Genomic DNA, 115,343 nt, shown 5'->3' on the forward strand with positions numbered 1-115,343 from the left:
GCAAACCAAATCGCTTTGAGATCCACGGGATATTCCGAACAGTTACGGGTGGCCGGCAGGTCCTTTCAGGCCGTTTTGTTCGAAGCGCAGTTGGCCGACGGGTGGCTGAAAGGAAACCTGGCATCCTCCCATCCGGACCTGAACTTTGAACTGTCCCCTACACTATTTCTGAGCCACCCCGACAGCCTGGCAAGCATTTACGGCTGGGTAAACCATGCTGATCTGCACAAGCTGGGGTTATTGAAAGACAGTCTCTCCGTCGGTGGATGGATTTCGGCGGAGATCGACAGGCTTTCGCCGGATACACTGATCGGCAATCTGAAAATTTCCTCCGCGCATGCCCGCTACAAGGGAAAGGATATTGACCTGAACGAACTGACGCTCAACGCCGCGCATCCTGGCGACCAGCAGGTATTGCGGCTGCATTCGGCCTTGGCGGATATCGACCTTTCGGGGCAGTTTACCCTCGACAAGATCCCCGCATTGGGGACCGGGCTCTTGCGTTCACTTACAGCTAATGCCGACTTCCCTGCTGCCGATGGAGTAGCTTCCTTTCAGATGCAGGGCCATGTACATTTGCCGCCGGAGGTACTGGCGCTCACACCCGGTGTCTCCCGTTTGGCGCCATTCAGCTTTACCTCCGCCTACGCGCAAAACCCGGGGATTTTTGAAGTACAAACAACCATTGACAGCCTCACAGTCGACGGCATCGAAGTAGATTCCGGCTTTGTGCATGTGCGGGCACGGAGAAACGACGTGACCTCCTCACCGGACACCGACTACCTGATAGGCGCCAAAAAGATCAGCGGCAATTCCGTAGCACTCCCGCACACGCAGGTCAGCGGACGCGTACGCGCAGGCCTGCACACGGGAGAGCTGCTATCGTCAGAAAATTCGCCCGGAAGCCTGCTCAGAATCCCATTTCAATACAATGGCCTGCAACAAAACCCATTCATAATCCTGGGCGACTCCCTGTATTTGAAAGAAGAGCTCTGGAAAGTGAACCGTGACAATGCGATCTACCCTTTTGCACCGCATCTGGCGGGGTCGAAACTGGCATTAGCGAACGGCGTCAGGTCCGCAGCGTTTACGGCATCGGGCCCGGAAACGCAGGGCCTCCCCTACCAATTGCAGCTGTCCGACATTAGCTTGGGCCCTTTATTTGCATTGATGAAGGCAGACTCCACTCTGCTTACCGGCTCGGTGAGTGGAACCGCTTCGGTAAATCAGTTGGAACCTCTGGCTATTACGGCACGCGCGCATGTCGATGACCTGAAACTGAAAGGTGCGCCGCTGGGAAAACTGGAAGCGGAGATCAAAAGTGAATCGGCCGAACGCTACACGGTTGCCATGGACATCCGAAACGACCGGCCTGTCCTAAACGCAAATGGGACGTACGAACCCAGGACGGGCACCGGCAATGTAGCTATCGACATTCGTTCCTTCCCGATTGCCCCTCTCAGCACATTGCTGGGAAGTGCCGTCGACTCCCTGCAAGGCGCATTCAGCGGGCACCTGGTCGTCAAATCGGATACAAATCGAATTGCGGTTAACGGCCTGGTGAAAATTGACTCGTCGGCGTTCGACATCCGGGAAACCGGCAGCCGCATTCAGGTCGTTGCCGGTGGGTTTGCATTTGCCGGTGAGCAGGTCAACCTGGAACCCCTTCAACTCCGGGATGGTGCGGGCGGCCAGGCTACCATAACCGGCTCGGTGAACGTCCCCACCGACCACAGAAGCATCCATTACAAGCTGAAAATGGACGCCAAACGTTTTAAGACAATTGGCGAGTTACGCCGTCGCGAGCAGCTGGTGTATGGAAACGGCAAAACGGACGCCACGCTGGAACTATCCGGGAATCTGGATCAATACAAGCTGACGGGCCAGGTTTCGCTCAACGACAGCTCGCAGATATTTTATCGCAGCGCCGCCATTTCCCGACCCGATTTCGGCGAAGGGCTACTCGAATTTACGATCCCAAACCAGAGGCGCCAACAAGCAACTCCCGCGACGGGCTCGATGAGCCGACTGGTCAATACCAACATCTCGGTCCCTTCCAATGCCACACTCACCCTGCTTCTGGACGAGTACCGGGGCGAGAAAGCAGTAGTGCAGGGCAAGTCGAACCTCAATTATTCACAACATGCAGGCGGCGAAATGCAGCTGAACGGGAAATATGAAGTTACGTCCGGTACCTATACATTCAGCGTCGGCAACAACATCCGAAAGGAATTCAACCTGGAAAATGGCGGCACGATTCAGTGGATGGGAAATATTTACGAACCCCTATGCGATCTGACTGCCGTTTATAAAGTCAACACTTCGGCCGGTGTACTCATGCAGGGGACCGACGCCGACGCAGAAGCCGGGCGGCGGAAGTTTGATTTTTTGGTTAAACTGAAACTGAAAGGAAACCTGGCCAAACCCGATATCACCTTCGAAATCGGCATGAACGAAACCGACCAGGACGCATTCGACGGTGCCGTGTATTCGAAGATCCGGCAGATCAACAACTCGCAGTCCGATGCTACCAAACAGGTAATGAGCCTGCTTGTGCTCAACTCGTTCGTAGGCGACAGCCCGTTCGGCAGCCTGAGCCAATTCAGCAGTACGGCCATGGAAGCGGGCGCCTACAACACCATCGGCAACCTGCTGACGCGGCAGCTTAACAATATGCTTGCGGGAATGGTCAAAGCCGTAGATATTACGCTGGGTGTGAACTGGTCTGAATCTGTCGATGGAGGGCGCTCGTCCACACGTTCGGATATCAAGCTTGGTCTCGGAAAGTCGCTGTTCAACCACCGGTTAAATCTCTATGTCGGCAATAATTTCGGCGTAGAAACACTGTCCGGCAACAATTCGGGCATTTCCGGGCTGGCTAACGACGTGTCGGTCGAGTATTTGCTCGACCCGGAAGGCAAATACCGGATCAAGGGTTACCATGTCCGTGACAACGAACTTACGCTCCATGGGGAGCATATGGAGACCGGCGTCAGGTTCACCGTCACGTGGGAATTTAATCAACCCGAGGCAAAACGGGCGCATCAAAAAACTGCCCGATGAAGCATTCGCTACGCCTCGCCTTTTTCCTGTTATGGAGCATACTCCTTGCCGGATGCCGCCTCACCCGCCACGTTCCCGAAAACGACTATCTGTATGACGGCAACCGGTTTTCAACTACCGACAGCATCGACACCGGTGTGTTGAGAGACGCAGAAAAGAAGGTATTGGCGAAGCAAAACGCCCGTTTCATCGGAATACCTTATAAATTAATTATTTACAACACCCTTCATAAACCTGGAAAAACGAAAGACGGTTGGCTGCAAAAGCTGGGAGAACCACCGGTACTGCTCAGCCAGATCGACACGCTGGCGATGATGATGCGGCTTCGGCAGCAGCTATTTGCCGCGGGCTATTTCAAGTCGGAACTACACGCAGCCCCCGAAAAGACGGAAAAAAAAGCGCAAATCCACTATACCATTCGCCCCGGTAAACGCTACCGGCTCGGGCAAGTGGTTTATCCGCCAGACTCTGCGGGCATTCTACATGAAATCCGGGCGGCGGCGGACAGTTCGCTGCTGAAACCGGGTGATTTTCTCAGGCTGGACGTGCTCGCCCGCGAGCGCGAGCGCATAAACGAGCATCTGAAAAACGAAGGATACTTTCTGTTCAATCCGGAGCAGCTGGCATTTCGTGCCGACACACTTGACGGCTACCGCAATGACCTGCATTTGTTCCTGAAAAACACTTCTGCGCCGAATACCCTTAAAACCTGGAAGATCGGGCGGATCGTCGTGCATAACAACGACCCGGTGACCGGCGATTCTACCAGCCACGGTATCCGCCTCGGAGAAAAATCTGACACGAAAAACGCATTGCCCAAAGCTGCCGGGTACCGGAGCGCGCTGTACCGCAATGCCCTGCTTTTGAAGGAGGGAGATCTTTACAGCAAGCAGAAGCATTACCTGAGCATTCAACGGCTGCTGAACCTGGAAACATTTCAGTTTGTCAAATTCTCATTTACCCAGCATCCCGGCGACTCGGCAAACCTGCTTACAACACATCTGTATGTAACTCCTACCAAGCGTTACAGGATGAAGTTCGAAGTGTCTGCGGGCGCAAAAGGCAACAATTACCTGGGCTCGAAACTATCGTCGAGCCTGTTGAACAGCAACGTGTTCGGGGGCGCGGAGAAACTGCAATTGCAAATTCAGGGCGGCGGGGATGTGCAGTTCGGCGGGAACCGGCTGGGTGCAAATTCATTCAATTTCGGGGGCAATCTCAGCCTTGCACTTCCCCGGCTGCTTCCCCGTTTTCACATCGACGGCGGACTGAACCCTACCTTGCCCGAAACCAAAATCAGCATCAGTACCAATTATATTAAAGTCCCGAAACTGTTTTCGGTGGTACTCACCGGGCTATCACTCGATTACCTGTTCCGGTCCAACCGCAAAGCGGAACACAATCTTACGCCGCTGGATGTCGGAACATTCAAGTTGCGGAGCGCCTCGCCGCTGTTCGATTCGGCTCTCGTGCTCGTGCCTACTTTGCGACAGACTTTCCGTTCACAGCTTCTCGTAGGAAGTGCCTACCGGCTCTGGGTGAATGCGCCGTTCGCACCGGGCTACTGGTTTCAAGGCGGCGGAGGCATCAAAGTGAAAGCAAGCGGGAATCTCCTCGGGCTTGTCCTGCAAAACAAACCCGGCCCCGACGGCGGCAAACAACTCGCGGGATTGCCCATTGCACAGTTCATCAAAATGGAAGGAGAACTCAGGGGGTACGTCAAAGCAAATGCATCCAATACCCTCGCGCTGCGGACGCTGCTGGGCGTGGGCGTCGCTTATGGCAACTCTTCATCGCTTCCCTATACCGAACAATTCTTCATCGGCGGCAGCAACAGCCTCCGCGCATTCAGGGCGGGTACCCTGGGGCCCGGCAGTTACCATAGCACCGAAAAAGTACTCAGCAACATCGAATACGGCGATTTCAAAATCGAAATGAATGCGGAATGGCGGCATTCGGTCAGCTCGACCGTAAAACTCGCGACGTTTGTGGAGGCTGGAAACGTCTGGCTGCGTCGCAAAGACCCTGCCAAGCCCGGGGCGGATCTGAGTTATTTTCTGTCCGAGCTGGCAGTTGGAACGGGCCTGGGATTAAGACTCGATTTCTCCCTGCTCGTTCTGCGCTTCGATCTCGGCATTCCCCTCAGAAAGCCGTGGTATGAAAAGGGCAACAGATGGGTCATCGATGAGTTTGCGCTCACCAGCCGAACCTGGCGGCGCCAGAACCTTGTCCTGAACATTGGTGTAGGTTATCCGTTCTGAAATTTCCACTCTTAAACCTGTACCGAAGGTTAAACAAAACCTTAACCAGGGTAATCAATTATTCACTTTTGATAAACAAATGTATTATATGAGTAAATAAGCACTGCTGTTTTTTACTCTTTATAAAAAATGTTTAGAACAGCTAAATATTTTGTTTAACGTGTAGTAAAATTTTAGCCTTTCTGTAACCTTTCGAGTCGCTGATTTTATCAATCTTTGCATTATGGAAGGATTTTTTATTTTGGAAGTCGGCCGCCGGATCAAAGAAAAGCGGCTCGACAAGCGTATGACTTTGCAGGAACTTGGCGACAAATCCGGCGTCAGCAAGGGCCTGGTTTCTCAGATCGAAAACGGAAGGACGATCCCTTCGTTACCGGTAATGCTGGCTATCATACAATCCCTTGAAATTGAAGTCAGCGAATTTTTTCAGGGACTGAGCCTGCTGGAACCGACCATTCTTGTGAACCGCAAGGCGGATTACACCCCGTTTGAAAAAGAGGACGCGAAGGGATTCAGTTACAAGCGAATGATGATGCGTAACCTGCCGGCCAGCACCATCGACTTTGCGATACTGGAACTTTCCATCGACTCGCACCGGGAGGAAGTGACCACGGACGCTTACGAATTTATATATGTCATGAAAGGGACCACCGAGTACCGCGTAAATGGCCAGACGCTGGTACTGGAAGAAGGCGACTCGATATTCTTCGATGGCCGTCTTCCGCATGTCCCTAAAAACATCTCTTCATCCGCCTGTACACTGCTCGTTCTGTATTTTTTTGATCAAAATTCCTGAGGCAGCCGGTATGAGATCCCTCCCCCTATACCATTGAATCAGCCCTGCTTTCGACAATGGGAATCAACTCCAACAGATTGTCGATGATAAAATCGGGGCTTGCCTCCCTGAGCTGAGCTTCGGTATGTGCGCCGGTCGTAACGCCTATGCTGAAACGGCAACCCGCATTACGGCCTTCTTCAATATCGACCTTCGAGTCACCTACTTTCAATACCTCCGATACGTTGTCGATACCCAGCTTTTTTTGAGCCCAGAAAATCATATCCGGGTCGGGACGGTTGCGCTCCACCTCCGATGCCGTTACAAGGCAATCGAAATGCACGCCTTCCTCCCAGCCTATTTTTTGCACGAGGTCTTCGGCGGTCTCCCGGTTGTAGCCCGTGTTCAGCACGACCGCGACGCCCTTCGCTTTCAACGCGGCAAACACTTTGCTTGCATTGGGCTGTTCCGTCACTTCCAGCCCCTTATAGGCTTCTTCCAGCATTACCAGGAAGCGTTCAAATATTTCTTCGGCCAATGTACTATCCAGGATCCCTCTAAGCCCGAGCACACTTTTAATCGCATGCAACTTTTCCTTGCCTGCGCCTTGCGCGAGTATTTCGTCAAATGTAAAATCAAAGCCCCGCTCGTTGACGGCGCGCATGAGCGTTTTGTAAACGACATTATCCTCATCGACAGTCGTACCCGCCATGTCGAAAACGGCCATTTTAATCATCTTTCTCTTGTTTTGTGTTGGTAAAATTCTTGAACGACGCTAAGCCTTGACCGGCCTGAAACGCCTGGTGGAAATGAATGGCACCACCGGATAAACGCTCTCCTCCTCGGTGAGCCTGACTTGCGAAGGCGTCGCATCCATGAAACCCGATTGCTTACCCGCTACTTCCGCGCTGCCGTCCGCATAAATCGTAACCAACGCCCAAATCGGCTCTTTATACCGCAGCATCGAACGCAGATGTGGATATTTCTTCAACAGGCTTTCGTCATAGGATGTCTTGTTTCGGCTTTCTCCGGCCCAGAAGTAGGACATACTGTTGATCTGAACATAATGGATTCCGTTGATGAGATTATGGTAATCCTGGTGGTGGTGACCACTGAAAACCATGCGCACTTTCGTGAATCCCGCCTGCTCATTCGCTTTTTCAAAAATACGTCTGACCGCCGCAGCCTCCTCGATTCCGCCGAGGTCGTTATCAATTCCCTGGTGACAAAAGATGATGGTAGGGAGTTTGGTCCCCGCCAGGTCTTCCGCAAGCCATTTCCTTTGCTCCTGCCCAATGTACCTGGGATAACCTTTTGAAGCATTGTTGGGGTTCTTCTCGTTGCCATTCAACACCACAAAATGGTAGCCGCCAGCGTCATATGCATAATGCGTGCCCTTCGCCTGCCAGAAATCCACTACCTGGCGGTGGTTAAAACCGCCATCCGTCTCATGGTTGCCGATCACGTGGTATTTAGGCCCCGAAAATCGATCCCAAATAGCCATCAATGGCCGGTTGCTTTCTTTTGGCATGCAAAAATCACCCATTTGGATGATAAAATCAGGTTTCTGATCATTCATGGTTTCAATGAAAGCCGACAACCGCTGCTCACCATCGGGCACGAGGTCATTGTGCAGGTCTGCACAAATTCCAAAGCGGATCCGTTTTCCGGGTTTTAGTGAAACATCCCAATCAGGGAGTGCCAGCGGCGAAATGGTCGCTGCTCGAAGAAATAGTCTGCGTTTCATTTGATAGCAATATTAAATCTCTGGTCAATTAGATATGGTGTTCAAAATACCGGTTTTCCACGGTACCGTCTTCATACAATTTCAGGATAGCATACCCGGGGGCAGTCTCCTGGTAATAGTAGGGCCCCGCCGACTGCTCGTCTCCCTTTTCCCACCAATAGCCGCTCATTGCGCCGTTGCAAAAATATTGAACGTTGTTAAAAACGTTGGCGTCCAGCAGGTGGTTATGCCCTGACAGACAAACCCGTACCTTATCTTTATATCTGTAAAATAGCTTGCGGAGCGCCACATGGTCGCCGTGGGCTCCACCCGCCCACATCGCAGTCACAGAGAGGATCGGATAATGCGACATCAGCAGCACATAATGCCCTGACGGCACATTGGCAAGTTCCTTTTCCAGCCACGCCATTTGCTCACCATCCAGTTTCACGCCAGGATTATTCCCGTCGAGAATTATAAAGTGCCAGTTTTTCTTCGTGAAACTGTAATACCGGTGCGGCATACCTGCGCGCCTGGCCGCATAGGCCACGCCGTGCATTTCGTCGTCCTTCGAGGGAGCCTGCCACCAGGGATCGTGGTTGCCGACGCAGCTATACACCTCATAGCCATCCAGTGTTTTCATGCACTCGTCCCAGGTAGCCCATTGTGCCAGCATCCATTCCCGCGTCACATTCTCGTAATCGGCCGCGTAAATGGAGTCGCCCCCATTGAGAACGAAATCCATTTTGTGTTTTTTTACCTTTTCCAGGCTCGCTTTAAAGCGGTCCGGAATATCGTCTTTCGGACGGATGTGCACGTCGGTGATGTGCGCGACGGTCAATGCGGGTTTGTTTTTGTGCTGCGCTTCCGCAGCCGTGGCCCCCGGCACGCCCGCAACAGCGGCGGCCAGGGAACCATTCATCAAAAAATCTCTTCTTTTCATCATAAGGTTTGCGGGCATTACCAGCCCGGGTTCTGTTTAATATCAGGGTTAAGCACCATTTGGTCCTGCGGGAGCGGCGCCAGGTAATCCCGGCCCACATTGAACTTGTAGCCGTTGCTCATGCCCGAAATATTCTGGTAAAATTCAATGTATCCTTTGCTGTCCACGGGATAAGTGGCCAGCTGAGCAGCCGGTACTTTGCCTTCCCATTGTGCACGCATGGCACCTTTCGGTTTCCAGCCCACAATTTTCTCGTCCGCGGCTGCCCAACGGAAAAGGTCGTCGTGCCGGTAGCCTTCGCATGCCAGCTCCACCCGGCGTTCGCGGCGTATTTCGTTGATCAGCGGGCTCAATGCCGGAAACTCGGAATTGGGATCAGCCAGCGCGGCGCCTACCGTGAGTGTGGGCATTCCAACCCTCGACTTCAAGAGGTTAATGCTGATATCCGCATCCGTCTGGGTGAATGTGCCCAGCTCGGCTTTTGCCTCGGCAAAAATGAGCAGAGCCTCGGCGTAACGAAAGAGGATCAGGCCGGTTGTACCGCGGTCGAGCTGCTGGTTGTAATCAGGGTTATGGCCTTTGTAAACCTGGTAGCCGGTTGCGGGTTTGTTTTCGTTCGCTGCATTGAATGACGGAATTTCAAACAACGCAGGCGCCGCGCCGCCGGGGCGGTTGTTGGTAATCACGTGCTTGCCGTCCGCTACATATAAGGTTTGCGCAAGGCGCGGATCGCGGTTGGCAACGACGGTCTGCAAGGTAGCATCCCCTTTATACAGCGGGCTTGTCGCGATGGATTTCCCGTCGGTACACAGGTAGCTGTCCACGAGGTCTTTGGTCATCCCACGGGCGGCCCCGGTATTGGTGTAACGGTGCCAGTAATGCCCGCCATTCAGGTTCAGGTCAAATTTCCGCCAGAGCATGATCTCCGTACTGGACGAATAGTCCGTCTGGTTGAAAAGCCGCCAGTAACCCTCGTCACCGGCCAACGCCTGCAATTGATATCCCGAACCGCCCTTGATGAGCGCCTCGCTCACATCGGCCGCCTTTTTCAGGAATTTTTCTCCATTGGAGCCGGTCACGCCGAAGGCTGTACCGGCGTGGTATTTCTCCCAGGAACCTTCGAACAATGCAATCCGGGCCTGGAACAGCTGGGCAATCTCCTTGTTGATACGCATGGGCGCTGCCTTGGATTTCGTCGGCAGGTAATCCACTGCTTTATCCAGGTCGTTCATCAGCGAATCCACGATTACGGCCCGCGAAAGGCGGCCGTTTTTGAGCTCCGCCGAGGTAGGGTCAAGCGGCTTGTTGACCCACGGTAAATCCCCGAAAGATCTGAGTTTGGCATAATAGAAATAAGCACGGAAGAACAACGCCTCCCCGACAAACTTCTTCTTGTTGTCCCAGCTCTCGTCGGCTTTGTGGTAATTCGCCAGGAAATAATTGATACTCCGCAGGGCCGACCAATCGCCATACGCCCAGCCGCCGCCCGAGGAAGGCACTACCCTTTCTCCGTTCAATGCGGTATTATAGCCGGTATAGATCATATTATCGCTGCCTTCGTCGGCATCGTATCCGTAGATACCGGTGGTACCGTACGCACCAATCGTGGAAGGAAACGCCGTGTAAAAATTATTCGCGTACAGTTGCAGATCGTTGGCCGTTTTCCAGTATTCGGCTTCGCTGATATTGGTTTCGGGCGCCCGGTCCAGGAAATCCTCTTTGCAGCCTGCCAGCACTCCGGCGCAGACGAAAAGCAGTATATATAAGAATCGCTTTTTCATATTTGTATTCATATAAGGGTTTAGAAAGTCACATTCAGGCCGGCGGAGAAGGTCCGCTGCAATGGATAGATCTTGCCGGAACCGATCGAGAGTTCGGGATCGAGCGTTTTCACGAGCTTGGTGAAAGTCGCCAGGTTTTCCGCGCTCAGATACACACGTACGCGCTGCAATCTGATCGCCTTCATCACCGCCGGAGGAAGCGAGTAGCCCAGTTGCAGGTTTTTGATCCGCAGGTAAGCCGCATTCTGCAAATAGCGCGTCTGGGTTTGGGTGTTTTTCGAATTCTGGTCGCTCATGTAGAACTTCGGGAAATAGCCGTTGGGGTTTTCCGCCGTCCATCGATCCTGGTGCACGGTAAATACCGAGCTCTGCCACTCGTTACCCACAATACCAAAGAAGTAATTGGAGCCGATAAACACATCCCTTTTTGCAATGCCTTGCAGGAAAACTTGCAGATCGAAACCCTTCCATGCCAGGTCACCGGTGAAGCTGTAAGAATAGCGCGGCGTGCTGTTACCAATCACCCTCCGGTCGCCCGGATTAGCCAGGGTACTGTTGCCCGCATCGATCTTACCGTCGCCGTTCAAGTCGGCATAGCGCACATCTCCGGGCGTCCAGGCTGCCGCGGAAAGGAATGTCTGCGCCGGGGCCTCGGCCACTTCCTGCTCGCTGCGGAATAATCCGACGCTCTGATAACCCCATATTTCACCCATTTTTTGTCCCTCATAATAGGTAGAAAGCGTGCCGTTTGGGTTAGGATATTTCACCACTTTGCCTGAATAGTTACTCAAAACACCCCGCAATCCGTAGCGAACATCACCAATATGATCATTCCAGCCGATCGTCAGTTCGAAACCGCGGGTTTCGATGGCCGCATTGTTGGCCGTCGGCGGAGCGGCCCCCAGAATCGCCGGCAATGCCTGCGACGGTCCTGCGAAGTCGTCAGCCTTGCGCACATACCAGTCGAACGAAGAGGTAAGGCGGTTGTTGAAAAGGGCAATATCCGCTCCGATGTTCGACGATTTGGTCGTTACCCAGGTAAGCATCGGATTCACCATCGTCGGGTAGTTAACAGCAGCTTCCTGTCCCGAACCGAATAGCCAGGAAGTCGAGGTGGGTTTGGTGATACTCAAACTGGGATAAAACGGATACCAGTTCGGGGCGTTCGCATCGAGAAAATACTGGTCGCCCAGCTGCCCGTACGATCCGCGAATCTTGAATGCAGTAACGGTTTTCGCGAGCGGCTCGAAAAAGCTTTCCCTGTCCACATTCCAGCCCGCGGAAATGCCCGGGTAAAACTTCCAGCGAACATCCTGCAAAAAGCGCGAGGTACCATCGTAGCGACCATTGATTTCCAGCAGGTATTTTTCTTTGAAATTGTAGTTGATCCTGCCAAAAAAGCCCTCCGAAGCAAGCTTGCGGATATTATCGCCGATGGTCGGGGACGTTCCGTAGGAAGTATTCAGGGACGGAATGTTGTCCGAATACAGCAGCGAATTGGAGGCGGAATAGCTCTGAAACTCGGTCAAATCACGCACATATCCCCCCAGCACTTTGAAATAATGGCTTCCCTCCTGCTTTTCGTAGCTGGTAAATGCATTGACAATGTGGTGGAAGTTGCGCTCGTTGTTCCTGCTGAATGAGCTCGGCGAAGTGCCTCCAATGACCGCCTTGCTTCCGTCCGGCAGGAATTCGTAAAGCGTCTTCTGGTGCGACTGCGCATCGTAAAAACTGCCGTCAAGCGTATAATTGGCCGTCGCCGTCCAGTCTTTGGTGAACTTCACATTAAACTCGCCCGTCAGCATTACCTGGTCGGTCACCGTTTTGTTTCTTCCGCCCTGCTCGTGCAGCAGCACGTCACTGGTCGACGAGTAGTTCCCGTCCGGATTGAAGAGCGCGACGGTCGGGAATTTTCTTGCGATCTGGTGCATATACGCTTCATTACCACCACCGGTTTTACTGCCGTAGAGGTTAGGTGTGTCGTAAAGCTGGCGGGAAGCGCTGCTCCGGAAACTGAAACCCAGCCAGCGGGTCAGATCCGAAGTCACATTGGCCCGTATATTGAACCGCTTGTAGGTGTCGGTGCCGAAATTATACATCCCGCCACGGTAATTGTAACCACCCCCGACATAGTAGGTAGTCTTGTCGGACCCGCCTGTAACGCCCACGTTGTGCTGCTGGCTGAATGCGAAATCTTTGAAATATATTTTAAACCAATCGTGGTTCGCGTTGCTGGACGCCCAGGTAAGCCAGCTGTTGGAGCCCGCCACGGGGCTGGCGATCGTTTCGGTGGTGATTTTTCCGGCCTGGTAGTCTTTGATACGCTGAATGGTTTCGTCATCGAATGCGGGGGCCCGGCCCGCATTTTTGAACGCCTCATTATACAGGTTGGCAAAATCCAGCGAGTTGACCATTTTAGGCAGGTTGATCGGCTGAGCCCACGACAGGTTGTTGTTATAGGTAATGCTTGCGCCCTTGCCCTTTTTACCCTGCTTCGTGTTCACCAGTATCACCCCATAAGGTGCGCTCGACCCGTAAATCGCCGCCGATGCCGCATCTTTAAGCACGGTAATCGATTCGATATCCGAGGGGTTGATCGAGTTGAGGTCGCCTCCCTGGATGCCGTCGATCACGATAAGCGGCGAGCCGGAAGTACCCAGGCCTGTATAGCCACGGATATTGATGCTCTGTGTAGCATTGGGTGCCCCTCCTGTTGTCCCTGTTGAGATATTCAGGTTACCCACAGCGCCTTGCAATGCCTGGCTGATCCTCGCTACGGGTCTGTTTTCCAGGATTTCACTACCTATCTGCTCGGTAGCACCTGTGAGGTTCACCTTCTTTTGGGTACCGTACCCCACCACCACCGCTTCATTCAGCAATGCGGCGGATTCCGCAAGTTCGATATCCAGGTTGGCCCTCCCGCCGATCGGCACCTCCCGGCGCTCGTAACCGATGGAAGAGAAGACGAGTGTTCCATTCAGCGAAGGAACCGATAATGTAAAATTTCCTTCCGTGTCGGAAGACGTACCGTTGGTCGTGCCGGAAAGCACAACGTTCACACCGGGCACCGGGTTTCGTCGGGCATCGCGCACCGTACCGGTCACTTTTGATTGGGCCGCGGCCATGTGGATACCGGCTAGCGAAAGGCATAGCAGTACCACTACGCGTAGAGCGTGTTTCATAAAATTAAGTTAAGCAGGTTTACAGTTAAGGAATAGATTATTTAGTATTTATTAACTTTCGATAAAATTATGTATAAATACTAAACAAACAAGTACTATTACAATAAAAATTATTAATTTTTAGTAACCACTTTTTTAATATTCTTAAAATATCGGATGCGAATGCAGCCGGCGGCTTCACCGGCTTTATCAGCATCTACCCTCTTCTTGTGCTGAAAATCAACATATAAATCGGTGTGGAAGCGCGATAATGACAGTCCGGGCCATTAATTACGGTATGCTATATACGAATGGCGGCTAGTCGTGGAAATAGCGGCAGCCGACAGGAGACATATCAGCGCTATCAACAGGAAAATGTGCGCTGTATTTCCTGTGACGTCGATCAGCCTGCCAAGCAGAGGCTCACCCAATGCAGCGAAAAGATACCCGCACATGTTCATCAGCCCGATACCCGTACCGGTGCGCTCGTTACCCAGCATTTCGGGGCACAAAGTCCAGAAGTTGGTTTGGGGACCATACACGAAAAATCCGGCGAGCAGCATGACGAACGCTTGCAGCGCGACGTTTTCCGCAGGTATTACAAAGATCGCCAGGGCTACCGCCGCGCTGACGAGCATACCGAACCTGATCGAGGCAATGCGGTTTCTCTGAAACAGCGAATCCGACAACGCTCCGAATGACACTGCTCCGGCCGCCATTCCTACCGGCAGCAGGAAAGTAACCCAGAGGTTATGCGGGTTGTCTTTCCAGTTACTTCCCAGATAATGCACCGGCACCCAGAAGATAAAGCCGTAGCGGGCCATGCTTTCAAAACCAAATGCAAGCATTACCCGCAAAAAGTTGCTGTCGCCCAGCACTTCCTTGTAGCGAAGTTTCCAATTGTCGTTTTGGAGCGAATGCTTCGGGTTCGCCGGCTGATCCGGAAAACCCAGATCCGACGGCTTGTCCTTCACGAAGATCAGGAACAGCGTAGAAGTAATAAACAGCAGGAGAATCGGCAACCTGAACAGCAACCGCCATTCCAGGTCCTGTTTCAGGATCAGGATAGACAGCAGGTAAGTAACCACCGACGAAAGCCCGGCAGCCATGGTATAAAAACCAAATGCTTTTCCCTTTTCCTCTTTACCCCACCAGCTGGCAATCACTTTCCCGCCCGGCGCCCAGGCCATCGACTGAAAGTAGCCGTTCAAAGCCCAAAGCAGCATTACCCATTCCAGCGATTGCGCAAAACTCACGGCGACATTGGCGGCGATGGACAGGTAAGCCCCCAGCGGCACCATAATACGGGCGCTGAAACGGTCGGCGAGGTTCCCGTTCACAAACTGCCCGAAGGCGTAGCCGATCAGCATGGCGAAACTGATCCATCCGATGGTCGCGAAAGGTACCTCAAACTCCGCCGCCATCCCATGCGCTGCCCATCCGAAGTTATGCCGTCCCGTATAGAAAAACAGGTAACAAAACATCGTAAGCAGTAACATCTTCCATTGTTGCACGCGAAACGACCTGATCATGATTGCCCCTTTTTAAAGTCTAAAAACGAATTCCTACCCTAAGCGGTTTGTACTTCAATGCGTATTCAAATGCAGCCTGCGCGTCCGGAAGCACAAATTCCTTCCCTACAATCTGATCGAACGGAAACAAACTGTGGCATCGCCCGATGAAATCCACTGCGAATGCAAAATCTTCATAGTTATAATTATGTAAACCCTTTAAGGTCAATAGCTTTCTTACCACCTGCTCGGCATCGACCTGCACCGGGCGGGCATGAAATACGGCACCGATCCATACCGCCGTGCCGCCTACCCTGAGTGCCCAGGTGCCAAGTTCCATCGCATCCGGAGCCCCGCTCATATCAAAAGCAATGTCGATATCGTGCGGTGAGCATTCGGTGCAATGAGCGGACTCGGCCGACGCGAGCAAAAACGTCTCGTCGGCCCCGAAATCGAGCGAATGCCTCAGTCTGTCGGCGTTGATATCGGCAGTAAAAATCCGGCCTGCTCCCTGGTCGCGGCACATAGCCGCGCACACGATCCCCAGCAACCCCAGGCCCGTGATGAGCACGCGCCTGCCCCGCACATCGCCCGCAAGCCTCAGCGCGCCCGCTACGGTAGCCACGGCGCAATTGATCGTCGCCGCCACATCCAGCGGAACACCCTCTGGTATTCGCAAAATCGCTGTGTTTTCTTTTAAAATGCAGTATTCGGCTAGCCCTCCATGAAACGCGTCATGTTCCGTAACCTGAGCATGTCCGTATTTAAACAATGCCGAAGCTTTTTGCGGCATCCTGCGTCGCGCTTCATCCGATTGCGGATCCGATGAAAAAATGCACCAGGTAACGATGTCGCCCGGCCCCAGCGGATTGCCCGCATAGTCCAGCCCGGAATGCCCTTCCCCGATTTCCACTACCTCACCCACAATTTCATGACCCAGTACGGTGGGGGTCTTCTCCTGCCGCAAGCCACAGAATGTGTGCAGATCACTACCGCACAGGGTTGTGTACAGGTTCCTGACGATAATCTCCCCCGGGCTGATCCCCGGAAGAGTTCGCTCTATCATTTGCAGGGTTTCGCCTGCGCCGTTAAATACCAATAGGTTAGCCGAATTCATAGTGTAAACCGATGCCAGAAATTGATGCATCAAATGTAGCATTATTGTTTATTAATACTAAACAATAGTTTATTAAAAAATCGTTAAGCCGTGCTGGACCACGTTATTGAGGGAAGAAAATCGTTATTAAGCCCTGTTTGAAACTTACTTTGACTTAATATGCACATTGAATCCCGAAATGTTTACTTTCGCTAAACAAATGTAGATTTTTGTTAAATTCAGTTACAATTCACCCTTTCCTGTTTTCTTTAAATTCCATTTCAATTAATGCGACTCGATCCTAAAATCAGCCGTCTTGCAGCCACTGTGCTGTGTGCGGGGCAAATCCTGTTGGCGGTTCCCCCACTGTTAGCTCAATCATCCAACACCATCGCATTGACCGCCTCCGACACGGAAGCTGACATCATTGCCAAAGCGGCCCGCGTTATCCCGACAGCAAATCAATATGCTGCCTTGAAAAACGAGTTCATCGCTTTCGTTCATTTCGGCCCGAACACTTTCACCCGGCAGGAATGGGGAAATGGGATGGAAGATCCCAAAATCTTTGACCTGAAAAATCTGGATACCGACCAATGGTGCCGCTCCATGAAAGCCGCGGGGATGAAGATGGTCATCCTGACCGTCAAGCATCACGACGGGTTTGTGCTCTGGCAGAGCCGGTACACGAAACATGGTATCATGTCGACGCCCTTCCGGGATGGCCGGGGCGATATTTTAAAGGACCTGTCCGCTTCCTGCCGGAAGTCGGGTTTAAAACTGGGCATCTACCTCTCCCCGGCTGATTTATACCAGATCGAAAACCCGGCTGGCCTATACGGAAACCTCAGCAAGCCAACAAAGAGGACTATACCAAGGACAGTTCCGGGCCGGCCTTTCGCCAACAAAACCACCTTTGATTTCATCGTCGACGATTACAATGAATATTTTCTCAACCAGCTATTCGAAGTACTGACCGAATACGGGCCCGTCGACGAGGTTTGGTTCGATGGTGCGCACCCCAAAACCAAGGGCAACCAGCAATATGACTATCTGGCATGGAAAAAGCTGATCAGGACCCTGGCCCCGAAAGCCGTGATTTTCGGCCGCGAAGATGTTCGCTGGTGCGGCAACGAAGCCGGCAAAACGCGCGATACCGAATGGAACGTGATTCCCTACGACGACGATCCGCGGAAAATGACCCGTTTCGCTGACCTGACGCAGCCTTCACTTGGAAGCCGGCAGGATTTGAAAAAAGGACGTTTCCTGCATTACCAGCAAGCTGAGACCAATACCTCCATCCGGGAAGGCTGGTTTTACCGCGACGACGTTTACCAGAAAGTCCGAAGCGCCGATGATGTTTTTGACATTTACGAACGCTCGGTAGGAGGCAATTCAACATTCCTGCTGAACATCCCACCCGACAGGGACGGGAAATTCCCATCGGAGGATGTGGAGGTGCTGCTGGAAACCGGCAAGCGGATCAGGGCTACTTACGGTACCGATCTCTTTGGCAGCGCTACCGGCCCGGCCCAGGTGCTGGACGGAAAGGACAACACCTACCTGCTTCTGACCTCAACCACCGGCGAGTTCACCATAAAGCTGCCCAAGCCGGAAAAGGTTAACCGGATCGTTTTGCAGGAAGCCATTGCCACTCATGGCGAGCGGGTAGAAAGCCACGCGGTAGACGCCTGGATCGATAACGCCTGGAAACCGGTGGCCACTTCGACCAACATCGGCTACAAACGTATCCTGCGCTTCGCAGACGTCACCTCCGACCGTTTCCGCGTCCGCATTACGGGTTCGCGCCTCACCCCCGCGATCAGCCATGTCTCGGCCCATTACTACGAACCACACCCGCCACGCCTGCAAATCACGCGTGACGGAGAAGGATTGGTCCATATCAGCCCGTTCGAGGATTTCGGGTGGAAGCCTCACGGTCAGAACGCCGCGCTCAACGCTGACCGGAACCTCAAAATCCATTACACTACCGACGGCTCCCGGCCCGATGCACATTCTGCAATCTACGACGCGCCCTTCCGGGCCGAGTCTGTCGACGTGAAAGCGGTGGCAATCAGCCATGAAAAGCGCGGAAGCGTCGCAGAACGAAAAATAGGGCTTTCTCCCAAAACCTGGAATGCAACCGCCTCCGACAGCCAATCAGGCAAACATCAGAGTAAACTGGCTTTTGATTCAAATCCGGATACTTACTGGCAGTCGGACAGCACGGCGCAAAATCACTTCCTCGTAATCGACCTCGGCAAATCCACCGCCTTAGCGGGATTTACTTACACACCGCAGACACGCCAACCCAAAGGCATGCTCGCGGCCGGCACGATACAGGTCAGTGACGACGGTAAAACCTGGAAGGATGCGATCACGTTTCAATTTGGCAACCTGGTCAATGACCCCACCAGCAGGCAACATTTGTTTTCCAGCCCATTGCAGGGACGCTTTGTCAAAATAGAATCCACCCGCATCGAAGGCAACGATAAGTCGCTGGCCATTGCGGAAATCGAGTTCTTTGATCGATAGGGATCGGGTATCAGCTGATAAAAATAGAGCAGGGCAAAATTGCCCTGCCTATCTGTTGACCTAACTAATTACTAAATCGAATGCCCCATCAGAATCCGGCGGTTCTTAATAACCGTCATTTTGTTTCAGTTCGGGGCTGTTACGGTCTATTTCCGTCTGCGGGATCGGCCAGAACTCGTATTTATCTTCATATTTCGTTTTGACATTCGGGGCCAGCGGGTTCTGGACGAAGCCATTCAGTTTTTGCGTGGCCATTCCCCATCTTCTCAGGTCAAAATACCGGATTCCCTCCAACGCGAACTCCGACCGGCGCTCCCGCTTGATACGTTCGCGGAATTGATCCTTCGTTAAACCGGCGGGTAAAGCCGGCATACCAACCCTGGCCCGAACCGCATTAATCGACGCATAAGCATTCGCCGGACCGCTCGCTTCGTTTTCAGCCTCCGCATGCATCAGCAGCACATCGGCGTAGCGCAGCAACACAAAATCGTTATCGCCCAATGTTCCGTAGTCGGGATTGACGAGCGTTGGATCCAGCCACTTCTTCGCGCAATAGTAGCCGACGGTCCAGCCGCCTTTTCCAGGTGTAGCCACGGCCAGATCACCGGTGAAAGGCCAACCGGAAGTTTCCTTGGTGTCACCCGGGAAGAACCAGGTCATACGCATGCGCGGGTCACGATTGCTGAAAGGATTCTTGGCGTCATAACCGCTACCGGCCTCGTTAATCGCTTTACCTGTCGCCGTCTCATAAGAATCGATCAGATCCTGTGTTGCTTGCGCTTCTTTCCAGCGGAACAGCGGAACGGCAAGCCCGTTGTCCTGGTGCGACATATTCGGCAGCTGGTATTTAACCGAGAACATGATCTCCTTGCTGGCATTCTGTGCCGGTTTGTAGAAGTTGCCCAGGTAGCTGTCGTTGAGCGAGTACACTTTCGCATCAATAATCTGCTTTGCCAGCGTGGCTGCGTCAGCGTATTTTTTCTGGAAGAGCAGCATTCTCACTTTCCAACCTTGCGCCGAACCTTTCGTGGCGTGGCCGCTTCCATAAAGGTCGTCCGGAAGCCCCGCGATAGCCTTATCCAGGTCTGCCAGCACGAAGGCGATCACTTCATCCCGCGTGGATTTGGCCTTTTTTGTTTTAAAATCAATGCTGAAAGGATCCTCTTCCGTGAGAATCACATTGCCATACAATTGCGCAAGCCAGGAATAGTGAAACCCGCGCAGGAAGTATGCTTCCGCTTTGTACCGGGTGAGTTTTTCTCCTGTCAAAACCTTGTCTGCATTCGCCAGAAACGTATTGATCGCAGCAATGGCGCGGTAGCTGTTGTCGTAGTAATTCCTCACAAAATCACCGGATTGAGGGGTAATTCCCGAGCTTAGCACGGTTTGGCCTCCGCCGTAGTTATCCTGGCTGTAAGTATTGTCGCTAAAATTATCCCACGCGTAAATCTGAAACTGCGAGTTGGAATAACCTCCTCCCGGCGCGTAGAGAAAATTATAAAGCCCCGCCAGCGCGTAATCGGCGTCGGCTTCTGTTTTCCAGAATGTAGTGGTCGATCTGCTCTCCAATGGATTAACGTCAAGCAGATTATCCTTGCAGGATCCGGCCGTAACCAGCAGAAGCAGGGACAATAGGTGTTTGTTATACTTTTTCATGTCGATGCCTTTTGAAATAATTAAAACTGAACAGACGCCCCGAATGTAACCGTCTTGATTTGCGGGAAGGTGACGTAGCTGCCGCTGACGCTCACGCGTTCGGGATCCAGCCCCGGATATTTGCTGAACATAAACAGGTTATCTCCTACCACATATACCCGCAATGACTTCGCGCCGACTTTACTAATCAATTTCACAGGCACATTATAGCCCAGCTGTGCACCGCGAAGCCGGAGGAACGAGGCGTCTTTCAGGAAATAGGTCGACGCGTAGTTCTGCACAGGTGCATATCCGTCCGCCACGTAGATTTTAGGCATTGTGGTACTTGGATTTTCCGGTGTCCAGCGGTTTCGCCAGTCGGTAGTAGGTACCGATCCCTGACGGAACGGTTCCGCTCCCCAGCCGCTCACGTATATTTTTTGTCCTTGCGAACCGTAGAACTGTACACTCAAATCAAAGCCCTTCCAGTTTGCCGCAAGGTTGAAGGAATATTGCACGGACGGATAACGGCCACCTACATACGTACGATCATTCGGGTCGATTTTACCATCACCGTTCACGTCTTTAATTTTCAGGTCGCCGGGTGTCGGTCTGACCGGCTGAACCGGCGAGTTGTCGATTTCTGCCTGGTTCTGGAAAATTCCATCCCAGATATACATGTAGAACTGATCCAAAGGTCTGCCTTCCTCGCGAATCGTGTTGCTGCCGATCTCTTTCACGCCATAGCTCTCGACCTTGTTCCGGTACGTCTGGATATTTCCCCCGATGTTGTACGAGAAATCATTGCCGATGCGGTTTTTGTATTCAATATTCAACTCCACGCCTCTGTTGCGCAGCGCACCATTATTGATCACCGGCGCGTTGAGCCCCACCCAAATCGGAATCAGCGGCGTGCGCAGAATGTCGTAGGTGTATTTGTTGAACCAGTCGGCCGTAATATTGAGCTTGTTGTTGAAAGCGGAAATATCCACACCGATGTCGAACACCCGCGTACTCTCCCATTTCAATGCGGGATCAACCAGCGTCGAGGCCGAATACCCGGTTGAAACAGCGCCTCCGAATGCGTAGTTGCGCAAGGAAAGTACCGGCTGGTAAGGATACGGCGTCAGGGCGGCCCGTCCGGCGTCCGTTACAATGTTCTGGTTCCCGACTTCACCCAGTGAAGCCCTGATTTTCAAATCGTTCAGCCAGGATACATCTTTCAGAAATGCCTCCTCCGTAAGGCGCCATGCCGCGGAAGCGGAATAGAATGTTCCCCACCGTGTATTAGAAGGAAGACGGGAAGTTCCGTCGTACCGTATGCTCGCGCCGATCAGGTATTTATCTTTAAAATCATAATTCAAACTTCCGTAGAACGACCGTAAGGCCCATTCAGAAGCAGCGCCGCTATTGCTTTGCCCGTCCGCCGGACCGGCATTCAGTTCGCGCAGATCATTGGATGGAAAGGCGTTTCTGCCTGCGTTAAGCTCGCTGTATGCATTGTATTCCTGCTGTGCACCAGCCAGCACCGTCAGATTATGGTTATCGAACTTCTTGCTGAAATTAAGTTGGCTGTAAAGGGACCCGTAAACGTTGTCTTCCCGGCGAACACTCAAACCTGGCGCCCCCACATCGAGGTTTCCGGCGGGGCTCATATCATTGTAAAAGAACATCGGGATTTTAGGCCGGAAGTCATTGTTTTTGAGCGAATAATAGGTTGCACCGCCACGGTTTTCCCAGCGCAGGCCGTCGATAATATCAATATCCAGCGACATATTACCCTGCGCGTAATAGTCCAGTGTCCTGATCCTCACGTCATTTGCCGCGATAGCCACCGGGTTTTTGTTCCGCTGCTCATTCGGGTAAGCCGAAGCGATCCACCGTCCATCCGCCGCCTGCGCAGGATACAATGGCGATTGCGCCAGCGTCGACAAGAATATATCCGCACCACCGGAGCGTGGGGCCTTCCGGTTGCCGTAACGCATTTGCAGATCCGTACCGAACGTCACACGCTTACTCAGGCGGGAGGACAGGCCCACACTCACGGTATACTTCTGATATTCGAACCCGATCATGGTTCCCGGCTGGTTCGTAATCCCGAAACCGACGTTGTAAGTTGTACTTTCAGTCCCTCCGCTCAGGTTAAGAAAATGGTTCTTGGTATATGCGGTAACGAACACATCATCGAGCCAATTATGGTTGGGATACTTCACCCGGTCGGTAGCGTTACGGTACAGGTCGATCTGGGCCTGCGTATACAGCGGCTGCAAAGACGAATTTTTCCGGGCCTCGTTGGATAGCTCCATGAACTCCGCGGAGTTACTGATCGTCTCGGGAAGCCTGGCTGTTTTGGAAATACCGATATTGAAGTTGTACTGCAATGCAAAACCGGCTTTACCCTTTTTAGTTTTGACCACAATAACCCCGTTGGACCCGCGGGAACCATAAATGGCCGCGGAAGCCGCATCCTTCAATACCGAAATGGACTCAATGTCGTTCGGGTTGAGGGCCGTCAGGTTACCCGGTAAGCCATTGACGATCACCAGCGGATCATTCCCTACCGAGCTGAAAGTGGTAATACCGCGAACCCGCAACTGAATCCCCTCGTTCCCCGGCTCACCCGATCCCTGAACTACCTGCAAACCGGGAAGTTTACCTTGCATAAGCGTCAGCGGGTTAGTACCGACGCGCTTGTTGATATCGGCCCCGGAGATCGTGGCGACCGAACTGAGCAGTTTTCTTTTCTCCTGGGACTGATACCCCACCACGACCACCTCGTTCAGGTTGGACGACAGCGGAGCAAGCCGCACGTTAATCACACTTTTACCCGCGACGGCCACATGCTGCGTCTGATACCCGATGTAACTGAATACCAGCCTGCCCTGCGGGTTGACGCTGATTTCAAATTTGCCATTGGCATCGGTGGTAGTTCCCCGGTTCCCCTCCCCTTCGATCACAATATTCACCCCGGGCAATGTAGTGCCCGTCGAGTCACTCACGGTGCCCGTCACCCTGGATACCTGCTGCGCATAGAGCGGCTGCAACCCGGCGTAACAAACAATGGAAAAAAATAGCAGAATGAATAACGATCGGTCCGGGCGCCAACACCCGAATCCTCGTAGTAAAGGATTTTTCATAGTGAATCAAAAGTTAAATGGACTTACAAACAACCCTCTGCTGCCGCGTTCGGCAAAGTCAATATGATACCACTCACCCTTTTCGACAATTTGTCGGGTGCAGCTGAGTCATAACCACTTCAAAATCGCACTCAAAACGACTTTGAAGCTCTAATCCAAGCATACGGCACTCGATACGGTCTGGTCACGCTCGGGCACGCATTCCTATAAGACTACTCTATCAACAATTATGTACAAACATATAGTCGATTAGTACAGCAAATCAATGTCGGGTTGATATTTTACAATACTATGTTTGCATTGATGCATACAAACATCTTCCTTCTGCATAACTTGAAAAAGAATTTCCCAAAGCGTCCGCCGACCAGACAAGCGAGCGCCCAATTGGACGATACAAAGGAAATATATTGGAAAAGCGTCTCGACCTAAATATTATCCAGTTATTAAGCTATTTTGGCATCTAAGACATTTCATATTTATTTTTGTGTTTTTTCAATTCAAAATTCAGAAACAGCAAACGAGCCGAAGCATTTTCATTATCGGAGAATACCATGAAACCGCACCTCCTGCAAGTCGCGACAGCCCCTAACCGGTCTTTCTCAGTCAGAAAAGAATTGATTCCCAACATCAATTGCCGGTGGCATTGCCATGCGGAAGTGGAGCTTATTTGTTTCCACAAGGGGAGCGGCACCCAGTTCGTCGGTGACGATATCCGGCATTTCACTGCCGGCGATGTCGTGCTGGTGGGCACCAACCTGCCGCATTACTGGCATTACGATCATGAGCACCAGTCGTACGAGGCCGACGATCAAAAGCCCTTTGCGACGGTCGTGCATTTCACCGAAAACTTCTGGGGAGAACGTTTTCTGATGCTCGCGGAGAATACGATGCTGAGGAATGTGCTGGATAAGGCCAAACGCGGCTTGTCCATCAAGGGTGAGCTGGGCAAAGCGATCTCGGGACTCATGGAAAAGCTGCATGCCGCGGAGGGGCCCTATCGGGTAATGTTGCTGATGGAATGCCTGATTGTCGCAAACCAGGTGACGGAAGACGACGTACTTGCCTCGCTGGGATTCAGCTATACGAGGCCTGAGCAGGAAAATGAGCGGCTCAATGCCATCTACAAATATGCACTGGCCCATTTCAGCGAAAAAATCACCCTCGAAGAAGTAGCTTCGATTGCGGGCCTGTCCCCAAACTCCTTTTGCAGGTACTTCAAATCCCGCACAGGCAAGCAATTTTCCCAGTTCATTATCGAAATCCGAATCGGGAACGCCTGCAAAATGCTCATTAACAACAATATGAACATCAAGCAAATCTGCTACGCCAGCGGCTTTCAGAACTTCACCTGCTTCTACAAACAATTCCGGCAGATTACCGGCAAGACGCCGGCTGCCTATCAGCAGGCATTTGCTAATCGTTAGCCATGTTGGGGTTCGATCTGGTTGGGCAGGTTGAAAATCGACAGATCTGGGCCCCTTTCGGTCAACTGGTTCTTATCTCTGGACGACGCCAGGGAGAAAATGTTAGTAGTTCGCCTACACGGCGGTTTCATGTTCAGTTGCCTTCGGTTTTCTGCCGCACGGTTGTCCTGTCTACGGCTTTGGGCGCTCCGACCTCTATCTTCATTTGTAACAAATTGCACTGCAAAATAACAATAGTTTGATTTTCAGTCGTTTAATTATTTACAATAAGTCAAAAAATTCTAATTATCAACCTTCAAAACTGCCCAAAATCGATCATCCATTCGCGCCATCTTTTGGATTGAGAACTAGTACGCACAAAAAATATAAAATTAATATTATAAAATTTGTAAAAATAATTCAAACAACTATCTTTGAAGTAACCTCGGGTTTCTTAGCGGAACCCATTTAGCACCCACATAAGCCCAAATTTGCATATCAAACACCGAGCTCTCGTCTTCGAGTGTGAGCTTGCCATCGCAAATTCTCCTTGGGTTTATCCATGCCATTTTCAGGTGACTAAATCTGCCGCTCAGCTGCTTTGATTAGTCATGTATTATCCTACTATAAATGAATATTTCAATATTAATCAGGATTTTACAACTATGCACTTAATAAATGTGTCTGATAGTAAACATTTAAATCTATCCTAGCTTTCATCACATGGAACCTCTAAGACACTTGAGAAAACTATTATTGTCAACAGCCGGAATAATTCTGATGGCGTTCAGTTGCGATAAATCGAGCGTTGACGCTGAAAAGCTGCCCCTCTCGGTTATGTACAGTATAGTTAATTTGAAAGGCGAAAGAACAAACACTGTAAAAGAAGGAGAAAACTTCATTTTTAGTTTAGTAGTCACTAATACAACCGATGAAGAGTGGTATATAGAACATGGTTCAGTTATTGCCTCAAACTTTACCGAGATTTACAAAAAATCATCAGCTGGTTCGGACAGCCTCATTGGACCTGCATATGTGTCCGCAATGTGTTCATTTCAAAGCGGGGTACTAATTCCTGCGAAGGGTACCTACAAGGTCGATATACCTTGGATAGCGGATCAGTCTTTAACAAAGGTTCCTTCTTGCGGCCTATCTACAAAAGACAATAGTTTCTTACCCAAAGGTCAATATATGACTAAAATGGATGGTGCAATCAAAGTATCCCGTGCAGGAGTTGGCCACGAAATCCCTCTAAACGAATATAATCTCACCTTTCAAATTCAATAATAAACTAAAAGCTCTTGCCGTATGAAAAAAATTTACCTCGCAGCGGCGTTATGCTGGCTGGCTACGCTTTCCTTTGCCCAAGTACGGACTCGCAGCCTCAAACCCGAGACTGTGAAAGAGTACTCACGTTTCGTACCTACAAGTAAAAAAGCATTGTCCACAGTGCAATTACCCAAGGTGAATGTTTCTCAACTTTTGAAGGAAGACGAGAAAGAAGCTAGTTTGGGGTTGCCTTTTCGGTTTGGAAAGGCACTTGACGTTAAGATCAATCTAGCAAATAGTGGTAAATGGGAAACGGTTGATGGAGGCAGGATTTGGAGGATGCTGATTGACGTGCCTGAAGCGAAAACCGTAAACATGATTTTTGATCGTTTTTATCTGCCTGAGGGCGCAACGATGTTTATTATTAATGGAGATAGAACTGTGGTCTCTGGGCCGATTGATCATACACAGAATAGTCTTGCCGGAACCTTCTCGAGCGGTCTTCTAAAAGGCAGCTCGGTTATAATTGAATTATTTGAGCCCGCTGAATTTTTTGCAAAAACAGAACTTCAAATTTCTAAAGTTGTCCATGGATATAGACTTACTCCAATGGCTGGAGGTTTTGGACAAGCAGCCCCTGATCCATGCGAGCGAAATGTGAATTGTGCAGAAGGCAATAATTGGCAAAACGAGAAGGGTATGGTTGCAATGGTGCTTCTAAATAACAATGAGCGAATTTGCTCGGGAAGCTTGTTAAATAACACATGTAACAACATGACGCCAAATTTCCTGACAGCATTTCATTGCTTGGACCTTAATGAGGATGGTGCCGCTGGTGGCGATGAAATTGCAGCTGCACAAACTTGGCATTTTATGTTCCAATATATGAGCGCTGGATGTACTCCGAGCACTGATGATTTCAATGTTGTTGAATTCGCTGGCGCAACATACAGGGCAGGTTGGAATATAAGCGATTTTGCGTTGTTAGAATTAAACCAGACACCGGAACCAGGCACAGGGGTCGTCTATGCCGGGTGGTCTAGAACAAATGCTGCACCAACATCTTCGGTTGGAATTCACCATCCTAAAGGAGATGTAATGAAAATATCTGTCGAGAATAACGTTGCAACGAGTGTTGATTGGAACGGAGTCGGACCAAATACACACTGGGGTGTAAATTTCGAAACAGGAACTGTTGAACGAGGTTCATCTGGTTCCCCTTTGTTCAATCAAAACCATCGCGTGGTAGGTCAGTTGCACGGAGGAAGGTTAACTGGGGGTGATTATGAAGGCCGCTGTATAAATCGCGACGCCCGATATGGACGCTTCGATGTTTCCTGGGTGGGAGGCGGTACTAATGACACAAGGCTAAGTAATTGGCTGGACCCTTCTGGAAGTGGGGCTACTGACGTTGGCCCATTAACAATTCCATCAATTTCCGGGCCGTCTGTCCTGTGTACGAGCGGAACATACACTTTAAACAATGTTCCGGGTGGTGTTCCTGTTAGTTGGTCGGTTTCAACACCATCCGGTGTTACGCCGACATCAGGTAGTGGGAATGTTGCAAATCTTACTATGATTAACCCAGAAGACGTGACCATTACTTATCGGATCGGCTGTAATGCAACACGTGGCATAACACGCCGCATATATGTTGGCCCACCTCAATTCTCAGGTTTCTTGGTAAATGGGCAATCCACATCGAATGGCTCAGGGTGCACAAACAGCTACATTCCAATTGCTGCGGTTCCAAACGACCCTTCCGCCAACTACTATTGGTCCCAAAGCGATCCAAATGGTTTTATAGCCAATGCAACTCAATCGAGTACTGCATTTACTGGTTATAACGCAAGTTGCTATTACCTCAATGTCAACATTTCAAATGCATGCGGATCGAGAAATGAAACCTTGACAATGTGTCTGAATAACTGTTTTGCAAAGTACTCCGTGTTTCCAAACCCTGCGAAAGATTATATTACGGTTGAATTTGGCCAGATCGAAAGTGCGGAATCCTTGCCAGATGAAATCGTTCTACTGTCCGAAAAATCAACCACGCCTGTTGAGAACATTGACGTTCAAACACTTTATCAGCGGAATGGTCTCAAAAATGGCAAGCAGGTAGAAATCGATGCAAAAGCGTTGCCCCGAGGTACTTACTACTTGCATATCAAGAATAGTAGGCTGCAAGAGAAGAAGGTTGATGTAGTCAGGATACTTTTAGATTAGCATTCGAGAAGATGGAATGAGAAACGCCCGACTTTGCACTACCCGAAAAAACTTAGCCACTTCTTGAAGGGTATCTCTATGGCAACCCAGCGTTTCTCATTTACAAAGATCAGCGGAACCCGTCCCAAATTCGTCCCTTTGGTCTGAATGCGGATCGGCGGGAAAAACAAAAGCCCGTAAAATAATTTACGGGCTTTTGAAACTTGATTGTTTCTCTGGTGGAGATGCGGGGATTCGAACCCCGGTCCAGAACAGGGAAAACCTGCGCCTTCTACATGCTTATCCGTGATTCGGTTTTCGAGCCTGACAAGGTTCCCGGCGGACCTGCGTCATAGCCTTAGATACTAGGGTCTCGTTGGTTTTACGCATCAATATACCAACCAGCGCTGCGGTTCGACACCTCTTGACCCACCCGGCAGCACGTTAGGTGGAGAGATGATGGCATTTGGTTAATCCTCCGGATTAAGCAGCCATGGCGTAAGTAGATTCGCCAGTTATTGTTTGAGAACATTATTTCCGGGAGGTGCCCTCAACTCCCGACATGCTTACACACAAGCCCTCAGCCCGCTGTCAAAACCAGTCACCCCCATTTGGCAGTGCAGCTTTGGTTAAGCCAAAGTTTGATTGCAGATAAGCTTACAATTTTAAAATGCAGAAAGTTCGGCGGTGTGAGCAAAAATTTAATAAAAATTAAAACTCCCATCGGTAACTCAGCACCGGAATCAGGCCCAATTGCTTCTGTCTCACAACTTTCTGTTGAAATGCATCATAGTAACTGAATGCGTCATTTTTTGTACCCGAAACATTCTGCAAATCCAGTGCGAGGGTCGTGCTGTATGACTTACGGCTCTTTTTGAGGTAAACGCGCAGGTCCGGACGAAAGTAGTCCTTTAACTTCAATGCAAATGGATCGCCGGCTACGTACATCGTTTGCTCGCTGGCCTTAGACGATTGCAGGTCTATCGGTGTTTCACGGAAACCTCCCAGCCAGAGTATTTTGGCATTAATGCCCCAAATGCGCTGGCCGGATTTGAATTCTTTTCCGCCGGTGAAACTGAATGTATGCCTACCATCGAAACGGCCGTTCCGGCGAATTCCGTCGGCGTCCGCGTAGGTAGCGCGGTACAACGAACCCGAAATCATCATGTAAAAATCCTGGCTCAGGAGCTTCTGGTATGTAGCTTCCACACCGTAATTACGCCCCTTACCTGTATTTGTAAGACCCTCGCCTACCCGGGTTTCGATGAGGTTCAATGCGGAAAAACCGTTACCATTGGCCGGCACATCGAAATGCTCCTGCCAGTATGCCTCTATTTTAAGGCTATTATTTTGCTGAAAATCATGCTGATAGCTGGCTACAAAATGATGCACTTTGGCGGGAGCCAGGTTCGGATTGCCCGAAAAATTCGTTGTCGAATAACTTGCCGCATAAAGTTGAGCGAGGGGTAACTGGCTTTGAAGGCCGTACGAAACACTTACCTTTTGGTGGGTCGCTACCTGCCAGCGCAATGCGGCGCGCGGTTCGAGCGTTCGGTGAGTTCGGGCTCGCGGGTGGTCGAGTTTGCTGATCGTAGCGGTCAATCCGATTTCCGCCGTCACGTTTTGGGTAACAGGCAGGGTCCATTCGGCAAAGGGCTGGAAAAGGCGCGATTTCATTTCTTCATATTCATACAATGGTGCCAGCCGATCGTATTGGAATGTGGCGTAAGCCCCTATTTTCATCTTCGCGCCCCGTGCAAACCGATGGCTCAGGATCATATTGCCCGTTACCTTGCTTTTGGTCAATGAGTCGTCTTCGATTGGGTAGGCATATTCGGGTGTGTTCACCTCTCCCTTGTAAAATGCCCGCGAAGTTTGCAGGCCCGAAGCGACCAATGCGGTATGCAGCACGGCGCGACTGCCAATCGGAAGCGCGTGCGTCACGCCTGCGGCACCCATTTTGTTTTTATAAATGATATTGTGCGAATCCTTGTAAAACTCCCATTTGGTAGAGTCCGGCTCGGCCTTGAAAGTATTGCTGCTAATGCCGCCCAAGCCGAAAACCGTGAAGTTTCCAGCCTTTTTTGTAGGGAAATTGAGGTTGAACGAAAGGTCTTGGAAACGAATGTCCTCCCCCCCGAAATTGACGCCCATCGCTCCCAGCAAACCAGTGAAGGAATAGCGGTAATTGACCAGGTACGATGCCTTTGATCGCTTCGAAAACGGCCCTTCGGCTGCAATATCCAACCCTATTAAACCCGCCTGCGCCGTAAACTCGTGGCGCTCGTCGTTTCCTTTTCGCAGGCGCATGTCCATCACACCCGCGATCGCATTGCCGTATTGCGCGGGAAAAGCGCCGTTCAGGAAGTAGGATGTGCCGAGCAACTGCGTGCTCAGGATATTCACGCCGCCTCCGGCCGACGTCGGCCTGTCGCTGAATGTTCCCGCGTTCGATAAATGGTTCGGATTCACGATCTCCACGCCTTCCAGACGCCATTGCATGCTGTTGGGCGAGTTACCGCGTACAACCAGCCCGTTGGCCTGATCGTTGGCTGCGGCTACGCCTGCGAAGGAAGTCGCTACACGCGCCGGGTCGAGGTAGGTGGCTGCATAGCGCAGGGTTTGCTCGACGGTAATGGCTTGCACACTGTTGAATGCGGGCGGCCTGCTGCCCGATACGGTGGCCTCCTGCAATTGTCTGCCGGTAGCGCTGAGCCGCACTTCCTGCACGTTTTCCTTGCCCGATTCGAGCAATATCTCCTGAATCACGAGTGTCTGGTAACCCACAAATGACACCGTCAGAACGTGCCGTCCCAATCCTACCGCTTCAAAACGGAACTGCCCCGCCTCGTCGGTGACGCCGCCCTTGTCATCGAGCTGTACGGTTGCTTGCGCCAGCGGCAGGCCGGTATCGGCGTCTTTCACGCTCCCGCGCACGACGGACGTAAATTCCTGGGCGAACACAATATTAATGGAAATCAGGAGCAGTAAAACGGTACGGATCATCGGTGGCAGGTTGCTATTCAAAAACTATCAGTTACAAAAATAGAGCGAATCGTTGCATCCGATGTTTTTATTTTTCAATTTCAACTCTACATTTGTAGAGTATAGTATATTCTTGTAGAACAAAGCACGCTTATCATGTCACTCACCAAAGCCGAAGAACAACTCATGGAGTACCTATGGCAGAAAGAAAAGGTCTTTATGAAAGAATTGATCGAATGCTTTCCTGATCCGAAACCGGCCACCACGACCGTGGCGACGCTGCTTAAAAGAATGCAGGACAAGGGTTTTGTAGCCTACACGCTTTATGGCAACTCCCGCGAGTACTATCCGCTGGTGGAGAAGAAGGATTATTTCTCGAAGCACGTAAATGGCATCATCAAAAACTTCTTCAACGACTCGGTAGCACAGTTCGGCTCGTTTTTCGCCCGCGATACGAGCATGACCACCGACGAGCTCGAAGAATTACGGAACATTATCGACGAAGAAATCAAACGCAAGCAAAATGGTTAGCTATCTCATCAAATCCATCGTTTGTTCCGGGCTATTGCTCGCGGTATATCATTTCTTGCTGGAACGCGAGAAAATGCTGCGGTTCAACCGCTTTTTTCTGCTGGGAGCGATGGTTTTCTCGCTTCTCGCGCCATTGGCGACGATTGAAATACCTTCCGCACCTGCGAATGAAGTGTTCACCGCCGGCCCGGTTGTTTCAAATGTGGCGGGCATTGCTTCCGTTGACAATTCCATTCCAATGGAAGTTACCGCGAGAGATAGCTACCCCGATTACCTGCCCTGGCTGGCCTACGGACTGATCGCCGCCGCATTACTCCTGCGAATGGGCTTTCAGGTTATCGCCATAGTCCGGCCCAGGCAGCGACGAACCATACCTTTTCAAACTGCAAAATTGGTACTGATGCCAGGCAACACTCCCGTTTACAGCTTTTTCCATTTCATTTTCATACCACAAAAAGCATTTGACGAGCAAGCCATCCCCAAAGAGATCCTCACGCACGAGCTCGCCCACGCGAGGCAAATGCATTCGCTGGATATCCTCTTTACGGAATTGTTGATTGCATTATGGTGGTTCAACCCGCTGTTGCTGCTCTACCGCCGCGCCATCCGGCTGAACCACGAGTACCTGGCCGACGCCGCTGTCCTGGCCGGGCCAACCGGCGTGAAAGAATATCAACTCATGCTGCTCGATTCCCTTCTTGCTCAGCGCACGACTGTTCTTGCAAGTTCCTTTAATTATCCTGTCACCAAAAAACGATTAGCCATGATGACGACGAACATTAATCTCCGCATTCAGTTTGTAAAAAAGGCATTGGTTGTATTGCTGCTGCCGGGTCTGGCATTTGTGCTGGCGGAAAAGACCTATTCGCAAAAAAATCCGCAAAAAACGATTCCTTCGAACAATGCAACAAAAGCGAAAACACCCTCCGCCGATGGGGTTTCGAAAGAGGAACTAGACACCTTCTATGCAGTCATGGAAAAGCATACCCGTTACGTCACCGACAAAAAGGGCCGCCGGGGTCCTGTGACTGAGATGGACACCAAAATACTGAAAGAGGAATTTGCCATCTATTCCCGAATGAGTGAAGAACAGCAACTCGCCGTCCGTAAAGCCGGCATTTCACTTTCTGAGAATGATATTCCTGTCAAAAAAGCGCCGACGCCCGAGATGTTCGAAAACTGGAAAAAGCCCCACATATTCGGCATCTGGCTAAATGAAAAGCACGTTCCTAATACCGAACTTGACAAATACAAAAACACAGATATTGCCGAATACACCCTGCACAAGCTGATAGGCCGTGGATTAAAAGGCAAAGGCTATAAATATCAACTGGAATTGACCACCAATGATGAATTTGACAAAACATTCGACCGTCGTATGCGGGATCGCATTGTACTGGTCAGAATAACATGGTTCGAACCGCCAAAGGCCAAAACAGATATGAAAAAATAACACTTCTGCATAGGGGTACCATTCCACACGGTTGTCAGAAACAAAACGAACACGCAACTTAACTGACAACAATGATGAAAAAACTGGCTCTCTTCATGGCCTTCCTGCTCTTTGTGGCGACGGCCTGCGATAACGAAAAAGTGGTGGACGAAACCAAGCTGCCGGTCAATGCACAGGATTACATCGAAGCTCATTTCCCGAACGCACGCATCACACAAGTGGTACGCGACCGCGACGATCTCGAAACTTCCTATGACGTGATCCTGGATAATCAGGTCAAACTCGAATTTGATAAAAAAGGGGATTGTTACAGCATCGAAAGCCGCCGCACGGAAAAGCTGCCCGACACGGTAATTCCTTTAAAAATACTTGAATACGTGAAGCAGCATTATCCCGATGCTTTTGTTACCGATTGGGAAAAAGACCGCACCGATCAGGAAGTGCGCCTGTCAAACAACAAGGAGCTGGTATTCAACCTCGCAGGCACTTTCCTCCGCATTGATGACTAGATAGATGTATATTGAATTCTAAAAGCAGGGCGGGTTGCCCTGCTTTTTTTATGTCCGGACAGCACTAATTATCGTACTTTTGCCGCTCGCAGCATTGACTACCTACCATGAAAGTAGAAGATATAGAATCGTTTTTCAAAGATTTACAGGACCGCATTTGCGCAGCCATTGCTACGACCGATGGCGGCGCCCAATTTCACGAAGACCTCTGGCAGCACCATTCCGGTGGCGGCGGTCGTACCCGCCTGATTCAGAATGGTGCGGTGATCGAAAAGGGAGGTGTTAATTTTTCGAGTGTGAAAGGCGAGGTGCATCCCAGGCTGCGCGCGCAGATGAACCTGGCCGAAGATGCGAGCCCGCAGTTCACGGCCACGGGCGTATCCATCGTGATGCACCCGCGCAACCCGCACGTACCCATCATACACATGAACGTGCGCTATTTCGAGCTCGACAATGGCACTTGCTGGTTCGGTGGCGGCATCGACCTCACGCCGCATTATGTGGTAGAGGAAGACGCACGCGTGTTTCACCAGACTTTGAAAGCCGCCTGCGATAAGCATCACCCTGATTTTTACCCCAAATTCAAAACCTGGGCGGACGACTACTTCTTCATTCAGCACCGCAATGAAACGCGGGGCGTAGGAGGTATTTTCTTCGATTACCTCAAACCCGATGAGCCGGGAAACGGCCAGGGACTGTCCAAAACACAGCTTTTCGAGTTTGTGAAGGAGGTAGGCGAAAACTTCGCCCCTATCTACACCGCATTAATGCAGAAATATGCGGATAAGCCATTTACAGAAGCACAAAAACAATGGCAGTACCTCCGCCGCGGACGCTATGTGGAGTTCAACCTGGTGTGGGACCGTGGTACGAAGTTCGGACTGGAAACCAATGGACGCACCGAATCGATCTTGATGAGTTTGCCGCCTCAGGCCAACTGGGAATACAATTTCATACCGGAGCCGGGAACTGCGGAAGCGGAAACCTTACACTGGCTCCGCAAGGGCGTGGCCTGGTAATTCCCAGGCTACCTCTTTCCGGTAGTACAAATTGCCGTTTTCGACGGTCAACGGAGATTCGAAGTTGTTGGTGTAAAGCTGGCCGGTACCCAATCCCTGCGGTAGCGGGTTGTTGAACGAGGCCGTGTATTGCGCAATGGCATTGAGACCAATATTGGATTCCAATGCGGAAGTAATCCACCAGCCGATATGCAGCCGGTTTGCGATTTCGATCCATTCGCTCGTGGCTGTAAAACCGCCGAGCAGTGTTGGTTTAAGGATAATAAAAGGCGGCGCGAGCTTTTTCAGCAATGCAAACTTGTCGCGGTAGTTGGGAATGCCGATCAGCTCTTCATCCAGAGCTACTGGTACGGGCGACGACGCGCAGAGTTCCGCCATGAGCTCGTGCTGGCCTGCCTTCACAGGTTGTTCGATCGAATGCAGATCGAACGCGCTTAGTCTTTCGAGTCGTTCCTTCACATTGTCCGCAGTAAATGCTCCGTTCGCATCGACGCGCAGGGTAATCGTGTTTTTGTCGAATCGTGCGCGAATGGCTTCGAGAATGCGGCATTCCTGCTCGAAATCGATCGCTCCCACTTTCATTTTGAGCGTAGTGAAACCTTGCGACAGTTTCTCCTCCACCTGCGCGAGCATGTTTTCGTAAGAACCCATCCAGATCAGCCCGTTCATCAGAATCCCCTCGCCATTCCCCGAAAAACCATTCTTGAACAGCATCCGCTGCCCGCCGTTCATTATATCCAGCAAAGCCATTTCAATGCCCGCACGAATGGAAGGCAGGTTGTCGGGAATCAGTTGTTCGAGGATAATGCCCAGGTTGAACGGAAATACATCCAGGTCGAGCTCGTTGAAAATGCCGCATACATCGGCAAGCTGCGCCTCGAAATCCGGAATATCGTCGACGCTCAGGCCGGGTAACGGTCCGCATTCGCCATAACCGGCCACCCCGGGTTTTTCAGAGTCGGTAACGATGACGATCCAGGATGTTTTTTGTGTAAGTACCCCGCGAGAGGTGCCCGCTTCCTTGCGAAAATGAAGCGTATGTGGCTTATACACAATTTTTAACGGCATGATTTTGCGGTGTCAGATTTTAAAAGGGGCACAATATTAGACAAAATTTACGTAATTATGCACCAGGATGAAAGAGCTGCCCTGGATAAAAAATGCATTGCTGCCCCTCTCGTGGATCTACGGCGCCGTCACAGATATACGTAACTTTCTGTTCGACAAGGGCATTCTGCATTCCGAAAAAGTACTACAAAAAGTCATCGTAGTAGGCAATCTTACTGTCGGCGGAACCGGCAAAACACCCGTTATTGAATACCTTACCCGACTGCTATCCAAGCAAATACCACTAGCGATACTCAGCCGCGGTTACGGGCGCGACACCCGTGGCTTTATCGAAGCCGATAGCAATGCGTCAGCGGCTACAATCGGCGACGAGCCCTTTCAATTTTATTCTAAATTCAACCGGGAGGCAATTGTGGTGGTTTGTGAAAAGCGCGTAGAGGGCGCCCGGAAAATCCATGAAAAGCACCCGGACGTAAAACTGCTGCTGCTCGATGACGCATTCCAGCACCGTGCCATTCAGCGCGATCTTAATATCCTGCTGAACGACTACAACAGGCCCTTTTACGAGGATCACCCCTTTCCTGCTGGTAGATTGCGCGAACGGCGGCGCGGCGCGCGGCGCGCAGATGCTGTGGTCGTCACCAAATGCCCGGCAAAGCTCCCGGGCGCGGAAAAAGAAAATATCATTGAAAATATCCGCCGTTACACCCGTCCGGGCGTGCCGGTTTTCTTTGCTACTACCCGCTACGATGTCCCGCTGTCGTACGAAGGCGGGACTGTTGAGTTAAAGAATGTTAAAATGGCGGCCGGAATCGCAAATCCGCAGCCATTCGCCGCATATTTGACCACCCGGTTCAGCGTTACAGATCAAAAGGTTTTTCCGGATCATCACAATTACACGCCAAGTGACGTCGAAGACCTGATTAAGAACCTAAAAAACGATACTTTTGTGGTCACGACTGAAAAGGATATGGTCAAATTAAAACCGTTGGTTGTCGCAAAAGGCTGCGCAGCACGCTTTGCGTACGTTCCGGTGTCCGTTGATTTCGGGGACGACGAACAGGCTTTCGCACAATGGGTCAAGTCACAGACCACCGACCGGTTTTAAAAACGGCAGAACGAGTTTCCCTCTATGAGAATTGTTTTATATAGCTTCCTGTGTGTTTTATGCAGCTTCATCCTAACCATCCCGACAGCCAGCGGCCAGGTGAAGCTTCCGGGCAATATCCGGATGCCGAGCGGCGGCGGAGGGGGCGGTTCGCGCGGAGGCGGAGGACAATCCATTCTCGACGATAGTACCAAGAACGTCTACGGACCGCATTCGACCCTGCATTTTTACGAGCACGACATTCTCAACAACCGCGATTCGGTTCGGTACCGCGTGGATACAGGCTTGACCAACTTCCACCGGTGGATGCCGATGGACAAAGCCTGGGGAAAGCTGGTCGACCTCGGCAATAACGTTACGGCCACACGCAGCTTGTTTTTCCAGCCTCGTGAGGATATTGGCACGCAGCTCGGCTTGCGCGTGTACGACGCCTATGCGATCAAGCAGGAAGACGTGGCTTATGTGGATACCAAATCGCAGCATACCGAGCTGGATTTCATGTCGGGTCCCAAAAAGACCTCGCTCGGCACCTTCGCCTACACCCAGAACGTGCATTCGCGGTTTAACTTCGGCATACGCGCTACACGACTGACTTCCAACAAAATATACGGCTTCGCCAATTCCATTTCGTCTGCGGCATTGCTTGGCAAGAACTGGACTTTTCTGGCGCATACCAGTTTCTTTTCCAAAAACAAAAAATACCTCATCCTCGCGCATTACCGGCATTTGAATATGAAGGTTGCCGAACAGGGCGGTGTGATATCGAATGTGGACGAGGCCGGTGTTGTCGATAAATATTCTTATGATGGTGCCGCCAGAATCAGCGACAATGCCAACTCCTGGGAACGGCGCCATGTTTTTCACGTTTACCAGCAGTATCGCCTGCTGAACGGGTTCCAGGTCTTCCAGCAAGCCGATTTCCAGAGTACCATCGACCACTATACTGATCTCCAACTGGCACGCGGGCTCGAGAAAGGAATTTACCCGGACCCTAAATTCAGTACCGAGCAAACCCGCCAAGATATATACTATAAGTTGCTCGATAATAAGGTCGGGATTAAGGGTTTCTACGAAGGTTTCAACTACCGCGCCTACGTGCGGCAGCGTTTTTACGGAATGCGCGGCGGAGCGCAGTCGAAAAACGAAACCGGCGATCCCTACGCGACTTACCGAACCGGGCTTAAATTCGACAATATCATCGGCGCCTGGCTGGGCTATTACCTGAAAGATTCTGTTCAGTACCTTACCGCTGAGGCCGATCTGAACCTGGCCAAAAACGTGGAATACCGTTTGAAAGGCGAACTGAATACCCGCTGGGGAAAAGCCGGGTTCCAGAGTATCCAGACGGCCCCCGACCTGCTCGTACAACGTTATCTGAATAACCATTTCGACTGGCGTAACAATTTTGACCCTACCAAGGTCCAGACAATATTCGCCTCGCTGGTGCTGAAAACCAAGAAGATCGAGTTCGTACCCGAAATACAGATCCACCAGATCAACGACTACATTTATTATGATACGGCGGCTGTACCCCGGCAGCTCAATGCCGGTTTCAGATTGCTCCGCGTCGGTTTTAATTCCGGCATCCATTTGAACCGCTGGAATTTCACGACGATGGGTTACCTCACCCTGAACGACAATAAGGACGTGATGCGCATTCCCACAGCTTTTGCGAGCGGCGAGGTCACTTTTGATTTTGTGTATGCCAAAGTGCTTTTCATCCAGCTCGGCCTCGCGGCGCGTTACCGCTCGTCCTACCTGGCAGATGCTTATATGCCGGTTACACAACAGTTTCATTTACAAGACAGTACAACACTCGCCCAGAATGTCGTCGTGGACGGTTTTGCCAATGTGCGGATCAAACGGGTAAGGTTATTCTTTAAAATGTCTTATCTTAACCAGGGCGGCAACTTCGGCCTTTTCCCGAAAGGGTATTACGTGACGCCCAATTACCTGGGTCTTGCAAGGTCATTTTCATTCGGGATCAATTGGCCGATGTTCGACTAGCTGAACAAACTTTTGACCAATATGGCTACATCACTCACAACACTCGGACTGGAACTTCCGACCGATCCCCGCTGGACGGACATTGCCTCCATGCAGATCGGCGATGTTTTGATAGACCACGCCTATTGTGAGCAAAAAGCTGCTTCGAGCTGCATTTCGCTCATCGTGCATTATCCCGACAAAGCCTTGATGGTCGAAACGCTGACACCCATCGTCGCCGAGGAGTGGGGGCATTTTCAGAGGGTTTTGAAGGAATTGAAGAAAAGAAATATCCCGCTTGGCCGGCAACGTAAAGACGAGTACGTGAACCAGCTCATGCAGCTCATTACCAAGGGCGACGCCAATAAAATGTTCCTCGACCGCCTGCTGATCTGCGGGCTGATCGAGGCACGAAGCTGCGAACGCTTCAAACTGCTTTCGGAAAACCTGGAAGACGAATCGCTGCAAAAGTTCTACCGCGAGCTGATGATTTCCGAAGCCGGGCATTACCGCACGTTTCTCGAACTGGCCGAAACTTACGTCCCGGCCGAGAAAGTAAGGGCACGCTGGAAAGAACTCCTGCACGCCGAAGCCGAGATCATGCAATCGCTGTCACCCCGCGGTGACCGCATTCACTGACATTTTCATCCGCATTCCCGATGCCATCATTCCTGAACCTCGTCGCCAAACGGATCCTGGCCAATCATACTTCGCTCGATCACGTGCAAATAGTGGTACCGACACGCCGGGCCGCATTTTTTCTTATGCAGGAGCTGGCGAGCGAGACTAGCGAAGCAATGATGAGCCCAGGCATTATGGCGATCGACGACTTCGTGGAAAGCATTTGCAGCCTGGAAATCGAAGATCCGGTGCACCTGCTCTTCGATTTGTACGAAACTTTCCGGGAAATAGACCCGGATGTACAGTTCGACCGCTTTATGGGCTGGGCATCGGTTTTGCTGAGCGATCTCGACAAAATCGACCAGTACCTCGTCAAAACGGATTTTCTGTTTGAATACCTCTCGGAGGCACACGCGCTCGCTCGCTGGCAGGAAAGCCTTCCGGAAGGCAAGTCGCTGCAAGGAGAAGGCGGTTCCAAACAGTATTTCTCTCTTTTTGAGAATATCAATAAAGTATACCGGTCGTTCAGGCAGCGGCTGATCGCCAAAGGAAAGGCCTACCGGGGAATGGCCTACCGCGAGCTGGCCGAGGATATCGGCAGCCTCGCGGAAGCACGCCCGGAAGGCGAACGAATCTATTTTGCGGGTTTCAATGCATTTACTACCTCGGAGCGGACGATCGTCACCGCTTTGATCAAAGCTAAAAAGGCTGAGGTACTATGGGATTCGGACCGCTATTATATGTCGGAGAATACCGTGGTAGAGGCCGGCAAAAGCCTCCGCGAGTACCAGCGTAGCAAGGAATTCGGCGAATGGAACTGGACGGGTGACGACCTGCTTTCCACTGAAAAGCACATTACCATTTACGGCGTGCCTAATGCAACCCTGCAAACGAAAGTCGCGGGCGAGCTCTACCAGCAAATGAAGCGTTTTGATTCGGACGAGGAGCCCATCCCGACCGCCATTGTCCTAGCCGACGAAAACCTGCTTCTCCCGATGCTGTATTCGCTGGATCAGGAGGTACGTGACCTGAACGTGACCATGGGGCTTTCGATGCGAAATTCACTGCTTTACACATTGGTCGACGGCATTTTTGAATTACAGCAAAATGTGGTGGAGTTCCGGACCAAGAGCGGTAAAATGATCCGTATCCCGAAATTCGGGCACAAATCCATTGACAAAATCCTCAACCACCCATTCATACGGCATTACGAGCACGTAGCGCTCACACCGCTCGAAGACGGGCAGACCATCATCCAGCGAACGCTCCGCGAGATTACCGAAAGCAATCAGGTTTTCCTGAGCTCCGAAGAACTGGTCGCGCTGGGCGACAATCATCCATTGTTTCAAATCCTCTTCACGCATTGGCAGAAAAACAATGCACAGCAGGTCATCCGCTCGTTTTACCAGCTGATCGAGCTCTTGCGGGAAGTTTACAAGGATTACAAGAATGCGCTGGAAACCGAGTACCTCTATCTTTTTTACACATTACTCAAACAATTCGAGCAGACGATCGAAGAACGGGCGGAGCTGATTACGCTGCGAACACTGAAATCGTTCATGTTTGAGCTGATCCGGCAAACGCGCATTCCGTTCAGCGGCGAGCCAATCAGCAACCTGCAAATCATGGGGATGCTCGAAACCCGCGCGCTGGATTTCGAACGGATCATTATATTGTCCGTCAACGAAGGCACTATTCCGCAGGCGAAGCGGCAAAACTCCCTGATCCCCTTCGACGCGGCGCAAGCCGTGGGGCTACCGACGCACCAGCATCAGGAGGCGGTGATGTCTTACCATTTCTACCGGTTGCTGCAACGCGCTTCGGAAGTACATATTCTATACACGAGCACCAACGACGCGCCGGGCGGAGGCGAAAAAAGCCGGTTTGTGAGGCAAATCGAATATGAATTGGCAGAGTACAATCCAAAGATCCGCATTGAGAACAAAACCGTCGTATTCGAAACGCAGCAACAGCAGGAGCTGGAAGAAGTTGTGCATAAGGACGACGCGCTGATAGCCGCCATCCGCGCCTACCTCGACGGCAAGGGCATTTACCCGACGCACCTCAATGAGTTTATCCGCTGCTCCATGCAGTTTTACCTCAAACATATTGCGGGTGTAAAGGAAAAAGAGGAAGTGGAGGAAGAATTGGGCATGGACAAGATCGGTACCTGGCTGCATGCGTCGCTGGAACGCCTCGACCATGAGTTTTTCCTGCTCGATAACGACCCGTCGGAAGAGCAGATCGCGACTGTGCTACGTGAGGAGTTCGACCGGCTTTTCAAAGGCTACGTAACCGACCTGGGCCTCAACCGCATTTACTATCAGATCGGTGAGCAGCAGATTTTGACGTTCCTCCGCCATCATATGGCGCAAAAGCCCAGGAGGAAAATCCTCGCGGCCGAGCAACCGCTGCACACACGCATCCAGCTCGTGCTGCAAGGCGCGTACACGCCCGTGCGCGTGGGCGGGAAGATCGACCGCATTGAGCTTGCGGAAGGCGGTACATTGTACGTGATGGACTACAAAACCGGCAGCGTGGAACTAACCGGCAAGCAAAAACTCGCCGACCCGGTAGGCCGCGAAGAAGTGATCCGCGTCGATCCCGACCGCAAAATGGGTTACGTGCGCCAGCTCTGGATTTACGAGTACCTGATGTACCGCCGGATGAAGGAAGAAAACGGGCTGAAACTGCGGGGTACCACTTATAATTTTGGCGAATATGCCGTCAAATCGGGTTTTTACTCGTTCCGTGATCCGAAAAACCTCATTGCCAATCCGCTGGAAATCACCGAGCAACTGGCGCCGCAGGAATTCATCGAAAAATCGGAGGTTATATTAACGGATATCCTCAACGTAATGCTCGATCCGGACATACCTTTCCGCAAAACCGACGATCTGACAACCTGCCAATTTTGCGACTTCACCGGCATTTGCGGGCGGTAATCTACCGCTTGAAAAATAGCCGCAAAGCCTTGCAACCATTGCCCGAACAAAGCGATCTCTTCTAAAAAATCGTTTACGGTATGATCGTTGTAGCAAAATTGACCCTCTTCATGATCTGGCTAATGGCCTTTGTCGTCACCTGCCTCGTCGTAGGCATTACGTTCCCCGTGATTGTCCTGTTCGACAAGTTTCAATTGCACTTCAAAGAAGTATCCTTATAATACCAAATCGAAATGCCTCTCAAAAAATAAAGGCGGATAAGTGATCTCATCCGCCTTTTTGCTGCATCGTCAATGCCGCTATTTCTTTTTGAATTCCAGGTATACTTCCTCGTTCGGCGCACCGCTGCTCGCCTCCGATGATTTCAGGGTAATGTTGATCTGCGACACCCCGCTCCCATTCACGATCCGGCTGCCGAGGCCGCTCAACCGAACGCTCAGGGCCTCTCCTGTGTTTTGAGTCACATTTACTTTCTCATTCACCTCGAAGTTATCCTGCGCAGTGGTTTTCACTTCTACCAGTGGATATTCCTGTGTGAGGTTAATGGTAGTACCCGATATCGTGACCTTTGTTGCTTTAGTGTATTTAATGTTCAACTTGTTTTTCGCTTCGGTGGTGATGTCCCATTTATAATTGCTGGTGATCCCTCCCTCTACGGTGGTGGTTTCATAAACTCCTACAAAGCTTGTTGCATAATCCGTTTCCGGCTCAGGGTCCTTCTTGTCGTCCTTACAAGCGCCCATTAGTAGTACCAGACAGCAAAAAATCAGCTTTTTCATACTTCAATTTTAAGAGTAAACAATTTTCAAATATAAACACGCATCCTAAATTTCCTACTATAACGGCACTGCCCCGGGATACGCATATCGGGGCAATAATTTATTCATTTCAAACCATTTCAAAACGGCAGCCTTCCCAGGTCGACATTGCCTCCGGAAATAATAATACCCACCTTTTTTCCTTCAAAAACAGCCTTGTTTTTCAAAACGGCGGCAGTGGATACCGCCCCCGAGGGCTCCACGACAATCTTCATCCGCTCCCACAAATAGCGCATTGCCTGAATGATCTCCTCGTCGGAAACCGTAAAAATATCGGTTACCTCTGCCTTGATGATCGGGAAAGTTTTGTCGCCCAGGTACGTGAGCAGACCGTCCGCAATGGTGTTCACATAGGGCGCCTTTTCGATCTTATCGCTTCTGAAAGACAGCACGGCGTCCGCGGCACCCTCGGGCTCGCCCGCGTACACCTGCGTGTGCGGGGAAAAGTATTTGGCCGATAGCGCAGTCCCACTCAGCAGGCCCCCACCACCTACCGGTGCGATAATCGCATCCAGGGTCACGGTTAAGTCCTCGATCAGCTCCTTCGCAGCGGTTGCCTGTCCGGTAATCACCTCGTAGTTGTTGAATGGGTGTATAAAAGTGGCTCCCGTGCGGGCGACGATCTCGTCCACCGTTCCTTGCCGGTCTTCCGGGGTGTTTTTACAAAAAGTAATGGTGGCTCCATAACCTTCCACGGCGGCTATCTTTACTTTCGGCGAATTGTCGGGCATGACGATGTAGCACTTTGCTCCCACCTTCTGCGCCGAGAACGCGATCGCCTGCGCGTGATTGCCCGACGAATGCGTAATGACGCCGTTTGCCAGCTGTTCCGCCGATAATGACAGCACCGCATTCAGCCCGCCCCTCGCCTTGAACGCGCCGATCTTTTGCAGGTTTTCACATTTGAAATACAATTCTGCACCCGACAGCTCATTCAGGAATTGCGACGTGAAAACAGGCGTGTGATGAATGTAGGGTTTGACGAGCGCGTGCGCGGCCTCGATGGTTGCTCTGGTAGGTACAGTTCCTGTCATAGGGATGTGTATTATGAAAATTGTTCCTGCAATAAAAAGAAAAAGGGCCCGTCTTGTTACCGACGGACCCTCATCTGAAAAATTTATCAGTTTACCTTATTTACCAGCGTTTGGTGTGTAAAGGTTGAAGAACTGATCCAATTTCGGCGTAATGATGATTTCCGTACGACGGTTCAGGCTGCGGTTAGGCGCTGAATCGTTAGCCACTTTGGGGAGATATTCTCCACGGCCACCGGCGATCATACGAACCGGCTCAACACCGTATTTCTTTTGCAGCGTACGTGCAACAGCCGTTGCGCGCAATACTGAAAGATCCCAGTTATCAGCTACTTTATCAGTTGCGATAGGTACATTATCCGTGTGACCTTCGATCAGGATTTCGATTTCTTTGTAGTCATTCAGGATTTTCGCCACTTTGCCTAACACGTTATCAGCTGCTGAGTTGATAACCGAGCTTCCCGAACGGAAAAGCATCTTGTCGGAAAGAGAAACGTAAACCACGCCTTTTTTAACTTCGATCTGAACGTCTTCATCGCTAACATCAGCCAATGAACGTTTCAGGTTCAGTACCAGCGCCATATTCAAAGAATCTTTGTGCTGGATGCTTTTGTTCAGGTCGCGGATCTGGGCACCTTGCTGGTCCATCATCGCGAGTGACTTCTTGATGCTTTCCGAACCTTCTTTCGAGATTACCGAAAGGTCCGACATACGATCAAGAAGGTTGTTGTTGTTCTTTTTAAGGAATTCAACCTGTTCTTCCAGCTCCTTCATCTTCGCGTTTTTGCTGGTCAGTTCGTCATTTTTTGCCTTCAAATCATTATTCAAGCTAGCAGTTCTGCTATCACAATCATTCAGGTCGGCTCTTGCTTTGTCCAGTTGGATTTGGATCTCATTGGCTTGCTTCTGTGCGGAAAGCAATTTTTTCTTGCTGGCACATGAGCCCAGTACAAAGAGCATAGCAACGGCTAAAAGCGTTTGTTTCATAATCGTCTAGGGTTGTTAAAAATAGATAAACACTGTTAAGTAAAACATTTGGTAACTACACTGATCGCTATCAATAATCGAGCCACAAACACTAAAAGTCGCCGCTCGGGGTGCTTTCAAAACGCGAAAGTACAAAAAAAGGGAACAATGTCGTACCGACACTTTCCCTTTTTCGCAATGTAATATAGTATTTTACCTAATAAGGCATCGACCAGAACGGATTTCTGCGCGCCTTAATGCTGTCACGAATGTGTACGGACACAATATCCTCGTATTGCTTATTGTTAATTTTGCGCCCTTTTATTTTTTTCGGAAGATTAATATCCTCTGCGGCAACCGGTTTCATTTTGATATCGATGGCGCTGATCACAATGTCGCCGTCATTGATATCCAGTTCAAGAATCATCCCCGGTAAGCCGGTGTACATTTCCGGCCCGCCCGAAACCGGCAGGTCATTGGCGAACCATGCCGTGATCTTCTGGTTTTTGATCGTATCCTCCGTAACGGCCATCATACACATACGCCCTGCCACCTCTTTGATCTTGTTCATCACTTTCCAGCTCGGCGCTTTCAGCGAATCCTCTATCACGTAGGTCTTACCCAGCATACCAATAATGTCCGTCCTGGTCTCTTTCTCGAAATTCCGATAAATCTTGTAATCCGCCTCGGACCACGACCAGCCGTGCTCATTCTCAATCACCTTGGGATAACCATAAAAACTCTGCTTCTCGTTGAAATACAGGGTCATTTTTTGCTTGTACTCGTCGTTTTTGCCCCAGGTCTGCTTCATCCGGTCTTTTTCTTCATTGCTGAGGAAGCTCAGGCGGGAGTTGATCTTTGTCCAGTAATACACCCTTTCATAGGTGATTTCCCCTTCCAGGCTTTGTGCAAATAATGGCGCGGATGCAATCGCCATCATGAATATCCATATTCTGATTGTTCTCATGACTTGGTTTATAACTGATTAATAGAATCCACTGCGTTTTACGGAAGCCGTCATACCGCGCATGTTATAGGTAAAGCTCAGCATGAAATACCGCGACAATGTTGTCACACGACGCTCGGAATAATAGTTCTGACTGGTATTCTGGCTGATACCCAGGTTTCTTTTGAACACGTCGTTCGCAGTAAGACGGATTTCGCCTTTTTTGTTTTTCAAGATCAATTTGTAAACCGAAAGCGTCAGAATAGGCACCTGCTGGTTGAAACCGAACTGGTCGTTTTTATAAGTCCGGTAATTGAGGCGGCCGTTGAAGTAAATCTCTTTCGGCATCTTGATATTCATGTCCGCATTGTAATTCGCATTAAAAATCTTCTGGTTCTGATTCGTGTTGATCGAATACTTTGTCTCACTGATATTCCAGTTGGCATTGGTATAAAGTGTAAACACATCGCTCGGCGTCAGATCCAGGCGTGCACCAAAGTTGTAGCCATCTGTATTCGTCTCGTTTTTGATATTGTTAATATAAGTCAGGTTATTACTGAAATTAATACCTGTATTCACACCAAATGTCGCCTTCGTTTTCTTTAACGGGAACCCGAACCCGATGTAGGTACCGTAATTGTTCCCTCCGCTGATGTTCATCGGTTTGGTAGTCGTCACGAGGTCGGCGCTGATCGTGCGGTTGTACACGATCTGGTCTTCATTGTAATTGTAATATGCATTGATATACAAGTTGGTGAAGCTCGCCGGGTTGAACATATTGAAACCTGCGTATGCGTTGTGGGTCGTCTGCGGGATCAGGTCCGGGTTACCCTCCACAATATAAAGCGGGTTGCTATTGTCCACAATTGGTTGCAGGTCGGTAATAGACGGCTCCCGCACGTTGAGGCCGTACTCCGCATAGAGATACTTGTTGTTTTTCAGGCTGTAATTCAATGAAACGTTCGGTACCAGCTTTTTGAATGTCCGGTCCACACGGGTCAGATTCTGCTGCGACTCGTCGAGTGCAAACTTGCCTTTCAGGTCAAATTGCACGCCCGCGATCCCTAGTGCCAGGTTCAGTCCCTTGTGCGAATAGCGTACGCTGGTTCCGAGTCGGTTAAAGGTAAAGTCATTGGTGTAATAACGCGTCAGGAACGGGTTCACCTTATCCTCAATACCCTCTACATCAAAAACATCCCGGTCGACTTTGTCCTTCCGCATGCTGTAATTGTAGAACGTCTCCCAGAAAAACTTCTTGGCAAAAGGCTCGACATACGACAAGCTGCCTTTGAAATTCCCGCGCGTGCTCTCGGTTTGCTGTAACTGGTTGATGACGCTGTTCTTCGTAGAATCCTGCAAGAACAGGTTCACCGAGTTCTGACGGCGATCTTCATCCGAATTATTGATATTATAACCCACGCTCGCCGCGAAGTTCCGTCCCTTTTTCTTGAACTTATGACGGTAGAGCAGCAAATTGGCCATGGCAAACGAGTTATAATCGCTCAGGTTCTTCACATCCGACCGGTTCGTAAGCATACCCTCGTTGCGATACGACTGCGTTTCACTCGAATAGTCGTTATCGCCGCTATTGATCCGCGAGTTGCTGATCAGAATCAGCGTGTTGAGCGAGTCGATATTGTGCTCGAACCGGAACGCAGGGCGATGATTGCCGGTAAAACCGAGCGTTTTGTTTTTACCTGCGGTGATATAGGAATCATTTGTCAGGAAGTTCTCCGAGCTTGTCTGCACATCCGTAACCGCACGCGTCGAATTATAAAAATAGCTGGTACTCAACTTGGTCTTCTTGGTATCGAAGTTGTAGTTAGCACCGCCCGCCCAGTTTTTGGTAAAACCTTCGGAGCCTTGTCCGCCCCAGTTGGGCTGGATCGTAATGTCGTCGCCACCATAGTAACGGCCGCTGCTGAAACCGAAATCGCCGTCATCGCCCCAGTTGAACGACTGACTGCCTTTAAAATCCTGGTAGTCATTTCGTGCAATACCCGACTGGTTGGTATTGTTTCCAAATCCAAGCACCGCAAACTGCTGCTTTTCATCGAAACGGTTGTAACTCACCTTGCCTTCGAGCCGAGAATCCGTTCCGACACCCGCCACGGCTTTACCGAAGCCGCCCTTTTTATGGCTGTCTTTCAATTCGAGGTTCATGGTTTTCTCGCGCTTGCCGTCGTCAACGCCTGTCGCTTTGGCCTGCTCTGTCTTGCCATTAAAAACCTGCACTTTGTTAATGGCCTCAGCCGGAAGGTTTTTGGTGGCCATCTTCGGATCGTCGCCAAAAAAGCGCTTACCGTCTACCGTTACACGTTTGATCTCTTCACCCTGTGCGCGGATGTTACCGTCGCCATCTACCTGCACGCCGGGGAGCTTGCGCAGAAGGTCCTCCACTGAGGAGCCTGGTGGTACTTTAAATGCTTTCGCGTCAAATTCGACCGTATCGCCCCGTATGCTCAGCGGCGCCCTGGCGGTTTTGATTACCACCTCGTACAATTCTTTTTGCAGGACCTTCATTTTGGCCTTACCAATATCCACAACATCCTGATTTTTAGGATCTATAATCTCCTGATAAGGTACATAACCCACGTAGGATACTTTAAAAATGTAAGTCGCACGTTTGAGATTCTTCATTTCGAAAGACCCGTCTTTGGCAGTTCTTCCGAAATTGACGAGCGAGGAGTCTTTGGGGAGCAGCAACATGATCGTCGCTTCGGGTAGTATCGTCCCGGAGGTGTCGGTGACGGTTCCTTTTAACGTAAATCGCCCTCCGGTCTGCGCGTGCGCAGCGAGCATGGGAAGGCATAACCATAACAGAAGTAGGATTTTTTTCAAGGCTAGTTTTTGGTGGTTATGTGAGTAGAGGTTTGTAACTGGGGCACTACATTTTTGCAATTATAGAGAATGCAAATCAAGTTTACAACTAAAAATATAGTTAAAACCTGATTTTATATCGAATTGAGAAATATTTAACTTTTATTAAGAATAACAACTGTGAAAGTACTCTTTTTGGTATATATAAGTTACTTTAATTCGATAAATTTTTTGTTAAATTATTCCCAGCTGGATTTCATTGACCATATTTGCCCTCTAGTTGTTATTGTTTTAGTGTTGAAATGAAAAGTATCGGAGTAATATCAGACACACACGGCTACCTGGATGAACGCGTTTTCGATCATTTTGCCAATTGTGACGAAATATGGCATGCAGGCGATATAGGCTCGACGGAGATCGTGAGCCAGTTACAGGCGTTTAAGCCTACCCGTATTGTTTTTGGGAATATCGATACCCCTCAGGTGCGCGCGCTCACCCACGAGAACCTCCATTTTGAAGTGGAAGGCTTCCGCGTATGGATCACGCACATCGGCGGGGCACCTCCGCGCTATAACCCGCAGGTAATGCCGACATTGAAGTCGAATACGCCGGATATCTTTGTCTGCGGCCATTCCCACATTCTCCGGGTGATCCGCGACAAATCTTTAAATAATATGCTGTACATCAACCCCGGAGCCGCGGGACGTGAAGGATTTCACAAATTCCGCACACTACTCCGCTTCAACCTGCACGAAGGGCTGATCAGCCAGATGGAAGCGATTGAGCTGGGTAAGCGGGGGGCACTGATGTAGTCGGGAGCGGTCAGAAACAGCCAGAAGTGGTCAGGTGTGGTCAGGAATGGTCAGGAAGTGGTCAGGAATGGTCACAAGTTAGCTCTAATCAAAATTGACCACACTTGACAATACATGACCACACTTGACAATAGCATGACAACACTTGACAATAGCATGACAATACATGAGCACACATGACCACAAATGACAACGTCACTCAAAACGTCACCTTAACCACCTTCTTCTCCGCTCCACGCAGCAGTTCCGCCTCCACGGTTTGCCCTTTTTCGTGTTTCCCGAGGATTTCCATGTAATCATAAATGGTGCCGATCGGCTCGCCGCCCAGTTTGGTGATGATATCTCCGGCCAGTATTCCCGCCTTTTCGGCCGGGCGTGCTTTGGAAACGCCGTCGATCTTCAACCCTTTGCCGGTGTAGCTGTAATCCGGCATGACGCCGAGTGTCACCTTGAAATTGCTCGTTGTGTTTCCGGAATGCGCGTTACCTGCCGTAAGGAATTCCGGCTCGGTGGCTTCTTGATCCAGGCCTTCCAGCAATTCCGAAATCAATGTGAGTATGCTGGCTTCGCCTTGGTAATTGATCTTGTCGGGATCGTCGGATACTTTGTGGTAATCGCCATGGCCGCCGGTGAAGAACTGTACCACCGGGATGTTTTTCAAATAGAACGAAGTATGATCCGATGCCCCTACCCCTGAGGAATCGACGGTATATTTCAGGTTCTGACGCTTGGCCAGGTCGGGAATGAGCTTGCCCCAAACCTTGCTCGTACCCCAACCCGACACGATAATGCCCTTCTGCGCATCGAGCCGGCCAATCATATCCATATTGATCATGGCCGAGATGGCATTCAGCGGAAGTGTCGGTTTTTCGACATAATGCTTGGAACCCAGCAGCCCCAATTCCTCTCCTGAGAATGTAATAAAGAGGTAGTTATGTTTCTCTTTCACATTGTTCCCGGCGAAGTACCGCGCCAATTCCAGCACACCGGCTGTGCCGGAAGCATTATCGTCGGCCCCGTTATGGATTTTGTTCTTACTGTCGGGCGAAAGTGAGCTACCCTGAAAACCCTTACCCAAATGGTCGTAATGCGCACCGATTACAATGGTTTTGGCAGCACCGTTATCCAGAAAGCCCACCACATTCCGACCTGTCAGATCGTGGGCCTCGCCATCGATCGCAAATGAAACTTCGAACGGCTGAAAATACCCTTTCGTCCCCGCAGGCTTCAACCCGATTTCCCGGAAAGCCGCAGCAATGTAATTGGCCGCCCGCACTTCTCCCAGGCTAGCCGTACCACGCCCTTCGAGGTCGTCGGAAGCAAGGTATTCAATGTGTTTACGAATCGGGGCGGTCTGAAACCGCTGCGCGAATGCGTGCGAAGCGCACGTGAATGCGAGCAAAATGGAGAGAAGGTATTGCATTTTGTGTGGTGTTTGTTGCGGTTGATTTTGACGACCGACAGCCGACGGCCGATTACATTTTTGAATAGACCACGGATCACAGACCATGATTCTATTGCCGCATCGGCGGTCGGCGGTCGACGCGCAGCGTCTACGGTCAGGCGCGCAGCGCCCTTACAGCACTTCGTTAATATCCGTCAAAAACTTCCTTACCCGCATGAGGCGCTGGATCAGCAGCTGGGCTTCTTCCTTGCGGCGGAGTTGTTCGCGCGTACCCTTGATCGTACGCCCCTGCTTGTCGCGCTGGTGCATGATCTTGCGGATAATCTCGATGTCGCGCTCGGTGTAGCGCCTGCGGTTGCGCGAATCCCGTTTGGGGTTGAGTTGCGGGAATTTCTTTTCCCAGAAACGTAAGGCGGAAGGCTCACAACCTACCATTTCCGCAACTTCGTTGGTATCGTAGTATAATTTGGTATTGGGTTCCATAGGTTCAAAGCGGTTATTACAAAGATAATCGTGCCCGCTGTTAAACCCGGTTTTCCGACAAATTTTTGATTTTTTCCAGCGCTGTCTCCGCAAACTCCTCCGAGGAAACGTAATAATCCTTGCCGTCCGGTAACACCGAGAAATCACCTATTTCCAGTTCCAGGAGCGTTCCGTCCCCTTCTTCTGTCAGCCGGTAACGGTAGCCGATGTCGTAATGCGAAGGCGACTGCTCCCATTTCGATACGTAGAGTGAAAAAACGAGCAGCTTGTTTGGCTCGTACCCGGTGACAGTTAGCCGCGTCATACCCGACCAATCAATGACCTTACCGTATTCGAGGTAGTAATCTTCGAAGTCATTCGGCAGATCATCCCATTGCCGGATATATTTCGGGGCGATCAACACTTCCCACACCTTCGCCACAGGTGCTTCGATGGTAATTTTTCGGGTAACGGTAAGCTGCTGTGTCATAAAACTATATTTAGCTTTTCATTTCCAATTTGTCAAAAAACTATGCCGTGTGAGGTCTACCTATATTTACTTATTGTGAAGAAAAAAAACACTTTTCCTTATCTTTCCCGCTGACACGGATTTTCCTATTTCCGTGTCAAAGCTTGAAACAACGAACAATTAACTTAATCAATGTTCAACGGAATGGCACAGGAACAAGGCCGCGTCACTCGTGAATCCAAATTAGACAGCATTCAGGTTTTGAGGGGCATTGCTGCGTTGTACGTCACGATTTATCATTTAAAAGACGTGATCCCCGGCGACGATCCTTTCCGGAAAGAAATTAATTTCATTGCAGGATCCGGCCCGGCAGGGGTAAGCCTCTTTTTCGTGATCAGCGGTTTCATCATGGTGTACATCACCCGCAACACGGTGCCGTCCGGGCGGAGCATTTTCCGCTTCACTGCCAAACGGCTGATCCGCATATGGCCTGCCTACGCGATCATCACGCTGGCATATTGCCTGCTCCACAGCCGCATGTCGCCCAATCCCGAATGGCCGTCCGAGCTTTTGCGAAGCCTGCTCTTTATTCCTTTATCCAATACGCCGGCGCCTTTTTACGGTTATGCCACCCTGAATGTAGGATGGAGCCTCAACTATGAGATCTATTTCTATCTTTTGATCGCTGTTTCCATGCTTTTTTCACGTTTCCGCTGGTACGCGTTCTTCCTGATGATCGCCGTCACGCTGGTGGGTATTCCGACATACTATGGAATTTTTACGTTAAAAGCGGATAAAATGCAGGATTTGGGCGTCCCGTACCTCAATATGATCACCAACCCGATTATCTGGAACTTTGTATGTGGTGTATTCCTCGGGCTAGCCTACTACCACGACTCCCTGCACGAGCGGATCCGCGCATTCCTTTCCATTAAAATGGTAGCGCCTACCGTCCTTTGCCTGGCCATATGGCAATTTCTTTCAGGCTTCCTGGGCGGTTTCGGCCCTTTGGAATGGGGCCTGGGCTCCACGATTGTTTTTACGGCATTCGTGTTTCATTACCAGGAACGCATTCAAAAGTTTCCGTCCTGGCTGGTCCGTTTAGGGGATATGTCGTTCTCCATTTACCTCCTGCACGTGCCTGTCGTCGTAGGACTAGGTTTCCTGTTCCGCAAGATGGGCTTTCCGGTTTACAGCGAGGGTACGGCCATGTTCCTGCTCTCACTGGCCCTGACGCTCATTGGCTCGCACCTTTCTTACGAATACATTGAAGTAAAACTTACCTCCTACCTGAGCCGGTGGCTTCGGGAAAGCAAGAAACTGCCGGTAAAAGAGCACGCCGGCAGCAAGGCCTAACGCAGCCTTACATCTTCCACGGTTTTGTAACCGTTATTGGTGATCTGTCGTGGATTTTGAGACCACAGCCGTTTCATAAAGGCCGCATAACGTCCCACCACATATTCCTCCGGATAGCTGAGATGGTGCCCTTCCAGGTTTTCGAAGTTGAGTTCAAGCGGGATTTTAAACTTTTTCAACTGATCCGAAGCCACTTTCGCGCCTACCATGCCCGGATACGTGGGGCACGAAAGGAACGTGCCGCCATAATAAGGCAGTACATTATCCCCAATGCGCTGGAAAAACACCGTCGGCATTGCATTCGATGCGTTGATATACTCGCTTCTGAATATCCCGTAACCCATCTGTGTGAGCAGCGCCCGAACCCGGAAAGGGCTATCTTCGGCCAGGGGATCGAGGCGGCCTAATGCTTTGGTAATACCGGGCGCAAGTGCTTCGAAATCCGCTTCATTCATATAAACCAGTGCGCTGACCGTAATAGCCCCCGCGCTGCTCCCCGCCAGCATGATCTGCCGGGTATCGATACCGAACTCCTCCGCACGATCCACGAAGTAATGAATGGCCGCGTAAGTGTCCTGCACCGCGCGGTACACGGCGCGAACCGCATCCTGGCTACTTCCCCCGCAGGCGAAAGTCTGGCTCGCCCCGTTGAACCCGAGGCGGTAGTTGATCGACGCCGCTGCGTAGCCCCGTTGTGCAAGCCCGCGGGCCATCCCCATTTCGTTGTCCAAATCCCCAAAAATGAATGCACCTTCATGCACCATCAGCACAAATGGCCGGTATTGCAGGGTATCGTTATTGGGAGCTACAAACTTGTAGTCCAACACCGTAGCCTTTCCGCGGTAATCTGTCGCGGTATCAAAAACGCCTTCACTGGTTTTGAGATTGATGTCTGTAAAAATCTTATCAGCGCCGAAGCGGGCTGTATTTGCGAGGGAAGAATCGGGATTCTTGGCCGGGATCGTGTCGATGATCACGGTATCGGGCTTGTTAGGCACTGTCGTGTCACTCCCGCCATCTATCGGGTCCGGAGCCGGGTAACGGCAGCTTGCAATCATCCCGATCAGTACAACCAGACCATACGTCCAGTAAAGTTGTTTCAACATGTTTAGGGTAAATAAATTCTGATACGGATTATCGACTCGTGGTAACACAAAGACGGCCGGGTTATGAGTACCGGCCGTTTCTATGCTCGGGGCAATCCGTACACGAAAATACGCTGTTTTCCCTTCAAATGTGTCCGTCGCGGGAGTGATTGATTCAATTATTTATGTTTTTCCTGATAGTGCTTGAATCTTTGCTCGTGTCCTGTTCGGCCTGATGGTAGAAATACCCCTCGGTTTTGTTCTTTTTGGCCACACCCTCCTTCTCCGCGTTGCCTGCCTGCATGCGTTTCCCGCAGGAGATCACGAACAGGAACAGGACAACCCCCGTTATAATGCCTATGGCTATGCTCCTTTTTTTTGATTGATACCCGTTTAGTTTGTTGATTTCAAAAGACGGGTCATTTACAAAAAAGATACCAGCCCAGCTCCGTGGTCAGAAGCATCATAGTGCCTTTGGTACGGTTTTTACAAGAGCAACGGCAGTCACCCACTATTATGAAATCATGGATATCATCATCTTACTCAAAGCAATCGGGAACCTTCTTTTCGCAGCGATACTCTTGCTGGCGGTAGCATTTTCCTCCGCATTCTCGGTACTGACGTACATGTTCCGCGGCACACGGCCATCGGCAGCCGGGATCAAAAGCCTGGTCAGGAAAAAATACTCGTCACGCTAGCGTCTACGAAAGCAGGTTTTGCCGGAGCAGGAATTCGAGCTGGCCGTTCACGTCGATCAGCTTTTCGATCAGCTCCTTGTTTTCCTCCCGCAAGTGGAAAATTTCGTAGGCATTTTTGATAATGATCCGCAACTGCTGCTCGTCCCAGGGTTTGTTGAGATAGTAGTAGATATGCCCCTTATTCACGGCGTCGATTACCGCGGTAATGTCGGTATAGCCGGTAAGCAGGATACGCACAGGGTCGGAGTAATCCTTTAACACCTCGATCAGAAAATCCACACCCGTCATTTCCGGCATGCGCTGGTCGGTAATGATCACGTGGACGACGTTGTGTTTCAAAAGTTCGAGACCTTCTCTTCCCGAAGTCGCAATTAAAATATTGAAGTCTCGTCTGAAAGCGGCCTTGAATGAGTTGAGGTTGTTGATTTCATCATCTACATACAGTACGCTTATTTTTCCTTTTTCCATTCTGAATACTTGGTGCTTGGCGGGGCGGGCAGTTAGTCCACCCCGAACTAATTGATAATATTATAATATTAATTCTATATTCGCATCAACAGCCACAGCACTTTCGACAAATTTTTTACACAATGCATTGGCGCAAGCTTCTGCTAATAAGGGAATTTTACGGACTTCCGTCCAAATATTTTGTCCCCCATTGAACCAGAGGTTAGTTTTACAAAAATAAATTCAGCAATTTGTGTAATTATTGAAGCGAGTAAAAATGCGTGAATATACGAGATTCAGGGTATGCGATAGCCGGTCCTGTGAATTTAATACGAAGATCGGCACAATTTTGTGATTTGTTAAATCCGGCCACGGCCCATTGAAGGACAGGCTTCACAATTATTCTAAAATGCACCATAACACAGAGATCAACTATATCTACAAACCGGTTTTCATCTCCAAAGAGCGCCACGCAGATAAAACAAGTTTCCTCTCCTTCATAGAAGACTATCGCGGCAAAACCATCCTGGATTTATTTGCTTCCCAGAAACAAGAACTCATCCGGATCCGACACCCTAAAAAACGGCTCAGTGCCGCGGAAACAGAACAAAAGTACCGCGAATGGGCCGAAGGCAAGGACATCAACACCGAAGGGGTGTGGGTTTACTATCCCTGGTCGGAACGGCTCCTGCACCTGGTCGACGAAGCGGAATTTATTGAGCTCAGGACCAGCCGTAACCAATACAAAATCACACCCGACGAGCAGCTTCACCTTTCCAAACGCTCGATAGGTATTATCGGGCTATCGGTCGGGCATTCCGTTGCGCTCAGCATTGCTACCGAACGGGCCTGCGGAAAGCTGAAACTGGCTGATTTTGATACGATTGAACTCAGTAACCTTAATCGTATACGTACGGGACTTCACAATATCGGCGTCAACAAATGCATCGTGACCGCCCGCGAAATCGCCGAGATCGATCCATTCCTCGATATTGAATGCTTTCCCGACGGTATCACGAAGGAGAACCTGGACGGCTTCCTGCTTGACGGCGGGAAAGTCGACATCCTCGTCGACGAATGCGACGATATTGCGCTGAAAATAAGCGCCCGTATCCGCGCGGCACAGCTCGGCATTCCGGTGGTAATGGAAACCAGCGACCGCGGCATGCTCGACGTCGAACGGTTTGACACTGAGCCGGAACGCCCCATCTTCCATGGCTATCTGCAAGGACTCCCGCTGGACAAATTCGAACATATTTCCGAAGAAGACAGGCTTCCGCTCGTGCTGCGGATCGTGAATGCGATCAACGGCTCCAAGAGAGGCAAAGTCTCACTTGTCGAGATCGGTCAGAGCATCGGCACGTGGCCCCAGCTGGCCAGTGCGGTGACGCTCGGAGGAGGCGTCGTGACGGATGTGTGCCGGCGCATTCTGCTCAATCAGTTTCATGAGTCGGGCAGGTATTACATTGACCTGGAAGAACTCGTCGGTGATAAATCGGAAAAGCCTCAGGGCTCTTTCAGACATAACCCACACGCGCCTTTCGACTTCACCGAAGCTGTTCGTATAGCTGATTCGTTACCTCAGAAACAAACCGAAACGATTCCCGAAAATACGCTGGCCGACATTGTCAATGCCGCCTGCCAGGCTCCTTCCACAGGTAATGACCAACCCTGGAAATGGCTTTATCACCACGGAAGGCTGTTCCTTTTCCACGACCGTTTCCGTTCGTTCTCTTTTGGGGATTTCGACCAGATTGCTTCCAACATTTCTTTCGGAGCTTCTTACGAAAATATACTATTGAAGGCCCATGAGGCCGGCCTGGGTGTAAAAGCCGAAATTTTCCCACTGGGGGAAGATTCACCGCTCATTGCGGCGATTGATTTTGAGCATACCGGGACAAACGGTGCAGAACCTGTCTACGCCCCCGAGGCCGTTGGTGTGATCTACGAACGGTGTACGAACCGCAATCCATCGACGCCCGTCGAAATTCCGGAAGCCGTTTTTCAGCAATTAAAGAATGCTGCCCGTAGCGTTGCCGGAGCGGAATTCCATTATTTCTCCGACAAACAGGAGATCATGGCCATCGGCGAGATCATCGGCGAATGCGACCGTGTGCGCCTGCTGAACCCCGAAGGACATTACGATTTCGTTCACCGCGAAATGAAATGGTCGCCCACGGAAGCCGAATTGTCCAGGGACGGAATCGATGTGCGCACGCTCGGGCTCAACAATGCGCAGATAGCCGCGCTCTCGATCATCCGCGACCGTGAAATTTCCCAGACATTGAAAGGCGTGCAGGGAGGCGGTGCACTGGTGGACGCAGCGCTCAAATCGGTCAGTACAGCCTCTGCTTTGGGCATGATCACCATGCCGAAGTACAGTTACAAGGATTTTTTCCTCGGCGGAATGGCCATGCAACGCCTCTGGCTTCAGGCCGAACAATTGCAATTTGCGATCCATCCATTAATTTCCCCGTTTTATTTGTTCCCCCGCATTACAAAGGGCAACAATGCAGGCCTGGACGAAGCCGAAGCAGCGAGATTACGTACTTTAAGAAAGAGATTCATGGAGCTTGTACCGTTTGGAGAGGAAGTGGCCGAAGTGTTCTTGTTTAAGATTGCAAAAGCGGAAAAGCCCGGGATCAAAAGTTACCGATTGCCGTTAAACGAAACACTATTTATTGTAAACCCATAACAGTACATGGTAGCACATATTAAAGCATACCGTGCACCGGATGATGTGGAAACGAGCCTGAAATATGTCGAGGGGCACCGTAAGGTACTCGAAGCATACGGCGTGAAGCAGGTGACATCGGCCAATCACACCTGGTTGGAGGATCCGAATACTTATGTGATCATCGTGCAATCCGAGGATGGCAAGGATATTTATGGAGGTACCCGCGTACAGGTCCGCTCGGAGAACCTCAAAATGCCAATGGAGGACGCGATCGCGAAGATTGACAAGAGCATTTACGGTTATGTCGACAAGATCGGCGACTATAACGTGGCGGAATTTTGCGGGCTTTTCAATTCGAAGGAGGTAGCCGGTTATGGCATTGGTAGCGTATACCTGGGAAGAACGGCCATGGCGATTGCATCGAAAGTCGGGATTCATTGCCTGATGGGCCTTTGCTCGCCTATTACCCTGGTTATCAGCCAGCGGATCGGATTCGAAGTGTTAACCGACCTGGGGAACAACGGGACATTTTATTATCCCAAAGAAGGATTGATCGCCACATCGCTGATTGCCAGGGACCTGATCAACCTGCCTTTTGCCACCGATGAGGAACGTGAAAAGATATTCAGTCTGAGAGCAAACCCCACGCAAACCGTCGTTGAAACCGGTCGTCGCGGGGACTTAACCATAGTTTACGATATCAATAAATGGATGTAAAGTTCTACCGCAGGATTATTGGAACCCTTCTGTTGCTTGTGAGCTTGCTCGTCCACGCTCATGCGGGGGAGGTCGTGTTCAAGGGTAACGATGTGACGATCGGGAGGCAGGTGGAAATACTGGAAGACACATCGGCGACGCTAACGATCGACGACGTAAAAGCCCATGGAAAATTTACGCCAAGCTTCGAAGATACGCCCAACTTCGGCGTCAGTGCTTCCACTTTCTGGGTCCGCCTCAATATCAAAAACAACAGTGCCGAGGACAATTTGTTTTTGGAACTCGCCTACCCCCGTATCGAATCGGTAACACTGTATTCAACAGAGCGCGGGAAAGCCAAAGAGGAAACCATTTCCTGGAACGACGCCTTCGACAAGCGGCATGTCAAGCACCAGAACATCGTATTTAAACTCGATATTCCGCGGCAAAAGGCTCAAACTTACTACCTGCGAATCCACGGCAGCGAGCAGATTGTGGTACCACTCATCGTACGCAGCGAGATGGGCTTTTTCCAGTTTGCGCTGACCAACGAAATCATTTCCGGTATTCACATCGGCGTGCTTTTCGTGATGATGCTCTACAATTTCTTTGTGTACTTCTCGATCCGCGAAAAGAGCTATCTGTATTATGTGCTGTACATCCTCTTCATCGGACTTACGCAAACGACCATCACAGGATATACATTCAAATTTCTCTGGCCCGAAACACCGGCGTTCAACGAATATTCCATTATACTGTTCCCTGCGCTCGCCGGGAGCTTTGCATTGATGTTCTTCCAGAACTTCCTGCATATCCGCGAACGGTCCACGACCAATTACCGGATCATTATTGTCATCATCGTTGCCTACGGGGTAGCAGTATTATTCAATTTGCTGGGGCTGAACATGGTGAGCTACCGCATTATCGATCTGCTCGCGCCTTCGGCTGCGCTTTTCGCGCTGGTGGTGGCCCTGATGCTATCCCTTGAAGGCTACCGTCCGGCGAAGTTCTTCCTGGTTGCCTGGTCGATATTCCTGATCGGGATCGTGCTCTATTCGCTGCGCAACCTTAACATTCTGCCTTACAACAGCTTTACGAATTACACCATGCAGGCCGGCACGGCCATCGAGGTAATCTTGCTGTCGTTCGCACTGGCGGATAAGATCAACATTTTCAAGAAGGAAAAAGAAATATCCCAGGCGCAGGCACTGCGGATTTCGATGGAAAACGAGAAAATCATCCTCGAACAGAATGCCTTCCTCGAAAAGAGCGTCAACGAACGCACGGCCGAGTTGCAGTTTGCCAATACCGAGCTCAACCTGACCCTCACCAAGCTGAAAGATGCCCAGACGCAGCTCATCGATTCGGAAAAAATGGCATCGCTCGGTCAGCTTACTGCCGGTATCGCGCACGAGATCAATAACCCGATCAACTTCGTCAGCTCGAACATCCGCCCGCTCCGGAGAGACATCGACGACGTACTGGAAATCCTCGATTCTTACGATGGCATCAGGGAGATTGACAGCATAGAAGGACTTCAGGGAAAAGTAAAGGAGATCGAACGCCTCAAAGAGGACCTTGACCTCGATTACCTCAAAACCGAGCTGGGCACATTGCTGAAAGGCATGGAGGACGGCGCCCACCGGACCGTCGAGATCGTGAAAGGTTTGAAGATATTCTCGCGCGTAGACGAAACCGACCTCAACCTCGTGAATGTCAACGAGGGAATCGAATCCACACTCATTATCCTCAACTACCAGATGGGGAATTCGATCACGCTGGTGAAGGAACTGGGCAACATCCCGAGTATCGAATGCTATGCGGGCAAGCTCAATCAGGTGTTTATGAATATCCTGACCAACTCGATCTACGCATTGCAAAAGGAAAAGCAGGAAGGCAAAACCCCGACTATATGGGTAAAATCATGGCTGAAAGACCCTGAAACCGTGGCTATCTCGATGCGCGACAACGGTCCGGGCATGACGCCGGAGGTCCGTGCCAAGATTTTCGAGCCTTTCTTCACCACCAAACAGGTAGGCGACGGGACCGGTTTGGGGCTTTCAATTGTCTTTAAAATTATCGAAGTTCACAGCGGTAACATCCAAGTAAATACCGAGGTGGGACAAGGAACAGAATTTTTGATCACACTGCCAGTTAAAAGAAAAGCACGCCCAATCCCTGATTTTCAATGAGCGAAAAAGCCATCACCATTCTGTACATTGACGACGAGGAGCACAACCTGCATTCGTTCAAGGCTTCATTCCGCAAGCAGTACGATATCACGATTACCTCTTCGGTAGTGGAAGCGGAGCAAATGCTGGACGAAAAGGATTTCTGCATCATCCTGGCCGACCAGCGAATGCCGGGGCTAACGGGCGTACAATTTTTCGAAAAGATCCGAACGAAGTTCCCGAAACCGATACGTATCCTCATTACCGGGCATACCGATATAGGTGCAGCGATCGACGCGATCAACAAGGGGGAGGTATTCCGGTTTATCGACAAACCCTGGGATTATAAGTATGTCGAAAATGCGATTTCCAATGCCTACGACATCTACAAAACCCGCGAGGATCTGAAACAGCGGAATATCGAACTGCAAAAGGCGAATGAGGAGCTCGACAAGTTTGTATATAGCGCCTCGCACGATCTGCGTGCGCCATTGATGTCGGTACTCGGCATTGTGAACCTCGCATTGCTGGAAGAGGACGTCAAATCACAGAATGAATACCTGGAACTGATCCGGCAGTCGGTGAAGAAGCTGGATACATTCATCATCAACATTATCGATTATTACAAAAATGCGCGTGGCGTGCCCGTCGTGACGGACATCAGTTTCGAGGAGCTGGTTACCGAAGTGCAAGCCACGATTCAATACCTGCCCGAATACGGCAATCTGAAAATGACCACGGACATCCAGCAGGACGGCATATTCCATTCGGATGTGATGAAGCTGCGGATCATTTTCAATAACCTCATCAACAACGCCATCAAATTCCAGGATAAGAACAAGGCTAATCCGTTTGTTCACCTGACCGTCAAATCTACCGATTCCGACGCACGGATCATCGTAGAAGACAACGGGACGGGTATCAAGGAGTCGGATCAGGATAAAATTTTCAAAATGTTTTACCGCGCAGGTGCTACCAACAGTGGCTCAGGGATAGGCCTTTACATCGTACACGAGGCGATCGCGAAACTGGGAGGGGAAATCAGCGTAACTTCAAAAATCGGACAGGGTAGTATTTTTGAAATCAACATTCCTTCTATTAACAAATAACCCGACATGGAGCCACTGCTTAACTTCTTCTTGATAGATGACAGCGCATTCGACCTGTTCATCTACGAAAAGTTATTGATCAAAAGCGGGATTACAAATTCAGTCAAAACCTTCAACTCGGCGCGCGACGCCCTCAAACACCTCATTGGCCAGGCCGAAAGCCTGCCGGACATCATCATTTTGCTCGATCTTCAGATGCCCGACATGAACGGCTTCGAGTTCATCGACGAATTCGATCAGCTGCCGGAAACCCTGCGGCAGAAAGTCCGGATTTTCATGCTCTCTTCGACGATCGACACGCGAGACATCGAAAAAGCCAAAGCCAGCCAGCACATTATTGACCTGCTGCCGAAACCGTTGGAGATTCCTTTCCTTAAAAAGAAGCTGGCCATCTAGGACATTTGTAGTATAATTTTTTTAGGACATTAAATTAGGTGGACAAGTCAATCAGTACTCTCGTCCACTGTTGCCCTTGCGTGTGACCTTAAATGGCCCTCTGTGTACATTTTTGAAGAACAAACCGCTAAACCGAAGCCCTATCTGCTGATTGTCAAGCCAATAAGCTGACGAACGAAATCAAACACACCTCCACAAATTGTCCTATAATGTAACAACCACGACGACCGTTGTCTGAAACAATGCGCCGGAGGAATGCTATTTCCCAAACCATACTATAAGGTTTCGAATCAACAATATGATTTTTCAAATATTAAAAGATTTTAGGAAGGGTTGGGTACGTTCTTATTGCATACTGTCCGACAACCAGTGCAAACTTTAACACAATGTTTAATGAAAACTGATAGCAAAACCCTGGCCGAGATTTTGAAATTGCACGCACAGTACGTTAAAGAGGTTGAGTTCAGTGGCATCAAGCCCCTATCCATGGAGATTTACAAAACTAACTCCCACAATTTTGTACGCTGGATCCAGGACGAATTTCATCCCGGAAAAAAATTACGCAAAGAGGCTCTGTCCTGAATAGCAAACAAGCACTCATTATACTCAACGTTTTATGACTGAGGCTGCCGGTGAATGGGAACACCGGCAGCTCTTTTTTTATAGCGCGTTCTTTGTTAAGTTTGGGTAGACAATGGGTTACCTGCCCCGCTAGCTTAAAGATTATGATTTTCACGATTTTCAACCTGCTGAAAGGCCGTTTTTCCAAAGACGCCATCGAAGAAGCCAAGTCCAACGAAAAAGCGATGACCCGCCAGGAAGCATTGCAGCAAATGCGCAACATCGCCAGCCGCAGATCCTCCAAGAAGAACTGATCCGGCTCTTTATCAGCAGCCCTGCCCGTAATAGGCATCCTTGCCGTGCTTCCTGAAAGTTACCTGCCCCGCTAGCTTAAAGATTATGATTTTCACGATTTTCAACCTGCTGAAAGGCCGTTTTTCCAAAGACGCCATCGAAGAAGCCAAGTCCAACGAAAAAGCGATGACCCGCCAGGAAGCATTGCAGCAAATGCGCAACATCGCCAGCCGCAGATCCTCCAAGAAGAACTGATCCGGCTCTTTATCAGCAGCCCTGCCCGTAATAGGCATCCTTGCCGTGCTTCCTGAAATAATGCTTGTCGCACAGGCTTTGCTTGATCGCCGCTGCCGACGGATTGATTTGTAATGTCAGGTGAGCCATTTTGGCGATCTCTTCCAGTACAATTGAATTGTAAATCGCCTTCCCCGGATCTTTTCCCCAGGTAAATGGCCCATGGCATGCTACCAGCACCATCTCGACTTCTTCATAACTCAGCTGCTCCCTGGCAAAAAGGTCCAGGATCTGATTGCCGGTTTCGAGCTCGTAATCGCGCTGGATCATTTCGTCGGACATAACCTCCGTCACCGGAATGGAACACGTTAAATGGTCTGCGTGCGTAGTACCGAGGTTCGGGATCGGGCGGATCGCCTGTGCCCACGCCACCGCGTACGTAGAATGCGTATGACACACGCCCCCGATCGACGGGAAACTTTTATAGAGCAACGTATGCGTTTTGGTATCGGAAGATGGCCGCATATTGCCTTCTACCAATGCATTGTCCAGGTCTACAATTACAATGTCTTCTACTTTCAACCGGTGGTAAGGCACGCCGCTGGGCTTGATCGCCACTACACCCGCGGCCCGGTCGATACCGCTTACATTACCAAAGGTCACAATTGCCAATTCTTCCCGCGGGATCTCCATATTGGCTTCGTAAACCTGCTCTTTGAGATATTGATATTTCGACATTTCGGATTATCTGTAATAAGCTTCACTCCACCGCAACTCGTTTTTCAGCTGGCGCAGCGTGGTATTTTTATCGATCACAACCAGCTCGACCCCCACCATTTCGGCGAACGTTTCGATATGTTCCGTCGTAAGGTTCTGGCTGAATGCGGTGTGGTGTGCGCCGCCGGCATAAATCCAGGCCGCGCAGCCTGTTTGCATATCCGGCTGAGGTTTCCAGAGCACACGTGCCACGGGCAGTTTCGGCAATTGTTCGGTTGCTTCCACGGCCTCCACTTCGTTCACAAGCAGACGGAAACGGTTGCCCATATCCACGAGCGAGACATTGAGCGCTGGCCCGGCCGGTGCATTGAACACCAGGCGAACGGGGTCCTCCTTCCCTCCTATTCCCAATGCGTGAACCTCCACCGAAGGCTTGCCCTTCGCAATACTCGGACAAATTTCCAGCATATGCGAACCGAGGACCAGGTTATTGGCTGGATTAAAATGATAGGTATAATCCTCCATAAACGAGTTGCCGCCCGGCAGGCCGCTGGCCATTACTTTCAGAGCACGCACCATCGCGGACGTCTTCCAGTCGCCTTCGCCGGCATAGCCGTAACCCGCGGCCATCATACGCTGCGAACCAATGCCGGGCAGCTGTTTCATGCCGTGCAGGTCTTCGAATGTGTTGGTATAGCCTTTGAAATTGCCGTCCCTGAGAAAGTATTTCAAACCGAGTTCGATTTTCGCGGCGTCGCGCAATGCCTGGTGGCGCTGCCCGCCGTTTTCCAGGCCGGAAGCAAGTTGGTAGGCATCGGCATACTCCCCGATCAATGCCGAAATTTCGGCATCCGACACCTGGTTGATTACTGCTACCAGGTCGCCCACCGCATAAGTGTTGACGGAAAAGCCGAAAGTCATCTCGGCAGCTACCTTATCGCCGTCGGTTACGGCTACTTCCCGCATATTATCGCCGAAACGAACAAATTTCGCTCCTTTCAGATCATGACGGCCTGCTGCTACCCTCGCCCATTGCGCAAGGCCTTCCACCACATGCTCCTGCTGCCAATGTCCTACGATTACTTTGCGGTTCAATCGCATGCGCGTCATCATAAACCCGAACTCACGGTCGCCGTGCGCCGACTGGTTCAGGTTCATGAAATCCATATCGATCTCGGCCCAGGGAATATCGCGGTTGTATTGGGTATGTAAATGCAATAATGGCTTTTGCAGGATCTGCAAGCCACGGATCCACATTTTGGCGGGGGAAAAAGTGTGCATCCAGGCTACTATGCCAATGCAATTAACAGCGCTGTTGGCTTCCTGAATGATGTTGTAGATTTCGTCCGGCGATTTGACGACGGGCTTAAAAATCACCCGCACAGGCACCTGTGGGGCTTCGTCGAGGTAACGGGCGATGATCTGCGAGTGTTCATCGACCTGGCGGAGCGTTTCCTCGCCGTACAAATGCTGACTTCCGGTGATGAACCAGACTTCAAACTGTTTTAAATCAAGCATCAGGTGAGTTGTAAATATCCTTTTTGTAAAAATTCATTTTCGATATAGGCACCGGCTTCCAGGTATTTCTGATAGAGCTGCTGATACACTGCCGACTGTACGTCGCGCGGCTGATATACCGCATCGAACCCCGAACTCATCGCATCCTGCGCATCCTGCAAATTGGGATGTACCCCAGCCGCCACCGACGCGAACATCGCCGCGCCCAATGCACAGGCCTGTTCCGAAGCCGCTACTTTAATGGGCATATTGAGCACATCGGCCAGCGTTTGCATCACGAATGCCGATTTCTTCGCCACGCCGCCAATCGCGATCACCTGGTGAATAGGTACGCCTTCATTCCGGAAGCGTTCGACAATGGCCTTGGAACCATACGCGGTAGCTTCCACCAATGCTTTAAATATGCGTGCGCTGTCGCTGGCCAGGTTCAGACCGAGCAAGCCGCCTTTGAGCGTGTGCTTCGCATCAGGGGTACGGCGGCCATTGAGCCAGTCGATGGCGATAATGTCTTTTTCAGTAACCGGGAGTTTTGCCGCTTGCTCCGCCAAATGCGGAATCAATTGCTTCGAAAGCCTCAAAGCCTCTTCTTCGCCCAGTAATGTCCGCACGGGTTCAATGATGAGTTTGGAAAACCAGGCATAAATATCTCCGAACGCCGATTGCCCCGCTTCCATGCCCAGCATACCCGGTACTATGGAGCCATCAACCTGCCCGCAAATGCCTTTGATCAGCAAATGCCCTACCTCCTCATTCGGCGCTACCAGCATATCGCAGGTGGAGGTACCAATTACCTTACATAATGAATACGGCTCGATGAGCGCACCTACCGCGCCCATATGCGCGTCGAACGCGCCCACCCCTATAACCACGTCCGTAGGAATGCCTAATTTCGCAGCCCATTCTTTGGAAATGGCGCCCATGGGTTGGTCGGAGGTTGCCGTATCGGCAAAGAGCCGGTCGCGAAGTCCGTCCAGCAAAGGATCGAGTTCCCGGAAGAATGCATTGGATGGAAGGCCATCAAAATCCTGATGCCAGAGTGCCTTGTGACCTGCGGCACAGCGCGAACGTTTCAATCGAAGCGGATCGGTAATGCCGGTCAACTCGGCCGAGATCCAGTCGCAATGCTCCACCCAGGAGAATGCGCTTTCCCGTACAGCCTCGTCCACGCGCAGTGTACGCAGGATTTTGGCCCAAAACCATTCGGATGAATAGATACCGCCCACATATTTGGTAAAATCAATATCATAGCTGTGCGCCAGCCGGTTGATTTCCTCGGCCTCCGCATTGGCGGTATGGTCTTTCCAGAGGATAAACATTCCATTGGGGTTCTCTGCAAACTCCGGCAGCAACGCCAGCGGGGTGCCGTTTCTGTCCACTGCGACGGGTGTAGAGCCAGTGGTATCCACCGAAATACCCCGCACATTTTGCCTTACGGCCGGCGGCGCCTGGTCAAGCGCATTGCGGACAGCGTTTTCCAGACTTTCGAGATAGTCGAGCGGGTGCTGCCGGAACTGCGAAACAGCCGCATCACAATATTTACCTTGCTTCCACCGGGGATACTCCTGCACGGCGGTTCCTGCCTGCTCTCCCGTGTCCGCATTCACTACCAATGCCCTCACTGAGTCGGTACCGAAATCGATACCAATGACGTAATTCTCCTTCATAAATGTCGGTTTAGGATGTTCTCAGACCAATTTGATGCATTTATTTAATTAATCACCTAACAAATATAAATAAATTTGCTTTTAGTGTAGTATTGACACAATTTAAATTTTATGAAAAGGAGGAAAGGGAAAATGGAAGAAGGGGAAGAAAGGGAGAAGTCGAATCGCGTAGCGATGCAATATTGGTAGTCACCTCCCTTTCCTCCATCCTCCCCTTCCTCCTTCCTCCTTCCTCCCCTTCCTCCCCTTCCTCCCCTTCCTCCCCTTCCTCCCCTACTGACTCTTCATCGAATCCGGCATAAAGTTCCAGAACGAATGGAATTTCGTCTTGTACCGCTCGGCGTCCAGCTTGTAAAGGGTGGCTTTTTTCGTAGCACTATTATTATTCTTCTGCCCCGTATCGATAAGCAGGCCGGTGGAGAGCAGCTTGCGGCTGAAATTCCGGCGGTCGATGGGGATGTTGTAGATCGCTTCGTAGAGCTTCTGCAACTGGGGGATCGTAAAACGCTCGGGCAGCAGTTCGAAACCGATCGGATGCAGCGCTGCATTGTATTTGAGGTGCTCGATAGCCCTGCCGACCATTTGCTCATGGTCGAATATCAGCTTCGGGCGGGCGTCGAGAGTGATCCAGGCGGCGTTGTGGCTTTTAACAGCCTCTGAATCGTGGTCATCGATCTTGATCAATGCAAAAAATACGACGGAAACGGTACGCTCGCCGGGATCGCGATCGGCTTTGCCGAAGGTTTCCAGCTGCTCGACGTAGATATCTTTGAGCCCTGTCAGATTGTACAGAATACGGACCGCCCCGTCGGCGAGGTCTTCCTCCGCATTCAAAAAGCCACCCATCAGCGACCATTTTCCTTTTTCGGGCTCGAAATTCCTTTTGATCAACAGCAGCTTGATATCTTTTCCGTCAAATCCGAAAATAATACAGTCGATGGCCACGAGAATGCGGGATGCCTGGGGATAGTTATTCATCTAATGCGGTGTCGTAGAAGTATTGTCTTTCAAGGCACTAACTCAACTACTAGTTACAAAATATTTTCACGGGGAATCCCGGAAAATGTTAAGTTTATGTTAAGAAAGTAAAAAAAAGTACGAGAATACTTAATCTGTTTAAAGAGTTAAGTCACAAATTTAAGTACGAATTTTGTACCGCTTCTCAGCGAAAATAATCAGATTATTAAAAGGCTATCTTCATGATGAACAACTTTTACGCTACCTGTTCCGATGAAAATATCCTTGCGCTGATCAGTGAGCAGGACGATGAGCTGGCCTTCGCGGAACTTTACGACCGCTACTTCAAAACCTTGTTCAACTACGCTTACTCAAAGGTCAGCGACCGGTTCACGGCGCAGGAAATCGTTCAGGAGCTTTTTGTGAGCCTATGGCAGCAGCGTCGCCAGCACCAGGTGCAATGCGGCCGGTCATTCCTGTTTACAATGGCCAAACGGCTGATCATATCTTTCTACCGGAAAGAATACACCCGCCAGCACCATTACGGCCAGTGGGAGATCCACCGCAGCGAAACTTCCGAATTCGCCGACCAGCCTACCCTTGCCTCCGACCTGCAAAACCGCTACGAGGAAGGCCTGCATTTACTTTCTCCTAAATGCCACGAAGTTTTCACACTGAGCCGCCAGGGGTTTTCCAACAAGCAGATCGGCGAACAGCTCAACATTTCCGAAAAAACCGTGGAGCAGCACATTACCAAGGCATTACGCATCCTGAAAGAACATTTGAAGGAGCATATGATCTGTGCGCTGATCCTTTTTGCCTCTTTTTAAAAAAAATTTCAAAAACTACTAAGGGTTCCCCTTTTGGCGTGCGACTTCCCGGATGACAACATCCCCGATCTCATGAAGCCAAACGGTATTCCGCCCGCATTACTCGAAAAATACCTCTCCGGTGCGTGCACCGATGCAGAAAAAGAGCTCGTCGAAGCCTGGTATGCATCGCTGCAAGGCGAACCGCGCTATCTCGACCATTTGCCGGACGCGGAACAGGACGGGTTGAAGCAGGAAACGTTCGGAAACATCCGCCGGGAACTGGATTTGGAGGAACCTGCAAAAGTGCGGGTGTTCCCGTGGCGCTGGCTGACCGGCATCGCCGCTTCGATTCTACTGGTAACGGGGGTTTATCTGGGTACTCAAATCAAAAAGACGCCGGCCGCCACCATCTCTCAGCAGCTCGAAGAGCGCCCGTCTACCGAACTGGTTCGCTTCGAAAACACCGGCGAACGGATCATCACCCACCACCTGCCCGACCAGAGCTCGATCGCGATGCACCCGCATGCGGTTGTGACCTATCCTGCCACATTCGACGGCGACAAGCGCCTTGTAACTTTTAGCGGTGAAGGTTTTTTCGACATTCAGAAGGACAAGACGCGGCCATTCTACATTCAAAGCGGGGAAATGGTAATCAAGGTTCTGGGAACAAGTTTCAATGTAAAAGCGGCCAGCAATCACAAGGTGTTCCAGGTGGATGTCGTGACGGGGACGGTGGAAGTCAGCACCTATGCCAAAACCACCAACTCGCAGCAGGTCATTCTGAAACCGCAGCAACAAGCGCTATTCGAGCTGGATTCAAGGCGACTGATTTCGAAAACACTGATCACACAAGCCAAAAAGGAAATCTACGAGCCGGTTACCATTGTATTTGAAGAAACCCCGCTGAGCAAGGTGATCGAGCAGCTCGAAAAGCGCTTCAACGTATCGATTTCACTGGCTAACCCGGGCCTGGCCAAATGCGGCCTGACGGCCAATTTCGAGTCGCAGAGTTTCTCCAACATCCTCGAAATCCTGTGCACTTCACTGGAAGTAACCTACACTATTTCAGACAATAACATCACTATTAACGGCGAACCATGTGAATAATCCTTAATACCACCCATCGACTTATGAACCCATCCGTACCACCGTAAAAAGGGCCGGAAGTGTACCACCACTACCCGGCCCGAAATGCCATCCTTTTTCTTCGTACCACCGTTTCAAAAGGATGTTTTATCCAATAGTGCCTAACCATCAGACAATCAAAATTATGCAAAAAACAGTACGTAACAAGCCGGTCGACTGGCGAAAAATTATGCGCATTGGACTGCTTCAATGGATTCTTGCCGTCTCGCTCGCAGCCGGCAGCTATGCGAAGGAAACTGCGGCCCAGTCTGTGCTGAGCAGGGATATGACGCTCACACTCCGCAATGTTTCGCTCAAACAGGCCCTGAATGAGATCCAGGCCCGTGCCAATACCCGCTTTGTGTACAGCAGCCGGGTTTCCGTGAAGGAAAACGTAACCATCGAGGTGAAGAACCAGAAGCTTTCCAGGATCCTGGACCAGTTACTGGCACCTCGCGGAATCAATTATAAGGTGATCAACAACCAGATCGTGCTTGCCAAGACGCGCATGAGCCGGGAGGAATCGGTGATCCCCGAACTGGAAGAAAAGCTGCTTCAATACGTACTGCCCACCGAAATCCAGGTGCGCGGAACCGTGACCTCGTCCGACGGACAGGGTACGCTACCGGGTGTAAGTATCGTGGTGAAGGGGACCTCGCAAGGCACGACGACCGACGGCAACGGAAAGTTTGAAATCACCGTGCCGAATGTGGAATCGGCATTGGTTTTCAGCTTTGTGGGTTATGTTTCGCAGGAAATCGTGGTGGGTAACCGCACCGAGATCAATCTTACGTTGCAGGCAGATAACAAGGCATTGTCGGAACTGGTAGTGGTGGGTTACGGCACGCAGAAACGCGTGAACCTCACCGGCGCGGTATCGCAGGTACAATCCAAAGACCTCGAAAACCGGCCTTTGAACAATATGTCGCAGATTCTGCAAGGTATGGTGCCTAACCTGAACATTACATTCAGCACCGGCCAGCCGGGTAAGGGCGGTTCGCTCAACGTCCGCGGGGAAACTTCCGTGAACGGCGGCTCTCCGCTTGTCCTCATCGACGGTATTCCGGGCGATATCAACCGCATTAACCCCGGCGACGTAGAGTCGGTATCCGTACTGAAAGACGCGGCAGCCTCGGCCATTTACGGTGCACGCGGTGCTTTCGGGGTAATTTTGGTTACTACCAAAACCGCCAAAAACGGCAAGACTACCGTTTCTTACAGCAACAACTTCGGCTGGTCGAAACCGACGATCAACACCGATTTCATGACCAATGGTTATGACTATGTGAAGATCAATGATGAAGCGTTTATCCGCGCGACCGGTAACAGCTACACCCGCTATTCGGAGGAAGATTACAAGGAGATCGAAGCACGTCGTTACGACAAGACCGAAAACCCTGCGCGTCCATGGGTAGTGGTGAAGAATGTGAATGGAAAAGACATTTACAACTACTATGGTAACTACGACTGGTGGAATACGATCTTCAATATGAGCCAGCCATCGCACCAGCATAATCTGAACCTTTCCGGCGGTACCGATAAAATCAACTACTTCCTCTCCGGTTCGGTATTTGAAAAGGACGGCATCATGCGCATCAACACGGATAAATTTACGTCCTACACGTTGCGCAGCAAGATCAACGCCCAGCTTACACCCTGGCTGAAAGTGAGCAACAATACCCAGTATTTTGATTCCAAATACAAATACCCGGGTCTGGAAGGCGGTGCCAATTCCAACTTCGTAGCGATTACCGTGCATGCATTGCCTATTTACGCGCCGCGCAACCCGGACGGCACGCCTACTTATAATACGCTGAAAAACAACTACTCTATTGGTGACGGTTTGTTCGCCAATCTTTTGAAAGGCGTGGCAGGTGGAGAGCAAAAAGTGCACGAGCTGACGACCATTAACACGGTTCAGATGGATTTGACCAAAAATTGGAACATCACCGCAAACCACTCCTACTCGTTCTACATTGCCGACGACTGGTACCGTTCGGCCATAGCAACCTATTCGATCCAGCCGGGTATTCTGACGACGGTTCCCAACTACAATACCGACCAGTTCAAGAAAACCCTGTGGTTCGACCCGCAGAATGTGGTGAACGTGTTCTCATCCTTCAACCACACTTTCGGCAAACACTTTTTCAGCGCCACAGCGGGTATCAACTACGAATCGCGTAAACATCAGGTATTGGCCGGTTCACGCAAAAACCTGCTCTCAGAAAGCCTCAACGACCTGAACCTCGGAACGGGCGAGCAACTTTCGGGCGGCGGCGCCTACCAATATGAATTGTTCGGGGCATTCTTCCGGGCCAACTACGATTACCTCGGCAAGTACCTGCTCGAAGTGAATGGCCGCTACGATGGCACTTCGCGCTTCGGGGAAGGCAAACGTTACGGCTTCTTTCCTTCGGTGTCGGCGGGCTGGCGTCTGAGCGAGGAGAATTTCTTCGAACCGGTGCGCAATGTGGTGAACAACCTGAAAATCCGTGCTTCCTATGGTACATTGGGTAACCAGCTGCCTCCGAACTTCAATAACAACCCGAGCTCGGCCAGTTTCTATCCTTACGTTCCGATGATGCCTACCGCGCAGTCGACCTGGATTACCAATGGTCAGAAATTGCAATATGTAAGCAGCCCGTCGCCTATCTCCGCCGGATTGACCTGGGAATCGGCCACGACTTCGAACATCGGTCTCGACGCGACATTGCTGAAAAACCGCCTGAACCTTTCATTCGACGGTTATATTCGTAAAACCACCGACATGCTCATTCCTGGACAGGTACTTCCTTCTGTATATGGCGCGGCCGTTCCTACCCAGAATGCGGGCGACCTGCAAACCAAAGGTTTTGAACTTTCGATTGCCTGGGCTGATATGTTTAAACTGGCAGGTAAGCCGCTCAGCTACAATGTGTCGTTCATTGTTTCCGATTCCAAATCCAAAATCACCAAATACGATAACCCGAACAAAGTGCTTTCGAGCCCTTACGTAGGCCAGACAATCGGTGAAATGTGGGGATACTCCATCGACGGGATGTTCCAGAGCAACGAAGAGGCGCAGGCTTTCAAGATCGACCAGTCGTTCGTGAACAAACAGCGGCTGAGCGCCCCTGGTGAATGGGCCAAGCTGCAAGCCGGTGACCTGCGCTTTGTGGACCTGAACGGTGACGGCAAGATCAACAACGGCTCCAACACGCTCGCCGATCCGGGCGACATGAAGATCGTGGGTAACAACCGCGTGCGTTTCCGCTACGGTATCAACCTGGGCGCCTCATGGAATGGCTTCGATATTTCAGCTTTGGCACAAGGTATCCTCCGCAGGAACTGGTATCCGGGCAACAATGCGGACAAATTCTGGGGCCCCTATTCGCGCCCTTACTACTCGTTTATCCCGAAGGACTTCGGAAACGATATCTGGACGCCTGAAAACCCGAACGCCTACTTCCCGGCACTGCGCGGTTACACGGCGCTTAACGACGGCGGCGACCTCCGTTCCACCAACGACCGCTACATCCAGAACGTGGGTTACCTGCGCCTGAAAAACGTGGTGATCGGCTACACGGTGCCGGAGCGCATCAGCAAGCTGATTCGTATTCCGAGAGCGCGGATTTACATCAGCGGTGAAAACCTGCTGACCTACACCCCGCTCCGCTCGAAATACATCGATCCCGAGCAGTTTGACGGCGACGGAACCAATGGACGTACCTATCCATTGTCGAAAACCGTTTCAGCCGGTCTTAACCTCACATTCTAACAGGCATTCATACCGATGAAAAAAATATTTAGCATTATCGCCATTTCACTCGGCCTGGTGGCTTGTGACCTGGATCAGCTCCCGCAGGATGCGATCTCGCCGGAGACTTTCTTCAATACCGAAAACGACCTTTTGCTTTATACCAACTCTTTTTACAATGCACTGCCCACGGCGGAGGATGTGTATAACGAGGACGTCGACAATATTGTCAAAACCAGCTTGCGCGACGAGTTGCAAGGAACCCGCGTGGTACCTACCAGCGGCGGCGGCTGGGGTTGGGGGAACTTGCGGAACATCAACTATTTCCTCGCCAATTCCGGCAAATGCCCTGATAAAAAAGCCGTCGCCAAATACAATGGCCTGGCGCGCTTCTTCCGTGCCTATTTCTACTTCGGAATGGTGAAACGTTTCGGTGATGTGCCTTGGTACTCGACGACCATCGAGCTCGATGACCAGGAGTTGCTCACCAAAGCCCGCGATCCCCGCACGCTCGTGATGGATTCGGTGATGGCCGATATCGACTACGCGATCGCCAACCTCGACGCGAGCCGCCAGGTAACGACCGTGACCAAATACACAGCGTTGGCATTGAAATCGCGCATCGGTTTATTTGAAGGTACTTTCCGCAAATACCACCCGGAATTCAACCTGCCCAATGCCGACAAATTCCTCGATGCCTGTATTTCCGCTTCGGAAGATCTCATGAAAAACAGCGGCTATTCCATTTACAAAGCCACACCTGCTACCGCGTACATGAAGCTGTTCTCCTCCGACAATGCGATCCCCGATGAGGTGATCCTGGCCCGAGATTTCAGCGACGAGTTGCAGGTTTATCATAACCTGAACTACTACACCATGACCGCTTCATACGGCCGACCGGGTCTGGAAAAGAAATTGGTTAATAGCTACCTCATGGCCGACGGCACCCGTTTCACCGACAAAAAGGGTTACGAAACGATGCAGTTTTTCGATGAAGTTCAAAACCGCGACCCTCGCCTCACGCAGACGATCCGCACGCCGGGCTATACCCGCATCGGTGAAAACACCCCGCTCGTACCGGAATTCGGGGCTACTGTAACGGGTTACCAGCTGATCAAATTCGTTTCGGCACCGAAATGGGATACCTTCTCGAAAGACATTACCGACATGCCGATCTTCCGTTACGCCGAAGTATTGCTGAACTACGCCGAAGCCAAAGCCGAAAAAGGCACATTGACGCAGACCGACCTTGACATTTCGACCAAACTCATCCGCGACCGCGTGGGAATGCCGAACATCAATTTGGAGCAGGCCAATGCCAATCCGGATGCTTACCAGGCTGCGCAATACGCGCAGATCAGCGGCAAAAACCTGGGGGTAATCCTCGAAATCCGCCGCGAGCGCCGCATTGAATTGGTGATGGAGAATTTCTTCCGTTGGGACGACCTGATCCGCTGGAAAGAAGGGCAGGCGCTGACCAAACAATTCAAAGGAATGTATTTCCCCGGCCCCGGCCAGTATGACCTCGACAAGAGCGGAACCGTTGACCTGGTTATTTACGAAGGGACCAAACCGGATATCAAAGGCGCGCAGCTGCTGAAACTGGGCAGCGATATCGTGCTGGAAAACGGCGCCAAGGGCGGTAACATCGTCATCAACGGCCATATCACCAAGAAATTCATTGAAAACCGTGATTACCTTTACCCAATCCCCAAACAGGAGCGACTGTTGAATACCAACCTGACGCAAAACCCCAACTGGGAGTAAACCATTATCGACTGTTCCTAACCTTTAACTTTTATGCTTTCAGACAGAAGGTCGTTTCTTGAAAAAATGTCTCAAATCGGGGCACTGAGCTTGTTGCCCATGGCGGCAACAAATGCAGCAGAAGCCGCACCAGTGGAAGAGAAAAACCATTTCGTAGCCGGCCCCTATTTGCAGAATATGGGTAGCAACGAGGTCACGATCATGTGGATCACTCATAAAAACTGTTTCAGCTGGGTCGAATACGGCGCGGGCACTTACACGAGCAAGCGCGAATTCGGCTACAACAATGGGCTTATCGAGGCAAACAACCGCATTAATAAAATCACATTGACCAACCTTGCGCCGGGAACGGAGCACAAATACAAGATCGTGTCCACCGAAGTACTGGGTTACAAAGGCTCGAAAGTGGAGTTTGGGGAAACGATCGCCAGTCCGCTGTATGGTTTCAAAACCTGGGGACAGAACGAGGACGAGTTCAAAATGGTGGTGTTCAACGACATCCACGATCGCCCGCAGATCATCCCGCAACTACTCTACCGCCATGGTTATACAGGTAATACCAAAGATTACGATTTCGTGGTTTTCAACGGAGATTGCTTCGACTGGGTTACCGAAGAGCAGCAAATGGTCGATCACCTGATCAAACCCTCGGTTGATATTTTCGCGACGGAGTTCCCGTTCCTGCTCACGCAAGGCAACCACGAGTGCCGGGGCAGTTTCTCACGGCATATTCCCGAGTACTATGCTTATCCCGACAACAAGTACTATTTCTCGTTCACCCGCGGACCTGTACATTTTATTGTACTGGACTCCGGCGAGGACAAGACCGACGACAGCGTCGAGTACGGCGGCTTGTCGGCCTTTGACCGCTACCGGGAAGTGCAGAAGAAATGGCTGGAAAAGGAAATTGAATCGCCGGAGTTCAAGAAAGCCGATTTCCGCGTGTTGCTGATCCACATTTCGCCGTATCACTCGGGCGACTGGCATGGTACCATGCATTGCCGGGCGCTGTTCGGGCCGGTTTTGAACAAAGCCAGAATCGACCTGCAAATCTCCGGGCACACGCACAGGTACATGACGCACGAGCCCGACGCCGACCATAACTGGCCGATCGTGATCGGAGGCGGGCCGCTCGAAGGCAAGCGGACGCTCATCAAACTCCATGCGACGCGTAAGCAACTGGACCTGAAAATGATCCGCGACGACGGTGAACTCGTAGGTAAGTTTCTGATCCCGAAGAAGAACAAGTAATGCATTGCAGGGCAGCAGATCAACCGGTTTGCTGCCCTGCATTTTTTTAGCCATGCGGTTACTTAAAATATTACCTCAACATTAAATAATCGCCGCGCTGCGCACCGGATTTTTGCCGACAAAGAAAAATAGTACATTTGCTCCTGACGTAACCCATTTTTCGTGGAACAGGATTCGGTACTTTGGCAGAAGTTCAGGGAAGGCGACCCGCTTGCCTTTGAGCAACTCCTGCGCAATTATTACCGCCCGTTGTTCGATTACGGAAGGCGCTTCGTCAGCGACCGCGATGTGCTGAAAGACCTCGTGCACGATCTTTTCCTCTACTTATGGGAACGCAGGGAATCCCTCGGCAAGACCGACCAGATCAAACCCTACCTGCTTACCAGTCTCCGCAACCGCATTTTCAAGAACAGTAACCGATTGGAAGCCCGGCCGGAAATTTTCCTGGCATTGGAACACACGCCCGAAGATTTTCACGAGACTGCCAATTCCATCGAAAGCGAGCTGATCCTCACCGAGTTCGCGGCGGAAAAGCATTCCCGCATTCAGCACATTATCCAGTCGCTTACGCCCCGGCAGCAGGAAATCATCCATTTGAAGTTCTATCAGGACCTTTCCAACGAACGCATTGCCGAAATCCTCAATATATCACGCCCGGCCACGGCTAACCTCCTGTATGAGAGCCTGAAAATGTTCCGGGAGAAATGGCTCCTGCTCGCCGGCATGCTCCTGCTTTTCCTCGTTCGGGGACATTGATCTGAAAATTTTTAAAATTTTTCCTCATTCTTCCATGATTCTGGCGGTCGCGGCGGATTATACTTTTAGAACACATTCCCAATAAGCCGATGCATCCCTTTTACCACTACAACCTGGAAGACTTTCTGACTGACGACGATTTCAGGGGATGGGTAAAAAACGGCCAGCCGCGCAACGATTTTTTCTGGACCAAACTCCGCTCGGAATACCCGGAGAAAGCGCTGCTGATGGACCAGGCTGCCGAGTTGATCCTTACCTGGGAAAAGCAACCGAGCGACCTCACGCACGAAGAGCTCGACCACGAGGTGAACCGCATTCTGAATGACTCGGCGGTACGCACGATGGCCTCCCGGAAAGCCAATATCGTCCGGTTACGGTGGTGGTACGCCGCGGCCGCGGTGCTCGTTCTGGTGGGATTGGGCTGGCTGGTTTCAGGAGATAAGGTATTCCCAAAGAGTCAGTACACGTATAAACGTTACGTTGCAGTATCCCCCGTTCCGCTGAAAGAGATCGTCAACAAAGGCACAAAGCCGATGAAGGTAAGTCTGCCGGATGGTAGCGAAATACGGCTCATGCCCGATGCGGCGGTCAGCTATGCTCCGGTTTTTGTTCAGCATCACAAAAGAGAGGTGTTTCTCTCAGGAGAGGCCTTTTTTGAAGTGCAAAAGGACAAAGCCAATCCATTTTTTGTGTATGCCAATGACCTCGTTACGCGGGTAGTGGGAACGAGTTTTACCATCAAATCTTCTTCGGAGCGTGTGGAAGTGATCGTCCGTACGGGGAAAGTGGCGGTTATGCACGCCAAAGACCTCGATGGAAATAAGCCGGGCATCGAAATGCTCCTCACGCCTAATCAGCAGGTGGTGTTTACGCCTGAACAACCGCTGCTCGCTCGCAGCATTACCGAAAACCCCGTGGCCATCGCGCGTCCGGTCGTAAAGCCGGATTTCACATTTGACAATCAGCCGGTTGGGGAGGCATTCAAATTATTGCAGGAAACTTACGGAATACCGATTTTATACGACTCCACTAGGCTCGAAAACTGCTACCTGCGCGTGGCGCTGCGCGACGAGCCATTCTTTGACAAGTTAGGAATAATCTGCTCTACAATCGAAGCAAGCTACCAGGTAACCGACGGACAGGTCGTTATCACGGGGCAAGGCTGCGAATAAACCCAAGTTTTCCTTTCAACCAAAACAACCCTTCTACCCTATGGCAAAACTTTGACCCAGATTCACTAAAAAGCCGGCAATGATTGCAGCATTACCGGCCTGATTCTCCCGGTTCATTTCAACAGAAGGACAGTTCCGCAAAATCGGAGCACGGGAGGGCTTTGTCCAGAATTCATCAAAACCATTCGAATTTATGAAAAAAAGTAGTCGACCACTAACGTACCTGGTGACTGTGATGAAAATTGCATGCATACCATTCATACTGACCCTGCTGTTCAGCAGCCTGTCGCTTGCCAGTAACGGGCTCGCGCAGGAATTGCTGCAACGCAATGTAACCCTGAAAGCCGAGCGCCAGGACCTGCGCCAGGTGCTCACCAACCTCGAAAAATCCACCGGGGTGCGCTTCTCGTACGTGCCCTCGCTCGTGCGGAACCAGAAAGTGAGCGTTTCGGCCGAAAACCAGCGGCTGTCGGTCGTCCTCGACCAGCTGCTCTCGCCGCTCAATATCCGTTATTCGGTTTCAAAAGAATACATTATCCTCAACCGCAAGCCCAGCAAAACGGCCGGATCGAACGACACGAGTTTGCTCGATATTTTCGATAACGAAGAGGCCGTCGACCGGGTCGTACGCGGAAAGGTCATTGCTTCGGATACCAAGGAGCCACTGCCGGGCGTAAGCGTGGTGGTGAAGGGTACCCAGCGCGGTACTTCCACCGAGGTAAACGGAACATTTGAAATAGAAGTACCCAATGACGACGCCCAGCTCATTTTCAGCTTCGTAGGCTACCTCGCGCAGGAAGTGAACGTGGGTAACCAATCGGAACTGGACATAACGCTTCTTTCGGACACGAAGTCGTTGCAGGAAGTGGTGGTAATCGGTTACGGAACCGTTAAAAAGGCCGATTTGTCGGCTTCGGTGGCGACGGTACCCGATATGGAACAGATCAAAAACCGGCCGGTGCTCAACGTGGGCAGCATGATCCAGGGTAAAGTGGCCGGTGTAACGGCGATCAGCAACGGCGGTCACCCCAACCAGACGCCCAACATCACCATTCGTGGAACGGGCTCCCGCGGAGGCGAAAGTGTATTGTACGTCGTAGATGGCGTACCCAATGCACCCTACAACCCCGCTGATATCGAATCCATTACCGTTTTGAAAGATGCGGCTTCGGCGGCGATTTACGGCGCATTTTCCGGTTCGGCTGGGGTTATCCTCATCACCACGCGCCAGGCTGCACAAGGCAAGCCGAGCATTGAATACAGTGGATTTATGGGGATGAAACAAGCCTGGAAACTGCCGCAATCACTCACCGCAGCCGATGAAGCCAAAGTATCCAACCTCGCTTACACCAACGCTGGCCTCGCCCCGCTCGACGGCTGGGACGCTACCAAAAACCCTTACGCGCAAGTAACCCGCACCGACTGGATCGACGAAATCTTCCGCACAGGCCTTATCCAGCGCCATAATATCAGCTTCAATGCCGGTACCGACAAGTTTTCGACCCTTTTGCAAGGCCGCTACGAACGCGACGAAGGCACGCTCATCAACACCTATGCGCAGAATTTGTCAGTTCGTTTCAATGCGATGTACAAGTTCACCGATAAGATTAAACTCCGCCAGGAGCTTTTTTACAACAACAATGACAACCGCGGAACTGAAACAACGAGCGGTTATAGCGGGACCGTACTTTCGGCTATTTACATGCCCCGCTCCGCAGTGGCTTACTATGATGACGGCACATTCGGCGGTGTAGGCCCGCGTGACTCGAAATACCTCGGTATCCACGGCGATGCGATCAGCCCCGTGGGCACATTGCTTCGTAACAGGCCCTACAATAAAGGTAACGACATGCAGTCGGTTACAGAGCTCGGCTATTCCGACATTATTCCCGGCCTGAGCTTCCTGACCCGTTTCAGCTACCGCCAGAACAGCTCGCTTTGGAAGAATTTTGAGCCGAAAAGAACAGAACCCGGCAAGCCGAACAACCAGAATACCCTCTCCTACTCGACCAACCGCGGTTACCACTGGATTTGGGAAAATACCGCTAACTACTCTCGTGTATTCGGCCGCCACAATGTAGGCGCAATGGCCTCCATGACCGCACAGGAAAACGGCAACCGCAATTTCAGCATTGCTGCGAGAGGTTTCGAGAATGAAGCGGATTGGGCTCAATTCTTCGTAAATGCCTCCATTTTTGACCAAAACAGACCTACGGACGACGAATGGAAAGATCGCAACGCATCGTACGTAGGACGTTTGTCATACAGCTGGGCCGACCGTTATTTCGTGACAGCCAGCTATCGTTACGATATCGCGGGACGCCTTGCAGAAGGTTTCCGTGCCAAAGGGTATCCGGGTTTCACCGGTGCATGGAAGCTCAGCTCCGAACCTTTCTTTAATGTAAAAGGGCTCGATCTCCTGAAACTCCGCGCAAGCTGGGGCCGCATTGGCAACATCGGTTCCATCGGCAGATACTACGGCTATCCTAACCTTACCCCGAACAACACCTACCAGGTGGGTAATGGAGCGCCTATCAGCAATGGCTTGTATGTCAATGCAAGGTTTAACCCTGAGCTGTCTTGGGAAACTTCGCAGCAGACAGATTTCGGCTTGGATATCAGCCTCTTGAAAGAAAAACTGACTATTACCGCCGACTATTTTAACAAGCTGACTTACGACCTGATCAAACAGCAGGACACCGAGTGGACAAACACCAACGGCTACGGCGCGCCCTTCATCAACCAGGGCAAGATCCGGAATACCGGCTTTGAATTTGCCGCTAACTGGCGCGACCAGGTTGGTGAGTTCAGCTACGAGCTCGGTGGTAACTTTGCTACCCTCAAAAACCGCGTCGATTATATTGATGAAAACCCGAACTCGGTGTGGACACACGGCGATGCGTGGAGAAGCATTCTGGTGCCTTTCCGCTCAACGGTCGGCCAGCCTTACTACTCTTACTGGTTGATCAAGAATGCAGGTATTTTCCAAACCGACGAAGCCGCTGCGGCTTACGTGGGACCAAAGGGTGATCGCATCCAGCCTAATGCCAAAGCGGGAGACCTGAAATTCGTAGATGAAAACGGAGACGGCAAAATCGACGACCTCGACCGCGTGTACATGGGGAACGCATTCCCGAAAATCACTTACGGTATTACAGCTAATGCCAATTGGAAAAACTTCGATTTCAGCATCTTCTTCCAGGGTGTGGGCGGTGTGAAACTGTTCAATGCATTCAAACAATCCACATTGAATGGCGCTGAACAGGGCTACAACCGTTGGGACAAAATCCTCGACGCGTGGTCGGAAACCAATACCGGTTCCGATATTCCGAAAATCAGAGCGAACGATCCGAACAAGAACTTCTCGACCAATTCCGACTGGTATCTGGAAAATGGCAATTATCTGCGTCTGAAAAACCTGATTATCGGCTACACATTCAAAAGCAAGCCGGGCAAGCCTAGCCTGCGCGTGTACGTGAGCGGCGATAACCTGCTAACATTCACGAAGTATTCGGGTATGGACCCTGAGATCGGCAGCCAGCTGATCGATGGCCGCTATACCGCGCCAGGCCTCGACGGCGGTCAGTACCCAGTAGCACGCGTGTATTCAGCCGGTGTGAAGCTCAAATTCTAACACCCAATTTCGACCAAACAAAGACTTTGACTCATGAAACATATCATTAAAAATGCGGGTCTTGCCATTGTCATGGCCGTGAGTGCATCCGCATGTACCGAAAGCTGGGTGGATACCAAACCCAACGGCTCTCCTACCACCGCATTCTTCTGGAAAAGCGACGAAGACTTGAACAAGGCCGTGGCGGCGATGTACGCGCCGATGGGCTACGAAAGCACCTGGGGCCGCAACCTGTTCTGGATGCAGAATGCTTCCGACGACGTAGTGACCGGCCGCGTGCGTGCGGAAAGCGATAACATTAAGAACTTCAACATTACCGGCCGCGAGGGCTCTATTTCCAACTGCTGGAACGATGTGTACTGGATGTTGAACAAGGCCAACCAGGTAATCCAGGGCATTTCGACGGCTACCGGTGTATCGGATGCCGTAAAGAACCGTGCTTTGGGCGAAGCCTACTTCATCCGCGGGTTCGCGCATTTCTGGCTGGCCTATTCATGGGGCCATAAAGACCTCGGCGTGCCTTTCGACGGTCCTGAGAATGCAGAATTCGGAAAACGTATTCCACCTCAGCTTCCTTCGGTAACCGACAACTACGCACAGATCATCAGTGATCTGCAAAAAGCCGCCGACCTGCTTCCATTGTTCCAAACCTACGGGGCAGGCGATCAGGGGCGTGCGCACAAGGCCGCTGCGTGGGGTTACATGGTCAAAACCTACGCTTACTGGGCGCAGTATGATGCTTCCAAATGGGCTTTGATCCCGGACCTGGCCGATAAGATCAAAAATGAAGGCGCGCGTGCGCTCATTACCGGCAAAGGCAGCGCAGTTGCGAATTACCAGGCGGTATTCACCATCGAGAATAACTGGACGAGCGAATACATCTGGTCGGTCAACTCGGGCATCCAGGGCGGTTCTATCTTCCCGGGTGTGTCATTGGAGAACAAAGGCTGGGGTATTTTCAATGGCTGGGGCTATTTCCAACCGACCGAAGAACTCTACGAAGAGTATGAAGCGAAAGACCCGCGCCGCGAGGTGACTATCCTGAAATTCGGGGACAAATTCACCTATTTCGGCAAAGAACGTGCCTACTTCTCGACCAACAGCCTCTCGGGCTTCCAGATCCGCAAATACATGGAGCCGTACAGCTACGGAACCAACGAGAATGCAGGTAGCAATACGATGATCAATCAAAACGGTGACGGCCCGTCGACCCGCCTGAACCTACCGCTGATGCGCTATGCAGAGATCCTGCTCTTCAAAGCGGAGGCGTTGATCAAACAAAATAAAAATGCGGAAGCAGCTGCACCATTGAACGAAATCCGCGCCCGCGTAGGACTCGCACCGATTGCCGCGCCTACATTGGCCGATCTCAAACATGAACGTCGTGTGGAACTTGCCTGCGAATGGACCGACCGTCTCGCCGACCTGAAACGCTGGGGCGACTACGACAAGATCAACATGCCGCTCCACGGCCGCATTCACGACAACAAAACCGACCCGGCTTCGCCTTACAAAATCCAGGTGATCTGGCCGGCCCGCAGCTTCGACCCGGGCAAGCACATGGCATGGCCGATGAACCCGGATGAAATTTCGCGCAGCAACGGCGCCTACAAGCAGACACCGGGATGGTAATAGCGGACCAAATGCGAATTTTCATCATGAGTTAACATTAATCGCATATTTTTGGCTTCACAACAGGAGACCCTTCGGGGTCTTTTGTTTTATAGTTAATCAATCATCTCTATACCCAATGAAAAAAATTGCCCTTTACCTACTGGCATTCGTCTCGCTCGCAAGCGCGTCGTATGCGCAGAAAACCGCAACTATGAATGTAGCTTCGTACAACCTACGCTACAACACCCCCAATGACGGCGTTAATGCCTGGCCCAACCGCAAAGAGAATGTGAAAGGCCTCATCCGCTTCCATGAATTCGACATTTTCGGCGTGCAGGAAGCATTGGTAGGCCAGTTGAAAGACGTTGCCGAACTACCTGAATTTGCCTACTATGGCAAAGGCCGTGACGACGGCAAAGAAGGCGGCGAGCACTCCGCTATTTTTTACAAAAAAGACCGTTTCAAACTGTTCAAATCGGGCGATTTCTGGCTGAGCGAGACACCCGACAAACCGGGTCTGGGCTGGGATGCCAAATGCTGCAACCGCATTTGTTCGTGGGCACAGTTTGAGGATTTGAATACCAAAAAGAAATTCTACTTCTTCAATGTGCATTTCGATCACCAGGGCGTTGAAGCCCGTCGTCAATCGGGACATTTGATGGTGAAAAAGATCAAGGAAATCGCAGGAAACAACACCGCAATCCTCACCGGCGATTTCAACTCATCACCGGACACTGAACAGATCAAAACGATCGCCGGCGTGCTCAACGACACACACAATGTCACCAAACAAGCTCCATACGGTCCGGAAGGCACATTCAACAGCTTCAAGTTCGATGCGGAAATGAAGACGCGCATCGACTATATCTTCGTAAGCAAAAATGTGGATGTACTGAAATACGGCGTGCTAACCGACTCAAAAGAGCAGCGCTATCCGTCTGATCATCAGCCGGTGTTGGTGAAAGTGGAGATTAAATAATTTGGGCTTCGCCCTTCAAGCTTTCAGCAGCCGGCTTTTGAGGATTTGGTCTGTGCCCGATCACCAAAAGTCGGCTGTTATTCATCGTCAAACTTTGGCAGGCCGTATTTTTTCAAGGTTTCAGTGGCCTCATCGACTTTCTTCTTGAACAGATTCATTTCAAGATATCTGTCCAGGGATTTGTCCACTTTTTTCAGCTTTGGCCGAAAATTCCGCTCTAATTCTTTCTCTGCGTTTTTCATTTCATCTTTTTTTTTCTGGTAACAAGAAAAGCCTCATAATCAATCCCCAAAACAAACTTTTCCCACTGACCATGATTTAACCCGTATATCTGAAAATCAAGAGTAATCAGCTCCAAATTATTAGATATTCCGATTCTGTAAAGTCTTGTTCTCGCTCTCGTGCTTCCCTTAAAATACACTTTTGCATCTGGAAATCTGTCGGTGAAAGGATAAAGCGTTGCTGCTACCGTAGCCATAACCTTCTGTGTGTCTCCGTTGTTCGTCACTGTTGAGTCATCAAAGTCCTCAGTCGAACCAATTTTATTACCGAATCCCATGTTAAATGTGCCAGTCAAGCCAATTCGAGAATAAACTACCAGCTTCTCGACGTCACCTTTTACACCCTGACTAACAAACTCGAAAGTCAAAGCGGTATCACCGGGTGTTATCTCATATTGATCATAGTGCATGTAATGCAAAGATAAATACTAAATTACAGGCATCATCTCCAAGCATGTAACCCGTGGTAAGCCGTACAAACCTTTTGATAATCTGTGCAGTAGCGTGTCTGGCATTGACGTCGACGCAAAGCGTCAAAATCAAAATTATTGCCCCCAAAGCATGGAATGACAGGAAGGCGCTTCTGCTCACGCGGGAGAAGGGGTTTGCGGCCGTGGTGCATTCGATCAGGCTGGGATTTGATACGACACACCTGACGATGGACTCGGATCTGTTGCCGGACTTGTACCAGTTCCAGGTTTCGCAGAAAAAAGGCGCATTGACATTTTTCTTCGACCCGGGCACGGAGATACGGCTGGATACTTTCAACCTCGCCAAATCAACGGTAACTCATTCGAAAAGCAATGAAGAATGGCGGGAATATCAATCGCTCGTTCAATCCCCTTCTGACCAGCGCCTGGACGCTTACCTGCTCGCGGAGGCGCGTGCGAAAAAACGCAACCTTCCGGATAGCGCACGGTATTGGGTTGACCAGCAGGCGTTGGAGCGCGAAAGGCTCTGGAGTGCGACAACCAGTTTCATTTCCAATCACCCCAAATCGTACGTCAGTTTGTATTTATTGAAAGTCAACTGGTTTGCATTGAAAGACCGGGGCTTGTTCGAAAAGCTGGATCGTTCGCTGGCACATCACCGGAATTACCGTTTTTTGAGCGAAAAGAATAAAGGAATTGCTAAAAGTGCGTCGCCCGGCGTTCGAAAATAATATATCGGCAACCGGCTACTCCTTGCCAAAAACATCAGTATCCCAGCCGCGAAACGCATAGTATTTTCGCTTTGGCTGACAACTGCAACCTCGAACCATAGTGTATCAATCGACCACATTTTCCATACATTAAAAAAGGGTTACTCATCTCTTTATATCAATGGATTAGCTTTCAATTTAATCGTTAATAGTTTGTGCTCAAACCATATTCAGGATAATGCAGATCTCGGCAAGCATTCAAAACAGTTTAAACAGGCATACCATAACGGTCGCGACCAACGGTACCGAGAAGCAATTGCAAATCCCCCCACGAGAAACCGGCTACGGCTCGTCCGTCAATGGAGGAGAAATGCTGTTACTGGCCCTCGCTACCTGCTATTGCAACGACATTTACCGGGAAGCAGCTTTGCGTAACATAGTAGTGGATGACATCGATGTAAAGTGCTTTGCCGATTTCGGAGCACCCGGCGATTCCGGAACCAATTTCCGGTATGAGGTCTCGGTGACATCAAATGCCTCGGGGGCTGAAATCGAAGAGTTGATCCGGCATACCGACCAGGTAGCCGAAATCCACAACACACTCCGAAAAGGCGTTAAGGTAGATTTGATCCAATCCAAGAACTTGTAAAACAATGCAGACAAGCCTCTTCCGAAGGATAACCTGCCAACTGGCATTAATTGCAGCTATTTGTAGTTGTAGTAAACATGCCGACAGTCCTGCCGGGAAGCCCGCTCAAATCCGGGAAATCAACCAGAAAGAAATCATTTCAAAAAACGCCATTATTGCAATCACGGGTGCGACCATTGTAGACGGCACGGGTGGAACGCCTATCGAAAATGGCTGTGTGATCGTAACCGACGGGATAATTAATGCCGTGGGCAACAAAGCGGACATTAAAATACCCGCAAATGCGCAGGTTGTCAATGCCAAGGGCCTCACGTTGCTGCCAGGCTTCATTGACTCCCACTTCCATTTGGACGGCGTCCATGGCCTCCCCGCACAATTTCTCCAGAATGGCGTAACCTCGCTGCGCGATCCCGGTGCATGGATCGAAGCATATGACGATGAAAGAAAGGGCGGGAAACCGATACCAAGGCTTTTCCTCGCCGGGCCGCATATCGACATGTTTCCTCCCGCCTACCCGCGCGACGCGTACGTGGTCAGGGATCCGGACGAGGCCGTGCGCGAGGTCAATCATCTGATCGATCAGGGCGCTTCGGTAATCAAAGTCTATTTTCGCCTGCCACCAGCCATCATCCGCGCGGTGTGTAAAGCCGCTCATGCGCGAGGTATTCCCGTAACCGGCCACCTCGAAATTACGGAGGCCCGTGAAGCCATCGAGGCTGGACTTGACGGCATTGAGCATATTACCTCTTTCGGTCTGACGCTCGTGCCGCAAAGAGAGGCCGAAAAGTACCGGCAAATGGTACTCGCTGACAATAATGCCCGAAAACAAGGCCGGTACGAGGTTTGGAAAAACATTGACCCGGACAGTCCGGTTACCAATTCACTGGGTATTTTCCTGAAAGACAAAGGCACGTTTGTTAGTCCGACGCTCGGCGCATTCGAGTACCAGGCCACGACAGGGCAGCCACTCGACACCGCCCGTTTGGAAGGATTTATCAAAATGAAAAAGGTCACGGGTAGGCTGTATCGCGCAGGCGCCAGGATCGTTGTAGGGTCGCATTCGATGATTCCTTATGCGGAAACCGGTTGGGCATTCCAGCGGGAAATGGAATTGCTCGTCCTGAGCGGGCTCCGTCCGGCTGAGGTAATTACGGCAGCGACACTCCAGAATGCACGCTTTTTTCAAGTAGACGATCGGCTGGGAAGCATAGAAAAGGGAAAGCAGGCCGATCTTATCCTGATAAAAGGGGATCCATTGAAGAACATATCGGCTACCCGGAACGTTAGCAGAGTTATGCTGAACGGAGTTTGGGTTAAATAAGCAAGAATCGCTACATTGCTTTAAACAACATCACTATGAAAAATCTCCTTCTGATTGTCCTGAGCGCATTGATGTTTTGGACAGGCAACCGGGCCTTTGCACAGGCCGAAGAAGAAAAACTCGATCTTCCAGGCGACAACCTCAATCTGTATGCGGTTTTAAAGCTCTTCCAGGAATCCGAAACCCTGGAAGGTTTTGAGCGAAAACTCAATGAAGAAGATTCAGAGATCAACAACCTTGACCTTGATGGAGACAACCAGACAGACTACATCCGCGTAGAGGATAATGTGGAGGGAAACCTTCACACGATTAGCCTGAAAGTGGCAGTCAGCGAAAGAGAGGATCAAGATGTAGCTGCATTTTATGTCGAAAAAAAGGAAGACGGCGAGATATGGATACAACTTGTAGGTGACGAGGATCTTTACGGCAAGGACTATATTATCGAACCCAATTCACAGTCGGGAACAGTCACAGAAACGCCTAATCCTGGGTATAGCGGAAACAGGGAGGTTCAGCCTGCTACCACTCAGCAGAATGTCGTTTATGTTTCCAGCTGGCCGGTCATTCAATTCATTTTTGTGCCTAGATATGTGATCTGGCGGTCGCCGTGGCGGTGGCATTACTACCCCTCCTACTGGCGTCCATGGAGGCCGAGATACTGGCATTATTACTACGGCTATCATTACCACTGGCATTACTATTACAACGGGCATTTCCGTCGCTGGCCCAGCTACCGCAACCCGGTTTGGCACACGCATTACTATGGCGGTAATTTCCGCTCTCGCTCGGTGATCGTGCGTACGCGCTCCACGCGAGGCGACTATCGCGCCACGTACTCACGACCTTCGTCGGCACGGCAAGGATCTGCATTATTTGTAAAAAGATACCCCAAAGCTCCCACAACACGCGACAGGCTTCCCAGCTTCGATAAAACGGGCCGTCCGGTGATCACCCGACCTTCGACCGGCCGACCGGGCACAACCAGGCCAGGAAACGGCGGAACTACACGTCCTTCTGTTGAAAGACCCGGCAGCGAGAATAACGGCCGCCCAGGCACAAGCCGACCAGGAACCGGCCGTCCCGAAGTTACGCGCCCGGGAACATCGCGGCCCAATCCGGGCGTAACAAGACCGGATATCGAGCGGCCGACACGGCCAGGTAACCCGGATGTATCCAGACCTACCCCCACGCCACGGCCCGAGGTGACGCGCCCGACGCCATCGCCCCGCCCGGAAGTGACCCGACCCACACCAACTCCTCGTCCGGAAACATCGCGACCCAACATCGAGCGTCCTACGCGGCAGACACCCAATGCGAGGCCCGCACCCGCTCCCCGCCAGGAAACGCCGCGTCCTTCCACAACGCCATCGAGCCGTCAGCAGAGTTCACCGCGATCGTCGAGGGAGACGGAGCGGCCTTAGCCGCTTAGTTATTGAGATTAGTTACAGATCCGCCAGATACTTCTGCCCGCCCAGGTAGCGCATCTGGCGGACAATCTGGTTGGTACGCTTGTTCACATACGCAGACGGATTCTGGATCGAGAACCGGATCGGGTTGGGTAATACCGCTGCGATGCGCGCGGCCTCATAGCGGGTGAGGCGTTTGGCCGATTTATTATAGTAACGCAGCGAAGCCGCTTCTACACCAAAAGTCATTTTACCCATTTCGGCTACATTCAAATACACTTCCAGAATACGTTCCTTGCTCCACAGCACTTCGATAAGAACTGTAAAATAGGCTTCAAGGCCTTTCCGGACAAAACTCCGGCCGTGCCAGAGGAATACGTTCTTAGCGACCTGCTGGGAAATGGTACTGGCTCCCCGGGCGCGCTTGCGGTCCTCGGTCATTGCATTGTATATCTGATCGAAATCAAACCCCCAGTGGTTAGGGAAATTCTGATCCTCTGAGGCCACTACGGCCAGGGCTACTTCTTTGGAAATGTTCTCGTACGGCTCCCAATCGTGATAAATCTCCGTGTCCTCATCTGCCCTGAATGCGTCGATCTTCCGGGAGATCATGTAAGGCGTTACCCAAATGGGCAAGAACCTCAGGATAATCACCCAAACCACTGAAAGCACGAGAAAAGCAAGGAAGACTTTGAGCGCAATAAATTGCAGACGGCGGAGCATAAAACTTTTTTACTTCTACAAACAGAAACCAAGTAACAAAAACAGCGTACAAAGAACAGAAACTAATCAGGTTTAGGCAAAGAAATATGCGCCTTAATCGCCAATTTTTTAAACACGCTGTATATGAATGAGGATTTACTGAGTTTTATCTGGCGTTTCCAGTACTTCGAAAAGAAAGGGCTGGCGACCGACGAGCACCTGCCGCTTTCCATCATCCGACCCGGCCAGAGGAACACCAACGCTGGACCGGATTTTTCCGAAGCCCGCGTTGCGATCAACGGAGTGCTTTGGGTAGGAAGTATCGAAATCCACGTGAAAGCATCCGACTGGTATCTCCACGAACACCAACACAACGGTGCCTACGACTGCGTGATTCTTCATGTAGTGTGGGAAAACGATCGCCCGGCAATGCGGCGCGACGGCACAATAGTCCCGACATTATCACTGAATGGCCTCGTAAAAGCCGCCGTGATCGAAAGGTACCGTTGCCTGCTCGATGAAAAAGATACAGTACCCTGCAATCGGCAGTTTGGAGCGGTGGAGCAAATCCGCAAATATGCCATGCTAGACAGGGTATTGCTCGAAAGGCTGGAACGTAAAGCGCTGGAAATTCAGTACCTGCTGGAAGCGAATCAGCAGGATTGGGAGCAGACGGCGTATCAATGGCTTGGCCGGCATTTCGGATTCAAACTCAATGACGCCCCATTCCAACGGCAGACCAGCATTGTTCCCTGGAAAATCATTCGCAAACATACCGACCGGCTCATTCAGGTTGAAGCGTTGCTATTTGGCTGTTCGGGACTCATTTCCGAGCATTCAGAGGAAATATATGTTCGCCAGCTGCACCAGGAGTTCCGCTTTCTCAGCGCCAAATACAAGTTACAGGACGACAAGATGAATCCGCATGAATGGAAATATGCACGGTTGCGTCCGGCAGGGTTTCCGACGGTCCGGCTGGCACAATTCGCGCGGTTGCTGTGCAATACCGGCGGGCTTCTGAACCGGTTTATCGTATCGGAGCATTTTGATGAAATACGGGCGATGTTCCGGATCGAACAATCTGCCTACTGGCGTGAGCATTACCTATTCGGAAAGAAAGCGCGGGCGCAGGTCCCCGTGTTGGGTACCGACGCCGCTCATTTGCTGATCGTCAATGCCGCTGTACCGCTGCTCGTCGCCTATTCGAAGCATAGACAGCAACCCGAGCTGCTAGATAAAGCTATTTACTGGCTTTCGGAAATACCCGCGGAAGATAACCGGATCACGCGCGAGTGGGCGTCCCTGGGTATGCGCGTGAAAACCGCCGCGGATTCGCAGGCACTGATCGAGTGGTTCAATAACTACTGCACGCCGAAGCAATGCCTGGAATGCATGGTTGGCGCATCACTCGTGAGAGACGGCTAGCAGAAGGCGCTCAGTCAGGGGCGCTTAGTCAGGGGCCCTCAGCCGGGGCCGCCTAGCCGGGGGCGCCTAGCCTTTAACCAAATTTACGCCCGTCAACAGAAATACCGTTCCCACCAAAAACGGCACGATCGATTCCCATTTGGAAACTGTAAGCCCCAGCACGGGTTTGTCTGACAAAAATGCGACGCATGCGAATAGCAATACCGCAATACCCAGAATGGTGAGCAAAGAGCCGAAAAAACGTTTGAACTGAGCGTTTTCCATGAAATGTGTCTATGAGGAGATTAAAAAGTTCGCAAAAATATCAATTATGCGCTGGCATTGGCCTGGTTAGCATAAAAAATGTGCCTTACACGCGGGTGAGACCCATTTTTTCGCCCTCCGCGATCATGAACGCGAAGGCAGGTTCATACTCATTCGGCACAATACCTTCCAGAATCGCCTCGCGTACCGCCTCCTTGATAACCCCCACCTCCTTCGCAGGCTTCAATCCGAATGCCTCCATGATCATTTCGCCGGTAATCACCGGCTGGAAATTGCGGAGCTTGTCGCGCTCTTCGAGGTCTTTGAGCTTTTGCTCCACCAGGTCGAAATTGCTGATGAAACGCCGCACCTTTTCCGGGTTTTTAGAAGTGATATCCGCCCGACAAAGGTTCATCAGCGCCTCGATGTCCTCGCCTGCTTCTACCAGCAAACGCCGCATCGCCGAATCGGTAATCTCGTCTTTGGAAAGCACGATAGGGCGCAAGTGCAACCTGACCAGCTTTTTCACAAACCGCATTTTCTCGTTCAGCGGCAGTTTCATGCGGCGAAAAATCACAGGCACCATCCGAGCACCCAATTCTTCGTGGTTGTGGAACGACCAGCCGTGGCGCTTGTCAAACTTCTTGGTAGCCGGCTTGGCAATATCGTGCAGGATAGCCGCCCAGCGTAGCCAGAGATCGTCGGACACCTGGCAGACGTTGTCAAGCACCTGTAACGTATGGTAAAAGTTATCCTTATGACCTTTGCCTTCGATATGCTCCACGCCCTGCAATTCCACCAGTTCGGGGAAAATAATGGCTAGCAATCCTGCATGATAGAGCAGCTTGAAGCCATAGGAAGGTGTTTTAGAAAGAATAATCTTATTCAGTTCATCGGAAATCCGCTCCATCGACACAATGTTGATGCGGTCTTTCATTTTGACGATCGCATCGAACGTATCGGGCTCGATATCGAAGTTGAGCTGGCTCGCAAACCGGATCGCGCGCATCATGCGCAAAGGGTCGTCGGAAAATGTGATTTCGGGGTCGAGCGGGGTACGGATGATCTTCTTGCGAAGGTCGCTCATACCTTCGAATGGATCGACCAGCTCGCCGAATGTGCCTGCATTAAGGCTGATCCCCATGGCATTGATCGTAAAATCTCGGCGGTTCTGGTCGTCGGCTAGCGTGCCGTCTTCCACCGCTGGTTTACGGGATTCGGAGCGGTAGGATTCCTTTCGGGCACCTACAAATTCTATTTCGAGATCGCCCTGACGGATTTGAGCAGTGCCAAAATTTTTAAAAACACTCACAAAAACATCCGGCCCAAGCCTGTTGGCTACCATTTCGGCGAGCTCAATGCCGCTACCGATGGAAACAATGTCGATATCCTTGCTATTCCTTTTGAGTATCAGGTCCCTGACGAACCCACCGATTATATATGCCTCCACCCCCAGCTCCTTCGCGGCGCCGGCAACTTTTTCCAGAACGGGGTATGGTGTCAACTGCTCTTTGAAATTCATGCGGCAAAGGTAGGGAATTCTTGCTCGACATGAAGCGCGCTGCGATTACTGTGCCAATTGATAATCGCGAATAAGCGTATTCACAGACAAATTGAGACGCTCCGAAAGGTTTCTAATCATTTCAAGACTCAGCTTTCTTTTTCTGCCGAGCACCTCCGAAACTCTGCTTTTGCTCCCAATCACATCAATCAAATCCACCTGCCTAAGCTGCATTTGTTCCATTCTGATCTTAATCGCATCAATCGGGTCCGGCGACTCTATCGGATAATGCTCATCTTCATATGCTCCGACCAATAGCGCAAGCACGTCACATTCATCGCCTTCTGGCGTACCTGCGGGCGCACTGAAAACCTCTCCCAATCGCTTCAATGCTACCTTATACTCTTCCTCTGTCTTGATCAGTTTCAGCATAGTTAAATTGAATTAGCGTCTATTTTGTCATACTCCTTGTGTGAACCGATAAAGCGGATATAGACCATCTGCCTCTCAAAATCGAAATGAGCTACAAGTCTGAACGAATTACCCCGGATGTTAAAGACGATCCGCCCGTTCTTTAAAATACTTGCGGTAGCATATTGCCTCTTCACATCCGCCGGTGATTTCCAGTTCGCTGCGAGCACATCCTCGTACCAAACTTTCAGATGCTGCTCAACCTCGGGATGCCGTTCCCAAAAATCGCGAAGCGTTCCTTTCACAAAGATTCTTTTCATCTCGATTCAGTTTACAAATATACAATGTTCCCAAATATGGAACACCATTTATACGAAAGAATCTTGAAAAGGTAACGCGTTGTAGAATAGACTTTTTTAGCTATTCACCATAAAAAACGCCGTCCGGGGAAACCTATCGAACAACTCGTTTTTCAACTCTTCGGGTAATGAGAGCGACTCGACAGCGCTGGCCATGCATTGCAGCCAGGCGACGGCGTCGTCTTCGGTGATGGTGTGAGGCATGTGGCGGGCACGCATCATGGGGTGGCCGTAGACTTCCGAATAGAGTTGTGGCCCGCCCAGAAATTGGGTCAGGAAAAGACGCTGCTTTTCCTTGATGAGGTCTTTATCGGTTTTGAAAAGCCGGGAAATGAGCTCGTGCTCGAAAACCTGGTCGTAAAATTTATCGGTGAGCTGCCGGAGCGCCGCGTCACCGCCAATGCGCTCGTATAAGGTCTGATGTTCCATAAAAATAACCGGCGGAAAACTGCTGGCCGCCGGAGACTAAACCTCCGGGGAGCCCCAACAGGTTCCCGCCGGGATTATGACAGTTGTCAGTTCTCGAAACGCAAATGCTTCACCGACTCGCCCGAGCGCGCAAGTTCCGTCAATGCTTCGATACCGATATCCAGGTGCTGCTTGACATAGCTCGAAGTCACTTTTTTGTCGCTTTCCTCGGTTTTTACACCTTCGGGTACAAGCGGATTATCCGATACGAGCAGCAATGCGCCGTGCGGAATGGAATTCGCGAAACCTACAATGAATATGGTTGCGGTTTCCATGTCGATAGCCATGGCGCGAACCGCCTGCAGATACTCCTTGAAACTGGCGTCATGTTCCCAAATGCGACGGTTGGTAGTATATACGGTGCCGGTCCAGTAATCGAGTTTGTGCTTTTTGATAGCGGCCGAGACGGTACTTTGCAACCGGAATGACGGCAATGCAGGGATTTCGGGCGGCATATAATCGTCGCTGGTACCTTCGCCACGGATAGCGGCAATCGGCAGGATCAAGTCCCCTACCTGCGTTTTCTTCAATCCGCCGCATTTACCTAAAAACAACACGGCCTTCGGATTAATGGCTGACAGCAAGTCCATTACGGTTGCCGCCATTGGGCTCCCCATCCCGAAATTAATGATGGTGATGTCCTTCGCAGTAGCGGTTTGCATGGCGCGGCCGGCGCCCTTTACTTCCACCCCGAACTTCTCGGCAAACATGGTTACATAGTTTCCGAAGTTGGTCAGGAGAATGTAGCTACCAAACTCCTCCACAGGCGTACCGGTATAGCGCGGCAGCCAGTTTTCGACGATCTGTTCTTTGGTGGTCATGAATTCAGCAGGTTTGTTGGCGAGGCAAGCCGGGGTTCATTATCTTCGTTCATGGAATCATTGAACCTTCCCGGCTTTGCTCACAAAGTTAAGCAGGTTAACGGGAAACCGCATATTTTCGACATTATCCGCAGGAAATTCGTTACCCTCACGCCCGAGGAATGGGTGCGCCAGCATTTCATCCATTTGCTTATTACGCACTATGGCTATCCCAAATCGTTGTTCGCGGTAGAGACTGGCTTACAATACAATACGCTCGCCAAACGAACCGACATCATGGTGCTTTCCAACAATGCGCTGCCGTTTCTGCTCGTCGAATGCAAAGCACCGTTCGTGAAGGTAACCGATGCCACATTCGCGCAGATCAGCCGCTACAATTTCACATTACAGCCTCAATACCTGGCAGTTACCAATGGCATGGCGCACTATTGCTTCCAGGCTGTGAACGGACAGATCCACTTCATGGACGACTTCCCGAAATACCGCGATTTCAACCCCTGATCACAAAAAAAACCTGCCCAAACTGGACAGGTTCTTTTAACATTCAGGTCATACAAATGCAGACGGCTGATACCAGGCAACCGCCTGCGGGTAATTATTTTGCAGCAACCAATTTCACGTCGATAGAGAAATCGTCGTTGATCATTTTGTCGCCCAGGTTATCGAAGAATGACTTCGAGTTGTATTTGATGTCGTATTTCGAACGGTCAACAACCAGTTTACCGGTAGCTTCTGCACCAGCAGCAGTAGTTTTCACAGTTACAGGGAAAGTAACAGGTTTGGTAATGCCTTTGATAGTCAGGTCACCAGTCACATCGTAAACGCCGGTTGCTTTTGGAGTAGCTTTGGTCACTACGAAAGTAGCAGTCGGGTGTTTTTCAACGCCGAAGAAATCGTCTGATTTCAAGTGGCCGATCAGTTTGCCGTTGTATTCTTTGTCGGTAAGGTCAGTACAAGTAATGCTGTTCAGGTCGGCAACGAATTTACCGCCGGTCAGTTTAGCGCCATCCAAAACGATTGTTCCTTCTTTCAAAGTGATTTTACCTGTGTGCTCGCCGGTAACTTTTTTACCCAACCAGGTCAGTTCGCTTTTAGCAGGATTCACTTTCAGGTTAGTTGCTTTTTTACCATTGTCTGCTGACACAGAAGAAGATACAAACAATGCTACTGCAAGAGATGCGACAAAAAATTTAACTGATTTCATTGTAGTTTTGATTAAAAATTAAATTGATTTATTGATTTGTGTTAATTGTGTTTCAAGCTTGATTTTCATTTTCCCGAAGCTTGTCGAGCAATGCACTGATCTGCTCGGCCTCTTCTTCGGAAATGATATTGAACCGGTTTTCCCAATCCTCGATAAACGGATCGAGCACTTTCAGCAACGCTAAACCCTCCTCGGTAATCACGACATCCACAGCGCGGCGATCGCTTTCACAGGAGCTCCGCTTTGCCAGGTTCTTTGCCAGCAGCTTGTCAACGAGCCGGGATGTATTGGAACTCTTGTCGAGCATGCGCTCGGTAATGTCGCTCACCTTGATCGGGTTGCCCTGCTGTCCCCTCAGAATCCTTAGCACATTGTATTGCTGCGGCGTAATGTCGTATTCCTTGAAAGACTCAAGCTGCTTATATTCGAGCCACTTGGTGGTATACATCAAGTTTAGTGCCAACTTTTGGAAGGGGCTCCGAAATTTTTTCTGCTTAATATCAGTTTCAATAGACATAGCTAATCGCGTTAAATGCAATAATGATGTATATACATTTAATGTAGAAACATCTATTAGTGCGAGAATAGTTCAGTCAAGGGAAAAATATTTTAAAAATTTTTAGAAAATACATTTAAGTAATTGACTATCAATACAAAAAAAAACAACATCATTAAACCACACTTGACAACACCTGACTACACTTGACAACTCCCAACCAAACTTAACAGCACTGAACTACTCCTGACCACACTTGACAACACCTGACCATTTCCTGACAACACCTGACTACTCTTGACAACACTGACAACCTCTAACAACACCTGACTTCCCGACGACCACTTAACATGATCACACTAAGCAAATCGCTGATCCTCGCCTCCAACTCCCCCAGAAGAAAACAATTACTCCACGACGCAGGCTTCGCATTCACCGTCGAAGTGCTCCCAACCAATGAAAGTTATCCGGCAGACCTCCCTGCGGAAGAAGTAGCAGGCTACATTTCTCGCGAGAAAGCCGAGCAGTTTCGTGGCATCCGCCCCGATTCACTCGTCCTCACTGCCGACACCGTGGTGATCGCCGACCATCACATTTTGGGCAAGCCGGCAGACGCCGCCGACGCATTCCGGATGATCAAAATCCTCTCAGGAAGAAGCCATAAGGTCGTGACGGCGGTGAGTTTGCTTTCGGACGACATCATCGAAACCACATCCGACGTGGCAGAAGTTTACTTCCGCGACTTGGAAGATTGGGAAATCAACCATTATATTGAGCAATACAAACCCTTCGACAAGGCCGGCTCCTATGGCATCCAGGAATGGATCGGGATGGTCGGAATAGAGAAAATCGAAGGGTCGTACTACACAATCATGGGCCTGCCGGTCCAGGTTGTTTACCGGTTGTTGAAACCGCATTTTCAATAATACCACGCTATGTTCGCAGAGAAGTCAGCCAGTATCCCGAAAGTTTGTTATGAGATATTCGTCCGTTCTTTCTGCGACTCGAATGGCGACGGCATCGGCGACTTGAACGGTATTATTTCCAAACTGGGTTACCTGGCCGAACTGGGCATCGAGGCGATCTGGCTCACGCCCATTCATCCTTCGCCGAGCTACCATAAATACGACGTCACCGATTACTACGCCATCGAGCCCGAATATGGGACAATGGCCGACTTCAAGCGCCTGCTCGCGGGTGCGCACGAGCGTGGGATCGCCATTTACCTCGACCTGATCATCAACCACACCAGCACCCTGCATCCGTGGTTTAGAGAGGCGCGTAAAAGTAAGGATAATCCATACCGGCAGTTTTACTGGTGGATGACCCAAGACCAGATCGATCACCTGGGCATTTCCGAGCGGGAGACTTCCGATGATTCGCAGATTGTTTACCCATGGCATGAGAATCCCGGCGACGACGAGAAGTATTATGGCCTGTTTTACAAAGGCATGCCCGATCTCAACTTCCACTCGGAGGCATTGCGGGAAGAAATCGCCAAAATTGTCAGGTTCTGGCTGAAAGACGTTGGGGTCGACGGATTCCGGCTCGACGCAGCCCGGCACATTTACCCGGAATGGGATACGGAGCAGAGCGTCACTTTCTGGGAGTTTTTTTCCAAAATCGTCGGTGAGGCTAAGCCAAGTGCATTTACCGTGGGCGAAGTATGGGCTGATACCGAAGAAGTAGCACCCTATTTCCGCAATTTGAATGCTACCTTCCACTTCGATCTCAGTTTCGCATTGCAACGCATGCTCATAGCCGGCCGCGACGAGCAGATTGTCGACAAGTTGCAGGCCAGCTTCAAACTATTCCAGCAGTATAATCCCTTGTTCGTGAATGCGATCATGCTCACGAATCACGACCAGGAGCGGATCGGCAGCGTTGTGGAAGGCAATATTGAAAAGATCAAACTCGCGGCCAGTATTTTGCTCACGCTTCCGGGCCAGCCGTACCTGTATTATGGTGAAGAAATCGGAATGCTGGGCAAGAAACCCGATCAGTTTATCCGCGAGCCATTCCTCTGGACCGCCGATCCCGCCGATCCCCAACTTACCAGCTGGATCGAGCCGAAGTTTACTACCCTCAAAACAGTGGCGCCCCTTTCGGAACAAGCAGGCGACCCTACATCTGTTTTCAATCATTATAAAAACCTCATACACCTGCGCAGGACCGAACCCGCGCTAGAACAAATCCTGGCCCCTCGTCTCCAAACCGTGCCACTTGGCAGCGACCAGTTGCTAGGCTATTGCCTCCCCCACGAAAGCCGCTCGCTCATGATCATGCATAATCTTGGAGACACGGAGATGACATTTCAAATGCCGGAAGATCAATCACCGTTTACCGAAGTACTGTTTTCCACTGATCCATTGCACAAAACCGGGTTGACCGCAAACCGGTTATCGCCCCATTCGAGCGTCGTACTTGCTCCCGCACGCAACGCGCAACGTGCCGCGAAGCAGTAGGTAAGCCCCATATCGGTTCTTTATTGCTAAATCGATGTCGGTACTGCTAATGCATTCCCTATGAAATCCGGTATTATTTCTACCTGTCTGATCGTCCTTCTGACCTGTACTGCTATGGCGCAAAAGTCGTACCCTACCATGGGCAAGATTGTTTATGAAGATCCCGCATTTGAAAAACTGCTGTCCAAAGACGCAAAAATTGAAGTCCTGGCGTCAGGATTCGATTGGTCGGAAGGGCCGGTTTGGGTGAAAGAGGGCGGCTACCTGCTGTTTTCGGACGTACCTAAAAACAAAGTTTATAAGTGGGATGAAAAAGAAGGGCTTTCGGTGTTTCTGGAACCGTCGGGCTACACCGGCCGGGGCGTTTACAGCGATGAACCGGGAAGCAACGGACTCATTATCGACCACAAAGGCCGCCTCGTTTCCTGCGAGCACGGCGACCGCCGCATTTCCGCGATGCCGCTCAACGTGGGTGGAAAAATCACGCTGGCCGATAACTTCGAGGGTAAGCGTTTCAATAGCCCAAACGACGTGGTGCAACACAGCAACGGCGATTACTACTTCACGGATCCGCCGTACGGCCTGATGAAAAAACACGAAGATCCGACACGTGAGATCGCGCAATTCGGCGTGTACCGCATTCATAAGGATGGTAAAGTGACCATGCAGGTCAGCGACCTCAGCCGTCCGAACGGCCTGGCATTCTCGCCGGACGGCAAGACATTGTATGTAGCGCAATCCGACCCGGAAAAGTCGATCTGGATGGCTTATCCGCTCGATGCGAACGGCAATGCGGGCAAGGGAAAACTCATTTACGACGCTACACCCATGGGCAAACGCGGCATGGCAGGCCTGCCCGACGGTCTCAAAGTCGACAAAGACGGTAACCTGTGGTCGTCGGGGCCTGGCGGAATGCTCATTATCAGCCCTGCCGGAAAGCTGCTTGGCCGGATCGAAATGGGTGAACTCACCTCCAACTGCGCGTGGGGCAACGATGGCACTACCTTATACATGACCGTCGACGGTTACGTTTGCCGCATCAAAACCAATACAAAGGGCGCGGGCTGGTAATCAGTTTTTCTTCCGATACTCGCGAAGCGTATTGTCGACGTCGCGTTTTACATTCGCCCAGTCCGATTTGCCGTTGCGGTAAATGTTGGTGTAAGCCTTGTAAAGCGTCAGCCGGTCGTCACTGATCTTGTCGAGCTCCATCGCCATGACCTGTCGCGACGACGACTTTGCATTCTTGTACTCATTGAGCAGGTTATTGTACCGGTTTTCGAGGTTGTCCAACTCATACAAAACCACTTCCGCCAGTTTGTCCATATCGGTGTACTGATTGAGCAATTGCTGGTTATACCCGGCATTCCCGCCAGCAGGCGTGGACACGCTCCCCGCCGCGCTGCTGCCATCCACTACCCGGTCGTAGTCCTTCCGGTAAGTTCCGTCGGTGGTCTCTGAACCTTTGCCGCCATCCGGAGCACGCGAAGAACGGTCGCTCGACGATGTCGAAGACGACGATGAAATGCCGTGGCGTTGGTCGTAGCGCCGCTGCAATGCGGCTGAGCAAGAGAAGGCCAGTGCGGCAAATGCTGCCATTACAGACCATATGTAAAGTTTTTTCACCGATAATCCTGTTAGAAGTTATGCCTCAGACCGATGCCGAGACGGGGATTAAAGTAAAGGAATTTGGGAATAAATTCAAGGTGCGTACCGCGGTCTGCAAAAAATAGGCGGCTTGCACCGGCTTACCCATTTACTCAAAATCGAAGGCCCTGTTTTGTTTCCAGACCATTTTCTTTCTAATATTGGGGCCTCATTCAGGTTCGCCGTTCCAAACAAACTAACACACCAGTGACCCAAATCAAGCAGAACAAGATCTTCAATCCCAAAGATATCATTGCCTATTTTCTTGTCGCGGGTACCGGTGCATTGATCCAGTTAGTTTCCAGCAGTCTTATCCAGGACTGGTTCAATATCTCCTGGAGTGATTCTATTGTTCCTTCCTATATCATCGGTTTTTTCTGGGGTTTCACGCTCACCAAACTGTTCGCATTCGATGCGCGCCGCAGTAATCAGACGCGCCGCGAGATGGTGAAGTTTCTGATGGTTTCGATGGTTTCGCTTTTCATCACCTGGGCATTCACCATCGGCTCCTCAAAATTCCTCATCGACTACCTGGGCATGGAGGTGTACAAAGTGAAGTTCTCCTTCGCCAAAAAAGAGGTGAATGTGACCGAAATGGTATGCTACGTAATCGGGATGGGTTTCAGCTTTGTGAGCAATTACATTTTGCACAAAACCTTCACTTTCAAAAGCACCGGCTTTTACAATCGCCTGAAAGTCCTGATCCGCTGATCGTTACAACCTTTCCACGATCATAGCAGAGGCCCCTCCACCGCCGTTACAAATGGCAGCGAGGCCATATTTGCCATTATTTTTCTTCAAAACGGAGAGTAATGTGGTGATAATGCGCGCACCCGACGCACCCAGCGGATGCCCGAGCGATACCGCTCCTCCGAATACATTTACCTTGTCAATATCGATTTGCAGCGCCTGAATATAGGCCAATGCAACCACGGCAAATGCCTCATTCACTTCGAAATAATCGATATCCGAAATTTTCAGGCCTGCCTTTTTCAATACTTTCTCGGTTGCCAGCACAGGCGTGGTTGTAAACCAGGCCGGCTCCTGTTCCGCGTCGGCATAGGCCACGATGCGGGCAATAGGTTTGAGATTGCGCGTATTCACTGCGCTGCTTCCGGCCAGTACCAATGCAGCTCCGCCGTCATTGATCGTCGAAGCATTGGCGGCGGTTACTGTGCCGTCTTTGGAAAATACCGGCTTTAATGCGGGGATCTTATCGAATTTGACGCGTTTGTACTCTTCATCTTCGCCGACTACGGTCGTTTCTCCTTTCGCAGAAGTAATTTCAACCGGCACGATTTCACCGGCAAACGACCCATTCGCCGTCGCCTCCGCCGAGCGCTGGTACGACCGGATCGCGAATGCATCCTGTGCTTCTCGTGAAATGTTGTATTTCAATGCAGTTTTATCGCCGCAAACGCCCATGCCAATCTGGTCGTAGACGTCCGTCAGCCCATCTTTCAGGAGCCCATCGATAATTTCGCCGTGACCGTAACCATAGCCATTCCGGCCTTTGGGTAAATAATAAGGGATTTGAGACATATTTTCCATTCCTCCGGCTACTATAATCTCCGCATCGCCCAGCTGAATGGCCTGCGCACCGAGTGCAGTTGCCTTCATACCGGAAGCACAAACCTTGTTGACCGTCGTGCAAATCACCGAGACCGGTAGGCCTGCATAAATAGCAGCCTGCCGCGCAGGCGCTTGCCCGAGATTGGCCGAAACCACATTTCCCATTAGTACCTCATCGACCGAAGTTGGCTCGATACCCGATTTCAATAATGCGCCCTGAATGGCAGTAGCCCCCAGTTTCGCTGCGTGGATACTCGAAAGGCTTCCGCCAAAGCTACCAATTGGAGTGCGGGATGCGGAAAGTATGAAAACGTCAGTTTGCATGATGAATATTTACCGGGTCGCCGGCGCGATGGGTGAATGGTCAGTTGTGGTCAAGTATAGTCATTAGTTGTCCGGTATGGAAATAATTGTCAAAACATCTACCAACAATCTTGACTATTCCTGACAAAACCTGACTATTCACCCAATCGTTCATTACAACTCCTCCGAACTCTCCGGCAAATGATCGTACTCGCCTTTCCAGGCATAGTAGCCGAAGATCACCAGCCCGGTGCAGATGGGAATGAAAATCAGGATAATAATCGCCCATTGCAGGGTCGTGTTGGTGCGGGCGATGCCTTCGGTGGCGGCGGCAATTTTATCGGCTGCCTGTATGAAGAGGAATAGGATGATAACCGGACCCAATGCGATCCAGAGCAAACCTAGTATTTTCTTTAAACCACTCATTTTCTATTGGTTATTTAAATGTCAAATGCTTTTTTTCAAAACTCAATCCATTACATTCTCGTCGCGCCGGTTGTCGATGTAAACGGCTCCTATGATAAATGACAATGCGGCTATACCAATGGGGTACCAAAGTCCGGAAAGCGGCGTAGAACCCTGGAACGAGGCGATCAACGTGGCGATGAATGGTACCAGCCCCCCGAAAACACCGTTCCCGATGTGGTAAGGCAACGACATCGAAGTGTACCGGATCTGCGTCGGGAACAGCTCCACGAGGAATGCCGCAATGGGGCCATACACCATCGTTACGAGCACCACCTGGAAGAATACCAGCAAGATGATGACGACATAAGAACTCTGCGATAAGGTTACGTCCTTAATCACCGTCTCCACGGCGGGCACCTCGGCCAATACGTCTTCCGTGATCACCTCCACCTTTGATTCCTTGAAAGTCATGCCGTTCGTCAATGTCTTGGTGACGGTAGTCGTGATCAGGGAATCGGCCTTATCCGGCACCAGCCCGCGTTCCACAACCGGCTCCGATTGGCTCAGGAGCATGGTTTTCTCCATTTCCTTCACATTCGTGGCATCGAGGAAGTACTGGTAAATGGGCCGGTAGCAAATCACGCCAAGCAGCATCCCGACCAGCATGATCCATTTACGACCTACCTTATCACTCCACGAACCGAAAATCACAAAAAACGGTGTTGCGAAAACGATTGCCCACAGCAGAATGTACCGCGATTCGTTGAAATCGAGCTTGCAGGTATTTTCCAGAAAAGACTGCGCATAAAACTGCCCCGTGTACCAAACAACGCCCTGGCCCATGGTCGCTCCAAATAATGCGACAAGCACCATCTTGAAATTCGCTTTCTTCTGAAAACTTTCTTTCAAAGGGTTAGCGGAGACTTTTCCTTCGGCTTTGAGTTTGGAGAAAACAGGCGACTCATGCATTTTCATCCGGATGTAAATCGATACCACCACGAGCAGGATCGAAACCAGGAATGGAATACGCCATCCCCAGTCGGCGAAGTTTTTGGCTCCCAGGATGTTTTTGGTGAGAACGATCACGCCCAGGGAGAGGAATAGCCCCAATGTAGCGGTCGTCTGGATCCAGCTGGTAAAAAAGCCACGCCTGCCTACGGGCGCATGCTCGGCTACGTACGTAGCCGCGCCACCGTACTCGCCCCCGAGCGCGAGCCCCTGCACGAGACGGAGGATCAGCACAAGGACAGGAGCGGCATAACCGATGCTGGAATAGGAAGGAATAAGGCCAATGAGAAACGTGGAACCGCCCATCAGTACCAGTGTCAGGAGGAACGTGTATTTACGTCCAATTAAGTCGCCCAGGCGACCGAACACTAATGCGCCAAAGGGGCGTACAATAAATCCTGCGGCGAAGATCGCCAGCGTGTTGATCAGTGCCGAGGCGCCGGCGTCGCTTGGAAAGAGCTGCTGGCCGATGATGACCGCCAGGCTCCCGAAAATGTAGAAGTCATACCACTCAATTAAAGTACCTAATGAAGAAGCAGCGATTACCTGTGTAATGCTTTGGGTAACATTGGATTCGGTTGAACGCATGGGTTTAGGAAAGGTGAGGAATTAAACAATTTAGGTGAATAAGGCACAACCTTCATTTCAATACTCATAACCCATGCATAAAAAAGCCCCTGGAAATGATCCAGAGGCAGGTCTTAATTCTCAAACGATTATCAGAAATCGTCGTCGTCATCATCGAAGTCGTCCAGTCTTCTAAGGAGTTCGTCGCCGTCCTCGATAACTACTTCGCGATCTTCTATATCTTCATCATACTCGTCGATGACTTTTTCATCGTCGGTATCTTCGTCAAAGTCCTCGTCTTCGTCGTCATCATCTCCATAAGGATCTTGCGCTACCGGACGGGTTTGTTTTGTGCTCCCTTGGTAGTCAGGGAAAACAGCTGGTTCTAAAATTGCCTCGCTGACGTCAGCAAAGGCCAGTTCTCCACTTTCGCGTATCATGACAGTGTTCTGTTAAATGGTTTCAATTTTTAAACGTACGACCTAAATTATTAAAATATTCCGCTACCCTATCTTCTTTCCTGTCGAAAGATTTCATCAATAATTGACACTACAAAAATAATGATTTGGTAAAATGTAAAAACCTCTTGAAATTGCCAGAGAGAAAAAAAATCGTCGCCTGTTGCGCCGGAATGCCTGCATAGCCGGATAATTATCGGCCCATCTGACTGCAAATGAACACACTTGACCATACCTGAACCAGTTTTCCCAATCCTAACCCTTTTTATTGAATGTTGAAAAAAATTGTTCTCATGGGACTGCTCGCGTGCGGCCTCATGTACCGGGGACACGCTGCCAGCCCCGTTCCCGACTCTTCCCTGACGGTTAAGAAAACCACCGACTTCAAAGTAAACGGCGAAGGCACCGCCCCTAACTGGGCCAACGCGCAGTGGTTTAACCTCACCGTACAGAAAGGCCCCAACCAGCCCACACCCGGCAAGCAGTTCCCTACCCGCGTCAAAATCCTTTACTCCGACAAGGGCATGTATTTCCTCTTCGATTGCACGGACCAGAAACTAACTTCCACCATTATGGAGGACTTCGGCGCATTGTTCAAAGAGGATGTCGTAGAGGTCTTTCTCTGGCCCGATACCTCGGTACCCATTTACCTTGAATACGAAGTTTCACCGCTAAACTACGAGCTGGCTATCCTCGTCCCGAACATCAAAGGCCGCGCACAAGGCTGGAAACCCTGGCATTACAACGAGCGCAACCGCGTGCAGCACGAAACCAGCGCACAGGGCGGGCAGAAGAAGAGCATGGCGGCCGTAGAAGGCTGGAAAGCCGAATTTTTCATCCCTTTCGCATTAATGAACCCTATTGCCAATGCAGCGCCCAAGCCGGGCGATAAATGGCGCGGCAATTTCTACCGCATCGACTACGACAGCGAAACGGCCTATTATTCCTGGCAAAAAACCGGCGGCAGCTTCCACGAATTCAACAAGTTCGGCACGTTAGTGTTTGAATAACAACATTATAATCTATCTCAATCTTTTCCTGAATCATGAAACGAACCATTCTTTCATTCATCCTTTTATTGTCGGCTATGACAGCTTTTGCGCAGAAACCCAAAAAGGAAATACTCTACCTCGGTACCTATACGCAGAAGGGCGAGGGCATTTATGTGTATGAATTCGACCGCAGCGACTATTCGTTCAAGGAGTTGCAGGTACTGACGAGCAAGACCAGCCCTTCGTTCCTCGAATTTCACCCCAACAAAAAGTACCTCTACGCTGCCAATGAAGGCAATAGCACCGTTTCGGCTTATGCAATCGACCAAACCACCGGCAAACTCACCGCACTGAACACGCAACCCGCGCAAGGTCGCGGTCCGTGCCACGTCAGCGTTGATCCAAAGGGCCGTTTCATTTATTTATCAAACTACGGAAGCGGCGATCTGGCCGTGTACAAACTGAACCAGGACGGCAGCATCGGCGCATTGGCCGACACCATTCAGGACAAAGGCCGTCCGGATCAGAAGCCCCATATGCACTCGATTACCCCTTCGGCCGACGGCAAATACATTTATGCCTCCGACCTGGGCATCGATAAGATCATGGTATATGCTGTTGATCCGAAAACCGGCAAGCTCACGCCAGGCTCGGTTCCTTATGCGGAAGTGAAAGCCGGCGACGGCCCACGCCATTTCGCGATCCATCCCAACGGTAACTTCGGTTATTCAGCCTGCGAGCTGGCTTCGGTGGTGAATTCTTTCAAGATCGTGAAGGGAACCGGCGCATTGGTGCCATTCGAGCGCGTGACGATGCTGCCTTCGGATTTTACAGGCAAAAGCTATGCTGCGGATATCCATTTCTCGCCCGACGGCAAGTTTCTCTACGCATCCAACCGCGGCCATGAAAGCCTCGCTATTTATGCCGTAGACGCCAAAACGGGCAAGCTGACAGTCGCCGGCCATGCGGATACGCACGGCAAGCACCCGCGAAACTTCCTGATCGACGCGAAGGGTGAATTCGCGATCGTGACCAACCGCGACAACGATAATGCGGTATTCTTCAAACGCGACGCCGCAACGGGCCAATTGACTTATACCGGGAAAGAGATCAGCGCGCCTACGCCCGTATGCGTGAAGCAACTGTTCCTCAACTAGTTCCCTATCCTATATCGCCTCTTTGAGAAATGGGCGCCAGTGGCTGAAAAAACAATATTGAATAAATTTTTCAGCGATTGGCGCTTATTTTCTATCAACTTTTTTAATTTTAGAATTCCTAATGCTATTCTTCGTTATTATTTAAAATACACCAAAGAAAATATTACTATTTTGATGTCTGGCACAAAAATTGACTTGTACAGATTCTAAATAAGCTAATATCAGCCGATCACCCCGGACGCCCCGACAAGGTCATTGAATAAAGTTTTGGAATTACCTGATACCCAATTTAGCCACAGTTATGATGAACGGCCAGGATGATTTGCTTCTTATTTCCCTGATCAAGCAAGGAGATAACCGGGCGCTGGATTGCCTCTTCCGGAAATACTATTACTCACTATGCCGTTTTGCCACTTACCTCAACAACCGTAAGGACCTCGCAGAAGAAATCGTAGCCGATGTTTTTTTCAGGATCTGGGAAAAACGCGACAGCCTGACCGTCGAAAAGAACGTCCGCTCCTACCTCTTCACCGCTACCCGGCACACCTGCATCAATTACATGAAGCAGGAAAAACACATCATGGAAGAGCTCAGCGACGACATCATCGAAGAAACGCCCGGTCCGGACGACGAACTGATGTATCACGAGCTCGAAACCCGCATTACCGACCTCATTAATTATCTCCCGCAAAAAAGAAAGGCGATCTTCCAACTCAACCGCTTCGAGGGATTCACCTACAACGAAATCGCCGAAATCCTCTCCCTTTCCACCAAAACAGTAGAAAACCAAATGGGTAAGGCTATTAAACAGCTGAAACTTCTGCAAAAAACTTATCAGATTTAAAAAAAATTCTGGAAGGATGGGGGTATGCCCATTTTTTCTTTGTCCTAACATTAGAAAGCTCTGAATTTGATGTCCGATCACACACCATGGCCCCTTATCGCCAAGTATCTAGCTGGCGAATGCAGCCCGGAAGAAAAACTGGCTATGGAATGGTGGCTTGAAGAATACGATAACATGCTGTTGTTCCGGCAGATAGAGGCGGCATGGAAGCAGGAAAAGGAGCCGGAAAACGATCCGGTGTTCAACCCGGACAGCGGGCTTTCGAAGCTGCACGCGAAGATGGCAGAGCAGCAAAACTGGCCCGAAGAAGAGATTCAGGAGCGACCGCGGTATTTCAAGCTCAGTTCCTGGATGGCCGCAGCAGCGATTTTGGTAGCAACGGGCTTTGGATACTTTTGGGTGAACCGGCAGCATGAAGGCCACAATACGGCCCGTGTTGCGATGGAAACCAAAACAAGCGGTTCCAAGGAAGTTGTGAGCGTCGAGCTGTCCGACGGGACGCAGGTATGGCTCAACAAAAACAGTAAACTCGAATACCCGAAAACATTTGACGGGGACGAAAGGCAGGTTTATCTGCAGGGAGAAGCGTTTTTCGAAGTGGTACCCAATCCCGAGAAACCGTTTATCGTGAAGAGCGACAAGCTATCGACCCGGGTTTTGGGAACGTCGTTCGATGTAAAAGCCTATAATGGGGACGAGACTGCATCGGTGTCGGTTGCGACCGGGAAAGTGGAGGTCAGCAAGGAAATCGAGGAAGGCGAGCCAGTCCGGATTACGCAACTGACGCCCGAGCAGGAACTCGTGATTAATACAGAAAAAGATGAAACGTATATTAATATCGTTAGCGTCGCAAACATTGCACCGTGGCATCTGGGCCAGCTTATTTTCAGGGACAATACTTACGACGAAGTGATGCAGGCATTACAGGATCGCTTCGGGAAAAAGATTGTATTTAAAAGCAGCATTGGCAAATGTCGTGTAATGGCCAGTTTCAATTCCAATGCATCGTTGAATGATGTGCTAAAATTGCTGAGTATGTCCAATTCTTTTGATTATGTGATCGGTAAAGACGTTGTTACCATCACAGGAGGTACATGCCACTAGGCGCCCCCGTTCCATCCTACTTTTGAGCATCCCTAACAGAATCCTTGCAGCCGCGCACGCCGTTGCACGCGAGGTGTTTTGACTATGAATTATTATGAAGTTGAAATAATAATTGAATCCCTCAAATCCATTTAACCTCAATCTACTCAAAACAGTATGCAAAAAAAGTTACCCGACACCCACCTGAACACAGGAACGGCGCTCAGGCGAGGCTTGGCCTTGATGATGGCATGTTTGATGTTCGTACAACCGCTCTTTGCTTCTGCCTCGCGATCCATTCAGGGCATCGAAGAAGTAAAAATTTCGCTCGATCTGAAAGATGTGACACTTCAAAGCGCCTTCATTGCGATCGAGAAAAAGAGTGATTTCAAGTTTATCACCAGCATCGAACGTATCGATAAGAAACGGAAGATTTCGATCCACGCCGAGAAAAAGCCCGTAAAGGAAGTACTTGAAACCATTCTGAACGGTACCGGGCTGGGTTACACTCAGGTTGAGAATAATATCGTGATCAGCACCAAACAGGAGAAGGCCACCAGCCAGGTGATCCAACCTGCGGCCGCTGTGAATCTGGCCAAGGAAATTAAGGGAACTGTAAAAGACAATGCAGGCGCCGGCATTCCCGGAACGAATATCCTTGTGAAAGGTACCACTCAGGGCACCACAACGGGTGCCGACGGCACGTACTCGATTAACGTACCTGACGAAAACGCCGTGCTGGTGTTTTCATCGATCGGCTATGTATCGCAGGAAATCGCTGTGGGCAGCAAAACGACGATCGACGTAACATTGGCGGAAGACGTGAAACAACTCGGCGAAGTGGTGGTAACTGCATTGGGTATCGAGCGTAACGCGAAGACGCTCACGTACGCGACCCAGCAGATCGACGGCAAAAAACTCACGGACGTGCGGGATGCAAACTTTGTGAACACGCTCTCCGGAAAAGTAGCTGGTGCGGTGATTACGCAGGGGTCGTCAGGCCCGGGTTCGGCAACGCGCGTGGTACTTCGTGGTAACCGTTCTATTGCCGGTAACAACAATGCCCTGTTCGTAGTAGATGGCGTCCCTATCGACAATACCGCACGCGGCCAGGTGACGAGCGATTTCGGAGGTATCAACGGCAGCGATGGTGCAGCCAACATTAACCCGGACGACATCGAGTCTATGAACATCCTGAAAGGCGCCGCAGCTTCGGCGTTGTATGGAAGCCGTGCGGCTAACGGGGTGATCATGATCACTACTAAAAAAGGAAAAGCGGGTAAGGTAACGGCCGATATCAATTCCGGTGTTGTGGTCGAATCTCCGTTCCTGCTTCCCAAGCTTCAAAATACCTACGGACAAGGAAGCGGCGGCAAGGAAAGTACCAATTCGAGCCAGAGCTGGGGACCTGCGATGCAGACGTTTCCCGATAATATCAAGGATTTCTATCGCAAGGCGGTTTCGACCAATAACTCTATCGGCGTTTCAGCTGGCTCCGAAAAGATTCAGACCTATTTGTCTTATACCAACAACTATAACCAAGGTATCCTGCCGAACAACAAGCTCATGCGGCATACCTTTAACCTTCGCCTGAATACGCAGATTACCAAGCGCCTCTCAGCCGATGCTAAAATCACCTACATCAACTCTGACATTCAGAACAAACCTCGTTCAGGTGAAGAGAGCTCTGTAACCATGAACTTGTACAAAGTCCCGCGCAGCGTGGATTTGAACCAATACAAAACTTTCGAGGACGCCGCAGGCAAGCCTACCTACTGGGCAAGTTCCGGCATTTACATGAACCCTTACTGGACCATCAACCGAACCTTTGATTCAGAAAAACGTAACCGTGTGATTTCATTGGGTTCGGTCAAATATGAACTGACCGACTGGCTGAACGTACAAGGCCGTATCAGCTATGACTGGTATGCCGATCGCGTGAATCGTGGCTTCTACAACAACACATTGCTTTTCGCAGGATCGGGTGGTTCGTATGCCGACTGGACAGCTGAAACTACCGAACGCAACATGGACGTGATCGTTTCGGGTAATAACAATCTGGGCAAAGACCTGCATTTGACCTACAACTTCGGTGCTGGTCAGACTTATCAGAAATACTCCCAGATAGGCGGAACAACAACGGGGCTTACCGTTCCAAACTTCTTCGACTTGTCGTTTGCTGCTGCATTGACCCAGGTAACGGCATTCAGTCAGAAAGAACTACAATATGTATTCGGAACAGCGTCATTGTCTTATCGCGACTTCATTACCATCGACGGTTCTGTTCGCAACGACTGGTCTTCGACATTGCCTAAGCCCTATTCTTACGCCTACTTCTCGTTCGGTGGTAATGTAATACTTTCGGAAGCATTGAAATTGCCGGAGGTGATCAGCTTCGCGAAACTGCGCGGATCGTGGGCACAGGTGGGTAACGATACTGACCCATACCGTTTGCTGCAAACCTACACATTCACACAAGGTGGTAACGGCGGAGGTTTCATCAACCGTAACACGACACGTCCGGCTGCGAACCTGAAACCGGAGATTTCGTCTTCGACAGAATTAGGTCTTGATTTGCGCCTGTTCTCCGGAAAACTGGGATTGGATTTTACTTATTACAATACCAACACCGTGAACCAGTTGCTTACCCTGCCGCAAGCAACACCAACCGGCTTCCAAAACCAGTTTATTAATGCGGGTAAGATCAACAACAAAGGTTTTGAGATCTCCTTGACGGCTTCTCCATTGAAAGGCAAGGCATTGACCTGGGATGCGACGCTGAACTTCGCACGCAACGTAAACAAGATTGTGCAGCTTCACGAGACTATCAAAACAGCCAACCTGGGCGGAAATACCCGTACCACCACGGCCATTGTGCGTGAAGGCGGCTCCTATGGCGACTTGCAGGCATTCGGCTGGAAAAAAGATGCAAGCGGCAACTACGTCGTGAATGCAAAAGGGCTTCCGGTAGCTACCGCATTCGATAATATCGTGGGTAACTTCAACCCTAAATTCACCATTGGCCTTAACAACTCTTTCTCTTACAAAAACTTTGTATTCAGCTTCCTGGTGGATGGCCGTGTGGGTGGTGTAATGACTTCCGGAACAGATGGTAACCTGGCATACGACGGTACTGCGGATTATACCGAAGCACACCGTCAGGGTGGATGGGTATTGCCAGCGGTAACCGAAACCGGCGAGCAGAACAATGTGGCAATCGACGCACAAACTTTCTGGCAAACTGTTTCGCAAGGCCGGTATACCTGGGGTGAGTTCTTTACGTACTCTACTACCAACTTCCGCCTGAGAGAGGCTACACTCGGCTACAACATCCCAACCCCTCCGGGCATGTTCATCAAGTCACTGCGCCTGTCGCTTACCGCTCGCAACCTGTTCTTTATCTATCGCGGTTATGCCAAAATGGATATTCCTGGCCTTGCAAAACGTAAACTTCCATTCGATCCGGATGTAAACCTGGGTGCAGGTAACTTCCAGGGATCAGAATACGGAGCCCTCCCTTCAACACGTACTGTTGGTTTGAATTTGAAAGTTGGATTCTAATTAAACAGCCTCTTAAAATACTGTAACATGAAATTAGCATTGAATAAATATATCAGAGCAACCACATTGGGCGTACTCACCGGCTCAGCGATGGTCGTGGCGGGCTGTACGGGTGATTTCGACGAACTGAATACCAGCCGCACGGCGCTCACCGCCATCACCGATGCGGAAATTCCCTATCTGTTCTCCCGGGCGCAGCAGCAGTCTTCTTACTCCGCAGGCACCTACCAGACGGCTCAGAACCTGTTCGCAGACTTGTATGCGCAATATTTCGCAACGACGACACCGAACTTCCAATCGGACCGCTACTTCATGCACCCGACCTGGATCGACAACCACTGGAATCCGGTTTATACCCAGGTGGTACCACAGCTGCAAATCCTGTTCGAAAAACTCGATAAATCCACGTCTCAATATGCATTGGCTAATATCTGGTGGGTGTTTTCATTCCACAGGGTAACCGACTATTATGGGCCTATCCCCTATTCGGAAGCTGGCAAGGACGCGACGCCGATCAAATATGATTCGCAGGAAGAGATCTACAACGACTTTTTCAAACGTCTGACCGAGGCAACTGCATTGCTCAAAGGCAAAACAACCGACAAACCATACGGTACCTACGATATCGTCTATGGCGGCGATGTGAATAAATGGATCAAATTTGCGAACACGCTGCGCCTGCGCCTGGCACTTCGCATCTCGAAAGTGAATCCTGCCAAAGCTAAAACAGAAGCCGAAGCGGCGATTGCAGGAGGCCTGCTAACCGACGTTGCGGACAACGCATACATGGCGAAAAGCTTGCTCGGCGGCGATAACAACGGTCTCGCGACTATCTCCGGATGGGGCGAGTTCCGGATGAGCGCGGCTATGGAATCGGTACTGAAAGGTTATGACGACCCTCGCATCGGCATTTACTTCCAGCCGGCATTCCTTACCAAAACCTACGAAGGTATACGTAATGGACTGGGCCCT

94 protein-coding genes and 1 other RNA gene (2 of these 95 cut by a window edge) are annotated in these 115,343 nt (G+C 50.7%); 52 read left to right on the top strand and 43 right to left on the bottom strand.

Features of this window, described 5'->3' with window-relative positions; genetic code table 11:
- From CLV60_RS26490 to CLV60_RS26500, 3 genes are all read left to right on the top strand, one after another.
- On the top strand, positions 1–3,063 hold the 3' portion of the coding sequence (locus CLV60_RS26490) for a translocation/assembly module TamB domain-containing protein (RefSeq protein ID WP_106598421.1). 1,773 nt of this gene lie to the left of the window's left edge; only the last 3,063 of its 4,836 coding nucleotides appear in the window; its start codon lies off the left edge, out of view; it ends in the stop codon at positions 3,061–3,063.
- The gene (gene tamL / locus CLV60_RS26495; RefSeq protein ID WP_106598422.1) at positions 3,060–5,324 is read left to right on the top strand and encodes a translocation and assembly module lipoprotein TamL; all 2,265 of its coding nucleotides are present in this window, start codon (positions 3,060–3,062) and stop codon (positions 5,322–5,324) included. Before CLV60_RS26490 ends, tamL begins: the two co-directional genes overlap by 4 nt.
- Before the next feature lie 223 nt (positions 5,325–5,547).
- Complete coding sequence (locus tag CLV60_RS26500; RefSeq protein WP_106598423.1) at positions 5,548–6,120, top strand: helix-turn-helix domain-containing protein; 573 nt, start codon at positions 5,548–5,550, stop codon at positions 6,118–6,120.
- A 25-nt stretch (positions 6,121–6,145) separates the two neighbouring features.
- Here the strand turns inward: CLV60_RS26500 and CLV60_RS26505 are convergent, their stop codons facing one another.
- The 7 genes from CLV60_RS26505 to CLV60_RS26535 form a co-directional block, all read right to left on the bottom strand.
- The gene (locus tag CLV60_RS26505) at positions 6,146–6,835 is read right to left on the bottom strand and encodes a phosphonatase-like hydrolase (protein ID WP_106598424.1); all 690 of its coding nucleotides are present in this window, start codon (positions 6,833–6,835) and stop codon (positions 6,146–6,148) included.
- 39 nt (positions 6,836–6,874) lie between these two features.
- A complete protein-coding gene (locus CLV60_RS26510; protein ID WP_106598425.1) occupies positions 6,875–7,846 on the bottom strand; it encodes a metallophosphoesterase family protein in 972 nt (323 codons plus the stop codon).
- 28 nt (positions 7,847–7,874) lie between these two features.
- Positions 7,875–8,771, bottom strand: a complete 897-nt coding sequence (locus tag CLV60_RS26515; RefSeq protein WP_229211139.1) for a metallophosphoesterase family protein — start codon at positions 8,769–8,771, stop codon at positions 7,875–7,877.
- A gap of 14 nt (positions 8,772–8,785) precedes the next feature.
- Complete coding sequence (locus tag CLV60_RS26520; RefSeq protein ID WP_170118869.1) at positions 8,786–10,549, bottom strand: RagB/SusD family nutrient uptake outer membrane protein; 1,764 nt, start codon at positions 10,547–10,549, stop codon at positions 8,786–8,788.
- A 20-nt stretch (positions 10,550–10,569) separates the two neighbouring features.
- Complete coding sequence (locus CLV60_RS26525) at positions 10,570–13,731, bottom strand: SusC/RagA family TonB-linked outer membrane protein (protein WP_106598427.1); 3,162 nt, start codon at positions 13,729–13,731, stop codon at positions 10,570–10,572.
- 266 nt (positions 13,732–13,997) lie between these two features.
- Positions 13,998–15,242 (bottom strand): MFS transporter, encoded by a 1,245-nt coding sequence (locus CLV60_RS26530; protein ID WP_106598428.1) that lies wholly within the window; start codon positions 15,240–15,242, stop codon positions 13,998–14,000.
- A 19-nt stretch (positions 15,243–15,261) separates the two neighbouring features.
- Positions 15,262–16,287, bottom strand: coding sequence for a zinc-binding dehydrogenase (locus tag CLV60_RS26535; RefSeq protein WP_229211140.1), 1,026 nt, complete (start codon positions 16,285–16,287; stop codon positions 15,262–15,264).
- 318 nt (positions 16,288–16,605) lie between these two features.
- Between CLV60_RS26535 and CLV60_RS26540 the strand changes: the two genes are divergently transcribed.
- Positions 16,606–18,849 (top strand): alpha-L-fucosidase, encoded by a 2,244-nt coding sequence (locus tag CLV60_RS26540; RefSeq protein WP_106598429.1) that lies wholly within the window; start codon positions 16,606–16,608, stop codon positions 18,847–18,849.
- Positions 18,850–18,954: 105 nt separating this feature from the next.
- Here CLV60_RS26540 and CLV60_RS26545 read toward each other — a convergent pair whose 3' ends face one another.
- Both CLV60_RS26545 and CLV60_RS26550 read right to left on the bottom strand, forming a co-directional pair.
- Positions 18,955–20,505: a RagB/SusD family nutrient uptake outer membrane protein gene (locus CLV60_RS26545; RefSeq protein WP_106598430.1), complete on the bottom strand. Its 1,551-nt coding sequence runs from the start codon at positions 20,503–20,505 to the stop codon at positions 18,955–18,957.
- A gap of 20 nt (positions 20,506–20,525) precedes the next feature.
- Positions 20,526–23,621 (bottom strand): SusC/RagA family TonB-linked outer membrane protein, encoded by a 3,096-nt coding sequence (locus CLV60_RS26550; protein ID WP_106598431.1) that lies wholly within the window; start codon positions 23,619–23,621, stop codon positions 20,526–20,528.
- A 551-nt stretch (positions 23,622–24,172) separates the two neighbouring features.
- Between CLV60_RS26550 and CLV60_RS26555 the strand changes: the two genes are divergently transcribed.
- From CLV60_RS26555 to CLV60_RS26565, 3 genes are all read left to right on the top strand, one after another.
- Positions 24,173–25,045, top strand: a complete 873-nt coding sequence (locus CLV60_RS26555) for an AraC family transcriptional regulator (RefSeq protein WP_106598432.1) — start codon at positions 24,173–24,175, stop codon at positions 25,043–25,045.
- 720 nt (positions 25,046–25,765) lie between these two features.
- A complete protein-coding gene (locus CLV60_RS26560) occupies positions 25,766–26,311 on the top strand; it encodes a hypothetical protein (RefSeq protein WP_146151598.1) in 546 nt (181 codons plus the stop codon).
- A 21-nt stretch (positions 26,312–26,332) separates the two neighbouring features.
- Positions 26,333–28,519: a T9SS type A sorting domain-containing protein gene (locus tag CLV60_RS26565; protein WP_106598434.1), complete on the top strand. Its 2,187-nt coding sequence runs from the start codon at positions 26,333–26,335 to the stop codon at positions 28,517–28,519.
- A gap of 216 nt (positions 28,520–28,735) precedes the next feature.
- Here CLV60_RS26565 and ssrA read toward each other — a convergent pair.
- Positions 28,736–29,107: a transfer-messenger RNA gene (ssrA, locus tag CLV60_RS26570) on the bottom strand.
- 102 nt (positions 29,108–29,209) lie between these two features.
- Positions 29,210–31,504: a TonB-dependent receptor gene (locus CLV60_RS26575; protein WP_106598435.1), complete on the bottom strand. Its 2,295-nt coding sequence runs from the start codon at positions 31,502–31,504 to the stop codon at positions 29,210–29,212.
- Between the two features lie 135 nt (positions 31,505–31,639).
- Between CLV60_RS26575 and CLV60_RS26580 the strand changes: the two genes are divergently transcribed.
- From CLV60_RS26580 to hemF, 4 genes are all read left to right on the top strand, one after another.
- Entirely contained in the window at positions 31,640–32,014 is a 375-nt protein-coding gene (locus CLV60_RS26580) for a BlaI/MecI/CopY family transcriptional regulator (RefSeq protein WP_106598436.1), read from the top strand.
- Positions 32,007–33,467, top strand: a complete 1,461-nt coding sequence (locus CLV60_RS26585; RefSeq protein WP_106598437.1) for a M56 family metallopeptidase — start codon at positions 32,007–32,009, stop codon at positions 33,465–33,467. The genes CLV60_RS26580 and CLV60_RS26585 overlap by 8 nt, the downstream gene beginning before the upstream one ends.
- A 71-nt stretch (positions 33,468–33,538) precedes the next feature.
- Entirely contained in the window at positions 33,539–33,976 is a 438-nt protein-coding gene (locus tag CLV60_RS26590; protein ID WP_229211141.1) for a PepSY-like domain-containing protein, read from the top strand.
- A gap of 107 nt (positions 33,977–34,083) precedes the next feature.
- Complete coding sequence (hemF, locus tag CLV60_RS26595) at positions 34,084–34,995, top strand: oxygen-dependent coproporphyrinogen oxidase (protein ID WP_106598438.1); 912 nt, start codon at positions 34,084–34,086, stop codon at positions 34,993–34,995.
- On the opposite strand, the gene CLV60_RS26600 is transcribed toward hemF, so the two are convergent.
- Positions 34,963–36,063, bottom strand: coding sequence for an o-succinylbenzoate synthase (locus CLV60_RS26600; protein WP_106598439.1), 1,101 nt, complete (start codon positions 36,061–36,063; stop codon positions 34,963–34,965). The genes hemF and CLV60_RS26600 overlap by 33 nt on opposite strands.
- A 67-nt stretch (positions 36,064–36,130) precedes the next feature.
- Between CLV60_RS26600 and lpxK the strand changes: the two genes are divergently transcribed.
- The 5 genes from lpxK to CLV60_RS34330 all read left to right on the top strand — a co-directional run bounded on the left by lpxK (position 36,131) and on the right by CLV60_RS34330 (position 42,944).
- The gene (gene lpxK / locus CLV60_RS26605) at positions 36,131–37,171 is read left to right on the top strand and encodes a tetraacyldisaccharide 4'-kinase (RefSeq protein WP_106598440.1); all 1,041 of its coding nucleotides are present in this window, start codon (positions 36,131–36,133) and stop codon (positions 37,169–37,171) included.
- A 24-nt stretch (positions 37,172–37,195) separates the two neighbouring features.
- The gene (locus CLV60_RS26610; RefSeq protein WP_106598441.1) at positions 37,196–39,178 is read left to right on the top strand and encodes a putative porin; all 1,983 of its coding nucleotides are present in this window, start codon (positions 37,196–37,198) and stop codon (positions 39,176–39,178) included.
- Positions 39,179–39,199: 21 nt separating this feature from the next.
- The gene (locus CLV60_RS26615) at positions 39,200–39,796 is read left to right on the top strand and encodes a MiaE family protein (protein WP_106598442.1); all 597 of its coding nucleotides are present in this window, start codon (positions 39,200–39,202) and stop codon (positions 39,794–39,796) included.
- A 20-nt stretch (positions 39,797–39,816) separates the two neighbouring features.
- The gene (locus CLV60_RS26620; RefSeq protein WP_106598443.1) at positions 39,817–42,723 is read left to right on the top strand and encodes a PD-(D/E)XK nuclease family protein; all 2,907 of its coding nucleotides are present in this window, start codon (positions 39,817–39,819) and stop codon (positions 42,721–42,723) included.
- Positions 42,724–42,803: 80 nt separating this feature from the next.
- Positions 42,804–42,944: a hypothetical protein gene (locus CLV60_RS34330; protein ID WP_170118870.1), complete on the top strand. Its 141-nt coding sequence runs from the start codon at positions 42,804–42,806 to the stop codon at positions 42,942–42,944.
- Between the two features lie 78 nt (positions 42,945–43,022).
- Here the strand turns inward: CLV60_RS34330 and CLV60_RS26625 are convergent, their stop codons facing one another.
- The 5 genes from CLV60_RS26625 to CLV60_RS26645 all read right to left on the bottom strand — a co-directional run bounded on the left by CLV60_RS26625 (position 43,023) and on the right by CLV60_RS26645 (position 49,325).
- Entirely contained in the window at positions 43,023–43,502 is a 480-nt protein-coding gene (locus tag CLV60_RS26625) for a hypothetical protein (protein WP_229211142.1), read from the bottom strand.
- A gap of 119 nt (positions 43,503–43,621) precedes the next feature.
- Entirely contained in the window at positions 43,622–44,575 is a 954-nt protein-coding gene (locus CLV60_RS26630; protein ID WP_106598445.1) for a threonine ammonia-lyase, read from the bottom strand.
- Between the two features lie 96 nt (positions 44,576–44,671).
- Positions 44,672–45,559, bottom strand: a complete 888-nt coding sequence (locus tag CLV60_RS26635) for an OmpA family protein (protein WP_106598446.1) — start codon at positions 45,557–45,559, stop codon at positions 44,672–44,674.
- Between the two features lie 196 nt (positions 45,560–45,755).
- Positions 45,756–46,505, bottom strand: a complete 750-nt coding sequence (locus CLV60_RS26640) for a GLPGLI family protein (RefSeq protein WP_229211143.1) — start codon at positions 46,503–46,505, stop codon at positions 45,756–45,758.
- Between the two features lie 18 nt (positions 46,506–46,523).
- Positions 46,524–49,325, bottom strand: coding sequence for a TonB-dependent receptor domain-containing protein (locus CLV60_RS26645; RefSeq protein WP_310589403.1), 2,802 nt, complete (start codon positions 49,323–49,325; stop codon positions 46,524–46,526).
- 281 nt (positions 49,326–49,606) lie between these two features.
- Here CLV60_RS26645 and CLV60_RS26650 point away from each other — a divergent pair, with 281 nt between their 5' ends.
- Entirely contained in the window at positions 49,607–50,116 is a 510-nt protein-coding gene (locus tag CLV60_RS26650; protein WP_106598449.1) for a metallophosphoesterase family protein, read from the top strand.
- A 199-nt stretch (positions 50,117–50,315) separates the two neighbouring features.
- Here the strand turns inward: CLV60_RS26650 and CLV60_RS26655 are convergent, their stop codons facing one another.
- From CLV60_RS26655 to CLV60_RS26665, 3 genes are all read right to left on the bottom strand, one after another.
- Positions 50,316–51,539, bottom strand: coding sequence for a M20/M25/M40 family metallo-hydrolase (locus tag CLV60_RS26655; RefSeq protein WP_106598450.1), 1,224 nt, complete (start codon positions 51,537–51,539; stop codon positions 50,316–50,318).
- Between the two features lie 153 nt (positions 51,540–51,692).
- Positions 51,693–52,004 (bottom strand): MerR family transcriptional regulator, encoded by a 312-nt coding sequence (locus tag CLV60_RS26660; RefSeq protein ID WP_106598451.1) that lies wholly within the window; start codon positions 52,002–52,004, stop codon positions 51,693–51,695.
- A gap of 40 nt (positions 52,005–52,044) precedes the next feature.
- Positions 52,045–52,473 carry an SRPBCC family protein gene (locus tag CLV60_RS26665; protein ID WP_106598452.1) on the bottom strand — a complete coding sequence of 143 codons (429 nt, stop codon included), beginning with the start codon at positions 52,471–52,473 and terminating at the stop codon, positions 52,045–52,047.
- Between the two features lie 183 nt (positions 52,474–52,656).
- Here CLV60_RS26665 and CLV60_RS26670 point away from each other — a divergent pair, with 183 nt between their 5' ends.
- On the top strand, positions 52,657–53,808 hold the full coding sequence (locus tag CLV60_RS26670) for an acyltransferase family protein (protein ID WP_106598561.1): 1,152 nt from the start codon (positions 52,657–52,659) through the stop codon (positions 53,806–53,808).
- On the opposite strand, the gene CLV60_RS26675 is transcribed toward CLV60_RS26670, so the two are convergent.
- Positions 53,805–54,914, bottom strand: coding sequence for an alpha/beta hydrolase (locus tag CLV60_RS26675; RefSeq protein WP_106598453.1), 1,110 nt, complete (start codon positions 54,912–54,914; stop codon positions 53,805–53,807). The two genes, CLV60_RS26670 and CLV60_RS26675, sit on opposite strands and share 4 nt — an antisense overlap.
- Positions 54,915–55,068: 154 nt before the next feature.
- Positions 55,069–55,197, bottom strand: coding sequence for a hypothetical protein (locus tag CLV60_RS34865; protein WP_262510575.1), 129 nt, complete (start codon positions 55,195–55,197; stop codon positions 55,069–55,071).
- 220 nt (positions 55,198–55,417) lie between these two features.
- Between CLV60_RS34865 and CLV60_RS34335 the strand changes: the two genes are divergently transcribed.
- Positions 55,418–55,591: a hypothetical protein gene (locus CLV60_RS34335; protein ID WP_170118871.1), complete on the top strand. Its 174-nt coding sequence runs from the start codon at positions 55,418–55,420 to the stop codon at positions 55,589–55,591.
- Positions 55,592–55,594: 3 nt separating this feature from the next.
- Here CLV60_RS34335 and CLV60_RS26680 read toward each other — a convergent pair whose 3' ends face one another.
- On the bottom strand, positions 55,595–56,059 hold the full coding sequence (locus CLV60_RS26680; RefSeq protein ID WP_019940883.1) for a response regulator: 465 nt from the start codon (positions 56,057–56,059) through the stop codon (positions 55,595–55,597).
- Between the two features lie 388 nt (positions 56,060–56,447).
- Between CLV60_RS26680 and CLV60_RS26685 the strand changes: the two genes are divergently transcribed.
- The 7 genes from CLV60_RS26685 (at position 56,448) to CLV60_RS34345 (ending at position 64,197) form a co-directional block, all read left to right on the top strand.
- Positions 56,448–58,733 carry an Rv1355c family protein gene (locus tag CLV60_RS26685; RefSeq protein WP_106598454.1) on the top strand — a complete coding sequence of 762 codons (2,286 nt, stop codon included), beginning with the start codon at positions 56,448–56,450 and terminating at the stop codon, positions 58,731–58,733.
- 6 nt (positions 58,734–58,739) lie between these two features.
- Positions 58,740–59,432 carry a hypothetical protein gene (locus CLV60_RS26690; protein ID WP_106598455.1) on the top strand — a complete coding sequence of 231 codons (693 nt, stop codon included), beginning with the start codon at positions 58,740–58,742 and terminating at the stop codon, positions 59,430–59,432.
- A complete protein-coding gene (locus tag CLV60_RS26695) occupies positions 59,423–61,603 on the top strand; it encodes a sensor histidine kinase (RefSeq protein WP_106598456.1) in 2,181 nt (726 codons plus the stop codon). Before CLV60_RS26690 ends, CLV60_RS26695 begins: the two co-directional genes overlap by 10 nt.
- Entirely contained in the window at positions 61,600–62,691 is a 1,092-nt protein-coding gene (locus CLV60_RS26700) for a sensor histidine kinase (RefSeq protein WP_106598457.1), read from the top strand. Before CLV60_RS26695 ends, CLV60_RS26700 begins: the two co-directional genes overlap by 4 nt.
- A gap of 6 nt (positions 62,692–62,697) precedes the next feature.
- On the top strand, positions 62,698–63,087 hold the full coding sequence (locus CLV60_RS26705) for a response regulator (RefSeq protein WP_106598458.1): 390 nt from the start codon (positions 62,698–62,700) through the stop codon (positions 63,085–63,087).
- Between the two features lie 725 nt (positions 63,088–63,812).
- A complete protein-coding gene (locus CLV60_RS34340; protein ID WP_170118872.1) occupies positions 63,813–63,962 on the top strand; it encodes a hypothetical protein in 150 nt (49 codons plus the stop codon).
- A gap of 85 nt (positions 63,963–64,047) precedes the next feature.
- Entirely contained in the window at positions 64,048–64,197 is a 150-nt protein-coding gene (locus tag CLV60_RS34345) for a hypothetical protein (protein ID WP_170118872.1), read from the top strand.
- A gap of 12 nt (positions 64,198–64,209) precedes the next feature.
- On the opposite strand, the gene CLV60_RS26715 is transcribed toward CLV60_RS34345, so the two are convergent.
- From CLV60_RS26715 to CLV60_RS26730, 4 genes are all read right to left on the bottom strand, one after another.
- A complete protein-coding gene (locus CLV60_RS26715; RefSeq protein WP_106598459.1) occupies positions 64,210–64,914 on the bottom strand; it encodes an L-ribulose-5-phosphate 4-epimerase in 705 nt (234 codons plus the stop codon).
- Positions 64,915–64,920: 6 nt separating this feature from the next.
- Positions 64,921–66,411: an L-arabinose isomerase gene (gene araA, locus CLV60_RS26720; RefSeq protein WP_106598460.1), complete on the bottom strand. Its 1,491-nt coding sequence runs from the start codon at positions 66,409–66,411 to the stop codon at positions 64,921–64,923.
- Positions 66,411–68,075, bottom strand: coding sequence for a ribulokinase (locus CLV60_RS26725; RefSeq protein WP_106598461.1), 1,665 nt, complete (start codon positions 68,073–68,075; stop codon positions 66,411–66,413). Before CLV60_RS26725 ends, araA begins: the two co-directional genes overlap by 1 nt.
- A gap of 273 nt (positions 68,076–68,348) precedes the next feature.
- On the bottom strand, positions 68,349–69,053 hold the full coding sequence (locus CLV60_RS26730; protein WP_106598462.1) for an NUDIX hydrolase: 705 nt from the start codon (positions 69,051–69,053) through the stop codon (positions 68,349–68,351).
- Positions 69,054–69,274: 221 nt separating this feature from the next.
- Here CLV60_RS26730 and CLV60_RS26735 point away from each other — a divergent pair, with 221 nt between their 5' ends.
- The 10 genes from CLV60_RS26735 (at position 69,275) to CLV60_RS26780 (ending at position 85,878) form a co-directional block, all read left to right on the top strand.
- The gene (locus CLV60_RS26735; protein WP_106598463.1) at positions 69,275–69,862 is read left to right on the top strand and encodes an RNA polymerase sigma factor; all 588 of its coding nucleotides are present in this window, start codon (positions 69,275–69,277) and stop codon (positions 69,860–69,862) included.
- A 72-nt stretch (positions 69,863–69,934) separates the two neighbouring features.
- Complete coding sequence (locus CLV60_RS26740; RefSeq protein WP_106598562.1) at positions 69,935–70,951, top strand: FecR family protein; 1,017 nt, start codon at positions 69,935–69,937, stop codon at positions 70,949–70,951.
- A gap of 163 nt (positions 70,952–71,114) precedes the next feature.
- Positions 71,115–74,726 (top strand): TonB-dependent receptor, encoded by a 3,612-nt coding sequence (locus tag CLV60_RS26745; RefSeq protein ID WP_106598563.1) that lies wholly within the window; start codon positions 71,115–71,117, stop codon positions 74,724–74,726.
- Positions 74,727–74,741: 15 nt separating this feature from the next.
- The gene (locus tag CLV60_RS26750; protein WP_106598464.1) at positions 74,742–76,472 is read left to right on the top strand and encodes a RagB/SusD family nutrient uptake outer membrane protein; all 1,731 of its coding nucleotides are present in this window, start codon (positions 74,742–74,744) and stop codon (positions 76,470–76,472) included.
- A 33-nt stretch (positions 76,473–76,505) separates the two neighbouring features.
- Positions 76,506–77,723, top strand: coding sequence for a purple acid phosphatase family protein (locus tag CLV60_RS26755; RefSeq protein WP_106598465.1), 1,218 nt, complete (start codon positions 76,506–76,508; stop codon positions 77,721–77,723).
- Positions 77,724–77,885: 162 nt separating this feature from the next.
- Positions 77,886–78,479 carry an RNA polymerase sigma factor gene (locus CLV60_RS26760; protein WP_106598466.1) on the top strand — a complete coding sequence of 198 codons (594 nt, stop codon included), beginning with the start codon at positions 77,886–77,888 and terminating at the stop codon, positions 78,477–78,479.
- Positions 78,480–78,568: 89 nt separating this feature from the next.
- Positions 78,569–79,651: a FecR family protein gene (locus CLV60_RS26765; protein ID WP_106598467.1), complete on the top strand. Its 1,083-nt coding sequence runs from the start codon at positions 78,569–78,571 to the stop codon at positions 79,649–79,651.
- A gap of 193 nt (positions 79,652–79,844) precedes the next feature.
- Positions 79,845–83,285: a SusC/RagA family TonB-linked outer membrane protein gene (locus CLV60_RS26770; protein WP_229211144.1), complete on the top strand. Its 3,441-nt coding sequence runs from the start codon at positions 79,845–79,847 to the stop codon at positions 83,283–83,285.
- Positions 83,286–83,318: 33 nt separating this feature from the next.
- Complete coding sequence (locus tag CLV60_RS26775) at positions 83,319–84,917, top strand: RagB/SusD family nutrient uptake outer membrane protein (protein WP_106598469.1); 1,599 nt, start codon at positions 83,319–83,321, stop codon at positions 84,915–84,917.
- A 118-nt stretch (positions 84,918–85,035) separates the two neighbouring features.
- Positions 85,036–85,878 carry an endonuclease/exonuclease/phosphatase family protein gene (locus CLV60_RS26780; protein ID WP_106598470.1) on the top strand — a complete coding sequence of 281 codons (843 nt, stop codon included), beginning with the start codon at positions 85,036–85,038 and terminating at the stop codon, positions 85,876–85,878.
- Positions 85,879–85,955: 77 nt separating this feature from the next.
- On the opposite strand, the gene CLV60_RS34350 is transcribed toward CLV60_RS26780, so the two are convergent.
- Positions 85,956–86,120, bottom strand: coding sequence for a hypothetical protein (locus CLV60_RS34350; RefSeq protein ID WP_170118873.1), 165 nt, complete (start codon positions 86,118–86,120; stop codon positions 85,956–85,958).
- On the bottom strand, positions 86,117–86,569 hold the full coding sequence (locus CLV60_RS26785) for a DUF6934 family protein (protein WP_106598471.1): 453 nt from the start codon (positions 86,567–86,569) through the stop codon (positions 86,117–86,119). The genes CLV60_RS34350 and CLV60_RS26785 overlap by 4 nt, the downstream gene beginning before the upstream one ends.
- Before the next feature lie 74 nt (positions 86,570–86,643).
- Here CLV60_RS26785 and CLV60_RS26790 point away from each other — a divergent pair, with 74 nt between their 5' ends.
- From CLV60_RS26790 to CLV60_RS26805, 4 genes are all read left to right on the top strand, one after another.
- The gene (locus tag CLV60_RS26790) at positions 86,644–87,321 is read left to right on the top strand and encodes a hypothetical protein (protein WP_229211145.1); all 678 of its coding nucleotides are present in this window, start codon (positions 86,644–86,646) and stop codon (positions 87,319–87,321) included.
- A 217-nt stretch (positions 87,322–87,538) separates the two neighbouring features.
- Entirely contained in the window at positions 87,539–87,949 is a 411-nt protein-coding gene (locus CLV60_RS26795; RefSeq protein WP_106598473.1) for an OsmC family protein, read from the top strand.
- A gap of 4 nt (positions 87,950–87,953) precedes the next feature.
- Complete coding sequence (locus CLV60_RS26800) at positions 87,954–89,270, top strand: amidohydrolase family protein (protein ID WP_106598474.1); 1,317 nt, start codon at positions 87,954–87,956, stop codon at positions 89,268–89,270.
- Between the two features lie 35 nt (positions 89,271–89,305).
- Positions 89,306–90,691, top strand: coding sequence for a hypothetical protein (locus CLV60_RS26805; RefSeq protein WP_106598475.1), 1,386 nt, complete (start codon positions 89,306–89,308; stop codon positions 90,689–90,691).
- A gap of 21 nt (positions 90,692–90,712) precedes the next feature.
- Here CLV60_RS26805 and mtgA read toward each other — a convergent pair whose 3' ends face one another.
- Positions 90,713–91,399: a monofunctional biosynthetic peptidoglycan transglycosylase gene (mtgA, locus tag CLV60_RS26810; protein WP_106598476.1), complete on the bottom strand. Its 687-nt coding sequence runs from the start codon at positions 91,397–91,399 to the stop codon at positions 90,713–90,715.
- A gap of 123 nt (positions 91,400–91,522) precedes the next feature.
- Between mtgA and CLV60_RS26815 the strand changes: the two genes are divergently transcribed.
- Positions 91,523–92,803 (top strand): DUF2851 family protein, encoded by a 1,281-nt coding sequence (locus CLV60_RS26815; RefSeq protein ID WP_106598477.1) that lies wholly within the window; start codon positions 91,523–91,525, stop codon positions 92,801–92,803.
- 66 nt (positions 92,804–92,869) lie between these two features.
- Here CLV60_RS26815 and CLV60_RS26820 read toward each other — a convergent pair whose 3' ends face one another.
- The 6 genes from CLV60_RS26820 to CLV60_RS26845 form a co-directional block, all read right to left on the bottom strand.
- A complete protein-coding gene (locus tag CLV60_RS26820) occupies positions 92,870–93,067 on the bottom strand; it encodes a hypothetical protein (protein ID WP_015811882.1) in 198 nt (65 codons plus the stop codon).
- A gap of 85 nt (positions 93,068–93,152) precedes the next feature.
- A complete protein-coding gene (locus tag CLV60_RS26825; RefSeq protein ID WP_106598478.1) occupies positions 93,153–94,568 on the bottom strand; it encodes a CCA tRNA nucleotidyltransferase in 1,416 nt (471 codons plus the stop codon).
- Between the two features lie 45 nt (positions 94,569–94,613).
- Positions 94,614–94,979 (bottom strand): helix-turn-helix domain-containing protein, encoded by a 366-nt coding sequence (locus CLV60_RS26830; protein ID WP_106598479.1) that lies wholly within the window; start codon positions 94,977–94,979, stop codon positions 94,614–94,616.
- A gap of 2 nt (positions 94,980–94,981) precedes the next feature.
- A complete protein-coding gene (locus tag CLV60_RS26835; RefSeq protein WP_106598480.1) occupies positions 94,982–95,278 on the bottom strand; it encodes a type II toxin-antitoxin system HigB family toxin in 297 nt (98 codons plus the stop codon).
- Positions 95,279–95,374: 96 nt separating this feature from the next.
- A complete protein-coding gene (locus CLV60_RS26840; RefSeq protein WP_106598481.1) occupies positions 95,375–95,746 on the bottom strand; it encodes a globin domain-containing protein in 372 nt (123 codons plus the stop codon).
- Between the two features lie 86 nt (positions 95,747–95,832).
- Positions 95,833–96,606 (bottom strand): AMP nucleosidase, encoded by a 774-nt coding sequence (locus tag CLV60_RS26845; protein WP_106598482.1) that lies wholly within the window; start codon positions 96,604–96,606, stop codon positions 95,833–95,835.
- A gap of 51 nt (positions 96,607–96,657) precedes the next feature.
- On the opposite strand from CLV60_RS26845, the gene CLV60_RS26850 reads away from it, so the two are divergent.
- Positions 96,658–97,107 carry a type I restriction enzyme HsdR N-terminal domain-containing protein gene (locus tag CLV60_RS26850; protein WP_106598483.1) on the top strand — a complete coding sequence of 150 codons (450 nt, stop codon included), beginning with the start codon at positions 96,658–96,660 and terminating at the stop codon, positions 97,105–97,107.
- Between the two features lie 94 nt (positions 97,108–97,201).
- On the opposite strand, the gene CLV60_RS26855 is transcribed toward CLV60_RS26850, so the two are convergent.
- Both CLV60_RS26855 and CLV60_RS26860 read right to left on the bottom strand, forming a co-directional pair.
- Entirely contained in the window at positions 97,202–97,810 is a 609-nt protein-coding gene (locus tag CLV60_RS26855) for a YceI family protein (protein ID WP_106598484.1), read from the bottom strand.
- Between the two features lie 52 nt (positions 97,811–97,862).
- Entirely contained in the window at positions 97,863–98,327 is a 465-nt protein-coding gene (locus tag CLV60_RS26860; RefSeq protein WP_106598485.1) for a MarR family winged helix-turn-helix transcriptional regulator, read from the bottom strand.
- A 329-nt stretch (positions 98,328–98,656) separates the two neighbouring features.
- Between CLV60_RS26860 and CLV60_RS26865 the strand changes: the two genes are divergently transcribed.
- The 3 genes from CLV60_RS26865 to CLV60_RS26875 are packed head-to-tail and all read left to right on the top strand — an operon-like array spanning position 98,657 to position 101,842.
- Complete coding sequence (locus CLV60_RS26865) at positions 98,657–99,232, top strand: Maf family nucleotide pyrophosphatase (protein WP_106598486.1); 576 nt, start codon at positions 98,657–98,659, stop codon at positions 99,230–99,232.
- Between the two features lie 9 nt (positions 99,233–99,241).
- The gene (locus CLV60_RS26870; RefSeq protein WP_106598487.1) at positions 99,242–100,771 is read left to right on the top strand and encodes an alpha-amylase family glycosyl hydrolase; all 1,530 of its coding nucleotides are present in this window, start codon (positions 99,242–99,244) and stop codon (positions 100,769–100,771) included.
- 60 nt (positions 100,772–100,831) lie between these two features.
- Positions 100,832–101,842: an SMP-30/gluconolactonase/LRE family protein gene (locus CLV60_RS26875; protein ID WP_374755658.1), complete on the top strand. Its 1,011-nt coding sequence runs from the start codon at positions 100,832–100,834 to the stop codon at positions 101,840–101,842.
- Here CLV60_RS26875 and CLV60_RS26880 read toward each other — a convergent pair whose 3' ends face one another.
- Positions 101,843–102,397 carry a hypothetical protein gene (locus CLV60_RS26880; RefSeq protein ID WP_229211146.1) on the bottom strand — a complete coding sequence of 185 codons (555 nt, stop codon included), beginning with the start codon at positions 102,395–102,397 and terminating at the stop codon, positions 101,843–101,845.
- A gap of 228 nt (positions 102,398–102,625) precedes the next feature.
- Here CLV60_RS26880 and CLV60_RS26885 point away from each other — a divergent pair, with 228 nt between their 5' ends.
- The gene (locus CLV60_RS26885) at positions 102,626–103,129 is read left to right on the top strand and encodes a GtrA family protein (RefSeq protein WP_106598489.1); all 504 of its coding nucleotides are present in this window, start codon (positions 102,626–102,628) and stop codon (positions 103,127–103,129) included.
- A gap of 3 nt (positions 103,130–103,132) precedes the next feature.
- On the opposite strand, the gene CLV60_RS26890 is transcribed toward CLV60_RS26885, so the two are convergent.
- From CLV60_RS26890 to CLV60_RS26905, 4 genes are all read right to left on the bottom strand, one after another.
- Positions 103,133–104,314 carry a thiolase family protein gene (locus CLV60_RS26890; RefSeq protein ID WP_106598490.1) on the bottom strand — a complete coding sequence of 394 codons (1,182 nt, stop codon included), beginning with the start codon at positions 104,312–104,314 and terminating at the stop codon, positions 103,133–103,135.
- 153 nt (positions 104,315–104,467) lie between these two features.
- Entirely contained in the window at positions 104,468–104,719 is a 252-nt protein-coding gene (locus CLV60_RS26895) for a DUF6814 family protein (protein ID WP_106598491.1), read from the bottom strand.
- Positions 104,720–104,761: 42 nt separating this feature from the next.
- On the bottom strand, positions 104,762–106,297 hold the full coding sequence (locus CLV60_RS26900; protein WP_106598492.1) for an MFS transporter: 1,536 nt from the start codon (positions 106,295–106,297) through the stop codon (positions 104,762–104,764).
- 131 nt (positions 106,298–106,428) lie between these two features.
- A complete protein-coding gene (locus tag CLV60_RS26905; RefSeq protein WP_106598493.1) occupies positions 106,429–106,716 on the bottom strand; it encodes a hypothetical protein in 288 nt (95 codons plus the stop codon).
- A 290-nt stretch (positions 106,717–107,006) separates the two neighbouring features.
- Here CLV60_RS26905 and CLV60_RS26910 point away from each other — a divergent pair, with 290 nt between their 5' ends.
- The 6 genes from CLV60_RS26910 to CLV60_RS26935 all read left to right on the top strand — a co-directional run.
- Entirely contained in the window at positions 107,007–107,744 is a 738-nt protein-coding gene (locus CLV60_RS26910; RefSeq protein WP_106598494.1) for a carbohydrate-binding family 9-like protein, read from the top strand.
- 35 nt (positions 107,745–107,779) lie between these two features.
- Positions 107,780–108,883, top strand: a complete 1,104-nt coding sequence (locus CLV60_RS26915; protein WP_229211147.1) for a lactonase family protein — start codon at positions 107,780–107,782, stop codon at positions 108,881–108,883.
- 301 nt (positions 108,884–109,184) lie between these two features.
- On the top strand, positions 109,185–109,727 hold the full coding sequence (locus CLV60_RS26920) for an RNA polymerase sigma factor (protein WP_106598495.1): 543 nt from the start codon (positions 109,185–109,187) through the stop codon (positions 109,725–109,727).
- 69 nt (positions 109,728–109,796) lie between these two features.
- Positions 109,797–110,831 carry a FecR domain-containing protein gene (locus tag CLV60_RS26925; RefSeq protein ID WP_106598496.1) on the top strand — a complete coding sequence of 345 codons (1,035 nt, stop codon included), beginning with the start codon at positions 109,797–109,799 and terminating at the stop codon, positions 110,829–110,831.
- 156 nt (positions 110,832–110,987) lie between these two features.
- Positions 110,988–114,371: a SusC/RagA family TonB-linked outer membrane protein gene (locus CLV60_RS26930; protein WP_106598497.1), complete on the top strand. Its 3,384-nt coding sequence runs from the start codon at positions 110,988–110,990 to the stop codon at positions 114,369–114,371.
- A 27-nt stretch (positions 114,372–114,398) separates the two neighbouring features.
- On the top strand, positions 114,399–115,343 hold the 5' portion of the coding sequence (locus tag CLV60_RS26935) for a SusD/RagB family nutrient-binding outer membrane lipoprotein (protein ID WP_106598498.1). 633 nt of this gene lie beyond the right edge of the window; the window shows 945 of its 1,578 coding nt (coding positions 1–945); it begins with the start codon at positions 114,399–114,401; its stop codon lies off the right edge, out of view.

Origin of the sequence: Dyadobacter jiangsuensis, assembly GCF_003014695.1 — a bacterium.
Lineage (GTDB): Bacteria > Bacteroidota > Bacteroidia > Cytophagales > Spirosomataceae > Dyadobacter > Dyadobacter jiangsuensis.

Bases quoted from the DNA above. Each gene is read 5' to 3' on its own strand.
- CLV60_RS26510 (WP_106598425.1), bottom strand. From the start codon at position 7,846: ATGAAACGCAGACTATTTCTTCGAGCAGCGACCATTTCGCCGCTGGCA.
- CLV60_RS26825 (WP_106598478.1), bottom strand. From the start codon at position 94,568: ATGAATTTCAAAGAGCAGTTGACACCATACCCCGTTCTGGAAAAAGTT.
- CLV60_RS26905 (WP_106598493.1), bottom strand. From the start codon at position 106,716: ATGATACGCGAAAGTGGAGAACTGGCCTTTGCTGACGTCAGCGAGGCA.
- CLV60_RS26860 (WP_106598485.1), bottom strand. From the start codon at position 98,327: ATGTCTATTGAAACTGATATTAAGCAGAAAAAATTTCGGAGCCCCTTC.
- CLV60_RS26770 (WP_229211144.1), top strand. From the start codon at position 79,845: ATGAAAAAAAGTAGTCGACCACTAACGTACCTGGTGACTGTGATGAAA.
- CLV60_RS26610 (WP_106598441.1), top strand. From the start codon at position 37,196: ATGAGAATTGTTTTATATAGCTTCCTGTGTGTTTTATGCAGCTTCATC.
- CLV60_RS26695 (WP_106598456.1), top strand. From the start codon at position 59,423: ATGGATGTAAAGTTCTACCGCAGGATTATTGGAACCCTTCTGTTGCTT.
- CLV60_RS26580 (WP_106598436.1), top strand. From the start codon at position 31,640: ATGTCACTCACCAAAGCCGAAGAACAACTCATGGAGTACCTATGGCAG.
- CLV60_RS26675 (WP_106598453.1), bottom strand. From the start codon at position 54,914: ATGTTGAAACAACTTTACTGGACGTATGGTCTGGTTGTACTGATCGGG.
- CLV60_RS26915 (WP_229211147.1), top strand. From the start codon at position 107,780: ATGAAACGAACCATTCTTTCATTCATCCTTTTATTGTCGGCTATGACA.
- CLV60_RS26840 (WP_106598481.1), bottom strand. From the start codon at position 95,746: ATGGAACATCAGACCTTATACGAGCGCATTGGCGGTGACGCGGCGCTC.
- CLV60_RS26520 (WP_170118869.1), bottom strand. From the start codon at position 10,549: ATGAAAAAGCGATTCTTATATATACTGCTTTTCGTCTGCGCCGGAGTG.
- CLV60_RS26800 (WP_106598474.1), top strand. From the start codon at position 87,954: ATGCAGACAAGCCTCTTCCGAAGGATAACCTGCCAACTGGCATTAATT.
- CLV60_RS34335 (WP_170118871.1), top strand. From the start codon at position 55,418: ATGGATATCATCATCTTACTCAAAGCAATCGGGAACCTTCTTTTCGCA.
- CLV60_RS26650 (WP_106598449.1), top strand. From the start codon at position 49,607: ATGAAAAGTATCGGAGTAATATCAGACACACACGGCTACCTGGATGAA.
- CLV60_RS26555 (WP_106598432.1), top strand. From the start codon at position 24,173: ATGAAACCGCACCTCCTGCAAGTCGCGACAGCCCCTAACCGGTCTTTC.
- CLV60_RS26620 (WP_106598443.1), top strand. From the start codon at position 39,817: ATGCCATCATTCCTGAACCTCGTCGCCAAACGGATCCTGGCCAATCAT.
- CLV60_RS26680 (WP_019940883.1), bottom strand. From the start codon at position 56,059: ATGGAAAAAGGAAAAATAAGCGTACTGTATGTAGATGATGAAATCAAC.
- CLV60_RS26925 (WP_106598496.1), top strand. From the start codon at position 109,797: ATGTCCGATCACACACCATGGCCCCTTATCGCCAAGTATCTAGCTGGC.
- CLV60_RS26615 (WP_106598442.1), top strand. From the start codon at position 39,200: ATGGCTACATCACTCACAACACTCGGACTGGAACTTCCGACCGATCCC.
- CLV60_RS26630 (WP_106598445.1), bottom strand. From the start codon at position 44,575: ATGACAGGAACTGTACCTACCAGAGCAACCATCGAGGCCGCGCACGCG.
- CLV60_RS26765 (WP_106598467.1), top strand. From the start codon at position 78,569: ATGCATCCCTTTTACCACTACAACCTGGAAGACTTTCTGACTGACGAC.
- CLV60_RS26585 (WP_106598437.1), top strand. From the start codon at position 32,007: ATGGTTAGCTATCTCATCAAATCCATCGTTTGTTCCGGGCTATTGCTC.
- CLV60_RS26550 (WP_106598431.1), bottom strand. From the start codon at position 23,621: ATGAAAAATCCTTTACTACGAGGATTCGGGTGTTGGCGCCCGGACCGA.
- lpxK (WP_106598440.1), top strand. From the start codon at position 36,131: ATGAAAGAGCTGCCCTGGATAAAAAATGCATTGCTGCCCCTCTCGTGG.
- CLV60_RS26745 (WP_106598563.1), top strand. From the start codon at position 71,115: ATGCAAAAAACAGTACGTAACAAGCCGGTCGACTGGCGAAAAATTATG.
- CLV60_RS26780 (WP_106598470.1), top strand. From the start codon at position 85,036: ATGAAAAAAATTGCCCTTTACCTACTGGCATTCGTCTCGCTCGCAAGC.
- CLV60_RS26735 (WP_106598463.1), top strand. From the start codon at position 69,275: ATGATGAACAACTTTTACGCTACCTGTTCCGATGAAAATATCCTTGCG.
- CLV60_RS26590 (WP_229211141.1), top strand. From the start codon at position 33,539: ATGATGAAAAAACTGGCTCTCTTCATGGCCTTCCTGCTCTTTGTGGCG.
- CLV60_RS34865 (WP_262510575.1), bottom strand. From the start codon at position 55,197: ATGCAGGCAGGCAACGCGGAGAAGGAGGGTGTGGCCAAAAAGAACAAA.
- CLV60_RS26830 (WP_106598479.1), bottom strand. From the start codon at position 94,979: ATGCTGAAACTGATCAAGACAGAGGAAGAGTATAAGGTAGCATTGAAG.
- CLV60_RS26815 (WP_106598477.1), top strand. From the start codon at position 91,523: ATGAATGAGGATTTACTGAGTTTTATCTGGCGTTTCCAGTACTTCGAA.
- CLV60_RS26685 (WP_106598454.1), top strand. From the start codon at position 56,448: ATGCACCATAACACAGAGATCAACTATATCTACAAACCGGTTTTCATC.
- CLV60_RS26635 (WP_106598446.1), bottom strand. From the start codon at position 45,559: ATGAAACAAACGCTTTTAGCCGTTGCTATGCTCTTTGTACTGGGCTCA.
- CLV60_RS26535 (WP_229211140.1), bottom strand. From the start codon at position 16,287: ATGATAGAGCGAACTCTTCCGGGGATCAGCCCGGGGGAGATTATCGTC.
- CLV60_RS26670 (WP_106598561.1), top strand. From the start codon at position 52,657: ATGGCACAGGAACAAGGCCGCGTCACTCGTGAATCCAAATTAGACAGC.
- CLV60_RS26600 (WP_106598439.1), bottom strand. From the start codon at position 36,063: ATGCCGTTAAAAATTGTGTATAAGCCACATACGCTTCATTTTCGCAAG.
- CLV60_RS26875 (WP_374755658.1), top strand. From the start codon at position 100,832: ATGAAATCCGGTATTATTTCTACCTGTCTGATCGTCCTTCTGACCTGT.
- araA (WP_106598460.1), bottom strand. From the start codon at position 66,411: ATGCTTGATTTAAAACAGTTTGAAGTCTGGTTCATCACCGGAAGTCAG.
- CLV60_RS26775 (WP_106598469.1), top strand. From the start codon at position 83,319: ATGAAACATATCATTAAAAATGCGGGTCTTGCCATTGTCATGGCCGTG.
- CLV60_RS26855 (WP_106598484.1), bottom strand. From the start codon at position 97,810: ATGAAATCAGTTAAATTTTTTGTCGCATCTCTTGCAGTAGCATTGTTT.
- CLV60_RS26750 (WP_106598464.1), top strand. From the start codon at position 74,742: ATGAAAAAAATATTTAGCATTATCGCCATTTCACTCGGCCTGGTGGCT.
- CLV60_RS26565 (WP_106598434.1), top strand. From the start codon at position 26,333: ATGAAAAAAATTTACCTCGCAGCGGCGTTATGCTGGCTGGCTACGCTT.
- CLV60_RS26505 (WP_106598424.1), bottom strand. From the start codon at position 6,835: ATGATTAAAATGGCCGTTTTCGACATGGCGGGTACGACTGTCGATGAG.
- CLV60_RS26785 (WP_106598471.1), bottom strand. From the start codon at position 86,569: ATGCACTATGATCAATATGAGATAACACCCGGTGATACCGCTTTGACT.
- CLV60_RS34330 (WP_170118870.1), top strand. From the start codon at position 42,804: ATGATCGTTGTAGCAAAATTGACCCTCTTCATGATCTGGCTAATGGCC.
- CLV60_RS26740 (WP_106598562.1), top strand. From the start codon at position 69,935: ATGAAGCCAAACGGTATTCCGCCCGCATTACTCGAAAAATACCTCTCC.
- CLV60_RS34345 (WP_170118872.1), top strand. From the start codon at position 64,048: ATGATTTTCACGATTTTCAACCTGCTGAAAGGCCGTTTTTCCAAAGAC.
- CLV60_RS26870 (WP_106598487.1), top strand. From the start codon at position 99,242: ATGTTCGCAGAGAAGTCAGCCAGTATCCCGAAAGTTTGTTATGAGATA.
- CLV60_RS26820 (WP_015811882.1), bottom strand. From the start codon at position 93,067: ATGGAAAACGCTCAGTTCAAACGTTTTTTCGGCTCTTTGCTCACCATT.
- tamL (WP_106598422.1), top strand. From the start codon at position 3,060: ATGAAGCATTCGCTACGCCTCGCCTTTTTCCTGTTATGGAGCATACTC.
- CLV60_RS26575 (WP_106598435.1), bottom strand. From the start codon at position 31,504: ATGATCCGTACCGTTTTACTGCTCCTGATTTCCATTAATATTGTGTTC.
- CLV60_RS26930 (WP_106598497.1), top strand. From the start codon at position 110,988: ATGCAAAAAAAGTTACCCGACACCCACCTGAACACAGGAACGGCGCTC.
- CLV60_RS26725 (WP_106598461.1), bottom strand. From the start codon at position 68,075: ATGAAGGAGAATTACGTCATTGGTATCGATTTCGGTACCGACTCAGTG.
- CLV60_RS26705 (WP_106598458.1), top strand. From the start codon at position 62,698: ATGGAGCCACTGCTTAACTTCTTCTTGATAGATGACAGCGCATTCGAC.
- CLV60_RS26640 (WP_229211143.1), bottom strand. From the start codon at position 46,505: ATGAGAACAATCAGAATATGGATATTCATGATGGCGATTGCATCCGCG.
- CLV60_RS26655 (WP_106598450.1), bottom strand. From the start codon at position 51,539: ATGCAATACCTTCTCTCCATTTTGCTCGCATTCACGTGCGCTTCGCAC.
- CLV60_RS26865 (WP_106598486.1), top strand. From the start codon at position 98,657: ATGATCACACTAAGCAAATCGCTGATCCTCGCCTCCAACTCCCCCAGA.
- CLV60_RS26700 (WP_106598457.1), top strand. From the start codon at position 61,600: ATGAGCGAAAAAGCCATCACCATTCTGTACATTGACGACGAGGAGCAC.
- CLV60_RS26715 (WP_106598459.1), bottom strand. From the start codon at position 64,914: ATGTCGAAATATCAATATCTCAAAGAGCAGGTTTACGAAGCCAATATG.
- CLV60_RS26920 (WP_106598495.1), top strand. From the start codon at position 109,185: ATGATGAACGGCCAGGATGATTTGCTTCTTATTTCCCTGATCAAGCAA.
- CLV60_RS34350 (WP_170118873.1), bottom strand. From the start codon at position 86,120: ATGAAAAACGCAGAGAAAGAATTAGAGCGGAATTTTCGGCCAAAGCTG.
- CLV60_RS34340 (WP_170118872.1), top strand. From the start codon at position 63,813: ATGATTTTCACGATTTTCAACCTGCTGAAAGGCCGTTTTTCCAAAGAC.
- CLV60_RS26540 (WP_106598429.1), top strand. From the start codon at position 16,606: ATGCGACTCGATCCTAAAATCAGCCGTCTTGCAGCCACTGTGCTGTGT.
- CLV60_RS26890 (WP_106598490.1), bottom strand. From the start codon at position 104,314: ATGCAAACTGACGTTTTCATACTTTCCGCATCCCGCACTCCAATTGGT.
- CLV60_RS26690 (WP_106598455.1), top strand. From the start codon at position 58,740: ATGGTAGCACATATTAAAGCATACCGTGCACCGGATGATGTGGAAACG.
- CLV60_RS26730 (WP_106598462.1), bottom strand. From the start codon at position 69,053: ATGAATAACTATCCCCAGGCATCCCGCATTCTCGTGGCCATCGACTGT.
- CLV60_RS26530 (WP_106598428.1), bottom strand. From the start codon at position 15,242: ATGATCAGGTCGTTTCGCGTGCAACAATGGAAGATGTTACTGCTTACG.
- CLV60_RS26835 (WP_106598480.1), bottom strand. From the start codon at position 95,278: ATGAAAAGAATCTTTGTGAAAGGAACGCTTCGCGATTTTTGGGAACGG.
- CLV60_RS26545 (WP_106598430.1), bottom strand. From the start codon at position 20,505: ATGAAAAAGTATAACAAACACCTATTGTCCCTGCTTCTGCTGGTTACG.
- mtgA (WP_106598476.1), bottom strand. From the start codon at position 91,399: ATGCTCCGCCGTCTGCAATTTATTGCGCTCAAAGTCTTCCTTGCTTTT.
- CLV60_RS26805 (WP_106598475.1), top strand. From the start codon at position 89,306: ATGAAAAATCTCCTTCTGATTGTCCTGAGCGCATTGATGTTTTGGACA.
- CLV60_RS26900 (WP_106598492.1), bottom strand. From the start codon at position 106,297: ATGCGTTCAACCGAATCCAATGTTACCCAAAGCATTACACAGGTAATC.
- CLV60_RS26665 (WP_106598452.1), bottom strand. From the start codon at position 52,473: ATGACACAGCAGCTTACCGTTACCCGAAAAATTACCATCGAAGCACCT.
- CLV60_RS26515 (WP_229211139.1), bottom strand. From the start codon at position 8,771: ATGATGAAAAGAAGAGATTTTTTGATGAATGGTTCCCTGGCCGCCGCT.
- CLV60_RS26845 (WP_106598482.1), bottom strand. From the start codon at position 96,606: ATGACCACCAAAGAACAGATCGTCGAAAACTGGCTGCCGCGCTATACC.
- CLV60_RS26910 (WP_106598494.1), top strand. From the start codon at position 107,007: ATGTTGAAAAAAATTGTTCTCATGGGACTGCTCGCGTGCGGCCTCATG.
- CLV60_RS26795 (WP_106598473.1), top strand. From the start codon at position 87,539: ATGCAGATCTCGGCAAGCATTCAAAACAGTTTAAACAGGCATACCATA.
- CLV60_RS26625 (WP_229211142.1), bottom strand. From the start codon at position 43,502: ATGAAAAAGCTGATTTTTTGCTGTCTGGTACTACTAATGGGCGCTTGT.
- CLV60_RS26500 (WP_106598423.1), top strand. From the start codon at position 5,548: ATGGAAGGATTTTTTATTTTGGAAGTCGGCCGCCGGATCAAAGAAAAG.
- CLV60_RS26895 (WP_106598491.1), bottom strand. From the start codon at position 104,719: ATGAGTGGTTTAAAGAAAATACTAGGTTTGCTCTGGATCGCATTGGGT.
- hemF (WP_106598438.1), top strand. From the start codon at position 34,084: ATGAAAGTAGAAGATATAGAATCGTTTTTCAAAGATTTACAGGACCGC.
- CLV60_RS26850 (WP_106598483.1), top strand. From the start codon at position 96,658: ATGGAATCATTGAACCTTCCCGGCTTTGCTCACAAAGTTAAGCAGGTT.
- CLV60_RS26755 (WP_106598465.1), top strand. From the start codon at position 76,506: ATGCTTTCAGACAGAAGGTCGTTTCTTGAAAAAATGTCTCAAATCGGG.
- CLV60_RS26660 (WP_106598451.1), bottom strand. From the start codon at position 52,004: ATGGAACCCAATACCAAATTATACTACGATACCAACGAAGTTGCGGAA.
- CLV60_RS26525 (WP_106598427.1), bottom strand. From the start codon at position 13,731: ATGAAACACGCTCTACGCGTAGTGGTACTGCTATGCCTTTCGCTAGCC.